We start from the raw sequence: 107,834 nt of genomic DNA, 5'->3' as shown, positions 1-107,834 counted from the left end.
CCGAGATGCGCCTCTTTTTAATCACCAGTTTTAGGCAGCATTTCAAGAGCAGATCATGTTCCTTTCATTGCTTATTTAACATATTTGTCGAAGAAGTTATATTATGGTTACGTACCCGGTTTTGAAAAATAAAACCGTATGCCGGAGACACTGCCATAAAATCCCGGGCTGTTAAATTTGAGTAAGACTGCGTATCGTAATTTTCATAATGGCAATTTTAGCTTGGTTTGATTAGTTATTGGTAACGCTAATAGATGAATTAATATTTGATTCAGCTGATCAAATGTTGTGCAATTTGTCTCAAAATGTAGCGAATATGCCAAAATCTAATAACTTCTGCCCAATCAATGAGTTCATCAGGGGCAATGTTCAGGGCCATAGCCAGTTGATCAGGATAATCATTTACTGTCCGAAACCCACTTTAAAGGCGCCAGATAAATCCCCTTTTTATCCCATCCGGAATTGGAAATGAACCAGCCTTTCTTTTTGTCGTATATAATTTCAGCGGCATGTACAGGAAGGGAACACACAAAATTTTCCCGGGGAAAGTTCTCCGGATCTTCAGACCAGAAGACCTCTGTCTGATTATACCCTGTCATGGCTCTGCAGATAAAAAGATAAAAAATGCCTTTTCTATGTATAACAAAAGGGCTTTCAGCATCACCGCCCCAGTCTGATACATAAGGTTGTATATGTATTGCCTTTGGCCCCGACCAGTGAAACAGATCAGGACCAGTTCTCAGCGATACCACCGAACGGCAGTCAACTTCGTTATATGTTCTCGTATAATAATAGTAGTACCTGCCTTTATATTTCATCAGGTATGAATCACGTGCATGGCCTGCATCGCTGAAAAGAGGGTTCAGCGCATATCGCTCCCAGCTTTTCAGATCGGTGCTTCTTGCCACGCATAACTGGCCCCAGGAAGCATAATCCGGTGCATTTTTTTGCAGGTTACCGATGTTATAGAACATATAAAAAGCCTTTTTATCTTTTATAACATGCGGTGCCCACAACACCCTTTCTTTCCCTTCCTGAGCTTGCATGGCGTAACCCAGGTCTTTCCATTTCTGCTGTCGTAAAGAACCGGCTGTAATGTGAAAAAATTTAGTTTCCCCCGCCCATGGTCTAACCGGGTGGTGGCCAATAATGCCAAAGGCATGCCAGATACCATCAGTTCCTTTTATAAAACAATGGTCATTGGTATACCATGTGGTATCCTCTACTGACCGTGTTTCGTTAGGATTAAAAATATGCACAAAGGCGCCTGCAATTACCGGCTTTTCATAAATTACTTTTTGAGCGGAAACTGCCCCCGTTATCAGAACGGCTAAACCAGCTATTAAGATTTTTCTCACATCAATGTTCTTTTGAGCACTGGACTGCAGAAAGAATAATAAAAAATGAAGTAAATAAGAGCGGTTTCATAGCGGGTGTTAAAATTCTGATAGCCAATATACTGAAAAAGTTTTTATTTCATTTTCACAATTACTTTTAATGAAGTAATTTCACTCAATCGTGCCCCATCTGCTCCAAGCTCCTTCAGCATGCCTGCACCTACCTTGCACATGGCGTACAGTTGGCTTCGGAAAAAGGTACCCAATCTCCGAAGCCACCTGCACCCAAGCTGCTTTAAACCTGCTTTTAGCCGAACAGCTATATTCCCCATCAACAGCATCATGCTGCTTTACGCCTTGAAGCCGTCCAGGGAATAATTGAGCCGGAAGATATCAGGTTCTTCCCCACTCATATCTTTGAAATCAGAGGTAATTTGCTGATTTTGAAAAATGCCAATAAAGAAACCCAGGTGTTCACCTACTGGAACGATAGCGAATTTTACCAGTTTCAGCACATTAATGAGCTTTAACTGTCTTTCTTATAAAACTTACGTTGATTAAATAGAACTTTATCGCACTTACAAGGGTCTCCTGCGCCTTGCTTCCAATTTAAAAATCTGATGTAATTTTTCCAGTTTTGGATTTGGATCTATAATAAAGTCAGAATTTGACATTACATAAACGACTCCTTCACTACTTCGAGGGTGTTTTACATATGGAACCTTCTTACTCAACACCATTCGGCCCGGAACCCCAAGATGCGAGCCCAAAGTAATTCTGCCAACTGAGGATTTAGATACCAGCAATAATTCAGGATGTTCAACATTGAGATAATCATATTGTAATCCAAAATGGACAGCCACAGGCCGTCTGGCTGCACCTGGTTTAAAATGATAGTACTTTAGCATTTTATCCCAGCTCAATACTTCTGCACTATCTTTTAGCGTAACCTCAACCGCCCCAAACCTGGTATATTTTGTTCCATATTTTGCGGCCTGTGTTTGTGTCAGAGTTATTATTTCACTGATATCATCGCTATTTAAAACCATGAGTGACAATGGATCGGCACGTATTCCATTTACCAGCAGATATGGCCGCCTATAATTGGTATCCAAGGCAGGGCGCTGCGCTTTTGTATTGCTTGCTACCACCAAGAGCGTTAAAAATACAAAGTAATACTTCATTGTTGGTTAGTGCTTTCAGATGTCATTTAATTTCTTTTTAATTTTAACCATAGCAAATGCACGTTTTGAATCCCGTTCCCAACGTTTGAATGCTGCCTGTATGTATATAAAAGTACCCTTTGGCTTACTTTTCTCAGTTTTATTGACGTTGATATCATCTACCATATCCGTTGAAAACACCATTAACTCTGGCTTGGAAATTTTTCTTGCGGAATTGATTGACAATGGAAATTTTAGCACTTCCTCTTCCAGCTGATAAAGTTTTAGCAATTGCTTATAGGAGATGATCTTTTTAGGTTTATGAATGTAAAAAACGATTGATGTATCTGGACTAACGTATTCTCCTATCGAATCTATATCATCTTCATTCAGGAAAAAAACTGATTGGGGAGAAATCTCTTGTTTATTTAAAAAATATCGTGTAGTGGAAGGTTTAGGAAACCTTTCCTGTGCAAACGTAATTGCATAAGTGAAACACAAAACGGTTAACAATAAATAGTCAAAGAGTCTATGCATAAGCTTTATATTTGATTAATTTTTTCTCTCGAAAGGTACATCAAGGGCTGCACCTGGGTCACCCTGTTGCTTCATCCATTCTTTTATCCGGACATCGTACTTTTTGATCATTGCCTGATATTCCTTTTTATCAGCAAGGTTATTTAATTCATACGGATCCTTTAAAATATCATAAAACTCTACGGCAGGCCGTTTGGCGATCCTGTCCGTCAGAAATTTTGCGTGTTCATCCGTATTTGCTTTATTCATCCAGGTGTACCATGCAGATCCTTTATTTGCCATGTTCATCATGTATTTGATGTAATAACTGCTTTCTGAATTCAGGTTTAACAATAACTTATAATGAGCATCTCTTACGCTTCTGATCGCATAAGCTGGCCCTTCAGGAAAATTATTATAAATACCAAAAGCCACATCTCTATGTTTTTCCGTTTTCCCGTTAATTACATTTAAAAAGCTTTTTCCATCTAATCCCGCTATGGGTTTACCGCCCGCAATATCAATTAAGGTAGGTGTTATATCTTCATATTGTACAATGGCCTCAGTTTCGCTTTTTGGTTGTACCAATCCCGGCCACTTCACAATCATCGAGCTCTTCTGCCCGTTATCGTATAATGTCCATTTCCCACCTGGAAATTGCGGCCCCTGTTCGCCCAGAAAGATCACTATCGTATGCTTGTCCTGCCCGGTTTCTTTTAAAAGATTCATGATATCCCCTACCTGATTATCCAGTCTTCTTACTTCAGCCAGATATTTACAAAACTGCTTTCTTGTTAATTTGGTATCTACCCAGTGTGCGGGTAATTTGAGTTGATCGGCGTTAAATTCTGAAGAATCACCGACGGTCCAGGGTGTGTGGGGATTTATGCTCATTACAAATAAACAATACGGGTCTTTTTTTGTAATGTAGCTTTTTACACTGTCCAAATAATATTCATCAGTAGCGGAAACGCAGTTTGGTTCAAAGCCCTTTACCCTATCAAAGGGAAAAACAGATCTGGGCGTGGTGACATGGTCCTTACCAGTAAGCCCTACCCTGTATCCCAGGCTTCTTAAATAATGATTTACACTCTTTAAATTGTCGTAAACTGGTTTATGGTTTTGATAAGCACCATGTTTTAGTGGGTATTGGCCGGTAAACAAGGAGGCTCTGGTTGGTACACAAATAGCCTCTGAGGCAATGATCTGATTAAATTTAAGTCCTTCTGAAGCGAGCTCATCAATATATTTTGTTTTAAGATTTTGACCGCCATAACAACTGAGCTGCCTGGAGTCCAGGTCATCGGCCATGATGATGATGATATTGAATTTTTGATCGGGTTTTAGTTTTTTAACAGGAATAAAAGAAGCTAGTGTATTCAAAATCAAAACTCCTGTTAAAAAAAGTACAATACCGGGTAAATATTTCATTTTAGGTTTCATTTCATGGCTTTAGTTAAATATACAGGATGAAGTGTTAATCTACAACTAAAAATTTTGGAGAGAAAGGTCACTTGATTGAGTTATGTTGGTCATCTATGCTCCTTACGGTTTGCACGATCGACCAGATATTGGGCAGTACATATCCTTGTAAACAATAGCATACATAAGAAAAGAAGGAGTTTTTTTGATTTCATCTTTTTAAGGTTCTACTTTAAAAAAAGTGGGCTTGATGACAGACCCCATCCCGCCATTCATATTGCTCCCTTCTATCACAATGGTATAGCTGGCCGGCAGATCGGCGGCATAAAAGGAAATGGTGGCTTCTCCTTTTTCATTGGTAATGATATTGGGTTCCCAATGAATCGTAGAACGGATATCGGTTCCCGAGATCTCCTTGTTGAGGTATTTAGGGCTATAGAATTGATGATCAACCTCTTTCCCCATTTGCGTGTTTTTATAGATTTACAGCGGCATATTTTCTTCAATCATAACGTACTCTTCTCTTAAATTTAATATTTTTGTACGTTATGATTGAAGGTTTTATTATATTTGACAAAACCTTCAATTATACTAGAATCTTATGAGCGAAGATCTAATTATACGTTCTGGATACATCGAAAAGATTAAACCTTTTATTGGCAAAAATCTTATCAAAGTCTTGACCGGGCAACGTCGGGTTGGAAAGAGCTATATGCTCAAACAACTCATAGCGCAGATTCGCATTACAGAACCAAATGCAAATGTTATTTACATAGATAAAGAGTTAGAGGATTTTTCTGCTCTTAAAAATCACAAAGATTTGGATAACTATGTAAAACAGCATTTGTCAGCAGATCAGAAAAACTATTTGTTTATTGATGAGGTGCAGGAAATTGAAGAATTTCAGCATAGCTTACGCAGTTTGCTGAATCAAAAATCCTGTGATATTTATTGTACGGGTAGTAATGCAACCATGTTATCAGGCGAATTGGCAACGCTACTCGCTGGACGATACATGGAATTCTCCATCCATGGATTAAGTTATACTGAGTTTCTGGAATTTAACCAACTTAAAGAGTCTGTCGAAAACCTAAATTTATACCTCACGCTTGGGGGTATGCCTTATCAACACAATATTGGAACAGATCCTGCTATTGTGTTTGAATATCTCAAGAATCTATATGCTTCCATATTGCTTCGTGATGTGGTTAGCAGGGAAAATATACGAAATGTTGCCTTATTGGAGAATTTAGTGATGTTTCTAGCGGACAATACAGGTAGTCTATTGTCTGCCCAAAACATTAGTAAATACCTCAAATCACAGCAGATCAATATTCCTACTCAATCCGTAATCAATTATCTTAAAGCATTAACCAATGCTTATTTTGTGCATAAAGTATCAAGAGCGGATATTCAGGGACTGAAAATATTTGAAATCGGTGAAAAGTATTATTTTGAGGATCTTGGTCTTAGAAATAGCATACGCCCTATGAATTATCGTGGTGACATTGCCAAGCTTATGGAAAATGCAGTTTACCTTCACTTAATTCGTAATGGTTATCGTGTCTATGTTGGGAAATCGGAGGATAAAGAAATTGATTTCATGGCCGAAAAAAATGGTGAACGCCGATACGTCCAGGTTACTTATTTATTAACAGATAAAAATACTGTCGAGCGGGAATTTGGTAACCTCAATGAAATACCCGACAATTATCCAAAATACGTTGTTACTATGGACGAGTTAAAACCACTCAATACCTATAAAGGGATACAACAGATTCACCTACGTCAATTTCTACAAATGGAAACGATCTAAGAAACAAAAAGAGGTTGATCATCTCTTATCGATGATCAACCTCTTTCCCCATTTGCGTGTATTTGTATTTTTTTATTCTGAATGTTTTTCTTCAGCTTTTTCTGCGTTGTAAGCCAGCAATGCCCTGGGGGCTCTGTAGCCATAACGAACAGGATCTTTCATGATCTCTTTCATGGATATCAATTTGTAAACATATCCGCCTGTTTCGCGGTTTAGTTTCATTTTGAAATAATTATCCTGGTTTTGCCTGTTGATCTGGCGTTTCATGTGGTTGTCACCTACATTATATGCGGCAGCAACCAAGGTCCAGCTGTCAAAAATGCCGTAAAGCTCTTTGATGTATTTGGCAGCTGCAATAGTGGATTTACGTAAATTTTTACGCTCGTCTACCCTTGAATTAACTTTTAAACCATACATGCGTGCTGTTCCGGGCATAAATTGCCAGAAACCTGCAGCCCCTTTAGGTGATACGCCACTGTTAAGTCCGGATTCTACTAAAGGCATATATTTAAAATCTTCCGGAATGCCGTAAGCGGCAAGGATAGGCTCGATAATCGGAAACCATTCCGCTGCCTTTCTATGCAGCATATTGGTTTGTAAATTACTGAAATAATGCGCAGCAAGTGTCTTTTTCATTTTTTTCTCTACCCTGGCATCACCTATAGGTAGCGACTCTTCTGCAAAATTTAACTGAGCCATCAGAGATAATGGCTTCCTGATCTTTTTTACTGTATCTTTTTTTGTTGTTTTTTCTTCTTTTGAAATACTTTTCGCTGCTTGGGGCATGTTGTAAGCAAACACTTTTGCCATAACCAGTAATGCAATAATTACCGTACATGGTATGATGTGTTTCTTTATCATTTTCCTCCTTTTTTTGGTTAACAATTATAAAACGCCTGCAAACATACGACATATTTATCTAATTATCAACTAATTACAAATTTAAGCGCAAAAATCACCGTTTATATATGTTTAAACGGCGATTTATATTTATCTTCAGCAAGCGAAATTAGGGATGTAATGCGCGGCCCTTTTTAAGACCAAAATTACCCTCTTTCGAACTGTGGTTGACCTCATCAGCATTCAAAATTAAACCGGCAACAGCAGGTAAAATTTCCGGTCAAACCCGGAATTGACCCACCGGGCAATGATCATCCCTTAAATCCAGCTTGCCTCCCGCAGCTCCGGATACTAAAATTGCGAATCAGCGCAATTTTATGTAATTTTGTCGCCGCATAAATTATGCGGCTAAAAGCGTATCATGATCAAAAATAACAACAGGAACAGTCGGGATGACAAGTCCAAACCGGGAAACCGAAGCACAACAAGCAAAAAACCAGATGGAGCAGCATCTTCATACAAGGGGAAAAGCAAGTTTGAGGATAAAGAAGGGAAAGAAAATAAAGCTGGCGATGCAAAGGAATTTAAACCGAGAACTCCGGGAGCCTTTGGTGCCTCAAGGGGAACAAAAGCCGGCGACAAAAAAGAGTATAAGCCAAGAGCAGGCAAAGAAGGTGATTCAAGAAGCTATAAGCCAAGAACTGAAAATGATGCAAAAGAATTCAGGCCAAGAAGTTCAGGTAGTGATTTCAAGCCAAGGGCAGGAAGAGATGGAGATGCGAAAAGCTTTGGTTCAAGAGAAAAACCAGCCGGAGAAAGTAAACGCAGTTACATAAAGAAAGATAATTTTAGTACGGGAGGGGATAAACCTTTCCGGAAATTTGATGATAAAAAAAGTCAGAGCCCAAGAAGCACTGACAGCAGGCCATTTAGAAAAAGGGAAGACGAGCAAGCCAAACAAGGCTTTAAGCCTTGGGAAGGCCGCCCGGAACGCACTGAACGCAGCGATCGTCCGGAACGCTCCGCAAGCGCATCCCGCCAGGAACGCAACAATACCTGGAATGGCCCGGAAAAGGCGCCAACCATGCGGGGCAGAAAAAATGCTCCTGCACCAAAAGATGATGGCCTGATCCGTTTAAACCGTTACATTTCCAATTCAGGTATCTGTTCGCGCCGTAAGGCAGATGAACTGATTGAAGCTGGCGTAGTTTCTGTAAACGGGGAAGTTGTTTCTGAGCTTGGGCACAAAATTGACCCGGTTAAAGACCAGGTACGCTACAATGGCGAACTCCTTAAACGTGAAAAGAAGGTTTATGTATTGTTAAACAAGCCTAAAGATTACATCACTACAACTGATGATCCACAGGAACGCCGTACAGTAATGCAGCTGGTAGAAAAAGCCAGCAGAGAACGCATTTACCCCGTAGGCCGCTTAGACAGGAATACCACCGGTTTATTGCTGATGACCAATGATGGTGAACTGGCAGACAAACTTTCTCATCCGAAAAATGGCATCACCAAAATATATCATGTGGAACTGAACAGAAGCCTGAGCCAGGGTGATCTGAACAAAATTCAGTTCGGACTGGAGCTGGAAGATGGAATGATTAAACCAGATTCTGTATCTTACGTAACTGGTGGCTCCAAGCGTGAGGTAGGCATCCAGATCCACAGCGGAAAAAACAGGATTGTACGCCGTATTTTCGAACACCTGGGATATGATGTGGTAAAACTGGACCGTGTGGTATATGGTAACCTGACCAAGAAAGACCTTCCGCGTGGAAGATGGCGTTTCCTGGAAGAGCATGAGCTGATCCAGATCAAGCACCTGATTAAATAAACAATATATATGAATAAGATCTGCTCACTTTTACTGGTTACCTTTTGTACGCTGCAAGGCTTTGCACAAAAAAATAACTATAATCTGATTATCGGAACGTATACCAGTCCGGGTAAAAGTGAGGGGATCTACCTCTATAGCTTTGATGTAAACACCGCTGAGTTCAAATTCAGGACCGTGGCCAAAGATGTGACCAACCCCAGTTACCTGGCGGTAAGCAAAGACAACAAATTTGTTTATTCGGTAGCGGAGGCTCCTGGTAACAGTGCTGTGGCGGCTTTTGCTTTTGACGGAGTTAAAGGTGGGTTTAGCTTTTTAAATAAGCAGACCACTACTAGTCAGGGGCCTTGTTTTGTGGCCGCCAATGGAAAAAATGTCTTCTCCGCCAATTACGGAGGTGGCAGCATGTCTGTTTTCGGCATTGAAAAAAACGGTTCATTAAGCCCTTTGAAACAGCTTGTTCAACATACCGGCAAAAGCATAGACCCTAAAAAACGTCAGGAAAGTGCCCATGCACACCAGGTACAGTTTACGCCAGACCAAAAATACATCGTATGTACAGACCTTGGTGAAGACCAGGTATACCTCTACAATTATGACCCCGCAAGCAAGGCGCAGGTGCTAACGGTAAAAAAAACGATAAAAACAACTCCCGGCAGTGGGCCAAGGCATCTTGCATTTAGTCCAAATGGCAGATTCGCTTATCTGGCACATGAATTTAATGGCAGCATCACTGTTTTTACCTATGCCAATGGCAATCTGAACAAAATCCAGGAGATCGGAACAGTGGTCAAAGATTTTCAGGGAAGAATTGACGGCGCCGACATCCATGTATCGCCCGATGGCAAGTTTGTATATGAAACCAACCGCGGCGACGCCAATACCATCTCTGCATTTGCCGTGCAGCCTGATGGCAAACTCTCTTTTGTAGAAACCGTCAGTACGATGGGCAAGGGGCCAAGAAATTTCAGTATCGATCCGACAGGGAAGTATTTACTGGTTGGGCATCAGTACACTAATGAGGTAGTGATTTTTGAGCGCAATAAAAAAACCGGCACCTTAAAGGATACCGGTAAAAGAATAGCCATCGGTGCGCCGGTTTGTTTGCTGTTCACAGCGGTTAAATAGATTTTAAGCCTCCCTGTTGCAGCCGTGTAATTTGCGCGATTCCTCAATAACTTTATTGTAATAGTTCACATAATCGGGAAGGATTTTCTTCAGGTCGAAATCCTTTGCCCTTGCAAATGCGTTTTCTTTAAACTGTTTCAAGACCTCATCGCTTTCCAGGATATGAATGGCTTTATTGGCCATATCTTCCACATCGCCCACGTTGCTCATAAAACCCGAGAAACCATCAACATTGAGCTCCGGCAGCCCGCCTGAATTAGAAGTAATGGCAGGAACCTTACACGCCATGGCTTCCAAGGCAGCCAAACCAAAACTTTCAGACTCTGAAGGCATTAAAAACAGGTCGGATACGGAGAGGATCTCTTCCACAGCATCCTGTTTACCCAGGAAACGGACGTGTTCGCCGATACCGAGTGTTCTGCAGAGCTGTTCATCGTAAGCGCGCTCCGGGCCATCCCCTACCATTAATAGCTTAGAAGGGATCTTTTCCTGGATTTTCTGGAAAATCCGGATCACATCGGCTGTGCGCTTTACCTTTCTGAAATTGGAAGTATGGATCAGGATGCGTTCGTTATTTGGTGCGATGGCTTTTTTAAAATGATCTTTAGGCTTTAAGCTAAAACGGGTAAAATCGATGAAATTAGGGATGACCCTGATCTCATTGGTAATTTCAAAGTGCTCTTCTGTATCTTTCTTTAAACTTTCGGACACCGTGGTTACGCCATCTGATTTGTTGATGGAAAAGGTAACTACAGGTTTATAGGTCGGATCTTTTCCTACTAGGGTAATGTCCGTTCCGTGCAGGGTGGTTACAAAAGGGATATAGATACCATAGGTTTCCAGGATCTGCTTGGCCATAAATGCAGCGGATGCATGTGGTATGGCATAGTGCACATGCAGGATATCGAGTTGTTCAAAACGGACCACATCTACCAGTTTGCTGGCCAGCGCCGATTCGTAAGGCGCATAGTCGAACAAAGGATAATCCCTTACGGATACTTCATGATAAAAAAGATTGGCAGAGAAAAAGTCGAGACGTGCCGGCTGGCTGTATGTGATAAAATGTACCTGATGACCTTCGTCGGCAAGTGCCTTTCCCAGTTCAGTGGCTACTACACCACTCCCACCAAAAGTCGGGTAACAAACAATACCTATTTTCATTTATATTCTTTAATGCTGCAAAGTACTGCACTTAAACTGAGCTTTGTGTTAAACAATTGCAATTATTTAACTTTCATTTCTTCCTGAATGACCAGGTACATCTCGTTTGGCCTTTGGGTGCCAATGTAATATTCGAAACCATCACGGTCTGTTAACACTACGGCATCCTTACCAGAAGAATAAAACCTTATGCTTCCTTTACGGTGCAGGTTGTACACCGGGTTGTTGAACAGGTAATTGCTGTATTTGTCTTTTCTGACCTTAACGATGCTGTTCAGGTCGATCTCTACCTTTTTTGCTGACCAAAGGCCATCGATGACAATCTTTTTCTGGTCTATGGTGATTTTATACTGGATCAGGAAAAGCAGGAGGATAGAAACACCGATGATACCGAAGCCTACGATCAGGAACAGGTCCTGCGTATTGTCCCGGTCACGTTCATAAACATAAGCAGCAAAACAGAATGCCGCCATTACCAGCCTGATACAGATCCTGATGTAATCGCGGCCAATGTATTGTTTTTCGAAAAAAGCGTATCGGTTCCCCATGTATGCGTGTGTTTTATGGTGTGGATAAAGTTAAGCTTTATTTTGTTTAGGAATTGTAATAAGTACCTGCTTCAGTTCAAAGATGGTTACATTTTTTGTGTTTGCAGTAATGCGATACCTGTGGTCCTGCCTTAAACCGGCAATCCAGATGACCTCTCCGTTGCCATTTACCAGCACAGGGACCTGATCTTTGTCGTTAAGGGGAATTTTCTCGTCAATAAAAAAATCGCTCAGTTTTTTAAAGCCTTTCATACCCATTGGCTTAAACCTGTCGCCGGGCTGCCTGCTCCGCAGTACCAATGGAAATTGCAACTGAGCGGTATCCACATAAGCCTTGTTCCTGTTCTGCTCAAACTGCAGTTCTGTTGTGCCGGATATCAGCAACTGACTGCCTGGCAGGTTTACTAAGGTATCCCGGCTATGAATAGTTTGCTGTGCAAGCTGCTGATCCGAGATATCGATGGAACTGATGATCAGTGCGGTCCGGTCTACAATAACACGGTGCGAGCTGCTGTAAAAAGAAGTGCCGCTTTGTTTTTCCAATGAGGCTGCAAGCTCAATTACTACATATTCTGTAAAATTAAAAGGCCGCAGGAGTTCAAAGAGCAGCAGACGCTGGGGTTTCAGCGCTTTTATCTTTTTCAGGGACAAATAAAATTTGCCCTCTTTTTCTATCAGTAGTTTTTGCTTTAATCCGGCTACTGCGTTCTGCAAAACCAGTTCAGTTTCTGCAAAACGCTGAATATTGCCTGCAAAAGTGCTTTCCAGGTTTCCGTTGATTTCTTTTAGATGAGGGATAACGTCTAACCTGAGTTTGTTTCGGGCATAATCCGTGCTTTTGTTCGAGCTGTCCTCTACATAATCAAGTCCAAAAGCATCAATTAAGACCGTAACATCAGCACTGGTCAAAAAAAGCAAAGGTCTGATCAGGCGTCCTCTTTTTGGAAGTATGCCATGCAGACCGGCAATCCCGGTGCCGCGTACCAGGTTCAGCAGCACCGTTTCCAGGGCATCGTTCTGATGTTGTGCCAGCGCAATCGCCTGATAGTTATGCGCTGCCCTGATCTCTTCAAACCATTCGTAACGCAGGTTCCTGGCAGCCATTTGAGTGGAAAGCTTATGGCTGGCAGCATAGGTTTTGGTTTGAAAATGAACCACATGAAAGGGGACATCCATGGTAGCAGCCAGCATTTTCACAAAGCTTTCGTCCCGCTGTGATTCAGCGGCCCTTAAATTAAAGTTACAGTGCGCAATACCAAAATTGAATCCGGAGAGTTTAAATAAATGTGCCATCAAAACAGAATCTTTACCACCGCTAACTGCCAGCAGGATTTTATCACCTGCCTGGAAAAGCGCATGTTTGCGGATGAAAGATTCGAGGTTTTGCAGGAGTATCATGTTTCAAAAATAAGGAATAAAAATTCATGGTAACTTTATACACATTAAAAAACTAAATTTGCAACGTGCATACCTTACGTTATTTTCTGATCGCCTTGCTGTTCCCCTTCTCTGTGCTTGCGCAGCAGAAGACAAAGATCAATGTTGAACGCTTTGACGCAACAAACACAGATAGAAAAGACAAAAACAATCCCATTTCTTATTTGAGAAAGCCTACTTTCAGGCAGGACAATGCAACCCTGACCTGCGATAGTGCGGTTTTTTATCCTACAAAGAATGTTTTTGATGCTTTTGGAAACGTACACATCAACCAGGCCGATACCATCAACATTTATTCCGACCGCCTAAATTATAACGGAAACACAAAAATTGCGCATCTGACTAGTAATGTACGGATGGTGGACAATGAAAATACACTGACCACCAATATCCTGGATTACAATATGGCCACGAAGGTTGGAACTTATGTTACCGGTGGTAAAATTGTAAACAAAGACGTCACACTGACCAGTAAGAACGGCTATTATTTTTCCAACAGCCGCGATGCTTATTTCAGGTATAACGTGGTGGTCGTGACGCCGGAAAGTGTGATCAAATCTGATACCTTAAGGTACAATACCTTAACCAACTGGACCTATTTTTACGGCCCTACCAATATTAAAGGCAAAGATGATAACCTGTATACAGAAAACGGGGCTTATAATACCAAAACCCAATATGCCTATTTTGGAAAAAAGAACCTGTATACCATGAATACCAAATCGCTGAAGGGCGACAGCCTGTATTATGACGGAATTGCAGGCTATGGAAAAGCCGTAAGGAATATTGTTTTTAAAGACACGGCAGATAAAACCGTGATGTACGGGCAACTGGGTTTCTATTACAAAAAGGATGAACGAACGCTGGTGACTAAAAACCCATATGTAGGTATGGGAACGGCTGATTCTACAAAGGTGAACAACAAATTGCAGCCAGACAGCTTATGGATGGGAGCTGATACCCTGGAAACGCAAATGGTCCTTAAAAAATCGCTGGTACTGATTTCCTCTCCCGTGATCAAAAAGGACAATGAACTGGGCGAAGCTGACGAAGAAGAAGGGCCAAAGGAAGCAAAGGTTGGTACAACAAAAAAAACTGCGGCAACAGAAGAAACCGGGGCCAAAAAAGCACCCGGAAAGCCGGATAAAAAGCAGCGCAAAAAGGACAAAAACCGGGATAAGAATATACCGGATACAGCCAGGGATTCTGTCCTGAACGACAGTTTAGCTAAGGACAGTACGCTCCTTAAAAAAATACCCCCGCAGCTAAAGGATTCCTTACTTGCCTCAAAGGCCGACTCCCTGATCAAGACCGGAAAGGATAGTCTGGCCAAAGCGATTAAGGCTGTACCAACGTTGAAAGCAAAGGCTGATACTTTACTAAAAGGGAAAGCGAATACTGAAAAGCTCAAGGGCGTGTTGCCTGGCGCAAAGCAGGCGGCAAACCAGGTGCAGACCAAAAAGCCCCTGCTGAAAGATTCGATTCCATTTAACCCGGAAGATACCGTCAGGACCAGGGTCATCAAAGCTTACCATAACGTACGGGTTTATAAGGCGAACATGCAGGCTAAAGCCGATTCCCTGTTCTACACCAGTGCAGATTCTACTTTGAGGTGGTACAGAGATCCTATCCTTTGGTCCGAAGGTTCACAGCAAACCGGAGATACGATTTATCTGCAGCTAAAAAACAAAAAACTGAATACCCTGCAGGTTTTGCAGAAAGCTTTCCTGGTGAATGTAAATGCCGATTCGGTCAGGCATAACCAGATCAAAGGAAAACTCATTACGGCCTTCTTTAAGGATGGGAAGCTCAAAAACATGTTTGTGGACGGAAATGCAGAAAGCATTTATTTTAACCAGGATGACAAAGGCTTGTATACCGATATGAACCAAACGGTGAGCAGCAGGATAAAGATCCTCTTTAAAGAAAAACAGATTGAAAGGATTATCACCATACGGGATCCTGAAGGGGTAAGAACACCCATGCCGGAATTAAAGGAAGAGGTCTTTTTAACTGGTTTTACTTGGAGGCCGGAACAAAGGCCCTTATCTAAAAAAGAAGTGATCAATGGCAAGCCAAAAGCGAAACCGGCAGCTAAGAAAGCTGTGCCTGCAGCAAAATCATCGCCTAAAGCGGGAAACAAAACAGACAAACCTTTGGTTAAAGCTATTCCTATAGCTGAAAAGGACAGCACGGGGGTTAAAATTGGGTTACCAAAGACAGACATTTTACCGAAGGCAGACAGTATACTGAAAGTTTTGCCAAAAAAAGATACGCTGAAAACGGATACCCTTAAGCCTGTTCCTTTAAAAAAGTAATCAGTTTGCCCATGGCCAATGCCCTGTGACTGATCTCATTTTTTTGGGCCATGCTCATTTCGGCAAAAGTCTGGGTATAGCCTGATGGTTCAAAAATGGGATCATATCCAAATCCCTGACTGCCAGCTGGGATTTCCCGGATGGTTCCATAAACCAGCCCTTCAAACAAAAAATGTTCCTTCCCCCTCACTAAAGAAATTACGGTTCTGAAACGTGCTTTCCTGTTTTCCTGTCCTTCCATCTTTTGAAGCACCAGCTTTAAATTTTCCTGGTCGTCTTTCAGCCCGGAATACCTGGCCGAGAAGATCCCAGGTTCCTGGTTTAAAGCCTCGATTTCTAGTCCGCTATCGTCTGCAAAACAGTCTAACTGGTAATGGTCAACCACATACTGGCTTTTGAGCGCGGCATTCTCTGCGAAAGTACTCCCCGTTTCCGGAATATCAACGGTACAGCCGATATCACGCAGGTTGAGTACCTTATACTGAGCAGAAAGCAGCTCACGTACTTCCTGGGTTTTGTGCTGGTTATTGGTAGCAAATACAAGTTCTCTCATTATAATCCAAGATTTTGCAGGCAGCTCCATAATGCCTTTTTACCCGCTGGGTTTTGATCCAGCTTTCTAAGTTCAGCTGAAAAGATCATTTTTACTGTGCCTTCCATCACAATGGCATGTTCAGGATGGCTGCTCAATGACAACTGCTTGGGGGTTACCCCAAAAGCAAACACCAGCGTACTGGAGAAAAAATCCATCAATTGTTTAAAGCCTGTGTCTTTATAAGCGGCATAATTCAGCAGCGCAAAATCGTTTGCGCTCAGGTTTATAGATTTTACAATCTTTCTGAGCAGCTCCCGCCCCAATTCATCGCTGACCTCGTTGTGTTCATCGTTCACCAGGATCAGTATGTTGCGCTTATTTTTACCCAGGAATTTAAAGCTGACTACCTCTGGAACAACGGCTGCCTCAGCTTGGGCTATGGCAACCGGCACAGGGTTTTCCAGGGGCCTGACAGGGGCCTGCGCAACCAGAGCAGCAGCCTCAGCTGGCTGCAGATCAGGCTCATTTACCAAATAAACATCATCGTTAAAAAACAAATACAGGGCTGAGCTATCGGCGGTTAACAGGCTATCCATTCATGATAATTTTACTGGGAATCTTTTTTCTGTTAAAATTAGTTAAATATCTTATTATAGTGCCTTTATTTATTACTTTTATGCCTTAAAAATATACACGCTTTTGTGAGAAAAGTTTATTGCGCTATTATTTTATGCCTTTTCCTGGAGGCTACATTTGCACAAAATGTAGCAAGCATTAATGGAAAGCCTATAAGTAATAAAGAGTTCATCTGGTTTTATAAAAAAAACCACCTGGGCCATACCAATGTTGCCTATAAAGATTTGGAAGCTTATTTAAATCAGTATATCAATTTCAAACTTAAAGTGCTGGATGCGAGAGAAATGGGCCTGGATAGGGATACGGCTTACCTGACAGAGATCAAAAACTACCAAGCGGCTTTGGATGCGCAAAAAAAGACGGCTAAAAACAATCCTGCTTATGATATGATCAGGAATGAATACAGGGAAGCGGCATTGATGTTTAACGCGTCTGAAATAAAAATATGGAACAAGGTCCAGAACGACGAGGCCCAGCTTCGCCTTTTTTATGATAAAAACAAGAGCAGTTATTTGCCCGGCAGTTTTGAAGCGCTTAAAGGAAAAGTGATTGCAGACTATCAGGACAGCCTGGAGAAGGACTGGATCGCTGCATTGAGAAAGAAATATACGGTAAAAATTAACCAGACGGAAGTAAAGAAACTGGCAAAGTTGGATTAAAGCTGCCATTAGATGCCGGAGAATATTAAATTTGCAAAAGGAATACAATTGAATAAATAAATAATGAAGAAATTTTTAGTGATGGCAAGCGGATTCATCTGCTTGTTTTTAAACACGCAGGCACAAAAGAAAAACATAGACAAAGTAGTGGCTGTGCTTGGGGGCAACATTATTCTGCTGTCTGATTTAAATCAGCAGTATGCACAATTCCTGAATTCGGGCAATACGGATGATCCAAAAGTAAAATGTTATATCCTGCAACAGATGCTGGCCCAGAAACTGTTGAAACAACAGGCAGAGATCGACTCTGTTATGGTTGATGATTCGCAGATTGATGAGGAAGTGGAAAAACGGATGCGTTACCAGATCCAAAAGGCTGGCGGGCAGGAGCGTCTGGAGCAGTTCCTGAACAGATCAGTATTGCAGTATAAAGACGAGATCAGGCCGGATATCAAGGAGCAGCTGATCTCTAATAAAATGCAGGCTAAGATTACCCAAGATGTGAGCATCACCCCACTGGAGGTTAAAAAATATTTTGATGGCTACCAGAAAGACAGCCTGCCTGATATTCCTACTGAGTTTGAAATCGGGGAGATTGTGATGTACCCTAAACTGACCAAAGCAGAGAAACAAAAGTACTATGATAAGATTGACGCTTTACGTTTAAGGGTAAAGAGCGGTGAAGATTTTGCTTTTCTGGCCAAATCGTACTCTGAAGATCCGGGATCTGCCCCTGATGGTGGTGACCTGGGCTTTTTTGACCGTACCAGAATGGTAAAGGAATTTACCGCATGGGCCTTCAAATTAAAACCAGGTGAAATGTCGCCGGTATTTGAAACAGAGCATGGTTTCCATATTTTACAGGTAGTTGAACGACGCGGAGAGCAGGTTCAGGCCCGTCATATTCTGATCCGCCCGCAAAATACCCCGGCAAGTTTAGACCGCGTAAAACTGCAGGCCGATACGATCTACAAAAGCCTGGTAAACAAGAAAATTCCTTTTTCTACGGCTGCTTCCCTGTATTCAGACAATAAAGAATCACAATATAATGGAGGGATGCTGCTGTATGCCGACAACGTTACGGCCAGAACTACCTTTATCCCTGCCGATAAACTGGACCCTAAAGTATTCCTGATTGTAGATACCATGAAGGTTGGCTCCATGTCTACACCTTCACTTTTTACAGACCAGAGTGGCAAGGACGGTTATAAGATCCTTTACCTGAAATCCAAGATCCCTCCTCACAAAGGAAACCTGGAGCAGGATTATGCAAAGTTTAAAGAAAAGGCCCAGCAGGAAAAAACCGACAAGATTTTAAGTGAATGGTTTGAAAAGAGAAGGGAAAATACCTATATCCGGATTGATGAGGATTATGATGACTGTGATGAGCTGAAAATCTGGACAGCCGCTTCCAAAGCCGCAAAAAAATAACGTTTATGCAGTTTGACAATGACATTAAAGCCGTTGATGCGCTGCATCAGTCGTACAGCAATATCAAAGCTGAAATAGCTAAGGTAGTTATAGGTCAGGACGACATCATCAAATCGGTACTGATCTCCATTTTCAGCAATGGGCATTGTTTGCTGGTTGGGGTTCCGGGCCTGGCTAAAACGTTATTGGTTCAAACTGTAGCAAATGTACTGGACCTGAACTTCAACAGGATCCAGTTTACGCCAGATCTGATGCCAAGTGACATTATCGGTGCGGAAATTCTGGGGGAGGACCGGAACTTTAAATTCATCAACGGACCGGTATTTTCCAACATCGTCCTGGCTGATGAGATCAACAGGACCCCACCTAAAACACAGGCCGCCTTGCTGGAAGCCATGCAGGAAAAAGCAGTTACTGCCGCAGGCTTAAGGCATGTATTGCCCAACCCTTTCTTTGTGCTGGCTACCCAGAACCCGATTGAGCAGGAGGGTACTTACCCCCTTCCGGAAGCGCAGCTGGACAGGTTCATGTTCAATGTACATTTAAGCTATCCCAGTTTTGAGGATGAGCTGACCATTGTCAAAAACACAACCAGTAATAATGAGGTCAGGCTGAACAAAATCATCAATGCCAGCCAGATCCAGTATTTCCAGAAGTTGATCAGGAATATCCCCGTAACTGATAATGTGGTCGAATATGCAGTAAAGCTGGTCAGTAAAACCCGTCCGGGCACCAGTTTATCAACGGAAGAAGTAAACAAGTACATCAACTGGGGTGCGGGCCCGAGAGCTTCGCAGTTCCTGGTTATCGGCGCCAAATGCCATGCGGCCATCTCCGGGAAATATGCCCCCGACATTGCCGATGTACAGGCCGTAGCTGAAGCCATTTTACGCCATAGGATCGTTCGCAACTACCGCGCAGAAGCTGAAGGCCTGTCGGTAGAAAATATCATTCAAAACCTTTATTAAAATTACTGTTCCTGCATGACGCGGGTATACTGGTTGGGATAATCGGTGATGAGCCCATCTACACCCAGGTTAATCAGGTATTTCATATCCTTCGCTGTATTTACTGTCCAGGGAATGATCTTTACGCCTGCAGCATGACAGCGGTCTACAAGCCCCTTTCCTACCAGCACATAATATGGGCTGTAATAGGTAGGTGTAAAGCCCAGGGCCTGGATGCTTTCTTCAAAATCCTGTTTCTCGTCTATCATCAGCGAGGTTTTTATAGAAGGGAAATATTCATGCAGGTATTGAAGGGTACGCATGTCCAGCGACTGGATGATCACTCTTTTAGTCAGTTTCTTCTCCTTTACAATTTCCATGATTTTTTCAATGAAAACTGTGGCATCCGGCTGAAATATGCCATCGCCTTTTCTGATCAGGGCCGTTTCAATATTATATATGGGTTTTTCAAGCCTATTTTGTTTTACATATGATTCTACAGAATCTATGGTCTCGGCTAGCAGCGGCTTATAGACTTTCATTTTCATCTGCCCCGGAAAACGGTTATGTAACTTGCTGCCCACATCAAACTTCCTGATCTCTTCATAATCCATTTCAAACATATTGTACTTCTTCTCGTCTTTAAAGCTAATGGCTTTCCCGTCCGGGCGGGTACTGATCTCGTTGTTAAAATAAGGTTCATGAGAGAGCACCACCTCACCGTCTTTAGAGATCACTACCCCCATATTGAGCACGTTGACATCCAGATCAAGGGCCTTGATCATTCCCGGAATTGTATTTTCCGGCATAATTCCCCTGGCACCCTGGTGCCCTATCAGCATAAATTTCTGCGCATGCACCTGTAAGGTCATCGCCAGTATCGTAATCAGCAGTGTTTTCTTCATTTATGATCTAATAACGGCATAAAATAAGGATTTATTGGATACCCCACAAAAAAGGCCACCTAAAATCAGGCGGCCTTTTATATTGCTTCATTTCAGCTTAGCGTTCTGCAGGCGCAAACGCCTGAACAATAAGGTTCCAGTTGTGATCTGCCTGGCGCTCATAAATGAACACATAATTGAAGCTTTCTCTCAGCTCTGCCTTATAATCCACCGTGGCGATGCCATAGGTACAGGCCAGGTCGCCTCCATCTGCTTTGTCTACTTTGGTTGTCTTAAACGATACCTTGCTGACCATACTGTTGAAGAAAGGAAGGATCTTGTCTTTGCCAATAATCGGCTCGTAACCAGGGAACAACAACCTTGCATTGGGATTTAGGAAACCTGCAAAGGCAGCAATACCGTATGATTTTAAGGAAGCATTTAAGGTTTTCTCTGTAGTTGCAATAATATCTGCGCCCGCAGCTCTTTGTTTATCGTTCAAAAACTTAGGTTTATAAGAATCCTTAGGCTCGATGAACTCCTGGTTTACCTTGTTCAATGGTTTATTGCTGGAAGTTCCCAGGTCTAAGGCCAGTTCCCATTTGCCGTCTTTTGCTTTCCATACCGACAAAAACTGTCCGTAAGCTGGCTTATCGCCTGCTACCGTATAAGGACCGGTGGTAAAACCCCAGTCTCCGCTTCTTGATACCCTGGCATAAGCCGGTGTCCAGCTCACGTCCTTACTTTCGGGTTCTGCGCCATAAAAAGTTTTTGCATTTACCGGGTTTGGCCTGAATACCAAACCATCATCAGCCGCAAAACTGGTATATGCAGTTTTGCTGCCATGCTTTGCAAAGCTTTCGGCAAATTCTTTTTCGGCTTTTACCAACGATTTGGTGCTTCCATCAGATTTCTGTGCATATGCACCCAGGGAAACTGCAGCGGCAATAAGGGTATAAAGAAACTTGTTCATCATCATGTTTTAAATAGTTATGGTACGAATATAGGGTTTGGATGTTTTTCTGATCTAAAAAGTAATTAACAATTGCACAATGTTACACTTTGTTCCAGGTGGTGCCTTCCTTGCTGTCTTTGAGCTGAATGCCCATACTTTGCAGACCAAGGCGGATCTTATCAGAAGTAGCGTAATCTTTATTTTCTTTGGCAGCTTTCCTGATGTCGATCACCATCTCCAGTACATCATTTAATTCTGTATTGGAAGCATCTTCATCTTTCAGGCCAAAAATGTCAAATACAAAGTCGCTCACCAGTTTTTTCAGCTTGCCCAGCTCTGCAGCGGATATTTTTCCTTTTCCATCGTATACCGTATTGATGATGCGCGTAGCTTCAAACAATTCGGCAATCACTACAGGGCTGTTGAAATCATCATTCATGGCCTTGATGCAATTTGCGGCTATCGGTGCGATTTCAAAATCACTTTCTGCAGCAGGCACCAGCTTATCCAGGAGGTTTACCGCATTCATTAAGCGCCTGAAGCCTTTTTCCGAGGCGTCCAGTGCTTCATTAGAAAAATCAAGTGTACTGCGGTAGTGTGCCTGGAGCATGAAAAACTTAACGGTCATCGGACTGAACCCACGATCAAGCAATGGATGGTCTCCGGTAAAAAGCTCAGCAGGCAAAAAACCGTTACCGGCTGATTTAGACATGCGGGCCCCATTAACTGTCAGCATATTGGTATGCATCCAGTATTTTGCTGGTTGTTTGTGGCTGCAGGCTTCCGATTGTGCGATTTCATTGGTATGGTGTGTAGCAGCCAGGTCCATTCCACCACCATGGATGTCAAACTCGTCTCCCAGGTATTTGGCACTCATGGCCGAGCATTCAATATGCCAGCCCGGAAAGCCTACACCCCAGGGAGATGGCCAGCGCATAATGGTTTCGGGTTTGGCTTTTATCCAAAGTGCAAAATCAAGCCGTCCGCGCTTCTCATCCTGCCCACCCAGTTCGCGGGTATTGGCCAGCATATCGTCCAGGTTCCTGTTGGTTAATATGGTATAGTTATAGCTGGCACTGTATTTTTCCACATCGAAATAAACCGTGCCATTGGCTTCATAAGCATAACCATTGTCCATGATTATTTTAATCATTTCTATCTGTTCGATAATATGTCCTGTTGCGGTTGGCTCTATGCTTGGTGGAAGCGTATTGAACATCCGGAGCACATCATGAAAGCCCAGGGTGTACTTTTGGACAATTTCCATAGGCTCCAGCTGCTCTAGTTTGGCCCTTTTTGCAAACTTATCGTCCCCTTCATCGCGGTCGCCTTCCAGGTGCCCGGCATCGGTAATGTTGCGCACATAGCGCACTTTATATCCACTGTATTTTAAATATCTGAATATCAGATCGAAGGAAATAAAGGTGCGGCAGTTGCCCAAATGAACATCGCTGTATACAGTTGGCCCACAAACATACATGCCTACATTAGGCGGTTGGAGCGGTTCAAAAAGTTCTTTTGTTCTTGTAAGGGTATTGTACAGGTGTAGGCCTTTATCCATTGTGCAAAGGTAAATATTTTAGGGGTTTAATCTCAAATCGCTGCGAACAGGAAAATGATCTGACAATTTAGCTTCAATGATGCGGTAGTTCATCACATCAAATTGTTTGGTGCTGGCTATATAATCGATCTGAAAATTCGGGAATTTACCGTTGTAGGTTTTCCCAAACCCTGTCCCTTGTTCTTTAAAAGTATTTTTTAATGATTTTGTCATTTGCTTTACGGCATAGGATGCCGGGGTATCGTTAAAATCACCGGCAATCACAAAAGGCAGTGCACAGCTTTGCATATGTGCTTTCATCACATCTACCTGGTCGCTCCGTTTCCGGAAAGCTCTTCTTAACATCTTAAGGATCCTTTTTGAGGCGTAAAGTTTAGGCTCCATCTTATACTTAACCTGGTCCAGGTACATATAATCCTGTTCCTGGAAGGATATGGACTGCAGGTGTACGTTATAGATACGGATGGTTTTAGTGCCGATTGCCACATCAACAAAAATGCTCCCATTACCCCATCCATATTCAAATTTAATTTCCCCTTTTTGCTTTATGGGGTATTTAGAAAAGATGGCAAGGCCCGTTGCTTCATAATCGTTCTCAGCAGAGGGTACAAAATAATAGTAAGGATTATTTAAGATCTTTTTTAAGCTGTCTGTAATGTCAAAAGTGCCTTTTCTACGGGTAAAGTACTCCTGAAAACAAATGATATCCGGATTTTCATTTTTTATCAGGTTTAACATCTGTTGTTTTACCGACTCTACCTTTTCCTCTCCATAAGGTTTAAAACTATGCACATTATAGGTCATCATGCGGATCAATCCGGCATCTGTTTTAGGCCCCAGGCCTTTATCACCTGTAAAACCAAAAGTTGTGGTCAATGAAGTCCAGCCAAGCAGAATGATCGCCAGTGTAGAAACAGCAAACAGCCATCGTCGTCGCAAGCACCACCATACCATCATGAACACGTTCAGCAACAACACATAGGGATAGGCCAGACCGAAAAAAGCAAGCAGATGCAGACTGCGCGGATCAATACTGCCTGCCAATAAGCCCAGCAGCAGACAAATGGCCAGGCCTATAGCCGACAACCGGACTAAATGATCTATAAATGTTGGTTTTGAACGCTTCATTAATGTTTACTCGCCTTAAATAAAGTCTCTTTTTCTTCTTTATTCAGTTTATCGTAACCAGATTTAGAAATTTTATCTAGTATCCTGTCAATCTCTTCCTGGTTTACCGCATCTGCTTTTTTAGTTCCTTGCTTTGCAAACTCATTTCTAACCACTTTTAATTTCGGTTTACGTTTAAACAGTTTACTCCAATCCGTCCCGCCTTTCAATAGCCGGATATAACTAAAACCCAATACAGCACCACCAAGGTGTGCAAAGCTTCCTCCAGCATCGGTAGTTGCAATACCAATCAGGTCCAGTACGATATAGGCCAATGCTAGACACTTCAATTTTACATCTCCTAAAAACAATAATCTGATGCTGTAATCCGGCACTAAAGTGGCTGAAGACACAATAATTGCCATTACTGATGCAGAAGAGCCGATTACAGTTGCCTGTGATACAGAGCTGGCAAAAACGGGAAAAACATTATAGGCCAGCAAATACAGCAAGGCGCCGGCAAAACCACCCGCCAGGTATACAAAATGAAACTGACGTGGCTTTAGAAAATCAAGAAAAATCCGGCCCATCCAAAACAGCCAAAGCATGTTAAATAAAATGTGCAGCAGGCCGTCATGAAAAAACTGGTAAGTTAAAATGGTATAGAAGCGCGCAGGCAGTTTAGCAATATCAGCAGGAAAGCCTGCATATTCCCTGATCCATCCGCTATAAATGCCACCGCCATTCCCCGAAAGAAAGAAGGGGATATTGATCAGCGCAAATGCAACAAAAATAAGGACATTGATCCCTATATAAAGGAACACCGGATTGCCCGACTGGAATACCTTATACTTTAAATCTTTGATCAGGTTATTATTCATAATAGGTATAAAATCTATCGTTATTTTTATCTCCCCAAAGCTTAACCAAAATAAAGCCAAGTAAGGCCCCACCTAAGTGTGCATAATGAGCTACTGAATCACCTGGTATTCTTGCTACACCTAAAGACAGTTCCATTAATATGTATACCGGGATAAGATATTTTGCCTTAATGGGAACAGGTATAAACATAATGTAAAGTTCGGTATTCGGATACAACATGCCAAATGCTACCAGCAAACCAAAAACCGCTCCAGAAGCACCAACCATGGGAAAACCATAAATACCCAATAATGTTTGTTTTTGGGCATCTGAAATACCATTGATGTTAATATTTCCTTGGATATATTGGTTTTGAACAAGCTCCAAGTCAATTGGATTTCCAAGAAAATGTCCTGTGATCTGATGAACTTCATAGGCCTGCACACCCATCTGAAGCGCTACAGCTCCCAGGCCAGTAATCAGGTAAAAGTTAATAAAGCGTTTAGCGCCCCACCTGGCCTCCAAAATCCCCCCAAACATAAACAAAGCAAACATGTTGAAGAAAATATGCATCAGATCACCATGCATAAACATGTAGGTAACAAGTTGCCATGCTTTAAAAAACTGTGAGTCAATGTAAAAAGCCCCTAAATGATAGGGGAGTTCAATTCCTGCATTTTTCATCACGTACTTTGCCGCAAAAAACAAAACATTGATGATCAGCAAATTTTTGACTACAGGTGGGATATGGATGTTGTTCATTTATCTCTATTTATCAAATTTCTTATCAAGTTCTGCCAGTCCAATGGTTTGGATAACCGGCTTGCCGCTGATGCTAAAGTTAGGGCTTTTGCAGGCAAAAAGTTGCTCTATCAGCGTATTCATCTCTTCTTGTCCCAATACCGTACCGTTTTTTATGGCACTGTTCCGGGCCATGCTCCGGGCAAGAGCATCTCTTTTATCCAGTTTCAATTCCTGCTGTGAGTTTTTAAACCCTTCTATCAGGTGTTCAAACAATTGCGTTTCGTTAATATTGCTTCCGCCCAGATCAACAGGGATCCCTTCAATCACTAAGGTATTTTTGCCAAACTCCCTTACTTCAAAACCTAAGCTTTGAATGTCTTCCAGTAAACTTTTTGCCAGTTCATAATCGTTAGGGCTTAAGGTAACGGTTTGCGGAAACAAACTTTGCTGCGAAGCGCCTTTCCGGTCTTCCAGGTGAAGGGTAAAGCGCTCATAAAGTATCCTTTCGTGCGCAGCCTGCTGGTCGATCAGCATCAGGCCGGATTTGATCTGTGAAATGATATAGCGGTTGTGCAGCTGCATCAGCTGCTTTTGCACAGGACTAAACTGGTGCTCGGGCTGATCTGCCACCAGGTTCATCGCTGCCTGTTCGGCAGGTTTATGGTTGGCGATTTCGTACAAAGAACCCCAGTTCTTTGTACTGGGCGACATATTACCAGATCCGCCAGCATAACTTTTAGGAAAACTTGCATAAGCTGCCTCCCTGGAGCTGGCAGGCTTATCTTCAGCAAATGGATTAAAATCAGGGTTAAAACTGATACTTGGCGGCACAATTTCTTCAGGTGCTTTATGCGTGATCATATTGCTGAAGCCTGTTTCCTGGTCAAAATCTATCGTCGGACTGATGTTAAACCGACCTAAAGACCTTTTTACGGCCGAATGCAGGATGGCATAAATAGATTTTTCATCTAAATATTTGATCTCTGTTTTTGTGGGATGCACATTCACGTCAATATTTGCCGGGTCTATATCAATAAACAACACATACAGCGGGAAATGATCATCTGCCAGTAGCTCTTCATAGGCCTTGTTAATGGCATGGTTTAAATACGCATCCTTGATGAAACGGTTGTTTACAAAAAAGAACTGCTCTCCTCTTGTTTTTTTTGCAAACTCCGGCTTCCCGATATAACCTTTCAGATTGATGATGCTGGTTTCCTCCTCAACCGGGATCAGACGCTCGTTGTAATTGTTGCCAAACAGGTGTACGATGCGCTGTTTTAAAATGGCAGATGACAAACGATAGATTTCTACCCCATCATGATGCAGGCTAAAAGCAACGGCGGGGTGCGCAAGCGCTACCCGCTGAAATTCGTCAATAATATGTCGCATCTCGGCAGGGTTGCTTTTCAGGAAATTGCGCCTTGCCGGGGTGTTGTAAAAAAGGTTTTTAATGCTGATGCTGGTACCTTCTGCCGTGGCAACCGGTTCTTGTTGGAGAAACACAGAGCCTTCTATTGCGATCAATGTGCCCAGCTCCTCATCGTGTTTGCGGGTTTTTAACTCTACCTGCGCAATGGCCGCAATAGAAGCCATGGCCTCGCCCCTGAACCCCATGGTCCGGATGGCAAACAAATCTTCAGCCTTACGCACTTTAGAGGTTGCATGGCGCTCAAAACACATCCTGGCATCAGCTACACTCATTCCGCTACCATTGTCAATTACCTGTATCAATGCTTTTCCGGCATCTTTAACAATGAGCTGGATTTTATTTGCCCCCGCATCTATAGCATTCTCTAATAGTTCTTTTACTGCCGATGCAGGCCGTTGTACCACTTCGCCTGCTGCGATCTGGTTGGCTACACTATCGGGTAAAAGCTGTATAATATCTGACATTTATCTATCTTCGGTAAAGCTGCTAATTTAGGCAAAATAAGCCTCATCCTTCATTTCATCGCACAATATTTTGTCGGCGTACAGTTAAAAAATTACCCTGCGGTTATTTGCAGTCCTTTGCAAGCTTTTGCTATCTTAGCCTTATGAAAGGTTTTCTTACAGTTTTATCCGCGACAGCACTGTTCTTCAGTTCATGCAGCAAACAAAAGGCCGATCTCATTTTATACAACGGACAGGTTTACACGGTTAACGAAGCTTTCGATACGGTGCAGGCATTTGCCGTCAAAGACGGTAAAATAATTGCTGCCGGCAATACAGAAGAAATCAGAAGGTCTTATACAGCACCTGATGAAATTGACGCTTTGGGAAAAGCGGTTTACCCGGGCTTTATTGATGCCCATGCACACTTTTTTGGCTACGGACAGGGATTGCAGACCGCCGACCTCCGGGAGGCCAAAAGCTGGGAAGAAGTGTGCAAAAGACTCAGTGAATTTGCCAGGACACATCCCGATGGCTGGCTGACCGGGAATGGCTGGGACCAGAACGACTGGCCGGGCAAACAGTTTCCTGATAAAACAAAGCTAGACCTGCTGTTTCCAAACAGACCTGTACTGCTTACCCGCATAGATGGCCATGCTGCAATTGCCAACCAGAAAGCATTGGATGAAGCAGGGATCACCAAAAGTTACCCGCTTACCGGTGGAGAAATTGTAAGCAGGAAGGGCCAGCTTACCGGTTTACTGATAGATAATGCAACTTCCCTGGTGGAAAATAAGATACCTGCACCTGCTGTCCCACAAATGGAAAAGATTCTGATGGATGCACAGCAAAACTGCTTTGCAGCAGGACTGACTACCATTGATGATTGCGGAACGGGTTACGAACTGGTAAACCTGATGGAGAAAATGCAGGCAGAAGACAAACTCAAAATGCGGATGTATGTCATGCTGTCTGACCATAAGCCCAATTATGATTACCTGTTTAAACGGGGGGCCATCAAAACCCCGCGCTTAAATGTCAGGGCATTCAAAGTAATGGGCGACGGTGCTTTGGGCTCAAGAGGCGCCTGTCTGCTCCATCCTTACCAGGACATGCCTGGCAAAAGCGGATTCCTGCTCCAAAATCCCAAACACTTTGAAGAAGTGGCAACAAAACTGGTAGAAAAGAATTTCCAGATGTGCACCCACGCAATAGGCGATTCAGCCAACCGTACCATTCTTAAAATCTACAACAAGGTGCTGGGCGGCAAAAACGACAAACGCTGGCGCATAGAACATGCCCAGGTAGTTGCCCCCGAAGATTTCGATCTTTTCGGCAAGGCGAATATCATTCCCTCCGTACAGCCTACTCATGCTACATCTGATATGTACTGGGCCGGAGACCGTCTGGGCCCGCAGCGTGTGAAAGGGGCTTATGCTTTTAAACAATTGCTGAAACAAAACGGCTGGATCCCTTTGGGTACAGATTTCCCTGTAGAACAGATTAACCCCATGCTCACTTTTTATGCTGCTACGCTTCGTCAGGATGCCAGGGGCTATCCGGAAGGAGGCTTTCAGAAAGAAAACGGGCTGAGCAAAGAGGAGGCCCTGCGGGGCATGACCATATGGGCTGCCAAAGCCAATTTTGAAGAACAGGAAAAAGGCAGTATCGAAGTCGGAAAATTCGCGGATTTCGTGATCCTTGATCATGACCTGCTTAAGGCCAGCCCCAAACAAATCCTAAACACACAAGTGCTAAAAACCTATATCAATGGAGAAAAAGTATATGAAAAAAAATAACATCGCTGGCCTGATGACGATCAGTTTTATGGCCCTGCTTACCTTTAGTGCCTGCGCGCAAGACCACCGGCAAAACGAGCAGCAGCTTGCTACTTTAAACAAGATCAGCAACAATACCATCCTGTTAAACAACCATGACAACATCATTCCGCTATTAGACCTGGAAAAGAAAAACATCGCATCCGTTAACCTCGGCTTTGGCAGCCAGCAGGTATTTGACAGCCTGCTCAATAAATATGCTAGGGTTGCCTCTTATTCATCGGCAGATTATCAAGCCCAAACCACTTTAAACAGTCTTGAAGATGATTTAAAATACTTTAATACAGTTGTTGTTACCATTCCTTCCACGGCAACCGGTGATCCCAGAAATCTGGGGTTTATCAGGAGCCTGACTAAAAACAAGCAGGTAATTGTATGCTTACTCGGAGAGGGGCGCAGCTTAGCTGCTTTTGATGACTTGAAAGCACCACTGATCTGGACCGATCAAAACACACCCCTGGCAGCAATGGTATTGCCACAGGTGATCTTTGGTGGAATTGGTGTCAGTAAAAAACTGGTGGCCAGTTATTCTCCCAAATATATCGGGGGATCCGGCTTCAATACCGTGGCCACCCGCCTCAAATATACGGTGCCTGAAGACGCAGGCGTGAATGCAAACAACCTGAGAGAGATAGATAAGATTGCTGCGGAGGCCATAAGAGAACGTGCTGCCCCCGGCATGGTGGTACTCGTAGCTAAGGATGGCAAGGTGATCTTTAATAAAGCTTACGGGCACCATACCTATGATAAGCAACAGCCTAACCGTCTGACGGACATTTTTGATCTTGCTTCCATGACCAAAATAACCGCGACTACCATGGAGTGCATGAAACTTAGTGATGAAGGAAAATTAAGTATGGATTCTACATTTGGCAGCTATGTGGCACTTGCACGGCCAACAGATAAAAACAGCCTTACGGTACGTGAACTACTGCTTCATCAGGCAGGGCTGATCCCTGATATTCAAACTTTTGGCAAAGTGAAACCTTCAGATCACAGTAGTGATTCTTCAGCTTTTTTTCCTACCAAGGTCAATGAAAATTATTACCTCAGAAAAAATTATTTCAAAGAGGTGATGCAGCCTGATATGCTGAATTCTCCTTTAAGGACCAGAGGAAAATATGTATACAGTGACGTTGGCATGTGCCTGCTGCAGCAGATTGTAGAAACGATCACTTCGAAACCTGAAAACCTGTATGTTGATGAACATTTCTACAAACCTTTGGGGATGCAGACAACAGGCTTTTTACCGCTTAAGCGTTTTAGCCCGGACCAGATCATCCCAACAGAAAATGACAAAGACCGCAATGCGCTGCTTGACGGCTATGTACATGACCCTACTGCGGCCCTGATGGGTGGCGTAGCAGGACATGCCGGTTTATTTGGCAATGCAAATGACATCGCCATTATCTATCAGATGATGCTGAATAAAGGCAGTTACGGGGGTAAAGAATACATAAAACGTCCAACAGTGGAGTTGTTTACCTCCAAACAATCTACCATCAGCCGCCGTGGGCTTGGCTTCGATCGCTGGGATCCGGACCTGACCAAAAAATATCCTTCAGAACTGGCTTCGCCGCAAACATATGGCCATACCGGTTATACCGGGACCTGTGTATGGGTGGATCCTGTACGGGGCCTGATTTACATATTCCTTTCTAACCGGGTAAACCCTACCGTAAGCGAAAAGTTAGGTACACTCAAAATCAGGGGAAGGATTCAGGACGCCATCAACAAAGCCATTGATACCGGAATTTAAGCCCGCTGTTTACCTGTAACCTTTGGCCTGTAGTTCAAATAGTTCTGCATAGCGCCCTTTTTTAAGGATCAGCTCTTCATGACTTCCGATCTCGATCAGCTGCCCTTTATCCAGCACCAGGATCCGGTTGGCCATTCTTACTGTAGAAAAACGATGGGAGATCAGCACAGCTGATTTCCCTTTTGTCAGTTCTGCAAAACGCTGGAAAACTTCATATTCTGCCCTGGCGTCAAGCGCGGCGGTAGGTTCGTCCAGGATCAGCAATTGCGCGTCCTTCATATAGGCCCTCGCCAGGGCTACTTTTTGCCATTCGCCGCCGGATAAATCTACCCCATTTGCAAAACGTTTGCCTAACATCTGGTCATAGCCGGCAGGCAGTTTTTCTATTAAGGTATCCGCAAGGCTTTGTTTTGCTGCTGATTCGATCAGGGCCTTGTTGTTCTGTTCGCTGATGTTACCTGCCGCAATATTTTGCGCCAAGGTCATCTGGTAACGCAGGTAGTCCTGAAAAATGATGCCCACATTTAAACGCAGCTCATCCAGGTCATATTCCTTTAAATCCACACCATCCAGTAGTATACGACCTTCTGTCGGGTCATAAAGCCGGGCCAGTAATTTCACCAATGTGGTTTTGCCAGAGCCGTTTTCTCCTACCAGGGCCAGCTTTTCACCGGGCTTCAGGCTAAAACTCAAATGTCGGTTTGCCCAGCGGGAAGAATGTGCGTACTGAAAGCCCACGTCTTCAAAAACAATGCCCTGCCTGATCGGATTTGGGAAAGGCTTTGCATCCTGCATCTTCCTGATCTTTGGTTCAATTTCAAAAAATTCAAAGAAATCGCTCAGGTAAATGGCACCCTGGGAAACTGCAGTAAACCGCAGCAGCACACCTTCCATTAATCCCCGCATCTGCCGGAAAGAGCCGGCTAAAAACGTGAGCTCTCCAATGGTAACTGTACCGGTAATGGTTTTATAGATGATGTAAATGTAGGCCAGGTAATATCCTGTACTGCCCAGGAAGGAAAAAAACGTTCCCCATAGGGCCCGGCGCTGTGAAAGTTGCCTGTTTTCTGCATAAAACTTTTCTGAAAGCGTTTTAAAGCGGTTGATGATAAAACCAGAAAGATTAAATACTTTGATCTCTTTTGCCGTATCGTCGCTTGCCCCCAGGTAACGCACATAATCCAGTTCCCTGCGTTCTGGCGTCCGCCGGCGTGAAAGGGCATAACTCCTGTCGTTGAAATAGGATTCGCCAATAAATGCAGGTAAGATGGTAACCAGGAGCAACAGGATCAGCCAGGGATTAAATGCGACCAATCCGACCGCCAGAAAACCCATGGTAATCAGGTCCTGCATCTGGCTCATCACCTGGGACAACAAAACCGTACGGCCTACAGTTTGCTGCCTGGCGCGTTCCATCTTATCGTAAAAAACAGCATCTTCAAACTGGTCCAGATCTAATGTTGCAGCATGCTTCATGATCCTTACCGAGGTATAATTGGCAAACTGGTCGCCAAGCAGGCCATCCATCAGGTTAATAGAACGGTTTAAGATATCGGTTGCAATGGCCAGGACAAACTCCAGTGCGACCAGTTTCCAGAGGAATTCCTGTGAGGTACCTGCCCTGCCGGTGCCCAGTAAGACGACTTCGTCAATAATGTGCTTACCTACCCATAAAATGGCCAGGGGCATCATTGATCTGATAATCCGCAGCAAAAAATTGCCAACAGTCATCCATTTACTGGTTTGCCAGACCAGTTTAAAAAATCCGGGCAGGTTGCCCAGTGCGGCTACCCGGGCTTTAAAAGTCAGAGACTCCGCATCTATTTCATTCAGCTGCTTTGCCAAGCGCCTTATTTTTTGAGACCGATCTCCCGCAGCCGCTCATCCAGATACTCACCGGCGGTCATATCCTCGTAAACCTTAGGATGTGCCTGATCAATACAGGAAGGTAAACTGGTCAGATCCATATCACTTCTGGGATGTAAGAAGAAGGGTACGGAAAAACGTGAGGTCTTCATCAGTTCGCGCGGCGGGTTTACCACCCGGTGTGTGGTCGATTTCAATTTGTTATTGGTCAGGCGCTGCAGCATATCCCCTACGTTTACCACGATATCGGTATGCTGCGCCTTAATGGGCAGCCATTCGTTACTTCGGGTCAGCACTTCCAGTCCGTCGGCACTCGCACCGATCAGTAAGGTGATCAGGTTGATGTCTTCATGTGCACCGGCACGCACCGCATCATCAGGTAATGCGTCCGGATTTTCAATGGGAAAATAATGGATCCCCCTTAAAATGGAATTGCCATTGTGTACGTGCTGGTCAAAATAATCGACCCGAAGGTTCAGATAGGTTGCAATGGCCCGCAACAAATGTTTGCCATTGGCTTCCAGCCGCTGATAGATCTCCCTGGTCACCTCATTGAACTCCGGAATTTCTTCCAGGTATTCATTATCCGGATACTGTGCTTTAATGGGATCTTTGTCCATAACTTCCTGGCCTATCTGCCAGAATTCTTTCAGGTCGGCAGTTTTTGCACCCTTTGCAGTCTCTTTACCCGGACTGGTGTAGCCACGCTGTCCGGCCAGATCTGCCTTTTCGTATTTCTTTTTTTGTTCGGGCGATAATCCGAAAGCATCCCTTATGTTTTTATACAATTTGTCGATGAGTTCCTGGCTTACGCCGTGATTGGTAATGGTTACGAAACCAGAATCATTAAAGGCTCTCCCCAGTTCATCAGAGAATTTTTTACGCTGTGTATCATCTCCGTCAATGTAGGAGCCCAGATCTAAACAAGGAATATAAGGTGTTGACATCGTGTTTCTTTTTTATAGGTAACAATATTTAAATTTAAGAAAACTATTGTTAATAAATAGCAGCGCCAAAAACGTATCTTGCATAAGCAACTGCAATTAAACAGGTTAAGTTACCAACAAAGCAAGTTTATCAGCTAAAATATCAGCTGATTGTAATTTAACCATGCATCAGCAGCGCCTAAAAACTGAATGCCTGTTTGTTCCGTAAATTGCAGGAGATTTGATTGTTTTTAAAAATTTACGATTATGAAGTACCTGTCAATTATGATTATAGTTCTCTTTTCCTTCAATGATGCCGGTGCCCAGGCAAAAAAACTACAGAAAGCAACATTTGGCATGGGCTGTTTCTGGTGTACTGAGGCATTATTTCAACGGCTGAACGGTGTGGTTAGTGTGCGTTCCGGATATGAAGGCGGGCAGGTGGCCAATCCTACTTATGAGGATGTGTGCAGCGGAACAACCGGCCATGCCGAGGTGATCGAGGTTACCTACGACCCGCTTAAGATCAAGTACGATGAGTTGCTGGAAGTTTTCTGGAAAAGCCATGACCCGACTACTTTAAACCGCCAGGGCGCCGATGTAGGTACACAATACCGCTCGGTCGTATTTTATCACAATGACGAACAGAAACAGATAGCCGAAAAGTATAAAAAGGAATTAAACGACACCAAAGCCTTCGATAAACCTGTGGTTACGGCTATAACTAAGGCAGCTCCGTTTTATGTGGCCGAAAATTACCATCAGGATTATTTCAACAAAAACAGCAGCAAACCGTATTGCCGCCTGGTGATCCTTCCAAAAATGGAAAAGCTGGAAAAGATTTTTAAAGCAAAACTGAAGCATTAAACTAAGCAAACCTTATGCTAAGGATTTTGTTTTATGTTACGGGTTGCGATCCTGCAAGCCCTTTTTGATTGAGCCATGGAAAAGATTTTGCAAAAACAATGGGAAGAAAGAGAGAAAAAACTGTATAAGGCAGTGATATTTAAAGATTTTCAGGAAGCTTTTCTGTTTATGATCCGCGTAGCTTTTCTGGCCGAAAAAAACAACCATCACCCTAAATGGACCAATGAATGGAATAAAGTGGAACTTTGGCTTTCTACGCATGATGCGGGTGATGTGGTTACAGAAAAAGACCGGAACCTGGCCAAAGAAATAGACAAGCTGCTGGAACAGGTATAGCAATTGATAAAAAAAGCCCTAAGGCAAAAACCTGGGGGCTTTTTTTATCAAAGGCAATTAAGGAAACTTAACCCCTCTGAACCTGGTTACATCAACAACCGGGATGCTTGAGCCATACTTTGTATTGATGGCTGCGATAAAGGCGTTAGCCGTAATGGCGTAACCCAGTGGCGTTAAATGGATCCCATCCAAAGAGAAAAGGTTACCCTGGATAAATGCAGCACTCACCGGTATCCCGTTGGCAGATTTACCTCCTGCATATTCATTCAACACCGAATAAGCGTCCATCAGGGCCAGGCCCTTTGCATTGGCAATCGTTTTAATGCTGGTGTTGTAAGCAGCAATGTAATCGTTAACAAGGGCCACTTCGGCTTTATCCAATACATATTTGCTTTCAACCGGATTTAAGGGATGCAAACCATAAGGTATGTTTTGCCCGTTAAGTTTACCCATTACGTTTGCCGAACTTAATGGCAGGGTAAAAAGATCTTCGGCAGTTGCTGCCCTTGCTGGTCCTGAGCCTGGTTGTATAAAGATTTCTTTTACCGACGCGCCTGTTGGCGTTGCATTGATGGCGGCCAGTAAAGTTTTTAAAGTAACTGTTCTGAAATAGGCCGTAGTGGTTACATCCGGAATGGTGGCTACCACGCCTTTGGCACCTGTAGAAGTCAACTTGTCTATCACCGCACTGTAGGCTCCGGAAAAAGTAGCCTTTGGTGTAGGCGCATCGGTAGCCGCTCCTGCACTTGCATAGGAAAGAATATCATTATTGCCCAGCCAGCAACTAAAAAAGGTCCATGGTTTTGCGGTCGCCAATTGCATATAGGTACTTGTCGCTACACTGGCATCAGGAAGCATCCGCTCAAAGTAATTATTTAAGGTTCCGTATCCCGGTACATTGGCATGGACCAGTTTAATACCAGGTACCCCAAAATTTTCAATATCACCAGTGTATTTGGTATATAAAACCATAGTACCTGCCTGGCCACGAACAGCCAGGTTCGATGTTTCGGGTACAATGGTAGGCACACCATTGGTTAATGCCGTAAGTTTAAGGTAACCCGATCCATTAAATTTATCCGCCGGAAAAAACGGAGTGCTGAAACTACCTCCCCCAACGGATTTCATTTGTCCTGCAATCAGTTCAGGATAGGAACTTTGCTGACCCTCCAGGTATAGGCCTCCGTCTGAGAAACCTGCAGTGAGCGAATTACCCAGGGCAATGTAACGGCTAAAGTCGGCCGTTCCCTTGCTTGGCACAATGGTATCTATGGTTGGTTTGCAGGAGGCGAGTCCGGCAACAAGTGCTGCTGCAAGCGCAGTTTTATAAAAATATGTTGAATTCATGATGATGCTTTTGAAAATTAGAATTTATAAGATAAAGCTACACCCGGGATATAAGCCACGGTTTTAAATGTGCCACTCAGATTGGTCTCGTGATTGGTCTCGGTTCTGGATTTTAAGTTCTCGTATAAGAATGAAAAATCAACACCAAAACGTGCTGAAGGTTTTAAACCAATACCTGCACTCAGCAACAACCTGTCTGCATCAGGTACTTCAGGTGTTACATAACCTTCCCCTACAGGAGATAAAGCATACCCAACACCTGCCCTTAAAGTAAGGAAAGAGGTGGTCTCATTTTGTATACCTACCCTGAAGGTGGCCGCGTCATGATAGTTACGTGGCGATACAGTCGCTGTACCATTGTCATAATAAAAACCCAGCTCCTTATAGGTATGCCACCATACCCAGTTTACATCCAATGCAATGGTTGTTTTTTCCGATGGATAAAAGCCAAAACCGATGGTGCTGGTAGCAGGCAATGGCAGGCTTGCGTTGAACTTACCTGGCAGCAGGGGCTGTACAGAAGCAGGTGCGTTAAAGAAATTGGCAGCTCCGTCTTCTACTTTGGCAGTTACCTGCGAACGATGGGTTATACCAACAGAAACCCCTGAAATGGTTTTAATAAAAATCCCGGCATTCCAGCCAAAATCTTTTGAATCGCCTTTCAGCTGTGCCGTGGTTTGCTGGCCATTACTGGTATAAGGCAGTGCCCGTTTAAGGTCGACATGCCCAAGCGCATAGACCAGGCCAGCACCTATGCCTATGTTATCGGTGATTTTGAAGCTAACAGTAGGTTGAATATAAATAGCCCGCAGGTCCAGAGAAGTTAAGGTATACTTTCCGGTCCAGTCTTCATTCCAGTGCATCGCACCTCCAAAAGGGGTATAAGCGCCAATTCCAAACCTTAAACGGCCTTCGGGCGAACCAAATACCGCATAGGCAGCTGCAGGTGTAGGGATTTTGTTTTTATTGTATTCGGTAACCGGTGAACCTGTTTCATTAAAGGCCGTTTTAAGGAAAATGCCATGGGCACCAGCCTGCACTCCATTTTGTTTAAGAAAGGAAACTGCTCCCGGATTAAAAAACACAGCGGCTTCATCCAGGGCCAGACCCGCTCCGGCACCGCCCATTGCGGTTTGTTTTTGGCCCTGGAGGTTAACCTGGAAAGATTGCGAAAATCCCCATACAGGAACGGCCAGTAAAAAACTCAGTAAAATCTTCTTCATTGGTATTTGTTTTTAAGAGATGATTTGTTAGGAATTTGGTTAGTTAATAATAAAATTGCTTGTCATACTTTACAACAATGTTTGCCTGCGGTATGTTTTGGCTAATATATAACTATGCAAGCATAATAAAAAATATTATTCACTGGCGGCTAAAAAAGAAAAGGTATGCACCCGCAGGAAGATTTGAGGGTGGAGTTGAATTAAGTGTCAAAAAATGTTAAAGATGCAAATTGCTAATACATTCCTTTCATAAATGAATATATTAGCAATTATTAATTGCATACAACCATTTTGATGAGATTTATAAAATTTTCCATTGCCTTCTTTATATTTTTTACCAGCCTGCAGTTTTCGGCCTTTGCGCAACAGGACAGCCTTGTTTTAGACAACATCATAAAGAAAACAAAAAAGCTTACAGATGAGCGCCCGGTAGAAAAGGTATATCTGCATTTTGACAAACCTTATTACAGTGTAGCCGATACTGTTTGGTTTAAGGCCTACCTGACTATGGAACAAAACCTGCTTTCGCAATTGAGTAAAATCGTTTATGTTGATGTGATCAATAACAGGGACTCATTGGTGCAAAGCTTAAAGCTACCTGTTGTTGGGGGAATGGCTTACGGAAATATACCATTAAATGTAGGCACTTACCAGCAGGGGAATTATCACATTAAAGCCTATACCACCTGGATGCTGAATTTTGGGGAAGACTACTTTTTCAGTAAAAATATTGCCATTGGCGAAGCCATTGACAAACAGCTGAATACCCATTTTAGTTATAAAACCACGGAAACCGATAAAACTCAGGTGGTAGATGCCACGATCCAGTTTAAGAACCGCGACAATGTAGTGCAGGCCAATAAAGTGGTAAACTGGAAGGTATTGTCTAACTACGACATCATCGCTAAAGGCAAGGGCACAACAGATCAAAACGGCTTCTTAAGGATAAAGATAGATCCGCGCAAAAGTGAGAAGATCGTAACCGGCGAGCTGATTACCGACCTTAGCCTGACCGATAAAGACATCATTACTTCTTCATTTAAATTTAAACCGGTAACGCCGGCGGCCAATGATGTACAGTTTTTCCCCGAAGGCGGTGAGCTGATTACAGGAATAGCTTCACGCATTGGTTTTAAAGCGATCAATGGTAAAGGCCAGGGCATCGATCTGAAGGGATCGGTAGTGGATGAAGGAGGGAATAAGCTGATCGATTTTAGTTCCGGTCATCTGGGCATGGGTTCTTTTTACATCAATGCTGAGGCAGGTAAATCGTATAAAGCGAATGTTACTTTTAGTGATGGGACCAGCAAAAGCTTTGATCTGCCTAAAAGCATAGCTTCCGGAATAATTGCGCAGGTAAACAATGCGGATTCTACCGCCTTTAATCTGAAGATCATTGCCAACGACTCCTATTATCAGGCCAATAAAGGCAAAACTTTATTTATAGTGGCCACCAATGGCACCATTATTTACTATGCAGCAAAGACCAGACTGAATACACAGGTAACTACAGCCAAAATCCCCAAGGATAAATTTCCGGCGGGCATAGTACAGATCACGTTGTTTAATGAGACCGGCGAACCGGTAAGTGAAAGGCTGGCCTTTAATTACCAGCTGGATGGCCTGAAACTTGGCCTTAAAGCCGATTTACCAAGTTATAAGCCAAGGCAGAAAGTGAAACTGGCGGTAGCGGCTAAAAATGGCGCACAACCGGCGGAAGGTTTTTTCTCTATTGCAGTTACAGATGAGCAAAAGGTTCCCGTAGATGAGAATGCTGAGATCACCATTTTAAGTTCACTGCTGCTGACTTCAGACCTGAAAGGTTATGTAGAAAAGCCAAACTATTATTTTAATAAAACCAATGCGAAGAAGCTGGCAGATCTGGACGTGCTGATGCTGACGCAAGGTTTCCGCCGCTATGCCTATAAGGAAATCCTTGCCAATAAATATCCGCCGATTACCTTTTTACCGGAACAAAGCATGAGCCTGACCGGCACACTCAGAGACCGGACCGGAATGCCCATCAGAAAAGGCATATTGCGCTTAACCGTTCCGGGAACCACCCAGGCGGCAGAAGTACAAACCAGCCCTTCTGGAATTTTTGCTTTTCAGAACCTGACTTTCCAGGATTCTGCAGATGTGGTGATCAACGCCAAATACAGCGTGAACGGACAGGGGCCAATGATCATGCTGGATGGACAACCTGCCCCCCAGCTTACCAGCAATCCTTATCCTGCTGACGAAGTAAACAATATTGACAGTACTTTATCTTCTTACCTGAACAACAGCAAAAGAAAATACAGCTACCTCCGTACACTTAAAGAGGTAAAAATTGAAGGTGCAAAAGCAAAAAGGCCAAGTCATGCCGATTACCCGGCTTTATCTGGCCTCAGTTCCATTTCGGGCACTGTAATAGACGGGGAGCGCTTTTCAGGTTGCAATATCCTGGCGCTTTGTTTACAATCCATGGCTACGGGCTTAACTTTTTATGAAAACAATTTTTATGTAAGCAGAGACTATCAGCAAGGCAGCAGGGTACCGGTACAGATATTTTTAAATGGTATGCCGATTGACTATTTCGGCCTTTCCAGTGTGCAGGCGGCTGATGTGGAGAATGTCGAAGTTTTTACAAAGGATGAGCTGGGTACGGTAAACCGGATGTACAATACCAATGGGGTGTTGGTGGTTAATACCAAGAAAATCCCTAAGGGTACTAAAATGAGTATGGAAGAGTTTAAAAAGCTGATCCCTGACCCTAGTGTACTTAAACTTAAGCCCAGGGGCTACAGCAAGCAGCGGGAGTTCTATTCTCCGAAATATGTGAATGCAGCGGCTACCTACAATTTTAATGACTTGCGTACCACCATTTACTGGAACCCTAAAGTAGTAACTACTGCCGAAGGTGGACTTTCATTTGAGTTTTACAATGCAGATGGTAAAGGTACTTATAAAGCTGTTATTGAAGGGGTAGACAAGCAGGGCAATATTGGCCGCTATGTCTACCGCTATACTGTTAAATAATTAATCTTCGTGTTTTGAAGCTGCAGGCGGATTTTTACATTCCAGTCCTGAGGTGGTCATGATCCATTCATTGTACTGATCGCCTCTTGCATCTTCATTACAGCGTCCGTAATCGTATCCGGCCAGGTACCATTCAAATTCACGTCTGATGTTCAAAACGGTGCCAACGGGCACTTTAAGCAAAAGCTCCACTTCCTGTGCACGCCAGTTCAGGCCCGGATTAAGCTGCAGCATTGGGCTGAAAGTAAGTAAAGAATCCTGTTGCAGATAATTGTACTGAATGTTCTTTGCATTCTTTAGCGCCGTTTCAAAGGTTTTACCCTGGGATTTATAATTCTGGATCAAGGTAACTTTGCCATCATCACTTCTTTCTATCTTTAATTTGATGTTCCTCGGGATGTCAAAAGGCCCGTCGAGGTCGTTCAAGATCCTTCTGCCTTTGTAGTCTTTCGGGTCTATGCGGTAATTCAGACTGTCCTCTTTGGTAAAAAAACGGGACCTGTTGATCTCCAGCGTATAAATTTTGTAGGGTTTGAATTCGCTGACCTGGGTAAATTCTGCATGCTCCTTAAATTCAGAAGATATCTTGGCGACGTAAAAAAAACTGAAGACCACGCCAGCCAGCCATACGATCAGCAAGCCAAAAGACAAGGTTTTATTGACCGATCTGCCATTGAAAGCTACCCGTATAGCAAACAGGATAAGGGCCAGCACGGGAACACCAATTACCGTAAAAAAAGCTAAGAATATGGCCGGAATATATTCCTGGTTGATGACATTTAAAGGGAAATAAGTAAAGACACTGGCATCCCAGAAACCGAATAAAGCAGCGATGGCAACAATGAGCCCCAGTATCACCATCGAGCCAAAAATGGCAATGCTCACTGCGATCACTTTGAGGATCACCTTGCCTGTGCCCTGCATGAAATTGGCCAGCACATCAAAGAACTCGGCTATAAAGCCGCGGGATTGTTTAACCAGAGGATGCTGGCTGTTTGCAATTCCACGCAGGGTAGGCTCTTCTCCATACATAGACATGCGTTCAAATCTGGTGCTGGCCTTTGGTACCATGATCCAGAAAATGATATAGGCCAGAATACCTGATCCGAACAGGAAAATGATCAGAAAAGCAAATACCCGGATCCATTTCACGTTTACGTCCAGGTAATGTGCCAGACCCGCACATACCCCGGCAATCATGGCCTGGTCTGTATCTCTGTACAATTTTTTTACCGGATCGTATTCAGCTGAAGCCGCATAGCCTCCTTCAGCCTCTTCAGAGTTTTCAAAGTCTTTTACAGAACCCATTTGCTGGATCACGGCTTGTACATCTGCAATGCTGATCACCTGCTTTTGCTGCGCTGCAAGCATTTCGGCAAACATTTCTGCGATCCTGTTTTCAATATCCTTCACAATTTCAAAATCATCAGCATTTCTCGCAAAATGTTGTTTCACCTCATTCATATAAACTGTGAGCAGTTCATAAGCATCCTCTTCAATAGGAACGATGGAGTTTCCTATATTTATGTTGTGTGTTTTCTTCATGATTTGTTTAAATTAATTGGTCCTTTAGATTCCTGGTCTGCTACTTTTTTTGAAGTATCAATGGCATAGGCCAGTTCCTGCCAGGTATTGTCCAGCTGTTTCAAAATGGCCTTGCCATCTTCAGTGAGCACGTAATATTTACGTGGCGGTCCGGAAGTAGACTCTACCCAATGGTAACTCAGCAGCCCATTGTTCTTTAAACGGGTAAGCAAAGGATAGAGCGTACCCTCCACTACCAGAAGTTTGGCCTGTTTCAATTCGGTGATAATATCGGAAGCATAAATTTCTCCTCTCGATATTATAAGCAGCACACAGTATTCAAGTATGCCCTTCCGCATTTGTGTTTGCGTATTTTCTGCTATCATAGGACAAAGATATATGCTTTATATAGTAATATGCAATACATAGTACTATATAAAATACAGAAGCATCACTAACAAGTCTGATTATCAGTACAATAATTTTCAAATTGGAAAATAAAAAAGAGGTGTTTGTCAATGGAATTACGAAAAAACAAAAGTTTTCAACAATTCCACAGCTTTTGAAAATTATGGCTTACAGTTTGTTAGTATTTGAGTACATCTACTTAAATACATCTACCTATGTTAATCAAACTTAGTCCGATTCTTCAGGTTTTTGCCAGGCAAAAGGAAGAAAAAAAAGAAAGGCCCCTAACCCGAAAAGAATGGATTAACCTGGACCGCATTGTGATGATCACCCTGGTCATCGCCGTCATTGCCGGCGCTATCATTTTTTCTTAGTTTTAGAGCAACAAAGTATCAATCCGATGTGCCTGTACCCTGTTTTGATGTGCAGACCAGGTATAAATGGTGAAATGTCCATCCTGCGACGCTACTAATGCTGTAGCATCCCTTTGGTCATGAACAAACTGTGCAGCAGAAAGATGCCTGGTACCACCTACTTTTGCCGGGTGCATAATGGTTGCAGCACCATCAACAATTGGCTCGGAAAAAGACAGCTCATCAATATTTTCCTTACCCTTGGCCCGTCCTATTTTTGCTCCAAACGCCAGTAGTTCGTAATCGGTACTGATCACAGTAGCCCCGTCCACAGCCGTTAGTCCGGCCAGGTGTTCCACTTCACGCTTCAGCGCCGTCTGCCAAAAAATCTGGCTGGATTCCTTCCTGTCCTGCTGCAATAATTTGGATAAACCTGTAAAAGAAGGTTGTATGCCATACTGAATGGGCTTAATGATAGATTGTAACCAGTTCTTGGTATCATTTGGCACAACCAGCAACGTACCGCCACGCCCATGCGCGCGCATGGAAACGGCCAGCTGGATCAATACGTTCACCGAATCGTTCCAGTACGAGGGTGCAGTGAGGTCGAGTAAGGACAACAATACCGGCGGACAATCCGGCAAGCTGGTATGATGTCCATCCACTACTTTTACCTGGTCGCCTTTCAGCACCGCCAGGTTGGTAAATTTACCGAAGCCATAAATCCTGCGGTGCTTGATGACCAGCAATGCGGGCTCAGAGACATCCACTACAAAGCAAAAATTAGGAATACTAACTGTTGTTCCCCAAACATACAGTTCCCCTTCTTCTATCCAGACACCCAGATGAATACCTGCACGTTCTACACCCGGGGCAATTTTTGTAAGTACGCCCGGACTTAAAGGCAAACGCTGTTTGAAAAGCAGCGGATTGCCCGCCTGGATTGGCGGTAAAAAAGCCAGTGATATTTTTGGAGAATGCCCTTCCTCCTTACGCAGGCTTGCCCAGAAGGTGGCATCAATAATGGCTTCTACCACATCTGCTGTAGGTAGGGGTGCCAGATCTTCTTCACCATTTTCACGGGCTGCATTGAGGTGTTGCGCAAAAATGGCTTCCATTTTTGGAGCAACTATTCTTGCGGCCTGATACGTGGTGCGGTAGATCATGCCATAAAGTTAATGGATTTACGGCAAACAATCGCATCATTTAATTGTCAATCTAAACCCAAGAAAACCCCTTATATTTTGATTAGGCCCGTAAACATAGGTAGGGTCAAAAGTTAAGTTGTAGGGGTTATCCACCTCCGGATGCTTGTCAAAGGGATCATTTGCCCTGGCGATGATAAAAGGGTTTCCCCTGTTGGGTGTCCAGTTGAGCAGATTTTTAATGCCACCATATACTTCGATATTTTTGAACCCGGCAAAGCTGAGCTGGATATTCTGAATGCTCCAGGTTGGGGAATATTCCTTTCGGGGATCAGAGTCGCTCAACAAAGGTAAACGCATAGGGCTATAAATGTTACCGGTATAATCAACGGACAGTTTAAGTGGTCGGATCTTATAGGACACCGCCCAGTTCCCCGAAAATTTCTCGGTAAGGATCTGCTGTTTCTTAACCCCATGCTCATAGGTGGCTACGTCCTGGTAAGTGCCTCCAAATATAATTTTTAAGCCATTATGGAGGCTCAGGTCCATATTTGCGCTAAAACCCTTGCTCACTGCATAACCATCCAGGTTATCATAAACGATTTCATCAGGGTTGCTGTCAAAATCACCAATAATCCTGTTGTTGAAATAGGTATAAAAAGCAGACGTTTCTATGCCAAAGAAAGTCCCGTTTTCGGCATACATCTTTTTCAGAAAATTCAGGTTTATGTTATAGGTTTTTTCAGGCTTTAACTCATGAGTTACCTTCACTTCCCTTGCACCCGTTAAAGCAGCATGGTCTTCTGTAAAGATATTGACCACCCTAAAGCCTGTCCCGGCATTTAAACGCAGGATATTATTTTCGTTGATGCTCCACTTATAGGCAAACCTCGGGGTAAAGATATTGCCGTGTACGGAATTGTAATCGTAACGGAAGCCGGCCAGCAATTTATGTTTTGGTGCCAGTGTAAGCTCATCCTGAACAAAAATACCGGGCAGCCAGGTATTCTTTTTTAAATCCTGGTTCATTCCGGTGGTCGCAGGCGTATTGTCGCCGTAATAGGTATAGCGCATGGCTGCACCAAAAAGCAGGTCATGCTTCCCTATCTGCTTGTCCCAGGTAAGCTGGGCAAAGCCAATCTTTTGTTCTGCAATGTAAGAGGTAGTGCCATACCTGCTGTCCTGATTGTGCTCATTGTAGGAAAAGGCCAGGAATAATTTTTCAGCTACAGGCAACTGGTAATTCCCGATCACTTCCCAGCGATTGGTATAAATGCTTTCGCCGTAAACCTGGTCACCTCCCCTGTACGATTTGTTCCATTGCATTTCTCCACCCCACCGGTCTTCATACACATACCTGCCACCCAGTGTAAAGATCCTGTCCTGCTTTCTTTTAAAATTCCATTTCTGAAATACCGAAATGCGGTCCTGCAGGGTTACGTCGGTAAAGTTATCATGATTGTGGTCTACAGGATTACCGTACTTAAAGTAATTCAGGCCGGTCAGCACGTCGATGTTTTTGCCTGCTTTAAACTTAAAGCCCAGGTCTGTATTCAATTCCTGGTAGCTGGTGGCAAAAATATCCGCAGAAAACAAAGCTGCATTTTGTGGCTTTTTGGTAATGATGTTGATCAAACCACCCACAGCCTCACTTCCATATAAGGAAGATGCAGGGCCTTTAACAATCTCTATCTGTTCTACCAGCGAATTGGGTATCCCGGAAAGACCATATACACTTGACAAGCTGCTTACAATGGGCATACCATCGATCAGGATCATGGTATAAGGCCCTTCCAGACCATTGATATGGATGTCACCGGTATTACAGATGTTGCAGTTGAGCTGCGGCCTGACGCCGTTTACATTTTGCAGGGCTTCAAAAATGCTGGGTGTGGGGTTCTTTCTGAAAAATGCCGGGGTATATACTTCAACCGGAACCGGGCTTTCCAGGCGTTTCACCTCTTTTAAAGTTCCTGTAACCACTACTTCGTTTAAATCCTGCTGCAAATTACTGAGGTCAAAGTTGAGCTGCACCTGTTCCCCTTCTTTTAAAACAAGTGATTTCAGCATTTTTCTAAACCCGACCGCCGAAGCCTGAACTTTATAAGTGCCGGAGGCCAATTTGCTGAAAACATAATTCCCGGTACTGTCTGTTTTTACAGTTAAGGATGTGCCCTGTAAAATGAGATTTACGGCTGGCAAGGGCTTCCCTTCTGAACTGACCTGGCCACTGATGCTACCTGATTGTGCTACAGCAGCAAAAGAACAGTAAATGAATACACTAAAAGTAAGGATTATGCGCATATTTTATATTTATCTAATTTTAAATTCAATACTACAAAACTATAAAAGTTAGGTATACCTAACAAATACAATTTGATATATTTAATTTTTTTGTTAAAAGAACAATTTCATCTAAGTTTGTAGCATGCTGTCTTATACCGAAGAAAACTATTTAAAAGCCTTACTGATGTTGAGTTTCCAGAACGAGGAGCGACCGGAAGCCGGCACCAACGAAATGGCGGCCTATTTGGGGGTAAAACCTGCTACGGCTACCGATATGCTAAAAAAGCTGAAGGAAAAGGAACTGGTAACCTATCAGAAATATGGAAAGATACTGCTGACAGAACTGGGCAGAAAAAAAGGGATAATTATATTGAGGAAGCATCGCCTCTGGGAAACCTTCCTGTATGAGAAACTGGATTTTAGCTGGGATGAGGTCCATGAAGTTGCAGAACAACTGGAACACATCCAGTCGGCCAAACTGGTAGACAAGCTGGAGGAATTTTTAAATTTTCCTGAATTTGATCCGCATGGAGATCCCATTCCGAAGGCAAACGGAGACATTCCTGCAATTGATAAGGTATTACTTGCCGAAGTAAAAACCGGGGAAAGCTGCAAGGTTGTAGCGGTTAAGGATACCTCAGCACTTTTTCTTCAATACCTGGAAAAATTAAAGGTCACCATAGGCACAAAAATAAAAGTACTGGAGGTGATAGATTTTGATGGCTCACTGAGCATTCAGATTGAAAAAGAAGAGGCCAGAAGTGTTTCTATGAAGTTTGCGGAAAGCTTGTTTGTTAAGAGATAGTTGTAAATTGCCAAACATATGTCTACAGAAATAAAATGTCCCAATTGTTCCCATACTTTCCCTATCGAGGAAGTCATGGCAGAGGAGTATAAAAAAGACCTTCGTGAAAAAATGGTCTCCTTTACCAAACAAAAGGATGAGGAATACAGCAAAAAGCTGAATGAGTTTGCCCAGCAGCAAAAACAACAGGAACAAGCTTTCGAATCACAGAAAAAGCAACAGGCCCAGCTTTTTGAACAGAAACTGGAAGCAGAAAAAAAACAGCTGCAACAGGTGTTAGAAGAAAACTTACGCAAAAGCATTGCCGCTGATTTTGAGAACAAACTGCAATTGCTGGACAATGCCAATAAAGAAAGTGAAGAAAAATTAAAGCTTGCCCGCTCCAAAGAACTGGACTTTATGAAAAAAGAACAGGCCATGAAAGAGAAAGAGGCAGAGATGGAACTGCAGATCCAGCGCAAACTGCAGGAACAGCGGGCAGAAATGGTAGAACAGATCCGAAAACAGGAAGCAGAAAAAACAAATTTAAAAGATACAGAACACCAGTTGAGGGTAAAAGAGCTGGAAAAGCAACTGGACGACCAGAAGAAACTGGCTGAAGAGATGAAACGCAAGGCGGAACAAGGATCGATGCAGTTACAGGGCGAAGTACAGGAGCTGATCCTGGAAGAACTGCTGCGCAATGCCTTTCCCTTTGACCTGGTTACCGAAGTAGGTAAAGGGGTAAGGGGTGCAGATTGTGTACACCATGTCCGTAACCAGTTTGGGCAGGACTGTGGCAAGATCATTTATGAAAGCAAGCGCACCAAAGATTTTTCGATGGAATGGATTGAAAAGTTAAAAAAGGACATGCGCAGCATGGGGGTAGATGTAGCGGTGATCGTTACCCAGTGTTATCCGAAAGGAATGGATTGTTTTGGAGAAAAAGATGGGGTTTGGATCTGCTCTTTTGATGAAGTAAAAGCGGTCTCTTATATTTTAAGGGATGGGATTGTGAAATTGTTCAGTGCTGCCAAATCCCAGGAAAACAGGGGCGACAAAATGCACATGCTTTATGATTACCTGACCAGCAATGAATTCTCTGAGCAATGGAAAGCCATCCGGGAAGGCTTTATGAGTATGAAACTTTCCATTCAGCGCGAACGGGACGCTATGGAAAAATTATGGAAGGCCAGGGAAAAACAATTGGAGAAAGTGATGCTGAATGCCGCGCACATCCGCGGATCGATTGAAGGTATTGCGGGCACGGACAGCATCCAGCTCAGTCTTACTGACGATGACGACGAACCATTACTGCTGGATTAATTTAGCTCCTCCATCTTTTCTGCGCCCATTCCCGCTGTTCGGCTTCGGTTAAAAAACTCCAGGCCACAAAACGGCTGATCTTTTGACCCTGGGCCATTTCAATGGTTTTGATTTCTTTTACTCCTGCGTACTGCAGCGTTTTGTAAATAAAGGGCAGGTTACTGCTTTTAGAAACCAGACTGCTGAACCACAGGCACTGACTGGCAATCAAAGCGCTGTCTTCGACCATATTTCTGATAAAGACCAGCTCCCCACCTTCGTACCACAATTCGGAATGCTGACCACCAAAATTGAGGACAGCCTCCTTCCCCTTTAGTTTGCCCAGGTTTTGCAGCTTTCTTCTGGTGCCTGACTGGGCTTCGGCTGCAGAGGCATGAAAGGGTGGATTACACATGGTAAAATCGAACAATTCTCCGGGCTTCACAATGTCCTTAAAGATATGCTGTCGGTTATTTTGCAGTCTGCAGCTGATGGAATTACTCAACACAGGATTCGCCGCGACAATCGCCCGCGCCGTTTTGACAGCCAGGGGATCGATATCCGAACCTGCAAAAGTCCATCCATATTCCTGTACACCTATAATCGGATAAATGCAATTGGCACCGAGCCCAATGTCCAGCCCTTTTACCGCTTTACCCTTTGGAACAATACCCGCATTGCTTTGCGCCAGCAGATCTGCCAGGTAATGCACATAATCCGCCCTGCCGGGAATGGGCGGGCACAGGTAATTTTCGGGAATATCCCAGTTTGAAATTCCGTAGAAATGCTTCAGTAAGGCCTTGTTCAGCATTTTAACAGCCAAAGGATCCGCAAAATCAATAGACTCTCCGCCATGGGAATTGATGGCGACAAAGGGATATAAATCCGGCAGGCTCCTGATCAGTTCCGGAAAATTATACCTGGACCGGTGTTTATTCCTTGCGTGGAGGATGGTTTTTTCTTCAGACATTCCTTTAAAAATTAAGCAAAGGTAAGGCTTCTGCACAAACAATTGGATATGTAAGAAAGCATGCCTTACTTTGTAAGGCAAATTTGTGCTTAATGATATGATGCAAAAATTTCTTAAAAGCTTCGGTTATGCATTTTCAGGGCTTGCCTATGCTTTTAAAACGCAGTTCAATTTTAAATTTCATATCACAGCAATGTTTACAATCGGTATTGCGGGATGGTGTCTTAACCTGGCCGCAAATGAATGGCGCTGGCTCATTGCAGCCTCAGGCCTGGTGCTCATTGCCGAACTGTTCAATACGGCCATAGAGGTACTGGTAGACCTGGTCTCCCCTTCCTATCATGAAAAAGCCAAGGCTGTAAAAGATGTAGCCGCAGCAGCGGTATTGCTAGCCGCGGTCACTGCCATCGCCATAGGCCTGCTGATATTCATTCCAAAACTGCTCCACCATGTTGCATAAAACCAGGGGCATTGTTTTAAAGACCACACTGTATAGTGAAAGCAGTGTAATTGTGCAGATTTTTACAGAAAAATTCGGCATACAATCTTACATCATCAACGGGGTGAAAAAGCCAAGGGCCAAAATCAGGATGAATATGCTGCAGCCCCTGCACCTGGTAGATATGATTGTTTACCATAAGACCAATACCAATATCCAGCGCGTTTCGGAACTCCGGCCCTCGCCTGTTTTTCGCAGTATCCCCTATGACATTATTAAAAGTACCATCGTACTTTTCCTGAACGAAGTCCTGTACAAAAGCATCAGGCAGCAAACCACGGATGAACATTTATTCGATTTTATTTTTAATGCCGTTTGCTGGTTTGATGAAACAGAAGCGCTGAACGTAAACTTTCACCTGGCTTTTTTGCTTAAACTTTCCCGTTTTCTGGGATTTGCGCCCAGCACCCAGACCAAAAGCGACCAGAGTTATTTCGACCTGCAGGAAGGCGAATTCCGTTCTTCGCCACCGGTGCATGCCTACTTTCTGGATAAAGCAGATGCGGCCCTGTTCATTTCCCTGTTTTCTTCTCCTCTTGAAAAAATAAATGAAATAAATCTGGAGAACAAGACCAGGCGAGCTATACTAGATAAAATACTGGTTTACTACACTTTACATACCGCTTCTTTTGGCGAAATACGCTCCCACCAGGTTCTTGAGGATGTTCTTTCTTAAAAAACCAGATCTTTTTTTGCAAAAATGATTTTAGGGTGTATATTTGCAATCCCAAATCGAGGGGATCTTTGATATGGATTACAGCCCGCTCCGCTGGTTTTTAAACAAAGGAGCAGAACCAAAGGGGAGATTAGCTCAGCTGGTTCAGAGCACCTGCCTTACAAGCAGGGGGTCACTGGTTCGAACCCAGTATCTCCCACCAAAACAGCCGCTCAGCTGTTTCAAAATAAAAAGAGCAGAACCAATGGGAGATTAGCTCAGCTGGTTCAGAGCACCTGCCTTACAAGCAGGGGGTCACTGGTTCGAACCCAGTATCTCCCACAGTATTTTAAAAGCCCTTTTTTCTCAAAAGGGCTTTTTTTATGCGCGAACAAAAGTTCAGGCTATGGTTCTTTGGTAAACCTGATGTTTTTTGCTATGGCCAGTCGGTGGTGTGTGTTGACATTTTGCTTCAGTGCTTCGAAATCAAATTCCCGGCTTGTCCCGCAATCCAGCAGGTTGAAATAGATGGATGGTTTTGTACTTTCAAAATATTCCATCAGGTTGCTGCTCCAGATGAGCTGACAATGCCCTTTTACCTGTGGTACAATCTCCCTGAGGCCATCCTGAAACTGGATATGCCTGACATGGCTGCTTTCCAGGTTTCCCTGCGGATAAAAAAGCAATACGTTTCCAGGTGTAGACAATACCTCAGCTGCATAATCAAAGCTCTCCTGAATAGAGCGCTTTCCGGGGTCGACAGAGAAACTGCCGCAGTACTTAAGCCATTTGTTCTTCTGCATTTGTTTTTTCAGGGACATGATGTACAAATGCTTCATCACGTTTTTCTTTTTCAATACTTTAGCACACAGGTAATAAGCCAGGATGCCATCCAGGAAGCTGAAATGATTGCACATCAGCAGGTAAGAATGATCCGGCCTGACGTCAACATCGCTGATCACAAGCTTATTGAAACGTCGCTTCAGCAGCCAGCCGATCAATATGGCGCCGCAGCGGAAAAAGAAAGGAGGCAGTGGTTTTGCTTTGATGATCATAAGAGAGTATCGGCTAACCTGTTTACAAAATTAAGATTGATCATTTCATGGTTTTCATCCAGTACAACTACCTCAGCCGTTTTGAATTTAGCAAAAAACTGCTTCCCAATATCCGGCAGATACATTTTATCGTAACGCCCAAATATAAAGATACTTTTGATCTGATATAAATCCAGTTGTTTGATGAGCTTTTCTTCATCCGTCTCCAGCAAACGCAGATAGGTAAAACAAGCATAGAGCGCAAACCGGAGTTCAGGTGTGCCAACTTCTTTCTGCAAAATATCACGGCCTGTGGCATCTATAAAGCGGAGCCATTTAAAGAAACTGATGCACCTCATCATGGCTTTTTCACTCAGCATCAGCTTTTCGAGCATTTTATTACCGGCTTTATTTTTACCAAAGAACCGGATCAGCACGCCCGGATTCAAAGATGAGGGGGCAGCGACAATATATTCGTTTACCATGGCAGGCAGCTCTTCCACAATAGTGGTCGCGTAGTGTGAGCCCATGGAATACCCGATCACAGAAAAGGATTCAATTCCCTGATGCCTGCAAAAAGCAAGGACCATTGCTGCGAGCTCTGCTTTTTGTAAGCCTTTTTTTATAGTAGACAGACTTTGGTCTTTCAACTGGGTCTCTTTGTGAAAAAAAAGATCAAAACCCCAGAAAGTATACTCCTGCCCAAGCTGATCCTCCAGGAGTTTAAACTGTTTCCCATGCATACCGAACCCATGAAAGCAAAGCATATGACGCGGGCCCTGTCCAAACTTATAGTAATGCAGTTTTACAAACGAATCTTCAAAGTAATGTGCTGTCATATCAATTTGGCAATAGCAATGGCCCAGGCATAATCGCCATCGTGTGACAGCGTTAAACTCACCTGAAAAGGATTTTCCGGGCGATGGTGGAACACCACATGAGGGCGCCCGCTGATCTTTTCCCGGATGACCTCAATTTTCTTCCAGGACAGTGCTGCACGGTCAAGCTGTTTCACGGCTTTATATACCGCTTCTTTGGCCGCCCAGGTAGAGGCATAGCGAAGCAAAGAATCCTGAAACAACTCACAATAGCTGATCTCATTTGCGGTATACACTTTTTTTTTGAATAAAGGGTTCAGCGATTGTTTAAAATCGGGGATAAAGACCAGATCATTACCTACAGCAAATTCATTATTCATCTATACCTATACCCATAATGTTAAACCCTCCGTCAACAAAATGAATGTTGCCGGTAACTTTCTTTGACAAGTCTGAAAAATAGTACAACGCAGCATTTCCAACATCACCCGCGTTAATATTCCCCAATGGTGCAGTAGCCCTGGTTAATTTTCTGAGTTTTCTTACCCCGTTTATGCCACCCGCAGAAGTGGTCATTACCAGCCCTGCCGATAATGCATTTACCCTTACCCCCTTATTTCTGAAAGCATCCGCCAGATAATACACGATATTTTCCAGCGCTGCTTTGTTGATGGACATGCCCGCATATCCGGGAAACACCCGCTGTGAGGCATTGTAAGTTAGCGTCAGTATAGACGCCTGATCTGCCAGAAAAGGTTCGGCAACCCTTGCAATTCTAAGCAGTGAATAGGCGCTGATGTTAAAGGAATCCATTAGCTCCTCGAAAGGAATATTCAGATAAGTGGGCGCCGGGGCCTTACTGCCAGGCAAGCTGTAGCACATCACCTGCTGGCTACCAAATGCCACCCCGTGAAGGATATAATCAATCGGACCAAGTGCTGCATAAGCCTGTTGCATAAACGCTGCAATATCCGCTTCATTTCTCACATCAACCTGCATGGCTGATTTTTCAGAAAGCCCTAATTCTTTAAGCAAATGCAGCACATAGTCCTTTGTATCGTCTACATAGCTCAGTGCAATCTTAGCCCCGGACTGATGGAGCTTTACCGCAACATCATAAGCGATTGAACTGTCATTTCTGACACCGAAAATAAGGGCAACTTTATTTTTATTGTCAATCATCTCTACTGGTGTTTGGAGATGGCCATTGCACTGTTCGTGCCGCCAAAACCGTAGTTTAAACAAACGATCTGGTTGATTTCTTTTGCTACAGTTTGCCGGGATATCAGGCCTCTGTAGGCCTCAAGCGGTTTTTCAGGACCATCCCATTCTGCTGATTTCTGGAAAGACTCCTGTTCTGGATTCAGCACATCTGAGTTCAGACAAGGCAATACCTGCTGTTTTTCCAGCATCAATATGGAGGTGATCAGCTCTACAGCACCTGCCGCCCCGAGCATATGGCCAAATTGTGATTTCGGAGCAGAAATATGATAGCCTGCTTCACCCATAATATCAACTACACTCAGCAATTCGATCGCATCACCAACAGGGGTAGATGTACCATGAACTTTTACCACTTCAGGCTGGATCTGTAGGTTGCCGATCAGTCCTTTCCACAATCTTTTCTGACCAGAGAAAGAAGGAAAGAACATATTGCCGGCACCATCAGAATTGTTGTGGTAATTGTCGATCACCGCGAGGATGTTTGCGCCTCTGGCCTTTGCGATTTCATAGGCTTCAAGGGCCACGATGCCACATCCGAATGAGCAGACAAAGCCATTTCTCCGGGTATCAAAAGGGCGGGAGCTTTCGGCTGGAGTAAAGCCCTTGCTCAACACCTGCATCGCGTCAAAGCCGATGAATGTTTCCAGGGAAGTCCCTTCTACCCCACCAGCAACCACCCGGTCCTGGATGCCAAATTTGATCAGGCGGTAAGCATAACCAATGTTTCCCAGTCCTGTTGCACAGGCAGAACCAATGGCTTCGCAAACCCCTTTATTTTTAATCAGACAGGAAACATTGGCCGCATCCCGGTACACCATCGCCCTGTCCACCGTATGTGAACCGGCAATTCTGGTTTTACGCTTCAGTTCGAAGAAATTGTGCCAGGCCGTTCTTAAGATCACATGTCCCGCACCACCAGAACCAATGACCACTCCTGTCTCTTCAGATTCCGTCTCCTGCTTTGTCCAGCCAGCCATTTTAATGGCTTCCTGAGAACCGATCATAGACCAGATGCTGCCGATATCAGCTGTAGAGAGGTTCCCGTCAGGAATTCTGCCCAGGTGATCAATATAAGTTTCCGGATAACCTGCCGCAAGCGTAGAGTAGATGGCCTCGAGGCTCATTTCCTCAGTAGTGATGTAGCCTGAAACCGTGGAACGGATATTTTTTCCATGTGCCAGTGCTTCATCCCATTCCCTGATCAGACTTTCGCCGGCAAATAGTTTTTGTTTGAACTGATCCAGGTCCTTACAATTCGGAAAAGCCCCGCCCATGCCTACTATCGCTACCCTTCTTCCTTCAGCGGCCATGGCTATGCTCTTTCTTTAGTGCTGATGATCAGGTCAACAATATCTTTTACTGTTGATCCGAGGTCATCGATGTCATCATCATCAAACTCGACATCAAACTTCTGTTCTGCCTTTGCAGCGATGTTGATCATTTCTGTAGAGGGCGTATTGAGATCTGCTATGAAATCTGTGTCTTCTGTTATGTCCTGTAATTTTTCCGGGTCAATCGTCCGGACGGTCTTTAAGATGTCAACCAGCCCGTCAATAATTTCTTGTCTTTCCATATTCTTTATTTCGTTACTTTATCTCTTTTCATCCCTTTTCCTGTCACCTCAGACAGTTCAGCGATCAGGGTAAAATCTTCGCTCAGTTCATATCTTAGAAACTGTTCTTTTGTGTAACCGCTAAAATAGGCATTCAGGTCCAAACCTCCAGGCACTTTATAAATTCTCCCATCACAGGTCATTTGCCGGAACTTATAGAAGGTGATCTGTCCCATACTGATAAATACATCACCCTCTTCCAGATAGCTCCTGAAGTTGACCTGTCCTACACTGAGAAACAGCGGAATGAAATTGGTTTTCAGAAACTCAAAATCACATTTTTGTTTGATACATTCTAAAAAGGCGCTGCAGGATACTATCGTGGCCTGTGCAAATGCCTCGATCTGATCCACTCCCCTGAACACCCCAAAGTGATCTTCAACATCTCTTGCAACAGGCGCATAACTGGCTACAATACCGGTATCAGGTAAGTGCCAGTGATAGGCATTTAAAAGTATTTTTTTTGGCCCGTGGATGAGCACGTCTGCAGGAGGTACACCTAAAAGATTATTCATATTTGCTATATTGATCAGACAAGACCTCCGTTAACGTGAATATTTGTACCATTGACATAAGCAGATTGCTCGGACAAAAGAAAAGAGATCATTTCCGCAACATCTTCTGCTTTGCCAAATCTTTTTGAAGGGATCATCTTTAAATACTTTTCCTTTTCTTTCTCCGGGAGTTTATCCGTCATATCGGTTGCGATGAAGCCCGGAGATACACTGAGCACGCGGATCTGGTGTGCTTCGTTTAAAGCTGCAGCCTCTTGCGCCAGTGATTTGGAGAGGGCAACCAATCCCGCTTTTGTTGCTGCATATACTGCCTGAAATGCATTTCCGGTTTCCCCTACAACTGAGCTGATATTGATGATCACACCCTTTTTACTGAGGCTAAAGATTTTCATTGCAGTTTTACAGATCATGATCGGGGCCCGCAGGTTTACATTGAGCATCGTATCTATGGCCTTTTCAGGTTGAAATATCAGTGAGTTGTCAAAAGTAACCCCCGCATTGTTGATCACTCCATATAGGGTATCGCCATGTTCTTTTTTCAATTGTTTACAAAAGCCGGCCACCGCTTCTGGATCAGAAAGATCAGCACATAAAATCTGGCTGTCTGCTGGCACTTCTGTAAAGCTATCCGGAGTTGTAGCATGCAGGATCAGCTGGTATTCGGCCGCCAATTTTCTGGATATTGCCAAACCAAGGCCCCTGCTAGCACCAGTTATCAATATCCTTTTTTTTGTCATGTAATGCTTAATTTAACATAATTACGCGATGCGCCCCGTCCTCATCATCAGGTACACAGCGCATAACGGATGGCTAAATATGCTTATTTTTTTTTGAATATTACATGATCAGCCGGATCTGCTTTATTTATCTGACGGAACAAGCCGGTAGATCCTGCCCGGAGATTCGACTGCGATATAAACAAAGCCATCGGGAGCCATACGCACATCCCTTACCCGGCCTATGTTTTTAAACAGGATCTCTTCCTTAATTACTTTATTCCCTTTAAGCACGCTCCTTTGCAAAAACTTAAACCTTAAGGAGCCCGAAAGTAAATTGCCCTTCCAGTTTTTATATTTGTCGCCGCTTACGAAAGCCAGTCCGCTTGGCCCTATAGAAGGGATCCAATAGTGTACCGGCTGTACCATACCCGCCTTGGCCGTCAGGTTACTGATCGGCTTACCATTGTAATTGATGCCATAAGTAATCACAGGCCAGCCGTAATTTTTGCCTGCTTCCTCTATATTGAGTTCATCCCCGCCACGCGGTCCGTGTTCGTTGGTCCATATCTTGCCTGTTTCCGGATGAATGGTCATCCCCTGCGGATTACGGTGGCCATAATTGTAAATGGAAGCTTCAGCACCCGGTGTTTTCACAAAGGGATTATCGGCAGGAATACTGCCATCACTTTTAATGCGGTGAACCTTGCCCAGGTCACTGCCTTTAATTTCCTGGGGATTTACTTTTTCATTGCCCCGCTCCCCTACAGAAAAATACAGGTAACCGTCTTTACCGAACTGCATCCTGGAACCATAATGATGCTGGGTTTTGGAATAAGGTTCGGCAATAAAAATATCTTTCTGTTCCTTCAGTTCATTTCCCTGCAGTTTAGCCTGCATAATGGCTGTAGTAGCCAGTACTGTACCACCTTCATTTTTAAATTTTGAATAGGAGAGGTATATTTTGTTAGTATTGGCAAAATCCGGATCCAGAATGACATCCATCAAACCGCCCTGCCCCCTGGCCAGTACATCAGGGGCTCCGCTGATACTTTGTAAAGATTTGTCTGCTTTTACCCTGTAAAATTTCCCGTTTCTGTCCGTAACCAGCATTTCTGCAGCAGGGAGAAAAGCCATTCCCCAGGGAACATCCATTCCTTCTGCAACAAGCTCAAGCCTGATATCCATTTCCTCTGTTTTGAAAAGATCCGACGCAGGCCGTTCCGCAGCAGTATACTTATCTACGTTTTTTATCCCTTCCAGGATATAATCGGCAAGTGCATTGATCTCTTTATCACTTAAACTTTCGCCAAATGCAGGCATGCCTTCATTTTCCCGGCCAAATTTTACAGACTTAAACAGATCTTCTTTTTTATTGCCAAACTTCCATTTGCGGTCCACAAACATATCCATCTTTTCGCCATGACAGCCTGCGCAGTAATTCTTGTAATTCACAGCCGGATCTGTTTTCAGCTCCTTTTCTGCACTTACAAAACTAAAGCTGACTACAGTCACCATCCCGGTAAAAACCAGGGCACCAATACTTTTAAGCATAAAAAAATAGAAATAACAGATAAAACTGTTATGAAAATACAATTTTATCCCCAAAAAAAACAATCCTATCCTAAGTGTTACGCTTTAATTCAGATGCTCAGTTCTGAGGAGACAAAATAGTGATCGCTCGGGTAGCGGCCATTGACAGCAGTTCTGATAATGTCTGAAGATACCACCGATATGCCTTCACCCCTATAAAAAATGAAATCAATTTTCCGGCCGGTATCTTTCTTAGGATATTTATCGCCCAGAAACTGATGCACGGTATAGCCGGGCTCCGTATCGCCATGGAGCTTCGTGTATGAATCCGTCCATCCCCGCTCTTTAAGTGAAGTATAAACAGCATTAGACATGCCGGCATTAAAGTCGCCGGTGAGGAGCTGAGGAAAATCCTGCTGGTATTGTTGCGCCTCGGCTTCCACCACTTTTATCTGGCCGATACGGGCGGGCTGACTTTTATGGTCCAGGTGAAGATTAATCACCCTGAACTCTTTTCCGGAACGCTTGTCTCTCAGGCGCACCCAATTGGCATGACGTGCACGAGCGGTGTCCCAGGAAAGACTTCCTGCCACCAAAGGAGTTTCTGACAACCAATATCCTCCCGCAGACAGCAAGTCGTACCGTTTAGTGGAATAAAATATCGGATTTTTGGCAATACCCTGGTAACCAACCTGGGGTCCATCCATCTCAGGCCCTTCAAAACCAAAGGAAAAGAAATCGGGAAATGCCTTTTTCAGGTCTTCATTCTGATTTCTCAATACTTCCTGCATGCACATAATATCCGGTTTTTGCCGGCGCATGATGTCCACACAAATGTCCTTCCGGCCTTTCCATCCAAATCCAGCCTTTTCGTCATCCGGAAGATCGACACGGATATTGCAGGTCAGGATTTTATGCGGCCCGTTTTTCGCCCCATCCCAGATATCCGCTGCAGTTGCAGGAGCAGAAAGTAGTGGAGTGGCAGCCAACAGCCCCACACCCTTGATGAAACTTCTTCTTGATGCCATGTTTTTAGGATTCAGATTCAATAAGTGTCTTTGGCTCGAGATAGGCGCCCTTTTCCAGCAATTCTGCCTGAAGTTCGCTGACATTGAGTTGTGATGGAAGAATATTTTTTCTTATGGCCAGTTTTGCTGCCCTGCCTGCGGCCTCTCCCATGGCCATGCAAGGTGCCATCACCCGGATGGCCGACATGGCTTCGTGTGTGGTAGAGATGCAACGTCCTGCTACAATTAAGTTTTCCACTTTTTGCGGGATCAACGTGCGATAGGGTATGTCATAACTGTCGCCACACCAGGTCAGGGTGCAGCCCCCACCTTCAGGGTGATGGATATCCAAAGGATAGCTGGCCACCGCAATGGCGTCTTCAAACCGGCGACAGCTCAGAATATCATCAGCGGTCATCACATATTGACCAACTATGCGGCGTGTTTCTCTAATTCCTAAAAAAGGGGCCATTTTAGTAAACATTGATTGCTCAAAACCAGGCACATACTCCTTCAGGTAGCGTTGAATTTCCTCTACCTGCTTGCGGCCTTCAATTTCCCCATGTGTTAAACTTTCCGGATTGGTACCATCAACACCATTGATCCTTGACATATTGACCCAGACTTCACCTTCGCGCAAACCTGTAATCAAGATGGTACGTTCTACGGGCAGATGATATCCAGCTTCACGGGCCTTTTCCATAACACTTCGTAAACCCACTACAATGAACTGGTTGTTTTGTCCGAAATATTCGCTCGGAATAAAGTCGGTCAGATAGGTGCGCGGCTCCTCGGCTATAGACATCCTTAATTTTTCAGTATCCACACCGCCCATACAGAACATTAAAGTTGGGGGCTGCGCCCCGCCATGTTCATTGCCCTGCTCACATGGCACACCCGCCTTAAAAGCAACATCGGCATCCCCGGTACAATCAATCACGGTTTTGGCAAGGATCACTTCCCTGCCCGATTTACTTTCAATAATCACCCCTTTAATGGCGTTACCTTCCATAATCACCCCCGCAAAAAACACATACAGCAACACATTCACCCCACTGTCCACCAGCATCTCCAGGCCTACATTTTTAACCGCTTCTGGTTCTACCAGCGTTAAGCTCATGTGTAAAGGGCAAGGTCTGTGTTCGCTCGAGGCATCTACAGCCTTTAAGCGATCTATAAATTTCTGAGGGATACCTTTAATGATCTGGTTTCCTTTTTGTCCTAAAAAACCCAGGATCGGCAAACCAATCGTCATGTTGCCCCCTACAAAACTCCGGCTGTCAATCAGGGTAACCTTCAGACCATCTTCTGCAGCGGCCTGTGCGGCAATCAATCCCGAAGGCCCGCCGCCGACCACCAATACATCAACTTCCAAACGTACAGGCAAACTTTTGGCCGGCTCTGTAATCATCGTTCTATTTTCCATTTCAATTCTATTTTAAAACTTATGCTATACTATCTGTTTTTGCAGCAGCCAGCGGCTTTTCAGGCTTTACCATAGTCCATAAAACCAATACCGCAATCGGATGCAGGAAAGCCATGGCAATAAATATTTTCTCTGCCCCAAGCGTCCCCATAAACTGTCCTACAAAATAATTAAACCCTACAGCCCCCAGGGCACCAAATCCACCCGCTATCCCCAGCACACTGGCTACATTTTTTACCGGGAAAGCTTCTGCAATAACCACACTTATGGTAAACAACCAGCTCAAACAGGCTACCGCAACAATGCTGAAGATGAATAAGGTGGCAAAGGGACTCGGGATATAAGGGGTAAGGATACAAAGCGGTGCAACCACAGCTACACTGGTCAGCATTATTTTTCTTGCTTTTAAAGGTTCCTTTCCTTTTCTGACCATATGGTCTGACCAGGCCGCTGTACCAATAGCCCCAAGATCGGCAACCAGGAAGGGGATCCAGCCAAACATGCCCATCTGGGCTAAAGAGAAACCAGATGCTTCCTGTAAATAACCCGGCAACCAGAACAGGCAAAAGTACCATACCGGATCACTGATGAACCGGATGATTAAAATGCCCCACAAACTTTTTCTTCCCCAAAGCTGCTTCCACCTAAAAGCCGGCCCCGTTTCTATTTTAGTGGTCCCTGCTGCCTCAAGTGCAATCGCCGCTGGTGGATCCCGGTAAATAAGAAGCCACAACAGGGCGATGATCAGTCCAACTACCCCGGCAACAATGAATACCATATGCCAGTTATAGGTAATGGCCAGCCAGGCCACCAAAGGAGGGGCAATAATGGCACCTATTGAGCTTCCTGCCACACAAAGACTGTTGGCTGTAGCCCTTAATTTGCCGGGAAACCAGACCGTGACTACCTTTAGTTGAGCCGGAAAATTGGTGGGCTCTGCCATACCCAGCAGACCCCGGAAAAACGTAAACTGAGCAAATGTTCTGGAAATACCCCCGCCAATACAAGCTACCGACCAGCCGATAATACCGGCAAACATGACTTTTTTAGCACCAAACCGATCCACCAGCCAGCCCGAAACGGGATACATAATGGCATAACAAACTGTAAAAATGTTCAACACCAAGGCATAGCCGCTATCGTTCAGCGCAAACTCCTTTTTTAGCACCGGTTTCAGAATAGATACGATCTGCCTGTCAAAATAATTAAATACAATAGCCAGGAATATGATAAAAATAATAAACCACCGTCGTCGTTTAGGCTTTAATAGTTCAGGCATGTCTCAATCAGGTTAATATATCTGGCGCGTTCTTTGAATTCAAGGCATTGTCTATACCGTTAAAGAACCAAAACCTAAAATAACTAAATTAAAACATTTAAAACAAAATAAAATTAAAATAAACAAAATGAAAGCACATTGTAGCGCGCGTTTTTAACCGCGCTCTACAATACACTTGGGTTGGTGCTTAATCGGAAAATTGCAGGAATTTGCAATAAAACACATTTTATTGGCCTGATCATGCAAAGCATTTGCCTTTTCCAGCTGCGATTCATCTGTAATCACCACCACAGGATTTAAAGTAACCTCTGTAAAATGGCCACTCCCGTCTGCGTTTTCCAGCATGCTCCCTACAGGCCTGTCTTTGTACTCCATCACGATGATCTCATTCTGCGAACACAAATGCAGGTACCAGAGCATATGACAGGAAGACAAAGCCGAAAGTAACAGATCTTCGGGGTTATGTTTTGTTTTGTCGCCAAGGAATGCAGAGTCTGAAGAACCAAATATATCCGGCTTGTTATCAATAGAAATGATGTAACTTCTGTCGTACGACCGGTAATCCATTGTTCCTGAACCTTTATTACCCGCCCATGTAAGTGTCGCTTGATATTGATGTACTTTAGCCATAATTGATGTCGTTTATTGTTTCCACCAATTTAAACATTCTTCTTTATCAATGCTACAATAAACTAAACAATTCCACCCATAGCCGGATCACTGAAGCTGGCCTTACCGGTTTCTACCCTTCCTGCATACCTTTGTTCAAAGCCGGCAAGGCCATCAACGCTGAACCTGAAGTCGTACCAGCCATGTGTGGCTTTAAGGTCCAGTACAATTTCCTGGGTACTGCCTGCAGCAATGCTTTTTTTAATCTCGTTTTTACGATAGCTGACATCTTTAACAGTCAGGGCATAACTTTTTGAAGGATTTGTGTTCACTACCTTCAACAAGATGTTTCCAGTCAGTTTTCCACCAGCACCCTCATATATACAGGATATGCTCAGGTCCGGATTATTGGCTGAGCCTATAAATTCCCGGTAATAACCATTAGGCCCATCCACTCTGAGCTGATATTTACCCTTTTCAAAATTTGCCAGTGGCCAGTTGTACGTTACAGTATCCCCGGCTACAGCAGCGAAAGACCAGTTCCTGCATACCTGGCTGCCATTTTCCGCATCAGTATACGCCACAGGAGCATATACCGTAAAAGGTGAGCCGGCAGCCGTTTTTCCAAAAACAGTATCCCCGGCTTTAAACCTGATCTCAAAACCCTTCTTATCCGCCTGCAATTGCCCATCGGCATACAACTCGTAAGGCAGGGCACAGGAAGGCCTGATCCCTTTTTCCTGTGCTGACATGACTTTACCTGAAAGCGGATCAGCGGCAAATGCAGCGACATCTCCGCTGCTCAGTTTTTTAAAACCCGATGGATCTTCTTTAAATTTAGCATTGTAAATGCTTTCCACCATGGCATCCCGTTTAAGGAAATCGATCTGGTCTGCTTTGTCTCCGTTAAAAGGGGTAAATACTGATGTCAGGTCACCACAAATCGCCCTGCGCCATTTACTGATGTTCTCAATTTTAATTTCTTTGTTTAATTTTTTACTGAAAAACACTTCCAGGAACTGCAGGGTTGAGGTATGGTCAAATACCTCCGAACAGACCCGGCCGCCCCTGCTCCATGGCGAAGCAATCAGCATAGGTACCCTGAAACCAAGACCAATAGGTGCCTCCCTGGCCGCCTTTTCCGGAATGCCCTGCTTCAGCTCATTGGCCAGCCTTACATGCTCTATCTCCGTATCGATCCCTGCAGATACTTTGCCAGTCCCCGGAACCTTGTTGTCGGCGATAGAGAATGGCCTTACATGGTCAAAATAGCCATCATTTTCATCGTAAGTAGTGATAAAGATCGTCTTTTTCCATACTTCCGGGTTTTTGGTCAGGATATCCAGCACCTCCGAAACGTACCAGGCACCATACCAGGGTGCGCTGGGGTGGTCAGAAAAGTTCTGCGGCCCGGCCAGCCAGGATACCGCAGGCAGTTTCCCGGTATTCACATCCGTTCTGAACTGGTGCAGCACATCCCCTTTGGGTACTGTCACTTCCCGTTGGGTAGCCCCATCTTTATAGCTCAAAGTGCTGATGCTGCGGTAATCAGGATCTCCGGAGTTGATCACAAAAGCCCTTTTAAACAAACGCTTTTGTTTATCAGACAATTTATTGTATTCTTCTGTACTCCATTTTTTAAGCTCCGAAGCGGCATTGTCCAGGGCCTCCATTTTATGTTTCAGATCCGCCTTTATCTTTTTGGCCGCAGCCTCACTTGAAGGGCTCTCCTCCTGCAGTTTATTGATCTGTTCAGGTAAAGTATCTACCAGGTTTTGCAGGTTTCTGACATAACGGGAAGAAAACTTCACGTTATACGCAGCAAAAAACTCCAGTAAGTTACAGCCAAAATTGCCCAGCCAGGCACGCTCTTCTCCCTTGTAGCCACCACCGCAGCTCAGGTCGTTCTGGTAAAATCCCCATGGAATGTTGTTGTCTTCCAGCAATTCGGGAAAGGCCCGCCAGGGCAGCTTACCAAAACTAAAATCATCATTCCTGATGTTCACTTTTTGCAAGCCATCAAGATCATAACTGACCTTACCCGTCCAGAAGAAAGACCTGTTGGGCGTGGTACTGGTCATCCCTGAACAAAAATTCTGGTCGCAAACGGTAAAAGCATCGGCCATGGCATAATTAAACGGCAAATCTTCCCGGTTATAATGACCTAAAGTTAAAGGCATTGCTGAATATTTCTTATTGCCTGATTTTTTCGCCGTTAGCCAGCCATCATATTTACCTTTATTATAGGCATCAACCTGGCTGGCCCGCGAATGCGGCAAAGAACCAATCCAGGTTACTTTAGAATCTTTAATGTTTAAGCGGAAAGGCGCATAGGTATTGCCGGCGGCATCAGTTTGCATCCACACCGGTTTTTGATTGGGCAGGGTGATGGCACGTGGGTCGTTAAAACCCCTTACGCCTTTCAGGGTACCAAAACAATGGTCGAAAGACCTGTTTTCCTGCATGAGTATAACAATATGTTCTGCATCCAGAAAGCTGCTGCCCAGTTTCGGGTCAATGGCCAATGCCCTTTGTATAGATGCCGGAAGCATGGTTGAAAGTCCGGCAGCACCGGACAACAACAAAGATTTCCTGATAAATGCTCTTCTTGATTCCATAATTTGTGTGTGTGTTGATTACCTTAACTCTTGAATAAGGATTCTAATTTCACATTTTTAAATTACGAAACCATTTATTTAGTATAAAATTCTTGTTATATTTTATTAAAAAACATTAAAAAGGCTTTACCAAAATTAAAAAGCGATCATTTTAACTGATAAGCCATCACGCTCTTTTTCCAGAAGGTAGGAATATAAACAATGCGTTTAACCGGGTCATAACCGATATCGGCGGTATTCTTCTTCTCCAGGTGCAGGTCCAGCAGCAATTCATGTTTCCCGTCGGCATGTACGTAATACACATAACCGCCCCAGCAGGAAAACAGCCAGTCGCCATTGCCAACAGGTTCTATCCCGTCACCGCCATTGGGCAGCTCCGCAATTTTCGTCAGCTTTTTCTGCGCATCCGCTTTCCACAATGTTTTACCTCCGGCAATGTACAGTTCATCGCCTATGGCTTTTAAGCCATTCACACCGTTCACATTTTCCATATATAAGGATACCTTGCTGCCTTCAATCCGATGAATGCGCTTGGTCCTGGAGTCAGACACATAGACTATGCCTTTATCGCTAACGGTAATGTCGTTCAAAAATTTTGCGCTGTCTACTGGTATTTTCAGCTTTATCTTACCTTTCACCATATCAATCACCACTACATCAGTCAGATCCGCAGCATATAAAGTATTTCCAAACCTGCCCAGTCCTTTTGGTGAATTTAAGCCGGTGATCCAGTCATGGTTGATCATTTTACCTGTGATACTCAGCTTGGCAACACCACCAATGCCGTCCTTATCATTCGGATTATTGCCCATTACAGAAGCGTAGAGGATACCCGCTTTCGTATCGGGCAAAACAGACTCTGGCAAATTGATCACACTATCGGTTTCCCAAAGTTTTTCCAGGCTGTGCTGAGCCTTTAAATTTAATGAAGTAGCAAGCATAAAAGCGAGTGCAACGTATCTTTTCATATCAGCTGAAATTAGGGCTTAGGTAATTCATGTTTTAAAAATACATAATTTCTTAAAATTCGCTATTTCCTGTTGCATTTAACCAATAATCAACTACAAAAATACTGTCCGAATTTAACCAGGTTATATGCAATCTTACCATTTACAGCCAATTATAGCATCAAATACGCATATCCGGTACAGGCACATTTGGAGCCGTTTTTAAACCATCAAATAAAAGCTAACTTTAATGGTATAAAAAGCAAAGAAGCTTAACAACCATTAGTAAATATGAACAAGAACTCTATTTTAGGCATAGCCTGTCTCGCCTCCTCATTGATCCTTGCCGGGACAGATCTTGCCCATGCACAGTCTAAAGCAGCTGATTTAAAAAACTGGCCAAAAGGCAGCGCTCCAAAAGAAATAGGCGCGCGAATAGCCGACCGCTTTGTAACTACGCCGCACTCCAATTTTAACAGGCCAGGGCCTCCAAAAGTGATCACCTATCCCGAAACCTGTACATGGTATGGCGCACTTACTTTTGCAAAAGAGACCAGGAATGCCAAACTACTGGGCCAACTGAAAGATAGGTTTGAGCCGCTTTTTGGTGTAGAAGCTAAAATGATCCCGGTACCAGACCATGTAGACTATAGTGTGTTTGGTGCTGTTCCGCTGGAACTGTATATGCAAACCAAAGATAAAAAATACCTTGACCTGGGCATTTCGATTGCCGATAAGCAATGGGGGCCACCAGAAGGGCCCAGGGTAAAACCTGAATCGCATGAATTCTATAACAAAGGCTATACCTGGCAAACCAGGCTCTGGATAGACGACATGTTCATGATCACTGCATTGCAGGCCCAGGCATACCGTGCCACCGGAAACCAGAAATACATAGACAGGGCGGCTAAAGAAATGGTATTCTATTTGGATGAACTGCAAAAGCCAAATGGCTTGTTTTACCATGCCCCGGATGTTCCTTATTACTGGGCACGTGGCGATGGCTGGATGGCTGTAGGCATGGCCGAACTCCTGAGGTCTGTGCCAAAAAGCAATCCCAATTACGAAAGGATCATGAAAGGTTATAAAGACATGATGGCCTCTTTACTTAAATACCAAACCGAAGAAGGCATGTGGCGCCAGCTGATCGATCAACCAGAATCATGGCCGGAAACCTCTGCCACCGGCATGTTCACCTTTGCTTTCATCACCGGCGTAAAAAATGGCTGGCTGGACAAGGAAATTTACGGGAAGGCGGCGCGTAAAGCATGGCTCAAACTGATCACCTATATCAACGAAAACAACGACATCACAGAGGTTTGCGAAGGCACCAACAAAAAAAATGACCTGCAGTATTATTTAGACCGTAAAAGAAATGTTGGCGATCTGCATGGGCAGGCACCGCTGCTGTGGTGTGCTACCGCTTTATTGCGTTAACTGCCTGCAAAGCATACCGCAGCATGAATTTTTAACAGACAATATATACTTCAATGAAAAAAATACTCCTAATCCCCATTTTACTTAGCGCAGTGGTGTTTTTTACACTCAATGCCTTTAAGGACATTTCGGCAGCCCGAGACCCAAAACCAGATGCAGACAATGTTGGTTTAAAACTTCCGGAAGGCTTCGGAGCATTAAAAGTAGCTGATATAGGTGCAAAAGCCCGGCACCTGGTCGTTACCCCTCAGGGCAACATCTATGTGAAACTGGCCCGGGTAAAAGAAGAAAAAGGGATCATTGTACTTAAAGAGAACAGCGAAGGCAGGGCCGAGATCACCGGCAGCTTTGGCAATTATGGCGGCACGGGCATTTATATGAAAGACGGATACCTGTATGCTTCTTCCAATAAAGAAGTTTTCCGCTACAAACTGAACGACAAAAACGAGGTTATCGACCCAAATAATCCGGAAACAATTGTGAAGGGCTTAAAAATGGGCCGTCAGCATGAAACCAAATCATTGGTACTGGATAATGATGGAAACATCTACGTTAACATTGGCGTACCCTCAAATTCCTGCCAGGGGCAGGACCGGGGCCTGAGGTCGAAAGGCATACCAGGCTGCCCATTGTTAGATTCTGCAGCAGGCATTTGGCAGTTCAAGGCAAACAAGCTGAACCAGAGTTATGCAGAAGGTGTACGTTACGCCACAGGTTTAAGAAATGTGGTAGGCTTAGACTGGAACCAGCAAAACAACCAGCTTTTCGTGATGCAGCATGGCCGGGATAACCTGAACAGTTCATGGCCGGAACTTTACAATACCAAAGAATCCGCAGAACTGCCTGCAGAATGTCTTTATGCCCTAAAAAAAGGCGACAATGCCGGCTGGCCCTTTATGTATTATGATGGCATACAGCATAAAAAAATTGTTGCGCCTGAATACGGTGGCGATAAAAATAAGGAAGCAGATGCCAAATACCTCGATCCGGCAGTAGCATTCCCAGCACACATGGCACCTAACGGCTTGCTTTTTTACACCGGAAATATGTTCCCAGCCAAATATAAGAATGGAGCCTTTATTGCTTTCCACGGCTCCTGGAACCGCGCACCGGAACCTCAAAAAGGCTTCTTTGTGGTTTTCCAGCCATTTAAGGATGGCAAACCTTCCGGCAACTGGGAAATCTTTGCCGATAACTTTGCCGGTACTCCGGAAAAAGCAGCAATGAACAAGGCCGACCACCGTCCATGTGGACTGGCACAAGGCCCTGATGGCTCGCTTTATGTAACCGACGACTCCAAAGGAGTGATCTACCGCATTCTATACAACCAGAAATAAACCTGATGAAAAGAATTACCATAACTTTATTGATCTTAGCCGCAGCTGGTTTACAGCTAAATGCGCAAACAAAAGGGAAGAAGACAGCTGCCATTAAGCCGCAACCGCTTAGCGCAACAGTAATGGCGAAGGGAAAAATGATTTACAATAAATATTGCCTGGCCTGTCATATGGCAGATGGTGCAGGTGTACCCAACATGAACCCTCCCTTGAGCAAAACATCTTATGTACTGGGCGACAAAACCAGGCTGATCAACGTAATTCTTAACGGATTGGCTACAGGTGAAGAAATAGATGGCGAGACCTATACCAATGTCATGCCTGCGCACAACTTTTTAAGCGACCAGGAAATTGCAGATGTGTTGAGTTTTGTGAGAAACAGTTTTGCAAATAAAGCAACTGGCATTACCGTTCAGGAAGTAAAAGCCCTAAGGGCAAAAAACATAAAAAAATAATGAAGAACCCCTATTTATTTCTGCTGGCATTTTTAAGCTCAGGCAGCATTTTTGCGCAAAACAACACAGAAGCGGTGGTGCGTAAGGTGGCCGATAACATCATCGCCAACACCTCTTTTAAATTTGTAAATACAAAAACCAATGAAACTTACGAATCCACAAAGGGGCTTGCCGTCTCGCCTGATGTTAAAGTGGCCAGCAAGTTTAACAAATGGATGTATGTGAACGGGGTGCTCACCATCGGCATGATGCAAATGGCAGATGTGCTGAAAGATAAAAAGTACGCTGATTACTCCTTACATAACTTTGAATTCATTTTTAACAACCTCAGCTATTTCGAAACGCTGTACAAAGCAAAAAATCCCAGAACTGAATTTGGCGCTGTTTTTAACATCACCAATTTAGATGCCTGTGGTGCTATGGGGGCCGGGCTTTCCGATGTGAACGCCCTGGCGAATAAGCCGGAGTATAAAGCCTACCTGCAAAGGGCTGCAGATTACATTTCCAACAAACAGCTGCGCCTGGCAGACGGGACCCTGGCGCGTCCAAACCCTCGGTACAGGACCATGTGGGCAGACGACCTGTTCATGAGTGTACCCCTGCTGGCCAGGATGGGCAAAGTTACCGGAGACAGCAAGTATTTTGATGACGCCATTAAACAGGTAGAAAGCTTTAACAAATACCTCTATGATGCCAATACAGGTTTGTTTTTTCACAACTATTACGAAGATGTTAACCTGCAGGGCGTAGGCCACTGGGGCCGTGCCAATGGCTGGCTTGCGGTTGCACAAGCACAACTACTGGACCAGCTGCCAGCCAGGCACCCCAAACGTCCTGAACTGATTCAGCTCTTGTTGCGTCAGATCTCGGGTTTTGCCCGTCACCAGGATCAAACCGGTTTATGGCACCAGTTGCTGGACAAACCCGATTCTTATCTGGAAACTTCGGTTACAGCCATGTACATCTATACGGTTGCCCATGCAGTAAACCAGGGATGGATCCATCCTAAATATATTTCCATAGCCAATGAAGGCTGGAAAGGACTGCTTACCAAAATTACCCCTGATGGCCAGATGCAGGACGTTTGTATCGGCACCAATATGGATGAAGCCCTTAAGTTTTATTATACACGCCCGACGGAATTGAACGATACACATGGCTTAGGTGCATTTTTGCTGGCCGGAACCGAAATGGTGATCGCAGAACGAAACGCCGCCAAAGATAAAAAGTAAACCGTTCAAACCGTATCACAAAAAGCGGGCTGCATCCATGGATACAGCCCGCTTTTTGTTGCAGGGAATTACAATTCTTTAATCGCTATTTTGCGGTAATAGGTTTCTGCACCTTCAGACTGGATCAGTATTCTTCCGGAGCGCAAACTCGCATCAAGCCCCTCATTTACCACCACTCCATTAACCATATGGGTACATTTTCCATCATTGGCAATGATCTCCACCCGGTTCCACTCTCCACTTGGCTTTTCTGCATCTTTTTTCTTCAGGATATGGGTGTTTTTTGTTGCCGGGGTACGTACGCCATCAATCACTACCGTTGTACTGTCTATCAGCCAGAAATCGCCACAATCGCCCTCCTGTATCTGGCATTCTATCGAGCGCGGCCAAACCTTATCGTCCGGAACCACATAATATAAGATTCCGTTATCCCGCACCTTGTTTTCCCTTGGCGTGTATTTCTTTTCTCCCCATTTAAACTCGGCAACCAGATGAAAATTACCATATACCTTATCGGTAACCACATAACCAAACTCCTGTCCCGTTATTTTCAACAGGCCCTTCTCTACCGAGAAAACCTTATCCGGATCATTATCCCTGCCTTTGGTCTTTAAAAAAGAATGCCAGCCGCTAAGATCCTTGCCGTTAAACAACGGTTTAAAATCCTGCGACTGGACATCTCCAACCAAACCAATGAATAAAACCGGAAGAAATGATACATACTTCAAGTTCATCTTCAATTTTTTTTAGTTCACTTTAAAACAAATAGATTCCGGGTATTAAAATCTAAACGGATATACCGTAGTTGCCGCTACATGGACCTGTCCATTTGTGGCAATTATACCCGAGGTTGCGCAATTGGTGATGTTGTTAATCCTAAGTGGGGAATCCTGATTGTTAACCAGAACCATATTGATCTTGCCTTCCGGATCAAACCCGTTAGCCGGGCTTGCGCTTAGGGTTAGGATACGCGCCCCGGTCTGGTTCAGGTTTGGCGTAGTTCCTGCAACAAAATAGCCCAGTTTCGATTTGTTACTGGCCACTGCGCCCGGAGGCAACAGGGTTTCCAAAGTAGCGTTATTTGTTGTGGCATTGTCAAAGCCATAATCACCTTTCAAAATCAGGTATAGAAAATAATTCTTTACGTCCCCAACCGGATATTCTTTCCAGGAAGTTGCCGGATGGGTTTTAGGGGTAAAACCATCGGCAAGATAAATCTGGCTACCGTCTGGATTCTTCTCGTAAATTGGGAAATCAAACCACATACCCGCTGTAATAACCCCTGTTGTTGCGTTCCGTACCCTGATTGCATTGGTACTCAGCAACAAAAATGTGCGGCCCGGTTGTGTATACTCATCCAAATCTATCCCTGCATATTCCAGTCCAAGCTGCATCCACTTAAAAGCGGTATCATTTGCTACCAAGGGTGTCTTCCCACGCTGCTCCAGGAATTGCCTTGCTGAGATATTGATATGCGGGTCAAGTGTTTTCTTTTGGTAGTCGTAGTTCTCCTGCAGGTCCAGCCCAAACATAGAGCATGAGGGGCTCAGTGCCACACAGAACAGCCCTGCCAATATTATATATAACTTTTTCATCCTTTTAAAATTTGAATTTTCATCCGTTTAATTAATTGTTATAAGGCTCACTCTGAACCAGCAGTCTGTTAGAATTCAAAACATTGCGGTTTATAGGCCAGTAGTATTTACGCTTATCCGTTCCCCAGCCGGTAATTGTAGAACCCGCAAGTGTCTGACGAGCTGTGATGATCGGGTCCATCACTTCAATGACGCGATCGGTACGTACCAGGTCAAACCAGCGTTTACCCTCTCCAACCAGCTCATATTGTCTTTCTTGTAGAATGGCAGTTTCCAAAGCCCGTTTATCTGCAAAATCAGTAGCCAGCACCGGAGCTAAGCCGGCCCTTACCTTAATGAGGTTCAGGTATTTTACTGCATTGGCTTTATCATCAAGCTGGTTTAAGGCTTCAGCATACAACAGGTACATATCGCTTAAACGATATACCGGAACATAAAGGCTTGTTGCAGTTGTAGGCGCAGGACTGGAAGTTACAAAATTATAAGGTGTCACACCAGCTGCCGCAGTAAATGTACCAGGATAAAATTTCCACAGGTTGGCATCACGTACCGCAACAGCCGTACCTGTCGAATTGTAGGTCTGTTTCATGCGGAAGTCGGTTGTAGTAGTTCTCCAGCTGCTCCATAAACCTTCGGCCATTCTGATGGGCGAATTGTTGGTGGTTACAGAAACACCTGCCATACAGGCGCAGCCATTGCTGATGTAATCCCAATGGATATAGAAAATACTTTCCACACTGCCAATAGGATTTACAAACTGGTTGTTCCAGGTTGGGCCTGTTTGTAGGTCGCCTGCCGCACCGCCTGTACCCGTGTTCACACTTCCCGCAATGTTATACACCTTACCGGTTGGGGCTTTGGCCTTAAAAAGGTTTTTAAGCCAGATTACTGCATTGGTGTAATCTTTCTTCCACATGTAAACATCGGCCATCGTTGCAGATATCGCGCCTTCTCCCATATACCAGACTGTTGGTGTTGCGTTTTTTACGGTCAGGTCATAAGCTTTCTGAAGATCGTCAATGGCCTGTTGCAATACCTTTTCCTGAGGGTCTCTGGCCTGCTCAGGATTGTCACTAATGCTCAGGTAAGGCTCAGTACGTACCGGTGCTGCGCCCCAGAGCCTGGCGATCCAGAAATAACAAAGTCCTCTGATTGCATAACACTGTGCCGTATAACTGGCCTCCTGTGCCAGGGTAAGCTCTCCGGCTGTGCCCGGTGCAGCATAGTTTTTAATCTCAGGTAAACGCTTGATCAGCAGATTGGCCCTTCCTATCGTACTGTATAAAAATGTCCAGTCCGAGAAAGTATTATTCGAAGTTAAACCGTTAAAGTCTATTTCATTCTGGGTATTCTGTGCATACAAGACACGTCGCTCAAAATTGTCAGATCTCGCCTCGCCCCACCAGGTAATTCGGTTCTCGGCCTGAGAACCATCGCCCTTGATCATGGTTGACTGGAATTCACCATACATTCCCGCTATTGCCGCATCGGCATCAAACTTACTCCTAAAAAAATCCTTCAGGGTTCCCTGTGAGATGGGCTGCTCATCTACCATTTTCTTGCAACTGCCCAGACAGATCAATATGCTTAAAGCTGCAACACTAAATATCTTTTTCATTATCTTCCTGTTAAAATCCAATATTAATACCAAAACCTATCTCTCTTCTTTTAGGATATTTTCCATTGTCATCCCCAGGGGTTAAACCAGGAGAACTGAACTCAGGATCGTAACCCGTGTAATTGGTATAAGTCAACAGATTCACTCCGTATACGTAGGCCATAACAGACCTTGCTCCTATCTTACCAGCATATTTTGAATCCAGACGATAGCTAAACCTGGCGCTCGACAATCTTAAAAAAGTAGCGTCTTCCAGGAAATAACTATTGCCGTTCTGGCGCTGACTGCCACGCGTATCTTTGTCTGGATAATACGGGTAAGTAGCAATATCTCCCTGTTTGGTCCAGGCTCCGTAAATTGCTTCCGGCAAAGAAGGGTTGCCGTTATTGGCAAAATTAGTAAGTCCCTGTTTAAAGCTGTTATAAACCTGTCCGCCAATTGTCGTATTGATAATGAACGATAAGGAGTAATTTTTATAGCTGAAATTGTTTACAAAACCCAGGTAAGCATCCGGTTGTGCATTACCAATCACATGCCGGTCTGCATCATTGATCACGCCATCGTTGTTGATATCCTCCCATTCTGTATCACCACCCAGCAGCACCGAATTATTTGAACTTTTCTTTAACACCTGACCGCCGTAGGGCTGTCCATCCAGCTCATAACGCTCAGCGGTAGAAGTAGCGGCGCGGCCGGTGCTGCCTGTTGTTACAACCGTTACATTGATCGGCGTTAGCTTTCTGCCATCAGGTGCATAGGCATTTGAGGCATCATAAGGATAAACCCCCAGGTTTTTCCATCCGTAAAAATCGCCTATCCTTCCACCTTCCCTGATCAGGTGCTTGTTTCCCGCAATAAATTCCTGTCCGTCGTATAGCTTCAGTATCCTGCCCCTTTCAAAAGAAACGTTGGCATTTACTGTCCATTTAAAATCTTTTCCGGCAATTGGGGTACCATTCATGGCAAGCTCCAGCCCCTTGTTCTCAATATTACCTACGTTGATCTTAACTGTATTAAAGCCGGTTTCCTTTGGAATCTGCCGGTCATACAATAAGTCATTCGTAGTTTTGATGTAGTAATCTGCACTCAGTCCTAAACGGCCTTTTAAAAAGGTCAGGTCAGCACCCCAGTTCTTGATCACAGTATTTTCCCATTTGATGGTTGAGTTGCTAAAACCAGCGGTTAATGCGGCACCACCAATACCATTATAACTGTTTTCACCAATTTCGATGCGCGGAATTGATTCATAATCCGCAATCGGGTCATTTCCGGCACTGCCGTAGCTAAACCTCAGCTTACCATCATCCAGGAATTTCTTGCTCCAGGCCATGAACGATTCATCAGTAAAGCGCCATGCTCCTGATCCGGCAAGGAAAGTACCCGAACGCCGGTCGATACCAAACCTGGATGAAGCATCATTTCTGAACACCCCCTGTAAAATGTATTTGGATTTCCAGTTGTACTCCAGCCTGCCAATTGCCGAAGCAGTAGACACTGCAGTGGCCGACACCCGTTGCTTGGTCAGGTCAACAATATTGGCGCCGGTAATTGTCCTGATGTTTTCTGAAATAAAGTTCTTTCCTTCTAAAGCTGTTTCATCCAACCGGCGCCTGTCCCTTGAAAAAGCGGCTAAAGCCTTAAAGGTATGGTTACCAATCGTTTTAGAATAATTTAAATAGGCTTGAAGCTCATAGTAAAAACGTTTGGTAGTCCCATTTCTGGCGATATTCTCGTTACCTTGAGCCGACAGGTACCGGGGCTGAAAATAAAAGGTCTGCCCATTATCCAGCTGCGCATTCAGCGCGGTAGTAAATACCAGGTCTTTTATGATCTGATAGTTCAGGGTATTTACAAATTGGGTTTTGTATTCTTCCCTGGTATTCTCTTCCAGCATGGCATTGGCCACCGGATTTCTTTTCGAAAGCAGGTAACTGGTCAGCGTACCATCAGGATAATACATTCTGAGGTAAGATGGCCTGTCAAAAACCGGCCTCAACGAGCTGCCTATACTTGTAAAGTTTCCGGTTTGCCTGTAGAAGGAAATATTGCTCATATATTTCAGCTTTTTGGTAGCCTGATAGTCAACATTTATCCGCGACTGGATCCTTTTGGCATAGGTATTCAAAGCGATACCCTGATCATCCAGGTAATTGAAACTACCCGAATAATTCAGACCTTTTTGTCCACCGCTGATCGTAAGGCGCGCATCATGTTTTTTGCCTGTATTGCCCAGCAAGAGGTCCTGTAAATCATTATCGGAATTAAAACTAGGGTTCAGAGAGTCTGTAAATGTACCCCCGGAGCCGTTGGTGAGACCCACCATTAATTTCCTGTAATACCGCAGATCGTCAGAGTTTGGCGCCTGGATCTTATGGGCCAGCTTACCTGCTGTGAAAACATATTGCAGATCAAAACGGGCCGGACCTTCCTGTCCGCGCTTTGTGGTAATCAGGATTACCCCATTGGCAGCCCTTGATCCGTAGATGGATGACGATGCCGCGTCTTTCAATACCTCTATGTTCAATATGTCCTTCGGGTTTAAGGCCGATGCATCCGGAGTAATCACTCCATCGATCACATACAGTGGATTGGTTCCGTTTCCATCAGCAGAAAAAGTGGAAGGGCCACGAACCGTAATCGAACCTTCAGCGCCAGGCTCTCCGTTATCGTTTACAATCAAAACACCTGCCGCCTGCCCTTGTAAGGCATCGAACAAGTTCAATGGTTGCCTTTCTTCAATCTGTGCAGAAGTTACTGTTGAAGTGGCACTGGTCAGGTCCCGCTTTCTGGCCGTACCTCCATATCCCGTGCTTACCACCACCTCGGTCAGGCTGTTTGCATCCTCTTCAAGCTTAACATTGATTATTTTTCTGCTGCCCACAGCCTCTTCCTTCATCTTATACCCTACATAGGTAAACTCCAACACAGCTGCTGCCGATGGCACACCAATGGTATACTTACCTGTACTGGCAGTAGATGCCGCTATCTTTGTGCCCTTAACTTTGATACTAACCCCCGGCAAAGGTTCACCTTTGCTGTCCGTAACCGTTCCTGTAACGGTAATACTTTGGGCATGCGATGCAACAGCAATCAGTTGCAGCATTGCCAAAAGCAACAGCAACTTTCGCCAGGTCTTATTGAACCTAAGCCCTTCCAGGCCACAGGAAATTGTTCTTGTAAAATTTTTATTCATATCTGCTCTATTTGGTTAATTATTTTTAAGAAATATCGGCCCCACCAGGTCAAATTGTAACATTATCGCTACCAATACTTCTATATGCAATTGACTAATAAATTTTCAACTTTTTGTGGATCAAATTGGCCAAGCTCTCAATTATATTGGCACAAAAAAATTACATGATTTAACCATCATCAAATCAAATGTTCCTCCAAATAAACACTTGTACTTACCGCATCTCCCTTTGCATTTACAAAGTGCTGCCAGGCATGTACCGTATCACCGGCAAAATCTTCGGCAATTGTAAAATAGCTTCCTTTTCCTGGCGCGTTGCTACATCTGTAAAAGTAACAAAGGCTTCTTTTGCCGGGTTGTAAATGATAAAGCTGGCCTGGTCATCATCACTACAAAATACGGATGCTGGTCCGCTATCCCATTTGATACTCAATACCGCGTTTACCAGGCATAATACTTCCAGTATCCAGGATACCAATAGCTCCCCCTGCTAAAAATGGCTTTTTTAAAATCGATGTGGTAATCGGGCGCCTCTCCTATTACGGTTTCTGTCAGGTGATGAGACACTGCCCTATTCCCGAGTTCTGCTGGATCTGATTAACAGGAAACTCCTCCTCAAAGTGCACCACATCCCAAAGTCTTCGGTATAGCGGGGTCATCTCTGCCGGGTCTTCTGCTTTCATTTTAATCTCTGGGCTTCAATAGGTATAATACTATTTTCATTCGAACTAAAACACATTCTATCTTCTCCAGATGATACACAAACGTATCGCAGATTAGGAAGTTAAAAATTATACTATAGCATGAAAACGTTATACAATCCCCAGGGCACTCGTTTTTCTTGATAAAAATAGAAGAACTTATTTATTTCGCCCTAAACCACTCCCCTGATAAACTCCTTCAGCGTCGTCTTACCCTTCACCGGAGCCTTCGGGGTTTTATAATCCTGCTCCAAAGTAATCTTGGTCATGGCTGCCGTCGATTCGGCCGCAGCCAGTGAAAACCCGCCCTTTTGCAAAAACGAAACCCAATCGTTCTGAGGAATTACCACCACCTTCACTGATCTGTCTAGCGCCTCAGCAAAAGCCTCCGCAACATCTCCAGGCGAATACTGTTCGGGGCCCTCAATGTAATAATTACCAGTGCTGGAAACCGTTTCCAGCATTAACGCGGCACCAAACTCTCCGATATCCGCTGGCGAGACCATCGGCAATTTAAAATCTGCCGGGTACAAACTATACAACTGCCCGGTTTCCCTAACCTGATCTGCAGAAAAGGCCCAGTTGCTCATATAATAAGCCCCATGCATTACACTTGCCGGAATACCCGACTTACTTAACGCCTGCTCCATTTCATACAACACTCCCAGATCCCCGATCCCTTTACCAGGCTGTGCCCCGTAAGTCGATTCGGCCACCACTTTCTGAATATTTGATCCATGCAAAGCATCCAGGATAGCTGTTACTGTTTTTTCCTCCTGCTTAGCCGTATCAGTCGAGGGATCAGCTGGCGGATTCAGTAAAAACAAACGCTCCCCGGCGTCAAACACCTTGCGGAGCTTGTCCACCTCCAGCACGTCGACAACAGCAACTGTGGCCCCCTTATCCTCCCATTCTTTCCTTTTTTTCTCATCATGAGAAATTATCGTCACTAGCTCACCTTTTTCCAGCAGCCTTGATGCCACCACAGATCCAATATTTCCGGTACCTCCTAAAATGATATGCATAATTCTTCTTTTAATGAACAATGTCTGTAAAACAAGCATACTCAGATAAACTATCTAGTTCAATTTTTTGAATATCTCTTCCATGTTTTCCTCATCCATACTTCCCATATCTACCAATTTTAATGTTTTGACCATTTTTAGCGTAGTAGTCTTGTAATGTAGGAAATGTGGCGTTTTCAGGTGCGATTGATAGGCTGCTTTATTAGCATACATCTCAATAATGCGGATCTGGGTGGGAGTTTCCTTTTGGAACATCGGAAAAATAGCAATCACTCCCGGCTCCAGCTTTACAGAAGCCGAAGCTTCTTCCTTTAAAATAGCACTATATGCGGAAAGGTATTCTGGCAGGATCTCGATTTCAGAAATACGCACCATCATTTCCTCATCTATAACTGGGGCAGTTGGAATGGACAGGACATTTCTCAGAGAATTCGCCTGTTTCCTGCTTACATGTTTTTCTATCAGCTTTGCAACTTCTACTAACTGCTCATTTGTAATAACGGTGTTCATTCCCATCTTTACATGTGATTGTAGCTGGGATTCTACTCCCGGCATTGCAGCCAAAGCCGAAATGGTTACCAGTTCTCTTTGCTGATGAGTCAGCACATCGCTCTGAAAAACATCGGCAAATAAATGCTCCTTTAAAAAAGCATCTATTCTTGGGGCAAACACACCAAAACCTGGCGCTGGCTTTGCCTGCGCTGCGCCGCTCAAAGTTTCCAGTACCTTTCTTCCCCGTTCATAATTATCCCCTGCGCCCCGCTCCACAATGATTTCTTTTCCCTGTTTGTCGTTAACACCTTCGGATTTCCGCTCTTCCACAACCTTCATGAAAACATTAATTGCATTGAGGCTTCGTGGAAAACCACAATAGGCATATAGCTGTACCAAAACTTCCTTAATTTCATTAACGGTAAGTCCGGCATCAAGTGCAGTGTTTAACTGTATTTTGAGGTTTGCCATGTCACCAGTGGCGGTAAGTGACGAAATGGCTACCAGACTTTGTTGCGCCCCATTTAACGGAGCACTGCTATTGGTTTCAATTTGTGCGTTCATTGTTTTAATGCTGATGATCAGGAGCAGACAAAGTGCCCATTTAATAATGCTATGCCTTACGTTCATTTTTTTATCTGCTTAAAGTACACTGCAAATTTCGCAGGTATAACTGATAACACTTTTATACAGGTTACGGTTTTACTTACCAGTTTTACTGATTTGGTTCAATAGTGTAGCAATCAGCATTTAACAGGCAGGCATGTATCTAGCTATTCTTCTGCTATGATCCTGGCGGAACTGCAGTAACCAGTTCCTTATGTTTCTGCCCCCATTTTTCCAGATGCTGTATAATGGGTCTCAAATCATAACCAATTGGGCTTAGCTCATACTCAACCCGCGGGGGTACTTCGGCATAGACAGTTCTTTTCACAATTTTATTTTCTTCCAGTTTCCGCAACTGTAAAGTCAGCATTCGTTCCGTTATGTTGGGCAGTTTATTTTTTAACTCACCAAACCGCAGTTTTCCGTTCATTAACCAGGAACAAATTACCAATGCCCATTGTCCGCCAATAACATTTGCAGCATAAGCTTCCGCACATTCATCGGCCAGCGCCTGTTTGTTGGCAAAATTTGTTGATGTTTCTTTGATCTTAGACATTACTTACATTTTTTATAGTACCTAACAATTGGGGGGTAATGTACAAAATTTAGGTTATGCAGCTACTTTTGCCTCCGTAATTTAAATTTTGAAAAATGAGCACATTGATCATTGTAATCCATCCAGATATTAAAAATTCGGCTGTTAACAAAAGATGGGTTGAAGAACTGAATAAATTTCCGGAAAGATACCACGTCCATCAATTATACCAGGTTTACCCGGATGAAAAAATAGATGTACAGGCAGAACAGAAACTGGTTGAACAATATGAAAAAATTGTATTTCAGTTTCCCTTTTACTGGTTCAGTTGCCCGCCGCTTTTCAAGAAATGGTTAGATGAAGTTTTAACCTACGGATGGGCTTACGGAAGTAAAAGCGAATATAAGCTTTCCGGGAAAAAAATTTCCCTTGCTATTTCAGCCGGAATTGATGAACAGGAATATCAGCACCAGGAAAAGTATAAATATACCCTGGCAGAACTAACCAGACCATTCGAGCTGTCTTTTGAATACGTAAAAGCCGATTACCAGCCACTATTTGCTTACTACGGCCTGGAATACAATTCTTCTCCTGAATGGATTGAAAAAAGTGTTCCTGCCTATATGGATTTTCTAAATGCTTTTTAACGAATGCATCATTTTATCAATCCATGCCGCTGCCAGCAAACAACTTTATTCATTACTAATGAATAAAGTTGTTCATTAGTAATGAATAATCGTTATATTTGTACCTAATTAATTTACCATCAAATGCTTAGACAAGAACAAATTGCTATAGTTATAGATGCTCAACAAGAATCTTTTTTAAGAAAAGAAGACAGTCTGCCCAGGCAGGCGCTTCAAAAAGTACCTATCATAGCAAGCTTTGCTACCATTGTTAGTGGCGTACGCCGTTGTGGCAAAAGCACCTTGCTGCTGCAAATCATTAAAGAGAAATACGAAAAAGCCATCTATTTCAATTTTGAAGATCTTAGGCTGGTTGGTTTTGAAGCTTCAGATTTAATACGCCTGCAGCAGGAAGTCATAAAAAGAGATACTACAGTATTGTTCTTTGATGAAATACAATTGGTGCCCAAATGGGAAATCTTTGTACACCAGTTACTCAGGGAAGGTTATACGGTATTTATCAGTGGATCCAATGCTTCGCTGCTCAGCAAAGAGTTGGGTACGCATTTAACAGGCCGGCATGTATCTATGGAAATGTTCCCTTTCTCTTATCAGGAGTACATTTCTTTCAAAAACCTCCGGGCCAATGAAAGTTCTGTTATGACCTATCTGCAAACCGGGGGCTTTCCCGAATTTGTTAAAACCGGCGAAGAGCTGATCCTTCAAAGCTTAATGGAAGATATTTTGGTAAGGGATATCGCCGTACGCCACGCCATCAGGGATGTGGATTCGTTAAAACAACTGGCCCTTTATTTAATTTCCAATGTAGGTACACTGGTTTCTGCCAATAAGTTAACCTATTTGTTCGGCATCAAATCAAGCGCAACCATATTAGAATATTTTGCCTGGTTAAAAAATGCCTACTTAATTGAATTCCTGCCCATGTTTAGTTATTCTTTAAAAGCCCAGGCCCGGAACCCGAAAAAGGTATACGCCATAGATACCGGTTTAATTACCGCCACATCTACAGCTTTTAGTGAAAACATTGGCCATAAAATGGAAAACCTGGTTTACCTGCACCTGCGCAGAAAAACCGGAACATTGTATTACTACAAAGATAAAGGAGAATGTGATTTTATTAGTTTTAATAAGGGAAAAGCACAGGAAGCGGTACAGGTATGTTATCAAATAGATGACAACAACTTTAAGCGGGAATACAATGGATTACTGGAAGCGTTAAAGTTTTTCAAACTAACAGAAGGTACCATTGTTACGCTCAATCAGAAAGATCAGTTTGAAGAGGATGGCTTTACCATAAAAATGGTCACGGCGCATGAATACCTGTTTTAATGAACTTTATGTTTTATTTATTTAGATAAAAGTAAAACAGCGCCTTAACGATCTGGCTCATAGATCGCTTTCCCGTTACCCAGTCAGACACACTTTCGCGGTCAATGCCCGTATCAAAGGCAATTTGTTTAATACGGATACCTTTTTGCTGCATCATTTTATCAATCCACGCGGTGTTAACTACGCTGGCCGGTGAAGCCTGGAAAGTTTCCGGACTAACGTTGATCTTATAATCAGGCAAGTGTTTTCTGAATAGGCCTTCTGTTCTTTTAATCAGGGTCGCTTCATTTGCATATTTTCCTGAAGTGGTTTCTCCCTGGACAGTTTCTACTTCAATCGTTTTTTCGCCTATAGACCGGATGTTAAAATTAGTGTTGGACTGTTCCTGGTGCCTGCTGGCGGCTCTGTCAAGTTTAAGAAGTCTTTCAGCGCTAAGTAAATTTTCGAGTAAGATGATATTCTGGATGCTGCTCATAAGATCAGGATTCTCTTTAATATGTTTGTCATAAACAGCAGTGGACAGGATTGGTTTTAAATTTTCTGCTCAACCCGCTCCTTCGGCGTCACCCCGGTCATTTGCTTAATAACTGCTATTATTCCAAAGTTAGGTACATCTCAGCATGTGACTCGTTCTGAATAGGCTTTACATCAGCATTAAGCTGATAAATAAAAATAAAATCGTGAGGGCTTGTCCATAGAAGATTAATTTTTTCCCATAAATTTGCAACATGAATAACGGTGCATCTTCCAGTTCAATTTCCGACAATGTATTGGCTTTTATCGAATATACCAATCAAAATATTTTCCTGACGGGGAAAGCTGGAACAGGCAAAACTACCCTGCTAAAAAAGGTTAAAGAAAACAGCAGCAAAAAGATGGTAGTTGTTGCCCCAACCGGTGTAGCCGCCATGAATGCCAAAGGTACGACCATCAATTCCTTTTTTCAATTGCCCCCGGGCTCCTTTTTCCCTGGTGACATCAGCCTGGAAAACCTGCAGTCGGGTTTCATTTCCATACAGTCCATGGTTTCCGACCTCAGCTATACCCGGGAAAAACTTAACCTGTTCAATGAACTGGAGTTACTCGTGATTGATGAAGTATCCATGGTGCGCTGCGATCTGCTGGATGTAATTGATGCCATCCTGCGTTCCGTACGAAAAAACAACCGGCCTTTTGGAGGTGTACAGATCCTGCTGATCGGCGACCTGTACCAGTTGCCCCCGGTAACCAAAAGGGAAGACTGGTCTTTTTTAAACAGGGCCTACCCCTCACCTTACTTTTTTGATGCGCTGGTCATCCGTCGCTATCCCCTGCTGCAGATCGAACTGACCACCGTTTTCAGGCAAACTGAAACGGCATTTATTGACATCTTAAATGACATCAGGAACAACCAGATCGGCGAAAGCGGACTGGCCCTGCTGAACAAAAGGTACGACCCGCAGTTTAGCGCCTCGGATGAACTGAACCCCATCATCATCACCTCTCATAATGCCGAGGCCAACGCCATCAATAAGGAAAAACTGGATGAACTGCCTGGTATGGAATACACTTTTGAAGCTGAAGTGAGCGGAGAGTTCAGAGACTTGAACCTGCAGGCCGAACAAACACTGAAACTGAAAGCAGGTGCGCAGATCATGTTCATTAAGAACGATTCCGGTGAAGACCGGAAATTCTACAACGGAAAGATCGGGAAAGTGAAGTCGGTAAAAGAAGGGGAGATCTGTATTTTTTTTCCGCAGGAGGAAGACCTTTTGCTGGAAAAAACTTCCTGGCAATCTTTTGAATACAAAACAGATACCGAAGAAGCCATTGTACAGCAACAGGTAGGTGAATTTTCGCAATACCCCATTAAACTGGCCTGGGCAGTAACCATCCATAAAAGTCAGGGCTTAACCTTCGACAATGCCATTATTGATGCGGGCAAGTCATTTGTAGCCGGACAGGTTTATGTGGCGCTGAGCAGGTTAAGAACACTGAACGGCCTGGTATTAAAATCAAAGATCAGTACGGAAAGCTTAAGGTCGAATACCGAAGTGATCAATTATATGAAGCCGGCAAAAGAGGAGGAACTGGCTGCAATCCTGATTCAGGAGCAGGAAAAGTTTATGCTGCAGCTGGTGCTGGACCATTTTTCTTTACACAGTATACAGCGGGGGCTGGACACCCTTGCAGCCAATGGGGAACTGGCCAAAGCCAACCTGCCCGAATTTAAAACCTTAATGCTGCAGCTGAATAAATCGCTTGCAGCGTTGATCATCTTATCCGATCGTTTCCAGGCCCAGGTAAACCAGCTGCATGCTACCGCTGGTTTTGCTGCGCTGGATGCCTTGCAGGAAAGGATTACTGCTGCAGTTACCTATTTTACCAAAGAAATCACCATGCAGCTTTTAAACCTGGTCAATAAAAATATCCGGATTAAACCTAAAAATAAAGTTCAGCAGCAACTGGTACATGTACTGCAAAAATACCGGCAGGTGATTGAGTACAGACTGGCCATGCTGCAGCTTGCCGCCGCCCTGCTGGCAGCTCCCGTTAAAAAAGAGGATTATACGGCCTGGATCAGTAAACACAAACTGCGTGTTAACGGCAAACCAGGTACTACAGCTGCTGCTACCCAGCAGGCAAATAATTTACAGTTGTTTTAAAAAGCCCCGGTAAATTGCTTAGGCAATTCAACGGGGCTTTTACGACCATAAAAGGTTATTTATTTTGATTTATTCTGATCTACAAATATGGACCTGGAACTGATGGCCCCCATACGGCGACCGTCTTTAAAAGTAGCGGCCTTAACAGTGACCGGCAGTTTAACTTCAAAGGCTTTGCTGTATGCCAGTGAATTTACCGTTGGTTCTGAACCATCCAGGCTATACCGTATCTGTGGCTGATAGCTATTGGTTTTAAAGGATACCTTTGCCGTATTGGCCGAACTGTCAACAGTTACCGTATGCCATACATTATAGGCACTTTTCGCGTAATTGATGCCCTGGTCATCGTAGCGCTGGTATTGCTTTTCTATCCTGCGGCTAAAGTCAGTCCAGCTCTTTCTGGCTGGTATGGTCCAGGCCAGTTCGGCCATTGCGGCAGCACGTGGAAAGGCCATGTATTCTACTTTTTCGGGCGAATGGATAAATTCTGCCCATACATTGCCCTGTACCCCTTTGATATACTTTGCCTGGTCGGCAGTAAGCACCGCAGGAACCGGCTCGTAGTTGTATACCTTTTCCAGTTGCAGGTTGCCCGTTATCGCCTTTGGCTCCAGGTAAGGTTCACCCTGGTAGTAATCCAGGTAAAGGAAATCATAAGGGGTCATCACTACATCGTGCGACTGTTTGGCAGCAGCGATACCACCTTCGGTGCCTCTCCAGGACATCACGGCGGCATTGGGTGCCAAACCACCTTCCAGGATTTCATCCCATCCGATAATACTTCTGTTTTTGGTGGTCAGGAATTTTTCTATGCGCCTGATGAAATAGCTTTGCAGCTCATGTTCGTCTTTCAGGTTTTCTTTTTTCATCCTGGCCTGGCAGTTTGGACAAACTTTCCAGCGGTCTTTAGGACATTCATCTCCACCGATGTGGATGAATTTACCAGGAAAGAGCGCTACAACTTCCGTGAGCACATCTTCCAGTAAATGGAAAGTTTCTTCTTTTCCGGCACAGAAAACTTCTTTTTGTATACCCCATCCTACCAGCATTTTAAACGGCCCGCCTGTGCAGGAAACGTTAGGATAGGCTACCAGGGCTGCCGTGGCATGACCTGGCATTTCAATTTCGGGAACCACCGTTACATAGCGCTTTGCCGCATAGGCCACAATATCCCGTACCTGGTCCTGGGTGTAAAAGCCACCATGAGGGGTATTGTCTATCTGGTTGTTGGCAAACTGCGTACCGTTACGCCATGCACCAACAGCAGTAAGTCTTGGGTGTTTTTTAATCTCTATGCGCCAGCCATGGTCTTCGGTTAAATGCCAGTGAAACACATTCAGTTTATGTAAAGCAAGGTAATCGATGTATTTTTTAACAAACTCCACGGAGTAAAAATACCTGCCCACGTCGAGCATCATGCCCCTCCAGCCAAAACGCGGCTTATCGGCAATTTTTACTGCCGGGATCAGCGGAGCTGTAACAAAGGCATTATTTTTTCCCTTTACCGGCAAGAGCTGATACAGGGTTTGAGCCCCATAAAATACCCCATTTGCCTTTTTACCGCTGATACGTACCGAAGTTGGATTGGCAACCAGGGTATAACCTTCGTCGCCCAGGCTATCTACGGCGTTTTTTGTGGTCAGCACAATGACATTGCTGCCTGTAGCGCCCGCAGCAGGAAGCACTTTTAACGCGTAACCCGTCAGTTTTTTTACCTGATCGGAAAACTGAAGGCCTACCGATTTCAGGTCGGAATTGCCCGCATCATAAGTAATTTTAGTCAGGGTGTTGATTTTAAATTTACCGGGGAGTTCCTGCATACTCAGTGGTTGCGGGATCACAGAAATACCCTGGCTGTGTGCAGCATTCAGGGTGTTGAGCCCAAGCAGGCACAACAGAAAAAATACGCGTTTCATCATCATTTTATATGTTTGGTTTATTTGTGTACGTTAACGACAAAAATTAAAGATAAAAAAATAAGCTATACAAACCGGCATTTTATAAAAAAAATGGAACAATTAATTTAACTGAACAGACCGAGCAGATCCTTTCTGGAAAGGGTTTTATAAATGGCAGAATCGGTTTTGATCAGGTCTTCCACGAGGTCTTTCTTGGTATTTTGCAGCTTCATGATCTTGTCTTCTATCGTATCCGGACAAATTAAACGGACCGCAACTACATTTTTTTCCTGACCGATCCGGTAACAGCGATCGATGGCCTGGTTTTCTACAGCAGGGTTCCACCATGGGTCTACCAGGTACACATAGTCGGCACGGGTCAGGTTCAGGCCCAGGCCACCGGCCTTTAAGCTGATCAGGAATACCCTGACTTCGGGCTTGTCCTGGAAGGAAGCTACGGCAGCAGACCTCTTCCTCGTTTGCCCGGTCAGGTATTCGTGGGCAATGTTCCGGCTGCGCAGTTCTTCGCGTATGAGATCGAGCATGCCTACAAACTGGGAGAAGATCAGGATCTTATGGTTTGATGATTTGCTTTCGATCTGTTCCATTAAGGCTTCCATTTTGGAAGAGGCATTGCCATAAAATTTATCGTCTTTCAGCAGTCCGGCCGAATTACAGATTTGCCTTAAACGGGTAATCCCCTGTAAAATGTGCATGCTGCTCTTTTGCAGTTCATCTTCGGCCTTGCCTTCAATGTAAGCTTTGATGTCCTGCACTGCAGCCTCATATACTTCACGCTGTTCGGTACCCATCTCACAGTAAATGACCATTTCGGTTTTATCGGGCAGTTCTTTGGCTACCTGCGCTTTGGTCCTGCGCAGGATAAAAGGGCTGATCTTTTGCTGTAGTTCTCTGGCCCTTTTGCTGTCTTTAAACTGATCGATGGGTACCGAGTACAGTTCCTTAAACTGTTGCTTACTGCCCAGTAAACCCGGACAGGCGAAAGAAAGCTGTCCGTAAAGATCGAAGGTATTGTTCTCTATGGGTGTACCCGTCAAAACCACCTTATTGCGCGATTGTAATAACCTTACTGCTTTGTAGCGCTGGGAATCCGGATTTTTAATGGTCTGCGACTCATCCAGGAAGATGTAATTGAAACGATAGGCTTTTAAAAACCGGACATCTGCCAGCAGGGTTCCGTAAGAAGTAAGGATAAGCTCGTACTGGTCAAATTCATGACTGTCTTTGAGGCGGTCGGCCCCGTAAACTGTATGCATTTTTATCGAAGGTGCAAATCTGGCCACCTCGGCCTGCCAGTTGAAAATTAAGGAGGCCGGCACCACTACCAGGCTGGTATTGTGCCCCAGCTTTTCGCGCTGGCTCAGGATGAAAGCGATGATCTGTATGGTCTTGCCCAGTCCCATGTCATCAGCAAGGCAGGCACCAAAGTTAAAATCGTCTAAAAAGTTCAGCCAGTTCAGGCCCTCCTGCTGGTAATGCCGCAGCCCGGCCTGCAGGTCTTCTGGTACTTTTACGGCCGTAATGCTTTCCGGGCCAGAAAGTTTGCCCCGGTAGAAGGCCAGCTGTGCCTTCACCGATTCCCCGAGCAAATGCTCATCATACAATTCGGCGATGCTGTTGTAATTGATCTTATGGGTATGGATACTTTCTTCCACCAGCTCACCGGCATTAAAATAACTGGTAAATTTCTGCACCCATTCCTCCGGCAAAATGCCCAGGGTACCATCGTCCAGCTTTACAAATTTGCTTTTGTTGCGGATAGATTTGTGCAGGTGTTTCATGGAGATGGCCTCGCCATTGTATTCTACCTTTGCTTTGGTTTCGAACCAGTCGATCCCGCTGATCACTTTAATGGAGATGTTGGCTTTATACGGGCTCAGGTTATTATTTTTCAGCTGGTTAAAACCCAGTATGGTAATCCCTTTGTTCCGCCAGGCTTCGAAAGCATTTAAAAACCATGTGGCATCCAGAAAGTGTTTGCGGTGCATGTAAAAACAATCTAAACGCAGGTCTTCCTCTTGCTGTTCTTCAAAAAAGGGGTGTTGCCTTACGATGTCCGAAATGAACTGCAGTTCTGCCGGCTCATCCCGGCGCAGGGTAAAAGTATGGCCGTATTTATCTTTGGCGATGATCTGTTTGCGCGAAAGCACGGGGATTTCGGTATTGCTGTACCGCATCACAGGGGTAATGAGCACAAAATCTTCCGATTCGGAAAGATAGATCAGTTGCTCGTTTTCCAGGTCATATCCCTTGTCTGCCAGCTGCTTTTTGGTGGCTGGTTTTAAATAGGCATAGTTGATGCGCACTTTTTCTTCCAGGTTGGCCAGAATATTCTGCTGAAAATCCTCAAATTTAGACCTGTGGATCAGCATTTTATCGTAATGTTTCTTAAAGAAATCGATCACCCTTAAAAAATCAGGGTTATCGATCAGGTGCAGGGTTTTATCCAGCTGGATGAAATAATGGTGCTTAATGCTGAGGTTTTCGAGGGCTATCGACTGCTCATCAAGCATCAGTTTACCCGAAACCTCATAAAAATCGCCTTTTTCATTGACCGACAAAACGAGGTCGATGCCCAGTATTTTCAGTTTGATCTTATGGATAGAGCTGGCCGATATATTGGGGGAAATTTTCGGATCGTGGAGGTAGATGTCCAGGCCCAATGGATTTCTGGCCAATGCTTTTAAGCCTTCCAGGTCTGATCCGGAGGCCTCAGCATTATAGTTGTTCTGGAATTTGAGGATACCATTCAGGAATTTCAGCTCGCTGATGTTTTCAGTTTTCCAGAGCAGATCAGCCGGGTCCAGCAAGGTTAAAGGGTTCTTGATCTTACCATCCCGGCTGGCCGGACCTTCATATAAGGCCAGGCTAAGGTGGCCGTAGTAGCGGTGCTGGCTGAACACCACAATGGTTTGCAGGTCTTTTTTGATCAGAGCGCCGGCTACCGGCGGCTTAAATCCTTTTACCGGCAACAGGGATGCTGACATTTCCTGTGTTGTTTTTTTGTTGACCGGAAACAGGTTTTTAAGCCTTGGCCTGATTTCGAGACTGCCTTTTTCATAGCTGAGTTCAAAATGATCATCCAGTTGATTTTCCTGTTCCAGTCCATAATCCTGTGCAAATTCCCGTAGTTTTTTATACCTCAGGGGCCTGTCAAAAAACAGGCGCAGCGATGGCCGCTCCATAATGTTGTACAAAACCCTGGCCTGGTATTCACATAATCCACCGGTATCAGACAGGCAGGAACAGGACAGCATCACCCGGTCTGTGGTTTGCGTAACGGTAACCAAAGGCATGCCCATGGTATTGGATACCTTCCCAAAAACAGCAAAATCCAGGGCAATCTCTGCCGGCTCCAGCGCATAAAACCCTTTGGCCCCCGTATCAGTCCCAACCTTATTGTGTTTTAAAATATCCGACAAGTTGAGTGCCGACAAGTTAAAATCTGCTAAAGTATAATTGTGTGCCGGGTAGGCCGCTTTCTCCACCTGCAATGTTTAATGTGATCAATAAAAAATCTAAAATACGCTATGATCTTGCTAAATCGACGTAATAATCTGTTTATTTGTATTTGATAATTTAACAAACACACAAACTTAACCTTTATTGTTATGCTGCTGAGCATTTTAAACTCATTTTTTTGCATTGCATTTATCTTATTTGCCTATGTAAATTTAAACGACAACGACTCCTGGCTTTGGGTGCCCATTTATCTGCTGGCCTCCATTTGTTGTGGATTTGCCATTTTTAATTATTTTTATCCTACGGTATACTTAGTTGCCATATCTTTCTATCTGATTTACGCTGTCATTTTGTTTTTTGCCAAAGATGGGGTGCGCGACTGGATCATGAAATACCGGACACCCAGCCTGGTGGAAAGTATGCAGGCAACCAAACCCTATATTGAAAAAACCAGGGAATTTTTTGGCTTGCTGATCATTAGTGCGGCACTGGCGATGAATTATTTTGTAGCGGTATAGTGTGATAAATTATGTTGTTAATAGATAGGGTGGGGATAAACCAGCTGGCAGAACTTTTTCTCCGGCTCATTAAACGGAACCTGAAACCGGAAGCTTTTGACTGGTTGCAGGATAAAGTGAACCTGGTGCTTAGGGAAGACAGATCGGTGCAGTTACACCTTTGTTTTGCCCATTTGCCACGTATGGCATCAAGAGACCTGGTGGTCCCGGATCCGGACGAAAATCAGGAGATCAGCAGGTTGCTTCCCGGTTATAGCCTTGAAGGCTGGACTTTAGACAAGCTGTGCAGGGTATGGTTGTTAACGCAACTGCCATCCGACGATAAGGAAAAGTACCTGAAAAAGATCAGCAGCCTTTTTGCCGCAGCAGAAATGAACGAGCAGGTGGCTTTATATTCGGCACTGCCGCTGTACGCCTATCCGGAAGCATGGATCAGCCGCTGCGAGGAAGGCATCAGGAGCAATATCGGTACGGTGCTGGAAGCCATCATGTACCACAACCCCTATCCTGCAGCATTTTTAACGCAGCAGGCATGGAACCAATTGGTCCTGAAGGCTTTTTTTACAGAAAAAGATGTCCGGCTGATTGTTGGACTGAAGGAACGGATGAACGAGGCTTTGGCCTTTACTTTACAGGATTATGTACACGAGCGCCTGGCGGCCCACAGAACGGTAGCCCCGGAGATTTATGAATTGATAGAACAAATGAACCAAAAGATATAGATTATGTGCTGTAATGAGAATTTTGAGGAAAGAAATAAGGGAGAAAAGATACAGAGTTCACTTGACCTGAGCGAGATCAGTGGAATGAAGTTCTTTGATCCGCATGTACACATGACTTCCCGCACCACCGACGATTACCAGGCCATGGCCGATGCCGGGATTGTTGCGTTGATAGAGCCGGCCTTCTGGCTGGGCCAGCCACGTACCGGTGTAGACAGTTTTACGGATTACTACAGCAGCCTGATTGGCTGGGAGCGGTTCCGTTCCTCGCAGTTCGGCATTAAACATTATTGTACCATAGGCTTAAATTCCCGCGAGGCCAATAATGAAAAACTTGCAGAACAGGTAATGGAGATCCTGCCCCGGTTTATTTTTAAAGAAGGGGTGGTGGGCATCGGCGAGATCGGTTTTGACGACCAGACCGCTGCGGAAGAGAAATATTACCGTTTGCAGCTGGGCCTGGCCAAAGAAGCAGGATTACCTGTGCAGATCCATACCCCGCACCGGGATAAGAAAAAAGGTACCCAGCGCAGTATGGATATTGCGATAGAACAGGGCCTTGACCCCTATATGGTGATTGTTGACCACAACAATGAAGAAACCGTGAAAGAGGTGCTGGACAGGGGATTCTGGGCAGCTTTTACCATTTATCCGTTTACCAAAATGGGCAATGAGCGCATGGTTGAAGTGGTTAAACAATATGGATCGGAAAGGATCATGATCAATTCGGCAGCCGACTGGGGCATCAGCGATCCGCTGGCCATCCCTAAAACCGCTGCCCTGATGAAAAGATCAGGGATCAGCATGCAGGACATCGAACTGGTGACTTACCGCAATGCCATTACGGCTTTTGCACAAAGCGGGCAGATCGATGAAAATGATTTCCTGAAGGTGAAAAACATAGACCAGAGCCAGAAGTTTGCCAGTAACTCGATATTGCGTGGCGGGCAGCAACCAAGAATAGACAAGAACTCCATTATCATATCCTAGCGTGAACAAATTATTAGGTTTTATCCGGCTGATGCGACCGGCCAATGTGGTGACAGCTGTTGCCGATGTACTGGCAGGAATGGCCATTGCAGGATATTTTTTCAGTACCGTCAGCTACCTTCCCGTCCTGCTGCTTTGTTTGTCAACGATAGGCCTGTATAGCGGGGGGATCATCCTGAACGATGTTTTTGATGCAGAACTGGATGCTAAAGAAAGGCCGGAAAGACCCATTCCAAGCGGCCTGATCCCAAAAAAAGCTGCCACGATATTTGGCGGCGTGTTTTTCTTTATCGGCATTTTTGCCGCGGGGCTTTACAACCCGGCATCCCAATACCTGGCAGTCGCCATTATGGTTTCCTGCCTCATCTACGATAAATTTTTGAAGCACAGTGCGCTGTTTGGACCTTTTAACATGGGACTATGCAGGGGCTTAAACTTATTGCTTGGCATCAGCATCATCCCTTCTGCCATACAGCAATGGTGGTTTTTGGCCCTGGTGCCTATTGTTTACATCGCCGCTGTAACCATGGTAAGCCGGGGCGAAGTACATGGTGGCAGTAAAAGAACATTGTATTTTGCCGCGTTTTTATATGCGCTTGTCATTTCCTGTATCTTGTTTTTTGCCCTAAGGCAGGGCAGTTTACCGCTCACCTCGGTATTTGTATTGGGTTTCGGGCTGATGATTTTCATTCCGCTGCTGAAAGCCATGAAAAACCCGGTTGGCCCTAACATAGGCAAAGCGGTAAAAGCGGGCGTTATCGCTTTAATTTTAATGAATGCAGCATGGGCCAGCGCCTTTGGTATGGTAAATATTGCTGTATTCATCGTAATTTTATTACCAATATCTTTAATGCTGGGTAAGGCTTTTGCGGTTACTTAGCGATGAATTTCGTAGGACATGAATTATTTAGAACAGTCGTTTAGTGTAAAATTTGACTATAAAATCTACTTTACCTCTTCCCTTTTTGAGTTGGGGAACCCCTTGCTGGCCGGTTTTTTTGAAGCCAGGCCTTCTGCAGCTTTGAGGAAAATATTTTTCGTCATCGACGGGGGCGTTACCGAAACTCATCCTAACCTGATAACAGCCATAAAAACATACTTCGCCGGACAGCAGCAGGTACAGCTGATCCCGGACATTATGGTGGTACCTGGCGGGGAAGCTTCAAAAAATGATCCGGCCCTGTTTGACCAGCTTGTAGCCGCCGTAAATGTTCATGGAATAGACAGGCATTCGTATATTGCGGCCATTGGCGGGGGCGCGGTACTGGATCTGGTGGGCTATGCCGCAGCGGTTGCTCACCGGGGCATCAAGCACATCCGGATCCCTACCACTGTACTGTCGCAGAACGACTCGGGCATTGGCGTTAAAAACGGGATCAATTATCAGGGCAAGAAGAACTTCCTGGGTACTTTTGCCCCCCCTGTTGCGGTATTTAATGACGATGTGTTTTTACAGACCTTAACGGACCGGGACTACCGCTCCGGAATTTCTGAAGCGATAAAGGTGGCGCTGATCAAGGACCCTGATTTCTTTTACTGGATTGAAGAACATGCCGCGGCCCTGGCCGCACGTGAGCAGGAAAGCATGAACTACCTGATTAAACACTGCGCCAAACTGCATTTAGACCATATTGCCGGTGACGACCCTTTTGAAACAGGATCGGCCAGGCCCCTGGACTTTGGCCATTGGAGTGCCCATAAACTGGAGCAGCTGAGTAATTTCAGTGTGCTGCATGGTGAGGCGGTGGCCATGGGTATTGCCCTGGACAGCGTATATTCCTTTTTAACCGGGCTACTGACCGAAGAAAAAGCTTTGCGCATACTGGAAGTACTGACCAAACTGAACTTCAGTATTTCAGACCCCATCATCCAGATCAAAGACAGCGGATCCCCCATATTAAAGGGACTGGCTGAATTCCAGGAGCACCTGGGTGGTTTGCTGACCATCACCCTGCTTACCGACATTGGCACCGGAAAGGAAGTACACGAAATGGACCAGCAACAGCTGATAAAGGCCAGTTGCTATATTGCGGATTATACCCACGGAAATAATAGAAAAAAAACGTTAAGTCCTACTCATGAAAGTTAATACCGGACATCTGACCTATTGCACAAACATACATGCCGGAAAAAACTGGGCAGCCGATTTTGAGGCTTTAAAGCAACATTTCCCGGCCATAAAACGGGCTGTAGCGCCAGGACAGGCATTAGGATTGGGATTACGGCTATCGAATGAAGCCAGTTTGCAGCTCCAGCACCCTGATGTTTTGCAGCCATTTAAACAATGGCTGGAGCTAAATGATGCCTATGTTTTTACCATGAACGGTTTCCCCTACGGAGATTTTCACCATGCCATTGTAAAGGAGCACGTGCATACCCCAGACTGGACAACAGCCGAACGCGTAGCCTATACGATCCGGCTGTTCCACATCTTAAAATTAATATTACCGGAAGGTATGGACGGGGGCATTTCTACTTCTCCGCTCAGCTACCGGCATTGGTTTAAAACGGAAACAGACTTTAACCTGGCCAAAAAGAATGCTACCCTGAATATCATTGCAGTCATCCGGGAACTTGTGGTCATCTGCCAGGAAACCGGACAGTGGTTGCACCTGGATGTTGAACCTGAACCTGATGGTATACTGGAAACCGGAAGGGAATTTATCGACTGGTTTGAAAATGACCTCCTGCCTTCAGGTGTTCCCCTGCTGGCCGATGCATTTCAGGTTTCCGCGGAAGCGGCTGCTGAAATGATCAGAAGGCACCTCTGCCTGTGTTATGATGTTTGCCATTTTGCCATTGGCTACGAAAACCATGAAGCGGTATTGCAGGAACTGGAAAACAAGGAGATCAGGGTTGGAAAGATCCAGATCAGTGCTGCCCTGAAAGCCAGTTTAAACCAGACAGCCGCACAGCTGGAAGACATAAAAACCAGCTTTGGCACCTTTAATGAGCCTACCTACCTGCACCAGGTGGTTGCCTTAAAAAAGGATGGCACTTTAATGCGTTATCCTGACCTGCCGGAGGCGCTGAGCGATTTTGGAAATGCAGATACGGAACAATGGCGTGCGCATTTCCACGTACCCATATCCATTAAAGACATCGGTTTGCTGCAATCTACCCAGGATGATATCAGGACGGTGCTGGAACTGCAGAAAAACAAAGCTTTTACCAACCACCTGGAAGTAGAAACGTACACCTGGGAAGTTTTACCGGAACAATTAAAATTACCGATCGCCCAATCGATCAGCAATGAAATAAACTGGGTAATTGATACCCTTGTATAGATACCAAGCCATTTTAAGATGAAGAAAACTGTAGTGATTGATGTTGTTGGCCTGTCGGCAAACCTGATTGGGAAATATACCCCTTTTCTGGAAAAGTACATTCAGGGAAAAAACCTTGCCGCTATAGCGCCCATGCTGCCTGCGGTAACTACAGCAGTACAATCTACTTATTTAACCGGCAAACAGCCTGCAGCACACGGTGTAGTGGGCAATGGCTGGTACGACCATACCGATGCCGAGATCAAATTCTGGAAACAGTCCAACAAACTGGTACAGGCAGATAAAATATGGGACAGGGCAAAAAAGGAAGACCCTGGCTTTACCTGCGCCAATATGTTCTGGTGGTACAACATGTATTCCAATGCGGATTATTCGGTTACACCAAGACCCAATTACCTGGCCGATGGCAGGAAGATGCCCGATTGCTATGCTGAACCCGCCGAACTCCGTGACCTTTTACAAGGCAAGCTGGGTCAGTTTCCCTTATTCCAGTTCTGGGGGCCGGGCGCAAACATCAAATCTTCCAAATGGATCGCTGATGCAGCTGTAATTACTGATGAGCTTTATGATCCTACCTTAACATTCATTTACCTGCCCCACCTGGACTACTGCCTGCAAAAGTTTGGTCATGATTTTAAACAGATTGGCAAAGAACTGGGCGAAATAGACCAACTGGTTAAAGACCTGGTGCAACATTATGAACAACAGGAAGTCAGCATCATTATCCTTTCGGAATATGGTATAACCCCGGTGAGCAAGCCCCTACACCTGAACAGGCTTTTCAGGGAAAACGGCCTGCTGCAGATCCGTATAGAACGCGGACTGGAACTGCTGGATGCTGGCGCGTCAAAGGCTTTCGCAGTAGCAGACCACCAGGTGGCACATATTTATATCAATGACCCATCTGTAACCGCGCAGGTTAAAAGCATCCTGGAAAATACCCAGGGTATTGCTTTAATTTTAGATGAAGCAGGCAAAAAAGCACATGGCCTGAATCACCAGCGGGCCGGAGATTTTGTAGTGGTGGCCGAGCCGGAAAGCTGGTTTACCTATTATTTCTGGCTGGATGATGCCAAGGCGCCGGATTATGCAAGGTGTGTGGACATCCACAAAAAACCAGGTTACGATCCGGTAGAGATGTTTATGTCTTCAAAACCCAGGGCAGCCTATAAACTATTGCGGAAAAAAGCAGGTTTCAGGTATGTGATGGATGTCATCCCACTGGATGCTACGCTGGTTAAGGGTTCGCATGGCAGTATAAATACCCCGGCCGGGTTTCACCCTGTGCTGATTACCGACGAAAAATTAAACAGCCAGAACCTGCAGGCTACCGAAGTTTACGAGGTAATCTGGAAAGCTTTGAACCTATAGGGAATCTGATTACATTTGGTTACACACAGCACCTGACCAAATGAACTCAAGAAGGGAATTTCTTAAAAAAGCAGCCATACTATCTGGTGCAGCAGGGCTGCCCAATGTGATCCCTATGTCCATCCAAAAGGCCATGGCCATTAGTGCCGACCCCGGAAGTACCTTTTACGATGCGGAACATATTGTATTCTTAATGCAGGAAAACCGCTCTTTTGACCATATGTTTGGCAAGCTTAAAGGGGTACGCGGCTTTAACGACCCCAGGGCTTTTACCAAGCCTGACGGTGAAAAAGTATGGCTGCAAAAAGATGATGCGGGCAAAAGCTATGCGCCTTTTCATGTAGACATCAATAAAACCAGGATCACCTGGCAGGGCGGGCTGCCACATTCCTGGAACGACCAGGTAGCCGCACGCAACAATGGCCGCTACGACAAATGGGTACCTGTAAAAAGTCTGATGTCGCTGGGCTATTACGACCGTTCGGACATTCCTTTTTATTACGCCATGGCAGATGCCTTTACCATCTGCGACCACCATTTCTGCTCCTCCTTAACCGGCACTACACCCAACCGGCTATTTTTCTGGACAGGCACCATCAGACCAGAGCAAAATGGAAACTCCATTGCCGCAGTAAGCAATGCACAGGCAGAATCCCGCAAAAATGTATATGTAGACTGGCCTACTTTTCCCGAGATCTTAGAAGACAATGGCATCAGCTGGAAGATATACCAGAATGAAATCTGGACCGCAGAGCTGCAGGGGAAAGAAGCGGATTCCTGGCTGGGCAATTATGGTGACAATGCCATTGAATACGTAAAGCGCTACCAGGTAAAGCTCTCTGCTTATTTCAGGAAAAATGGCGACCATACCGTAAGCCCGGCCCTTACACCAGCAGCAGTAAGGGCAAAGTATGATCAGTTGTCTGAAAGGGAAAAAAACCTGATTGATAAGGCCTTTGCCACCAATATCAATGCACCCGAAAATTACCTGGAACTGTCACCTTTTTCATTTACAGACGACAAAGGCGTAAAACAGACCCTGGAAATCCCTAAAAATGACATCTTTTATCAGTTCAGGACCGACGTTGAGCAGGGAAAACTGCCTACAGTATCCTGGCTTGTGGCTCCGGAAAAATTTTCTGACCATACCAGCGCCCCCCTTTACGGCACCTGGTATGTATCTGAAGCCATCGACATTTTAACCAAAGATCCGGAAGTCTGGAAAAAGACCATCTTTATCCTTACCTACGATGAAAATGATGGCTATTTTGACCATATGCCCCCATATGTAGTTCCTAAACCGGACACGGCAGATGTAGGGAAAGTCTCGGCCCGGATTAAGGTAGATGCAGATTACGAGTTGAAAAAAGACAGCCCGATCGGACTGGGCTACCGGGTACCAATGCTCATTGCCTCGCCCTGGAGTAAAGGCGGCTATGTAAATTCGGAGGTGTTTGACCATACTTCCTGCCTGCAGTTCCTGGAACACTTCCTGGGTAAAAAAACAGGAAAAACGATCAGCAGTAAAAACATCAGCAGCTGGCGGCGTGCCATATGCGGCGATCTGACCTCGGCCTTCCGGCCCGCTAAAGCCGCAGCAACCCATATACCCCCATTGTTAAAAAAGGAAGCAGTCATCGTCGGCATCAACAATGCAAAGAATAAACCCGCCCAGCTTAAACCCAGTTCTTTGACACAACAGGAACTGGACAGCCTTTCTTTTATGCCGCAGCAGGAAAAAGGTACCCGGATGGCCTGTGCACTGCCTTACCAGTTGTTTGCCGAGTGCCGGCTGGATAAAACGAAGCAGTATCTTGAACTTTACCTGGAAACCGGAAAAGGAAATTTTGGGCAAAAGCTGGTACCTAAAGGCGCCCCTTTCCTGCTCTATACCAGCAACCGGTATAAAGGTCTGGACGGGAAAAACTGGAACTATGCCTTAGTTGCAGGCGACCAGTTAACCGACCGTTTAAAGCTGGAACATTTTGAGCAGCTCTGTTATGATTTGCATGTAAGCGGGCCCAATGGCTTTTTTCGGTGCTTTAAAGGCAGCAAAAATGACCCTCACTTACAAACCAGTTGTAGCTATGAAAGCACAGGTTTTTTACGCAACAAACCCAGTGGCAATATCGCATTGCTCCTGGAAAACACGGGCGGGGAGGCCATCCGGCTGGAAATTACAGCTGGCGCTTATCAAACCATGGCTGCCAGGACGATCCTGCTTCCGGCAAAAGAAAAGCTAAAGGTCTTAATGGATCTGAAGCACAGTTTCGGCTGGTATGATTTTACGGTAAAGGTGGCCGGAGATCGGGTATTCAGCAGGCAATATGCCGGGCATGCGGAAACAGGCGAAGATTCGGTAACTGACCCGCTTATGGCTGGTTTGTTGTAGTGTGTGCTGTTCTTTCCGGTTGTTTTTCCGGATCCAGCTGCACTTCTGCATCGTTCACTTTTTTGGCGAAGAGGATGGGATATAAAAACCATAAGGCACCGACCAGGAACAATAATCCTGAAATTTTCAGCACCCAGACGCTGGCTGCTGAATTGGAGGGTTCTATAATTTTAAACGCGATTAGCCCCAAAATGCCTAAAATGATGGCATATACCGCTTTCTGAAGTTTCAATACTTTTATCATGGCGCAAGTATTAATCTGATCTGAAATGATTAACAAAAATCAAACCAATAGTGTTTTAGGATACTTTAAGGAAGGCTTTGCCAGGCGCCATTTATTTTTTGTAAATTCATATTAAGGAAACTGGTTACCATGAAACTAAGCATTGAAAAAACGGGTTTAAAAGAGGTTCAGCACCTCCGGATTTCGTTCCTGGAGGAGCGGAAAGTTCAATTTGTACTTAATAAATGTCATGATTATGGCTGGGCAGATATTTACCTGTTTGTAATGGATGGCATAAAAATTGGCTATGGAGCGGTATGGGGCAGCAACCAAAGAACAGACAGGGATACCATTTTTGAATTTTACATTCTTGAACCCTACCTGAAGTTTGCGCAGTTGGTTTTTCTGCGCCTGCAAATGTCATCAGGGGCACTTTATATAGAATGCCAGAGCAATGACAGTCTCCTGGCTTCCATGCTGTATGAACACGCTGCCGATATCAATACGGAAGCCATACTTTTTGAAGACCGGCAGGAAACCGGGCATGCCATTGCTGATGTGGTTTTTCGAAAAGTGGTGGAAACCGATCAAATGGGCAGCGATGACAGCGACTATGTATTGGCTCTTAAGGATGGAATTGTTGCCAGCGGGGGATTAATGCTGAACTATAACCTGCCCTATGCTGATATTTATATGCAGGTTAAAGCGCCCTTTCGCCATCGCGGATTTGGGAGTTTAATGGTCCAGGAACTAAAAAAACTAGCTTACGGGCTAGGACGGGTACCCGCTGCCAGGTGCAACATCAACAACCCGGTTTCCCGCGCTACGCTGATCAAAGCTGGTTTTGAGGTTTGCGGATACCGGCTAAAAGGCAAAGTTAAAAGCTTTTCTTAAATTTTTTCGGCCAGGCTGTAAGGATCCGGGCTTTGCTGCAACTTATAGGGAAAGCAATAGACAATGAACCATTTCAATAAAAATGCAGGATATGGATGAAAGGCAGTTTTTAACATTGATTGCCGAACACCAGGGGATTATCCATAAGGTATGCAGGCTTTACCGCGATAGCCGGGAAGACCGGGAAGACTTGTTCCAGGAGATTGCATACCAGCTTTGGCGGGCCCTGCCTTCTTTTAGGGGGCGGGCCAAGCAGAGCACCTGGATCTATCGGGTAGCACTGAATACCGCACTTGCCTCTTTCCGGAAAAAGAAACCGGAAATTGCCTACAGCGCCGTTTTACCTGATTTGCCCGAAGCGCAGCAAAGCGAGGAGCTGGCACTTAGACAGGAACGCTTATTTGCCGCTTTGAAACAGCTGGACGATGCCGAAAAGGCAATCATTACCCTTTATTTTGAGGAACTCAGTTACCAGGAAATTGCCGCAGTGATCGGGATCAATGAAAATTATGTGGGCGTTAAACTCAACCGGATTAAAAATAAGATTCAAAAACTTTTAAAATTATAACTCATGGAACTGGCCGATTTAAGATCTACATGGAACAGTGTAAACACAACCGTCAAAACAGCTGAAGAAATCAGGCTGATGCTGAAAGAAAACAACCACCCTGTGTTAAAAGGGATCAGGAAGCAGCTTTGGATAGAAATTATGGGCTGGTCCATTTTCCTGCTGGTTTATTATACGATGTTTGATGGAGATCAGAAACCTTTGCTGATCAATCTGGCACTGGTTGCCGCTGTGCTTTTTTCATTGCTGCATAACCTGATGGGTTATGGCCTGGCCAAACACCTTAAAACAGAAGGGGAGGTTAAACAGACGCTGGAGCATTACTTGTTAAAAGTTAAGGTGTATGCAATCGTATCGGTTGTTTCCAGGATATTGCTCTGGACAGGTTTTCTCTTATTTTTCACCTATAACATCCGCTTTACCAGCAGCAAATATGTTTTACTGGCGGTTGTACTGATCATCCTTACCGTTCAGCTGAGCCTGCTGGGCAGGATGTGGATGATGCGTTTGCGGAAGCTGAGGGATGCTGTAAAGAACTTGCAGCAGCCCCGGCCAGAGAAATAAATGAAACATATTTTATTTCACTATGTTATAGCACAATAATCTTCCCGGATTCATTGATCTATTTTACATTACCTTATTATGCAATTAAAACGACTTCGCGCTATCATTAAAAACGCTTTGCGAAAAATTATCCGGCTTAAAATAGTTGTTAAAAGTTCAGAAGACAAACTTCGCTCCTTCTTCGACAGTTCAGATTCCATTCATTTACTTATCGGTCTTGAGTTAGAAGTGATAGATTTTAACAGAGCGGCAGTAAATTTTGTTAAAAGACATTATGACATCGATTTAACAGCTGGTTTAAACGTTACCCGCTGTATTCCTAAAAAAAACTTAGCCGATTTTCTGGCCAGTTACCATAAAGTGCTGGATGGCGTTCCGGTCCGGGTAGAATGCAAGTTAAAATATCTACAGGAATCAATCATCTGGTTCATCAATTATGAACCCGCAAAAGACAGGCAGGGAAAAATCTTAGGCATGTCTTTAAATGCGATTGACATCACAGAGAAAATTGCAAATGACCATAAGATTTCAACGCAGTATCATTCCTTACAGGAGATCGCCTATATACAATCCCATAACCTGAGACAGCCTGTTTCTTCAATCATGGGTTTGGTAAGCCTGTTTAAGGCAGATGATTATACCTGCGACAGAGAAGGGTTATTGATGCTGGAAAGGGCAGTACAGCAATTAAATGAAGAAATGACCGCGATAGTGACATGTACAAATTAGTATCCCTCTGTTTAGCCCTGATATAGCTTAATATCGGTATCTCTTCAGCCCTTAAAACATGGGCATCAGAAACACTTCAATTTTTCATTTGAAAACCTTAACTTTGCATCCTTAATTTTTGGAGATACTTGATTGATGTATAGGGAATTTAAACAACTGGAACTGGCTAAAATAAGCAAAGAGATACTTGATTTTTGGAAAGCGGAAAACATCTTTGAAAAAAGCATTTCAACAAGATCAAAAGCTAACCCTTTTACTTTTTATGAAGGCCCTCCTTCGGCCAACGGAATGCCTGGTATTCACCACGTAATGGCCAGGGCTATTAAAGATATTTTTTGCCGCTACAAGACACAAAAAGGATTCCAGGTGAAACGCAAAGCAGGCTGGGACACGCATGGATTACCTGTAGAACTGGGAACGGAGAAAGAGCTTGGCATTACCAAAGAAGACATTGGCAAGACCATTTCCATTGAAGCCTATAATGAAGCCTGTAAAAAAACGGTGATGCGTTACACCGATGTGTGGAACGACCTGACCGAAAAGATGGGATATTGGGTAGATATGGATGATCCGTATGTAACCTACAAATCCAAATACATGGAATCTGTATGGTGGCTGTTAAAAGAGATCTATGATAAAGGCCTGCTGTACAAAGGCTACACCATCCAGCCTTATTCGCCTAAAGCAGGTACAGGTTTAAGCTCTCATGAGGTGAACCAGCCGGGCGCTTACCGGGATGTAACAGATACCACCATTGTTGCCCAGTTTAAAGCTTTAGCCGACACATTGCCTGCGTTTTTACAGAACTTTGGTGACCTACATCTGATGGCATGGACCACTACGCCCTGGACCTTACCTTCTAATACGGCCTTAACGGTTGGACCAAAAATAGATTACGTATTGGTTAGAACCTTTAACCAGTATACTTTCCTGCCGGTAAATGTGATCTTAGCAAAGGCTCTTGTGGGCAAACAGTTCAGCAAGGTCTATTTTGAAAGCAATGATGCAGCAGACTTTGAGCATTTTGCTGCCGGCGACAAAAAGATCCCTTACCAGGTTTTAGCGCAGTTTGAAGGCAAAGACCTGGTTGGCATCCGATATGAGCAGCTTTTGCCTTATGCCTTGCCTTATCAGCATCCTGAAAATGCTTTCCGGGTGATTTCTGGTGATTTTGTGACCACGGAGGACGGAACGGGTATTGTACATACCGCCCCTACTTTCGGCGCAGATGACGCCAGGGTTGCTAAAGAAGCCATACCTGAAGTGCCACCGATGCTGGTATTGGATGAAAACGGCACTGCAGTACCACTGGTAGATTTACAGGGCAGGTTTACTGCCCATGTAGGTGACCTGGCCGGGAAGTATGTAAAAAATGAATATTACGATGCTGGCCAGGCTCCGGAAAAGTCTGTTGATGTAGAGATCGCCATTCGTTTAAAAGAAGAAAACAAAGCCTTTAAGGTAGAGAAATATGTACACAGTTATCCACACAGCTGGAGAACTGATGAGCCGCTTTTATATTATCCGCTGGACTCCTGGTTCATTAAGGTGACGGATGTAAAAGACAGGATGTTTGAACTGAATGAAACCATCAACTGGAAACCAAAATCAACCGGAGAAGGTCGTTTTGGCAACTGGCTGAAAAATGCGAATGACTGGAACCTGTCCCGTTCCAGGTATTGGGGAATTCCGCTGCCAATCTGGAGAACAGAAGACAAGAAAGAAGAGGTGATCATGGGTTCGGTTGAACAATTGTACCATGCCATTGAGCAGTCCATTGCATCGGGCTTTATGAAGGGAAATCCTTTCAAAGGATTTGAGATCGGCAACATGACCGAAGAAAACTATGAACTGGTTGACCTCCACAAAAATGTGGTAGACGGGATTGTGCTGGTTGCAGCCTCCGGAAAACCTATGAAGCGCGAAGCTGACCTGATTGATGTTTGGTTTGACTCGGGTGCCATGCCTTATGCGCAATGGCATTATCCTTTTGAAAATAAGGATAAAGTTGACGGGGGCTCCGACTTTCCTGCAGATTTTATTGCAGAGGGTGTAGACCAGACCCGTGGCTGGTTCTATACCTTACATGCGATAGGAACCCTTGTTTTTGACAAGGTGGCTTATAAAAATGTGGTTTCTAATGGACTGGTGCTGGATAAAAACGGACAAAAGATGTCCAAGCGCCTGGGCAATGCTGCCGATCCTTTTAAAACACTGGAAGAATATGGCCCGGACGCTACGCGCTGGTACATGATCAGTAATGCAAATCCATGGGACAACCTGAAATTTGATATTGAAGGGATTGCTGAGATCCGCCGTAAGTTTTTTGGCACACTTTACAATACCTATGCCTTTTTTGCCCTGTACGCAAACATAGATAAATTTGTGATTGATCAGGATAAGCTGACGCCTGTTGCGGAACGCAGCGAGCTGGACCGCTGGATCTTGTCGTTGCTGCAAACACTGATTGCAGAGGTAGATGAAAGCTATAATACTTACGAACCTACCAAAGCGACCAGGGCGATCCAGGCTTTTGTGGATGAGCACCTGAGCAACTGGTACATCCGCTTATCGCGCCGCCGTTTCTGGAAAGGTGAAATGACTGCCGATAAAAAGGCGGCTTATGAAACCTTGTATACCTGCCTGATGAGTGTGGCACAAATGATGGCGCCGGTGGCACCTTTCTTTGCCGACTGGCTGTACAGGAACCTTTCGGTAGCAGACAAAAACAATGTGGCGGAGTCGATACACCTGGCTTTATGGAAGCAGGCTGATGTTGCCTTAATTGATACCGGACTGAACGAAAGAATGCAGCTTGCCCAGGACATTTCGTCTATGGTTTTGTCACTCCGTAAAAAGACCGGCATCAATGTGCGCCAACCATTGGCCAAAATCTTAATCCCCGTATTGGACAATAAATTTGCCGCAAGGGTAGAACTGGTAAAAGACCTGATCTTATCGGAAACGAACATCAAGACCATTGAGTACATCACTGATACTGCGGGCTTTATCAAGAAAAAAATAAAACCTAATTTCAAAGCGCTGGGCCCTAAAGTGGGTAAGGACATGAAAATGGTTGCCGAACTGGTAAGCAATATGAGCCAGGAGGAGCTTACAAATTTTGAAAATACAGGTAAGTACCTGGTTAACGGCACGGATTATGTTATTGAGCTGAGCGATGTGGAAATTATTGCAGAGGATATACCGGGATGGCAGGTAACCAATCTGGGCAGCCTGACTGTGGCACTTGATGTTTCGATCACAGCAGAACTGAAACAGGAAGGTTTATCGCGGGAGCTGATCAACAGGATCCAGAACTTAAGAAAAGAGCTGGGCTACGAGGTGACAGACAGGATTACCGTGACTTTACAAAACCATAACCTGGTAACCGAAGCAGTAGCACAAAATAAAACCTACATTTGCGCTGAAATTTTAGCGGATAACATTAACTTAACGGAAACTTTAGCCAACGGAAACAAAATAGTAATCGATGACGTTGAACTACAAATTTTGATTGCACAACAATAATTATTATGGAATCGTCATGATTTCGCAAAAAACAAACTATAAACAGATGGAAAAAGAGAAAACAAGGTATTCTGACATTGAATTACAGGAATTTAAAGAACTGCTCCTAGAGAAATTGAGAATGGCAAGAGAAGAATTTCTTGATCTGACCAACTCATTGAGCAGCCCAAACTCTAACGGAACTGAGGATACTTCAGGTACCTATAAAACACTGGAAGATGGTTCAGCGACATTGGAAAAAGAACAATTGAACCAGCTGGCAGCCCGCCAGAAAAAGTTCATCGAGAATTTAGAAGCAGCATTGGTACGTATTGAAAACAAAACTTATGGCATTTGCAGGGAAACTGGCAAACTGATCCAGAAAGAACGTTTGCGTGCAGTTCCTCATGCCACTTTAAGTATGGAAGCTAAACTGAAGCAGTCGTAATGAAAGGCTATACCAAACCTTTATTGATCATTTTTTTGGTTTTGCTTGCAGATCAGCTTTTAAAGACCTGGATAAAGACGAATATGTACCTTGGTCAGGAATTCAAGATCTTTGGCAACTGGTTCATTATCCATTTTACTGAAAATAACGGGATGGCCTTTGGTTTGGAGTTTGGCGGGGAGTTTGGCAAACTGGCTTTGTCCTTGTTCAGGATTGCTGCTGTTGCCGGAATTGGCTATGGCCTGCATTACCTGATCCAGCGTAAATACCACAGGGGACTGATCCTGAATGTAGCCCTGATCTTTGCAGGGGCACTGGGAAATATCATCGACTCGGTTCTATATGGCAAAATATATGGCTATGCTACTTTATTTCATGGCCGTGTGGTAGATATGTTCTATTTTCCGCTGATTGAAGGTGTTTTTCCAAAATGGGTACCGATATGGGGTGGTGAGGATTTTATCTTTTTCAGACCTGTATTCAACATCGCTGATGCAGCCATATCTGTGGGTGTAATTCTGATCCTGGTGTTCCAGAAATCTTATTTCAAGGAAGAGGTTGTAGAAGAAATTAGCCCTAATAATGAGATGGTTGAAGAATAAATGGTAAATATTTTGCGTGTGGATATGGAATTGACACCTTAGTTTCATCTATATACCAAATACACAAATGAAAAATATCACATTATGAAAAAATTATTCACCCTTGCCTTTGCGACCTTATTGAGTGTAAGTGCGATGGCCCAACAGGTAGATTTACGTAAAAAGATCAGCGTTAGCGGATCGGCGGAAACTGAAGTTACCCCAGACATCATTTATATCAGCATTTCTTTAAAAGAATACCTGAAAGATGGCAACAGCAAGAAAAAAGTAGACATTACTACGCTGGAAAATGAACTGTTCAATGCGGTTCAGAAAGCTGGCCTGGATAAAGAGAATTTAACGATCAACAACCTGTCCAGCTATACGACCGTTACAGAAAAGAAAAAGAACCCGGATTACCTGGCCAGCAAACAATACCGCTTAAAGGTGACCGATCTGAATAAATGGAATGCGATCATTGGTGCTGTTGATGCCAAAGGTGTAGCTTATACCAATATCGACAGCTATGATTATTCGAAGATCACCAGCTTAAAACAGGAGCTAAAAATTAAAGCTTTGCAGGCTGCTAAAGCCAAAGCAACTTACCTGGTTGAGGCCATTGGCGACAAACTGGGCAGTGC

96 protein-coding genes and 2 tRNA genes (1 of these 98 only partly in view) are annotated in these 107,834 nt (G+C 44.3%); 42 read left to right on the top strand and 56 right to left on the bottom strand.

Annotation, left to right across the window (positions count from 1 at the left end; translation table 11 throughout):
• Window positions 1-398 precede the first annotated feature (398 nt).
• From R2Q85_RS20635 to R2Q85_RS20605, 7 genes are all read right to left on the bottom strand, one after another.
• Complete coding sequence (locus tag R2Q85_RS20635; protein WP_316813692.1) at window positions 399-1,358, bottom strand: hypothetical protein; 960 nt, start codon at window positions 1,356-1,358, stop codon at window positions 399-401.
• Between the two features lie 113 nt (window positions 1,359-1,471).
• Entirely contained in the window at window positions 1,472-1,681 is a 210-nt protein-coding gene (locus tag R2Q85_RS20630; protein ID WP_316813691.1) for a hypothetical protein, read from the bottom strand.
• Window positions 1,682-1,687: 6 nt separating this feature from the next.
• Window positions 1,688-1,852, bottom strand: a complete 165-nt coding sequence (locus tag R2Q85_RS20625; protein ID WP_316813690.1) for a hypothetical protein — start codon at window positions 1,850-1,852, stop codon at window positions 1,688-1,690.
• A gap of 63 nt (window positions 1,853-1,915) precedes the next feature.
• On the bottom strand, window positions 1,916-2,521 hold the full coding sequence (locus R2Q85_RS20620; protein ID WP_316813689.1) for a hypothetical protein: 606 nt from the start codon (window positions 2,519-2,521) through the stop codon (window positions 1,916-1,918).
• A 15-nt stretch (window positions 2,522-2,536) separates the two neighbouring features.
• On the bottom strand, window positions 2,537-3,037 hold the full coding sequence (locus R2Q85_RS20615; protein ID WP_316813688.1) for a hypothetical protein: 501 nt from the start codon (window positions 3,035-3,037) through the stop codon (window positions 2,537-2,539).
• A 15-nt stretch (window positions 3,038-3,052) separates the two neighbouring features.
• Complete coding sequence (locus R2Q85_RS20610; RefSeq protein ID WP_316813687.1) at window positions 3,053-4,459, bottom strand: sulfatase; 1,407 nt, start codon at window positions 4,457-4,459, stop codon at window positions 3,053-3,055.
• Window positions 4,460-4,657: 198 nt separating this feature from the next.
• Window positions 4,658-4,903, bottom strand: a complete 246-nt coding sequence (locus tag R2Q85_RS20605; RefSeq protein WP_316813686.1) for a hypothetical protein — start codon at window positions 4,901-4,903, stop codon at window positions 4,658-4,660.
• Between the two features lie 136 nt (window positions 4,904-5,039).
• Here R2Q85_RS20605 and R2Q85_RS20600 point away from each other — a divergent pair, with 136 nt between their 5' ends.
• On the top strand, window positions 5,040-6,254 hold the full coding sequence (locus tag R2Q85_RS20600) for an ATP-binding protein (protein WP_316813685.1): 1,215 nt from the start codon (window positions 5,040-5,042) through the stop codon (window positions 6,252-6,254).
• A 72-nt stretch (window positions 6,255-6,326) separates the two neighbouring features.
• Here R2Q85_RS20600 and R2Q85_RS20595 read toward each other — a convergent pair whose 3' ends face one another.
• Window positions 6,327-7,115: a lytic transglycosylase domain-containing protein gene (locus R2Q85_RS20595; protein WP_316813684.1), complete on the bottom strand. Its 789-nt coding sequence runs from the start codon at window positions 7,113-7,115 to the stop codon at window positions 6,327-6,329.
• 400 nt (window positions 7,116-7,515) lie between these two features.
• Between R2Q85_RS20595 and R2Q85_RS20590 the strand changes: the two genes are divergently transcribed.
• The gene (locus R2Q85_RS20590; RefSeq protein ID WP_316813683.1) at window positions 7,516-8,934 is read left to right on the top strand and encodes a pseudouridine synthase; all 1,419 of its coding nucleotides are present in this window, start codon (window positions 7,516-7,518) and stop codon (window positions 8,932-8,934) included.
• 9 nt (window positions 8,935-8,943) lie between these two features.
• The gene (locus tag R2Q85_RS20585) at window positions 8,944-10,062 is read left to right on the top strand and encodes a lactonase family protein (protein WP_316813682.1); all 1,119 of its coding nucleotides are present in this window, start codon (window positions 8,944-8,946) and stop codon (window positions 10,060-10,062) included.
• A gap of 3 nt (window positions 10,063-10,065) precedes the next feature.
• Here the strand turns inward: R2Q85_RS20585 and bshA are convergent, their stop codons facing one another.
• From bshA to tilS, 3 genes are all read right to left on the bottom strand, one after another.
• The gene (bshA, locus tag R2Q85_RS20580; protein WP_316813681.1) at window positions 10,066-11,223 is read right to left on the bottom strand and encodes an N-acetyl-alpha-D-glucosaminyl L-malate synthase BshA; all 1,158 of its coding nucleotides are present in this window, start codon (window positions 11,221-11,223) and stop codon (window positions 10,066-10,068) included.
• A 62-nt stretch (window positions 11,224-11,285) separates the two neighbouring features.
• Window positions 11,286-11,771, bottom strand: coding sequence for a hypothetical protein (locus R2Q85_RS20575; protein ID WP_316813680.1), 486 nt, complete (start codon window positions 11,769-11,771; stop codon window positions 11,286-11,288).
• A gap of 30 nt (window positions 11,772-11,801) precedes the next feature.
• Complete coding sequence (tilS, locus tag R2Q85_RS20570; protein ID WP_316813679.1) at window positions 11,802-13,169, bottom strand: tRNA lysidine(34) synthetase TilS; 1,368 nt, start codon at window positions 13,167-13,169, stop codon at window positions 11,802-11,804.
• A 65-nt stretch (window positions 13,170-13,234) separates the two neighbouring features.
• Between tilS and R2Q85_RS20565 the strand changes: the two genes are divergently transcribed.
• A complete protein-coding gene (locus tag R2Q85_RS20565; protein WP_316813678.1) occupies window positions 13,235-15,526 on the top strand; it encodes an OstA-like protein in 2,292 nt (763 codons plus the stop codon).
• Here the strand turns inward: R2Q85_RS20565 and rdgB are convergent.
• Together rdgB and R2Q85_RS20555 are read right to left on the bottom strand one after the other, a co-directional pair.
• On the bottom strand, window positions 15,501-16,079 hold the full coding sequence (gene rdgB, locus R2Q85_RS20560) for an RdgB/HAM1 family non-canonical purine NTP pyrophosphatase (protein WP_316813677.1): 579 nt from the start codon (window positions 16,077-16,079) through the stop codon (window positions 15,501-15,503). The two genes, R2Q85_RS20565 and rdgB, sit on opposite strands and share 26 nt — an antisense overlap.
• On the bottom strand, window positions 16,079-16,657 hold the full coding sequence (locus R2Q85_RS20555; protein ID WP_316813676.1) for a hypothetical protein: 579 nt from the start codon (window positions 16,655-16,657) through the stop codon (window positions 16,079-16,081). The genes rdgB and R2Q85_RS20555 overlap by 1 nt, the downstream gene beginning before the upstream one ends.
• 105 nt (window positions 16,658-16,762) lie before the next feature.
• Between R2Q85_RS20555 and R2Q85_RS20550 the strand changes: the two genes are divergently transcribed.
• From R2Q85_RS20550 to R2Q85_RS20540, 3 genes are all read left to right on the top strand, one after another.
• Window positions 16,763-17,356 (top strand): hypothetical protein, encoded by a 594-nt coding sequence (locus tag R2Q85_RS20550; RefSeq protein ID WP_316813675.1) that lies wholly within the window; start codon window positions 16,763-16,765, stop codon window positions 17,354-17,356.
• A 63-nt stretch (window positions 17,357-17,419) separates the two neighbouring features.
• Window positions 17,420-18,787 carry a peptidylprolyl isomerase gene (locus tag R2Q85_RS20545; protein WP_316813674.1) on the top strand — a complete coding sequence of 456 codons (1,368 nt, stop codon included), beginning with the start codon at window positions 17,420-17,422 and terminating at the stop codon, window positions 18,785-18,787.
• A gap of 5 nt (window positions 18,788-18,792) precedes the next feature.
• A complete protein-coding gene (locus R2Q85_RS20540) occupies window positions 18,793-19,755 on the top strand; it encodes a MoxR family ATPase (protein WP_316813673.1) in 963 nt (320 codons plus the stop codon).
• A gap of 2 nt (window positions 19,756-19,757) precedes the next feature.
• Here the strand turns inward: R2Q85_RS20540 and R2Q85_RS20535 are convergent, their stop codons facing one another.
• From R2Q85_RS20535 to mutL, 7 genes are all read right to left on the bottom strand, one after another.
• A complete protein-coding gene (locus R2Q85_RS20535) occupies window positions 19,758-20,639 on the bottom strand; it encodes a glycerophosphodiester phosphodiesterase family protein (RefSeq protein ID WP_316813672.1) in 882 nt (293 codons plus the stop codon).
• A 97-nt stretch (window positions 20,640-20,736) separates the two neighbouring features.
• Complete coding sequence (locus tag R2Q85_RS20530) at window positions 20,737-21,597, bottom strand: DUF4440 domain-containing protein (protein WP_316813671.1); 861 nt, start codon at window positions 21,595-21,597, stop codon at window positions 20,737-20,739.
• Window positions 21,598-21,673: 76 nt separating this feature from the next.
• Window positions 21,674-23,134 (bottom strand): cysteine--tRNA ligase, encoded by a 1,461-nt coding sequence (gene cysS, locus R2Q85_RS20525; protein ID WP_316813670.1) that lies wholly within the window; start codon window positions 23,132-23,134, stop codon window positions 21,674-21,676.
• An 18-nt stretch (window positions 23,135-23,152) separates the two neighbouring features.
• The gene (locus tag R2Q85_RS20520) at window positions 23,153-24,262 is read right to left on the bottom strand and encodes an endonuclease/exonuclease/phosphatase family protein (protein WP_316813669.1); all 1,110 of its coding nucleotides are present in this window, start codon (window positions 24,260-24,262) and stop codon (window positions 23,153-23,155) included.
• Complete coding sequence (locus R2Q85_RS20515) at window positions 24,262-25,122, bottom strand: rhomboid family intramembrane serine protease (protein ID WP_316813668.1); 861 nt, start codon at window positions 25,120-25,122, stop codon at window positions 24,262-24,264. The genes R2Q85_RS20520 and R2Q85_RS20515 overlap by 1 nt, the downstream gene beginning before the upstream one ends.
• Window positions 25,115-25,864, bottom strand: coding sequence for a rhomboid family intramembrane serine protease (locus R2Q85_RS20510; RefSeq protein WP_316813667.1), 750 nt, complete (start codon window positions 25,862-25,864; stop codon window positions 25,115-25,117). The genes R2Q85_RS20515 and R2Q85_RS20510 overlap by 8 nt, the downstream gene beginning before the upstream one ends.
• A 6-nt stretch (window positions 25,865-25,870) precedes the next feature.
• A complete protein-coding gene (gene mutL, locus R2Q85_RS20505; RefSeq protein WP_316813666.1) occupies window positions 25,871-27,742 on the bottom strand; it encodes a DNA mismatch repair endonuclease MutL in 1,872 nt (623 codons plus the stop codon).
• Window positions 27,743-27,885: 143 nt separating this feature from the next.
• Here mutL and R2Q85_RS20500 point away from each other — a divergent pair, with 143 nt between their 5' ends.
• Both R2Q85_RS20500 and R2Q85_RS20495 read left to right on the top strand, forming a co-directional pair.
• The gene (locus R2Q85_RS20500; protein ID WP_316813665.1) at window positions 27,886-29,520 is read left to right on the top strand and encodes an amidohydrolase; all 1,635 of its coding nucleotides are present in this window, start codon (window positions 27,886-27,888) and stop codon (window positions 29,518-29,520) included.
• Window positions 29,492-31,318 carry a serine hydrolase domain-containing protein gene (locus R2Q85_RS20495; protein WP_316813664.1) on the top strand — a complete coding sequence of 609 codons (1,827 nt, stop codon included), beginning with the start codon at window positions 29,492-29,494 and terminating at the stop codon, window positions 31,316-31,318. The genes R2Q85_RS20500 and R2Q85_RS20495 overlap by 29 nt, the downstream gene beginning before the upstream one ends.
• 9 nt (window positions 31,319-31,327) lie before the next feature.
• Here the strand turns inward: R2Q85_RS20495 and R2Q85_RS20490 are convergent, their stop codons facing one another.
• Both R2Q85_RS20490 and R2Q85_RS20485 read right to left on the bottom strand, forming a co-directional pair.
• Entirely contained in the window at window positions 31,328-33,163 is a 1,836-nt protein-coding gene (locus R2Q85_RS20490) for an ABC transporter ATP-binding protein (RefSeq protein WP_316813663.1), read from the bottom strand.
• A gap of 5 nt (window positions 33,164-33,168) precedes the next feature.
• Window positions 33,169-34,131: an isopenicillin N synthase family dioxygenase gene (locus R2Q85_RS20485; RefSeq protein WP_316813662.1), complete on the bottom strand. Its 963-nt coding sequence runs from the start codon at window positions 34,129-34,131 to the stop codon at window positions 33,169-33,171.
• Window positions 34,132-34,377: 246 nt separating this feature from the next.
• Here R2Q85_RS20485 and msrA point away from each other — a divergent pair, with 246 nt between their 5' ends.
• Window positions 34,378-34,977, top strand: coding sequence for a peptide-methionine (S)-S-oxide reductase MsrA (gene msrA / locus R2Q85_RS20480; RefSeq protein WP_316813661.1), 600 nt, complete (start codon window positions 34,378-34,380; stop codon window positions 34,975-34,977).
• Window positions 34,978-35,052: 75 nt separating this feature from the next.
• Entirely contained in the window at window positions 35,053-35,313 is a 261-nt protein-coding gene (locus R2Q85_RS20475; protein ID WP_316813660.1) for a 4a-hydroxytetrahydrobiopterin dehydratase, read from the top strand.
• Between the two features lie 57 nt (window positions 35,314-35,370).
• Here R2Q85_RS20475 and R2Q85_RS20470 read toward each other — a convergent pair whose 3' ends face one another.
• Both R2Q85_RS20470 and R2Q85_RS20465 read right to left on the bottom strand, forming a co-directional pair.
• Window positions 35,371-36,660: an SGNH/GDSL hydrolase family protein gene (locus R2Q85_RS20470; RefSeq protein WP_316813659.1), complete on the bottom strand. Its 1,290-nt coding sequence runs from the start codon at window positions 36,658-36,660 to the stop codon at window positions 35,371-35,373.
• Window positions 36,661-36,677: 17 nt separating this feature from the next.
• Window positions 36,678-37,883, bottom strand: coding sequence for an OmpP1/FadL family transporter (locus R2Q85_RS20465; protein ID WP_316813658.1), 1,206 nt, complete (start codon window positions 37,881-37,883; stop codon window positions 36,678-36,680).
• A 294-nt stretch (window positions 37,884-38,177) separates the two neighbouring features.
• On the opposite strand from R2Q85_RS20465, the gene R2Q85_RS20460 reads away from it, so the two are divergent.
• Window positions 38,178-40,904, top strand: a complete 2,727-nt coding sequence (locus tag R2Q85_RS20460; protein ID WP_316813657.1) for a carboxypeptidase regulatory-like domain-containing protein — start codon at window positions 38,178-38,180, stop codon at window positions 40,902-40,904.
• Here R2Q85_RS20460 and R2Q85_RS20455 read toward each other — a convergent pair whose 3' ends face one another.
• Window positions 40,905-42,449 carry a PspC domain-containing protein gene (locus R2Q85_RS20455; protein WP_316813656.1) on the bottom strand — a complete coding sequence of 515 codons (1,545 nt, stop codon included), beginning with the start codon at window positions 42,447-42,449 and terminating at the stop codon, window positions 40,905-40,907.
• A complete protein-coding gene (locus R2Q85_RS20450) occupies window positions 42,446-42,814 on the bottom strand; it encodes a PadR family transcriptional regulator (RefSeq protein ID WP_316813655.1) in 369 nt (122 codons plus the stop codon). Before R2Q85_RS20450 ends, R2Q85_RS20455 begins: the two co-directional genes overlap by 4 nt.
• Before the next feature lie 237 nt (window positions 42,815-43,051).
• Here R2Q85_RS20450 and R2Q85_RS20445 point away from each other — a divergent pair, with 237 nt between their 5' ends.
• Entirely contained in the window at window positions 43,052-43,210 is a 159-nt protein-coding gene (locus tag R2Q85_RS20445; RefSeq protein ID WP_316813654.1) for a hypothetical protein, read from the top strand.
• 2 nt (window positions 43,211-43,212) lie between these two features.
• Here R2Q85_RS20445 and R2Q85_RS20440 read toward each other — a convergent pair whose 3' ends face one another.
• Both R2Q85_RS20440 and R2Q85_RS20435 read right to left on the bottom strand, forming a co-directional pair.
• Window positions 43,213-44,355, bottom strand: a complete 1,143-nt coding sequence (locus tag R2Q85_RS20440; protein ID WP_316813653.1) for a putative sensor domain DACNV-containing protein — start codon at window positions 44,353-44,355, stop codon at window positions 43,213-43,215.
• A 36-nt stretch (window positions 44,356-44,391) separates the two neighbouring features.
• The gene (locus R2Q85_RS20435) at window positions 44,392-46,638 is read right to left on the bottom strand and encodes a TonB-dependent receptor (RefSeq protein ID WP_316813652.1); all 2,247 of its coding nucleotides are present in this window, start codon (window positions 46,636-46,638) and stop codon (window positions 44,392-44,394) included.
• 124 nt (window positions 46,639-46,762) lie between these two features.
• On the opposite strand from R2Q85_RS20435, the gene R2Q85_RS20430 reads away from it, so the two are divergent.
• Window positions 46,763-47,425 carry a metal-dependent transcriptional regulator gene (locus R2Q85_RS20430; protein ID WP_316813651.1) on the top strand — a complete coding sequence of 221 codons (663 nt, stop codon included), beginning with the start codon at window positions 46,763-46,765 and terminating at the stop codon, window positions 47,423-47,425.
• 18 nt (window positions 47,426-47,443) lie between these two features.
• Window positions 47,444-48,730: a DUF2130 domain-containing protein gene (locus R2Q85_RS20425; protein WP_316813650.1), complete on the top strand. Its 1,287-nt coding sequence runs from the start codon at window positions 47,444-47,446 to the stop codon at window positions 48,728-48,730.
• Between the two features lies 1 nt (window position 48,731).
• Here the strand turns inward: R2Q85_RS20425 and rlmF are convergent, their stop codons facing one another.
• On the bottom strand, window positions 48,732-49,679 hold the full coding sequence (gene rlmF / locus R2Q85_RS20420; RefSeq protein ID WP_316813649.1) for a 23S rRNA (adenine(1618)-N(6))-methyltransferase RlmF: 948 nt from the start codon (window positions 49,677-49,679) through the stop codon (window positions 48,732-48,734).
• A gap of 97 nt (window positions 49,680-49,776) precedes the next feature.
• Between rlmF and R2Q85_RS20415 the strand changes: the two genes are divergently transcribed.
• The 4 genes from R2Q85_RS20415 (at window position 49,777) to R2Q85_RS20400 (ending at window position 51,175) form a co-directional block, all read left to right on the top strand.
• A complete protein-coding gene (locus tag R2Q85_RS20415) occupies window positions 49,777-50,139 on the top strand; it encodes a diacylglycerol kinase family protein (protein ID WP_316813648.1) in 363 nt (120 codons plus the stop codon).
• Window positions 50,129-50,854 carry a DNA repair protein RecO gene (gene recO / locus R2Q85_RS20410; RefSeq protein ID WP_316813647.1) on the top strand — a complete coding sequence of 242 codons (726 nt, stop codon included), beginning with the start codon at window positions 50,129-50,131 and terminating at the stop codon, window positions 50,852-50,854. The genes R2Q85_RS20415 and recO overlap by 11 nt, the downstream gene beginning before the upstream one ends.
• A 124-nt stretch (window positions 50,855-50,978) precedes the next feature.
• Window positions 50,979-51,056 (top strand) — tRNA-Val (locus R2Q85_RS20405).
• Between the two features lie 44 nt (window positions 51,057-51,100).
• Window positions 51,101-51,175: transfer RNA gene (locus R2Q85_RS20400), tRNA-Val, on the top strand.
• A gap of 62 nt (window positions 51,176-51,237) precedes the next feature.
• On the opposite strand, the gene R2Q85_RS20395 is transcribed toward R2Q85_RS20400, so the two are convergent.
• The 15 genes from R2Q85_RS20395 to R2Q85_RS20325 form a co-directional block, all read right to left on the bottom strand.
• On the bottom strand, window positions 51,238-51,888 hold the full coding sequence (locus R2Q85_RS20395; RefSeq protein ID WP_316813646.1) for a lysophospholipid acyltransferase family protein: 651 nt from the start codon (window positions 51,886-51,888) through the stop codon (window positions 51,238-51,240).
• A complete protein-coding gene (locus R2Q85_RS20390; protein ID WP_316813645.1) occupies window positions 51,885-52,706 on the bottom strand; it encodes an alpha/beta hydrolase in 822 nt (273 codons plus the stop codon). Before R2Q85_RS20390 ends, R2Q85_RS20395 begins: the two co-directional genes overlap by 4 nt.
• Window positions 52,703-53,065 (bottom strand): holo-ACP synthase, encoded by a 363-nt coding sequence (locus R2Q85_RS20385; RefSeq protein ID WP_316813644.1) that lies wholly within the window; start codon window positions 53,063-53,065, stop codon window positions 52,703-52,705. The genes R2Q85_RS20390 and R2Q85_RS20385 overlap by 4 nt, the downstream gene beginning before the upstream one ends.
• A complete protein-coding gene (locus R2Q85_RS20380; RefSeq protein ID WP_316813643.1) occupies window positions 53,058-53,867 on the bottom strand; it encodes an enoyl-ACP reductase in 810 nt (269 codons plus the stop codon). Before R2Q85_RS20380 ends, R2Q85_RS20385 begins: the two co-directional genes overlap by 8 nt.
• A 2-nt stretch (window positions 53,868-53,869) precedes the next feature.
• Window positions 53,870-55,219, bottom strand: a complete 1,350-nt coding sequence (locus tag R2Q85_RS20375; protein WP_316813642.1) for a beta-ketoacyl-[acyl-carrier-protein] synthase family protein — start codon at window positions 55,217-55,219, stop codon at window positions 53,870-53,872.
• 2 nt (window positions 55,220-55,221) lie between these two features.
• Window positions 55,222-55,482, bottom strand: a complete 261-nt coding sequence (locus R2Q85_RS20370) for an acyl carrier protein (RefSeq protein WP_316813641.1) — start codon at window positions 55,480-55,482, stop codon at window positions 55,222-55,224.
• 5 nt (window positions 55,483-55,487) lie between these two features.
• The gene (locus R2Q85_RS20365; protein ID WP_316813640.1) at window positions 55,488-56,036 is read right to left on the bottom strand and encodes a hypothetical protein; all 549 of its coding nucleotides are present in this window, start codon (window positions 56,034-56,036) and stop codon (window positions 55,488-55,490) included.
• A 14-nt stretch (window positions 56,037-56,050) separates the two neighbouring features.
• Window positions 56,051-56,773 (bottom strand): SDR family oxidoreductase, encoded by a 723-nt coding sequence (locus tag R2Q85_RS20360; protein ID WP_316813639.1) that lies wholly within the window; start codon window positions 56,771-56,773, stop codon window positions 56,051-56,053.
• 123 nt (window positions 56,774-56,896) lie between these two features.
• The gene (locus R2Q85_RS20355) at window positions 56,897-58,306 is read right to left on the bottom strand and encodes a PQQ-dependent sugar dehydrogenase (protein ID WP_316813638.1); all 1,410 of its coding nucleotides are present in this window, start codon (window positions 58,304-58,306) and stop codon (window positions 56,897-56,899) included.
• A gap of 89 nt (window positions 58,307-58,395) precedes the next feature.
• Complete coding sequence (locus R2Q85_RS20350; RefSeq protein WP_316813637.1) at window positions 58,396-59,313, bottom strand: endonuclease/exonuclease/phosphatase family protein; 918 nt, start codon at window positions 59,311-59,313, stop codon at window positions 58,396-58,398.
• Between the two features lie 4 nt (window positions 59,314-59,317).
• Window positions 59,318-60,718, bottom strand: a complete 1,401-nt coding sequence (locus tag R2Q85_RS20345) for an FAD-dependent oxidoreductase (protein ID WP_316813636.1) — start codon at window positions 60,716-60,718, stop codon at window positions 59,318-59,320.
• Between the two features lie 19 nt (window positions 60,719-60,737).
• On the bottom strand, window positions 60,738-61,997 hold the full coding sequence (locus R2Q85_RS20340; RefSeq protein ID WP_316813635.1) for an MFS transporter: 1,260 nt from the start codon (window positions 61,995-61,997) through the stop codon (window positions 60,738-60,740).
• Between the two features lie 153 nt (window positions 61,998-62,150).
• The gene (locus R2Q85_RS20335) at window positions 62,151-62,627 is read right to left on the bottom strand and encodes an OsmC family protein (protein ID WP_316813634.1); all 477 of its coding nucleotides are present in this window, start codon (window positions 62,625-62,627) and stop codon (window positions 62,151-62,153) included.
• Window positions 62,628-62,689: 62 nt separating this feature from the next.
• Window positions 62,690-65,224, bottom strand: a complete 2,535-nt coding sequence (locus R2Q85_RS20330) for a phosphocholine-specific phospholipase C (protein WP_316813633.1) — start codon at window positions 65,222-65,224, stop codon at window positions 62,690-62,692.
• A 146-nt stretch (window positions 65,225-65,370) separates the two neighbouring features.
• Window positions 65,371-66,192, bottom strand: a complete 822-nt coding sequence (locus R2Q85_RS20325) for an ATP-binding protein (RefSeq protein WP_316813632.1) — start codon at window positions 66,190-66,192, stop codon at window positions 65,371-65,373.
• Between the two features lie 270 nt (window positions 66,193-66,462).
• Between R2Q85_RS20325 and R2Q85_RS20320 the strand changes: the two genes are divergently transcribed.
• The 4 genes from R2Q85_RS20320 to R2Q85_RS20305 are packed head-to-tail and all read left to right on the top strand — an operon-like array spanning window position 66,463 to window position 70,632.
• On the top strand, window positions 66,463-67,608 hold the full coding sequence (locus R2Q85_RS20320; RefSeq protein ID WP_316813631.1) for a glycoside hydrolase family 105 protein: 1,146 nt from the start codon (window positions 66,463-66,465) through the stop codon (window positions 67,606-67,608).
• A 53-nt stretch (window positions 67,609-67,661) separates the two neighbouring features.
• Window positions 67,662-68,945: a PQQ-dependent sugar dehydrogenase gene (locus R2Q85_RS20315; RefSeq protein ID WP_316813630.1), complete on the top strand. Its 1,284-nt coding sequence runs from the start codon at window positions 67,662-67,664 to the stop codon at window positions 68,943-68,945.
• A gap of 5 nt (window positions 68,946-68,950) precedes the next feature.
• The gene (locus R2Q85_RS20310; protein ID WP_316813629.1) at window positions 68,951-69,400 is read left to right on the top strand and encodes a cytochrome c; all 450 of its coding nucleotides are present in this window, start codon (window positions 68,951-68,953) and stop codon (window positions 69,398-69,400) included.
• Window positions 69,400-70,632 (top strand): glycoside hydrolase family 88 protein, encoded by a 1,233-nt coding sequence (locus tag R2Q85_RS20305; RefSeq protein ID WP_316813628.1) that lies wholly within the window; start codon window positions 69,400-69,402, stop codon window positions 70,630-70,632. Before R2Q85_RS20310 ends, R2Q85_RS20305 begins: the two co-directional genes overlap by 1 nt.
• Before the next feature lie 68 nt (window positions 70,633-70,700).
• Here the strand turns inward: R2Q85_RS20305 and R2Q85_RS20300 are convergent, their stop codons facing one another.
• From R2Q85_RS20300 to R2Q85_RS20265, 8 genes are all read right to left on the bottom strand, one after another.
• Entirely contained in the window at window positions 70,701-71,366 is a 666-nt protein-coding gene (locus tag R2Q85_RS20300; RefSeq protein WP_316813627.1) for a DUF1080 domain-containing protein, read from the bottom strand.
• A gap of 45 nt (window positions 71,367-71,411) precedes the next feature.
• On the bottom strand, window positions 71,412-72,227 hold the full coding sequence (locus R2Q85_RS20295) for a hypothetical protein (protein ID WP_316813626.1): 816 nt from the start codon (window positions 72,225-72,227) through the stop codon (window positions 71,412-71,414).
• A gap of 31 nt (window positions 72,228-72,258) precedes the next feature.
• Complete coding sequence (locus R2Q85_RS20290; RefSeq protein WP_316813625.1) at window positions 72,259-73,845, bottom strand: RagB/SusD family nutrient uptake outer membrane protein; 1,587 nt, start codon at window positions 73,843-73,845, stop codon at window positions 72,259-72,261.
• 10 nt (window positions 73,846-73,855) lie between these two features.
• Complete coding sequence (locus tag R2Q85_RS20285) at window positions 73,856-77,038, bottom strand: TonB-dependent receptor (protein WP_316813624.1); 3,183 nt, start codon at window positions 77,036-77,038, stop codon at window positions 73,856-73,858.
• A gap of 235 nt (window positions 77,039-77,273) precedes the next feature.
• The gene (locus R2Q85_RS20280) at window positions 77,274-77,516 is read right to left on the bottom strand and encodes a hypothetical protein (RefSeq protein WP_316813623.1); all 243 of its coding nucleotides are present in this window, start codon (window positions 77,514-77,516) and stop codon (window positions 77,274-77,276) included.
• Between the two features lie 396 nt (window positions 77,517-77,912).
• Window positions 77,913-78,764, bottom strand: coding sequence for an NmrA family NAD(P)-binding protein (locus R2Q85_RS20275; RefSeq protein WP_316813622.1), 852 nt, complete (start codon window positions 78,762-78,764; stop codon window positions 77,913-77,915).
• Window positions 78,765-78,818: 54 nt separating this feature from the next.
• The gene (locus R2Q85_RS20270) at window positions 78,819-79,886 is read right to left on the bottom strand and encodes a carboxymuconolactone decarboxylase family protein (RefSeq protein ID WP_316813621.1); all 1,068 of its coding nucleotides are present in this window, start codon (window positions 79,884-79,886) and stop codon (window positions 78,819-78,821) included.
• Window positions 79,887-80,040: 154 nt separating this feature from the next.
• Window positions 80,041-80,418, bottom strand: coding sequence for a helix-turn-helix domain-containing protein (locus R2Q85_RS20265; protein ID WP_316813620.1), 378 nt, complete (start codon window positions 80,416-80,418; stop codon window positions 80,041-80,043).
• 95 nt (window positions 80,419-80,513) lie between these two features.
• Between R2Q85_RS20265 and R2Q85_RS20260 the strand changes: the two genes are divergently transcribed.
• Window positions 80,514-81,044, top strand: coding sequence for an NAD(P)H-dependent oxidoreductase (locus tag R2Q85_RS20260; protein ID WP_316813619.1), 531 nt, complete (start codon window positions 80,514-80,516; stop codon window positions 81,042-81,044).
• A gap of 123 nt (window positions 81,045-81,167) precedes the next feature.
• A complete protein-coding gene (locus tag R2Q85_RS20255; protein WP_316813618.1) occupies window positions 81,168-82,373 on the top strand; it encodes an ATP-binding protein in 1,206 nt (401 codons plus the stop codon).
• Between the two features lie 13 nt (window positions 82,374-82,386).
• Here the strand turns inward: R2Q85_RS20255 and R2Q85_RS20250 are convergent, their stop codons facing one another.
• Window positions 82,387-82,848: a helix-turn-helix transcriptional regulator gene (locus R2Q85_RS20250; RefSeq protein ID WP_316813617.1), complete on the bottom strand. Its 462-nt coding sequence runs from the start codon at window positions 82,846-82,848 to the stop codon at window positions 82,387-82,389.
• A 253-nt stretch (window positions 82,849-83,101) separates the two neighbouring features.
• Here R2Q85_RS20250 and R2Q85_RS20245 point away from each other — a divergent pair, with 253 nt between their 5' ends.
• Window positions 83,102-85,018, top strand: a complete 1,917-nt coding sequence (locus R2Q85_RS20245) for an ATP-dependent RecD-like DNA helicase (RefSeq protein WP_316813616.1) — start codon at window positions 83,102-83,104, stop codon at window positions 85,016-85,018.
• 59 nt (window positions 85,019-85,077) lie between these two features.
• On the opposite strand, the gene R2Q85_RS20240 is transcribed toward R2Q85_RS20245, so the two are convergent.
• Together R2Q85_RS20240 and R2Q85_RS20235 are read right to left on the bottom strand one after the other, a co-directional pair.
• Entirely contained in the window at window positions 85,078-86,940 is a 1,863-nt protein-coding gene (locus R2Q85_RS20240) for a beta-N-acetylhexosaminidase (protein ID WP_316813615.1), read from the bottom strand.
• A gap of 101 nt (window positions 86,941-87,041) precedes the next feature.
• A complete protein-coding gene (locus R2Q85_RS20235; protein WP_316813614.1) occupies window positions 87,042-90,425 on the bottom strand; it encodes a DEAD/DEAH box helicase in 3,384 nt (1,127 codons plus the stop codon).
• A gap of 123 nt (window positions 90,426-90,548) precedes the next feature.
• Between R2Q85_RS20235 and R2Q85_RS20230 the strand changes: the two genes are divergently transcribed.
• Genes R2Q85_RS20230 through R2Q85_RS20195 form a run of 8 tightly spaced genes read left to right on the top strand, consistent with a single transcriptional unit; the run spans window position 90,549 to window position 99,679 of the window.
• Window positions 90,549-90,917, top strand: a complete 369-nt coding sequence (locus R2Q85_RS20230; RefSeq protein WP_316813613.1) for a transmembrane 220 family protein — start codon at window positions 90,549-90,551, stop codon at window positions 90,915-90,917.
• A gap of 11 nt (window positions 90,918-90,928) precedes the next feature.
• Window positions 90,929-91,639 (top strand): EboA domain-containing protein, encoded by a 711-nt coding sequence (locus R2Q85_RS20225; protein ID WP_316813612.1) that lies wholly within the window; start codon window positions 90,929-90,931, stop codon window positions 91,637-91,639.
• Window positions 91,640-91,642: 3 nt separating this feature from the next.
• Window positions 91,643-92,629 (top strand): TatD family hydrolase, encoded by a 987-nt coding sequence (locus tag R2Q85_RS20220; protein WP_316813611.1) that lies wholly within the window; start codon window positions 91,643-91,645, stop codon window positions 92,627-92,629.
• A 1-nt stretch (window position 92,630) separates the two neighbouring features.
• Entirely contained in the window at window positions 92,631-93,509 is an 879-nt protein-coding gene (eboC, locus tag R2Q85_RS20215) for a UbiA-like protein EboC (protein ID WP_316813610.1), read from the top strand.
• Window positions 93,510-93,527: 18 nt separating this feature from the next.
• Window positions 93,528-94,718: a 3-dehydroquinate synthase gene (locus R2Q85_RS20210; RefSeq protein WP_316813609.1), complete on the top strand. Its 1,191-nt coding sequence runs from the start codon at window positions 93,528-93,530 to the stop codon at window positions 94,716-94,718.
• The gene (eboE, locus tag R2Q85_RS20205) at window positions 94,708-95,916 is read left to right on the top strand and encodes a metabolite traffic protein EboE (protein WP_316813608.1); all 1,209 of its coding nucleotides are present in this window, start codon (window positions 94,708-94,710) and stop codon (window positions 95,914-95,916) included. The genes R2Q85_RS20210 and eboE overlap by 11 nt, the downstream gene beginning before the upstream one ends.
• Before the next feature lie 18 nt (window positions 95,917-95,934).
• Entirely contained in the window at window positions 95,935-97,287 is a 1,353-nt protein-coding gene (locus R2Q85_RS20200; protein ID WP_316813607.1) for an alkaline phosphatase family protein, read from the top strand.
• Between the two features lie 40 nt (window positions 97,288-97,327).
• Window positions 97,328-99,679, top strand: a complete 2,352-nt coding sequence (locus R2Q85_RS20195; RefSeq protein ID WP_316813606.1) for a phosphocholine-specific phospholipase C — start codon at window positions 97,328-97,330, stop codon at window positions 99,677-99,679.
• Here the strand turns inward: R2Q85_RS20195 and R2Q85_RS20190 are convergent.
• Entirely contained in the window at window positions 99,660-99,923 is a 264-nt protein-coding gene (locus tag R2Q85_RS20190; protein ID WP_316813605.1) for an isoleucyl-tRNA synthetase, read from the bottom strand. The two genes, R2Q85_RS20195 and R2Q85_RS20190, sit on opposite strands and share 20 nt — an antisense overlap.
• Before the next feature lie 129 nt (window positions 99,924-100,052).
• On the opposite strand from R2Q85_RS20190, the gene R2Q85_RS20185 reads away from it, so the two are divergent.
• The 8 genes from R2Q85_RS20185 to R2Q85_RS20150 form a co-directional block, all read left to right on the top strand.
• Window positions 100,053-100,796, top strand: a complete 744-nt coding sequence (locus R2Q85_RS20185) for a hypothetical protein (RefSeq protein ID WP_316813604.1) — start codon at window positions 100,053-100,055, stop codon at window positions 100,794-100,796.
• 91 nt (window positions 100,797-100,887) lie between these two features.
• On the top strand, window positions 100,888-101,364 hold the full coding sequence (locus R2Q85_RS20180; protein ID WP_316813603.1) for a sigma-70 family RNA polymerase sigma factor: 477 nt from the start codon (window positions 100,888-100,890) through the stop codon (window positions 101,362-101,364).
• A 3-nt stretch (window positions 101,365-101,367) separates the two neighbouring features.
• Window positions 101,368-101,928, top strand: coding sequence for a hypothetical protein (locus R2Q85_RS20175; RefSeq protein ID WP_316813602.1), 561 nt, complete (start codon window positions 101,368-101,370; stop codon window positions 101,926-101,928).
• Between the two features lie 78 nt (window positions 101,929-102,006).
• A complete protein-coding gene (locus tag R2Q85_RS20170) occupies window positions 102,007-102,657 on the top strand; it encodes a PAS domain-containing protein (protein ID WP_316813601.1) in 651 nt (216 codons plus the stop codon).
• A 135-nt stretch (window positions 102,658-102,792) separates the two neighbouring features.
• Window positions 102,793-106,185: an isoleucine--tRNA ligase gene (gene ileS, locus R2Q85_RS20165; RefSeq protein WP_316813600.1), complete on the top strand. Its 3,393-nt coding sequence runs from the start codon at window positions 102,793-102,795 to the stop codon at window positions 106,183-106,185.
• A gap of 46 nt (window positions 106,186-106,231) precedes the next feature.
• Complete coding sequence (locus R2Q85_RS20160) at window positions 106,232-106,612, top strand: TraR/DksA family transcriptional regulator (protein ID WP_316813599.1); 381 nt, start codon at window positions 106,232-106,234, stop codon at window positions 106,610-106,612.
• A complete protein-coding gene (locus R2Q85_RS20155; protein ID WP_316813598.1) occupies window positions 106,612-107,214 on the top strand; it encodes a lipoprotein signal peptidase in 603 nt (200 codons plus the stop codon). The genes R2Q85_RS20160 and R2Q85_RS20155 overlap by 1 nt, the downstream gene beginning before the upstream one ends.
• Window positions 107,215-107,298: 84 nt before the next feature.
• On the top strand, window positions 107,299-107,834 hold the 5' portion of the coding sequence (locus R2Q85_RS20150) for an SIMPL domain-containing protein (RefSeq protein ID WP_316813597.1). It continues 169 nt past the right edge of the window; only the first 536 of its 705 coding nucleotides appear in the window; it begins with the start codon at window positions 107,299-107,301; its stop codon lies beyond the right edge, outside the window.

Origin of the sequence: Pedobacter heparinus (assembly GCF_032678725.1) — a bacterium.
Classification (GTDB): domain Bacteria; phylum Bacteroidota; class Bacteroidia; order Sphingobacteriales; family Sphingobacteriaceae; genus Pedobacter; species Pedobacter heparinus_A.
The sequence above is the reverse complement of the archived record's forward strand: the minus strand, read 5'-3'. Positions and strand labels throughout refer to the sequence as shown.

What these genes read in the sequence shown, in the direction of transcription:
- R2Q85_RS20290 (WP_316813625.1), bottom strand. Translation starts at nt 73,845, where the DNA reads ATGAAAAAGATATTTAGTGTTGCAGCTTTAAGCATATTGATCTGTCTG.
- R2Q85_RS20355 (WP_316813638.1), bottom strand. Translation starts at nt 58,306, where the DNA reads ATGCTTAAAAGTATTGGTGCCCTGGTTTTTACCGGGATGGTGACTGTA.
- R2Q85_RS20425 (WP_316813650.1), top strand. Translation starts at nt 47,444, where the DNA reads ATGTCTACAGAAATAAAATGTCCCAATTGTTCCCATACTTTCCCTATC.
- R2Q85_RS20365 (WP_316813640.1), bottom strand. Translation starts at nt 56,036, where the DNA reads ATGAATAATCTTTTAGGTGTACCTCCTGCAGACGTGCTCATCCACGGG.
- R2Q85_RS20515 (WP_316813668.1), bottom strand. Translation starts at nt 25,122, where the DNA reads ATGAATAATAACCTGATCAAAGATTTAAAGTATAAGGTATTCCAGTCG.
- R2Q85_RS20485 (WP_316813662.1), bottom strand. Translation starts at nt 34,131, where the DNA reads ATGTCAACACCTTATATTCCTTGTTTAGATCTGGGCTCCTACATTGAC.
- R2Q85_RS20450 (WP_316813655.1), bottom strand. Translation starts at nt 42,814, where the DNA reads ATGATAGCAGAAAATACGCAAACACAAATGCGGAAGGGCATACTTGAA.
- R2Q85_RS20250 (WP_316813617.1), bottom strand. Translation starts at nt 82,848, where the DNA reads ATGAGCAGCATCCAGAATATCATCTTACTCGAAAATTTACTTAGCGCT.
- R2Q85_RS20555 (WP_316813676.1), bottom strand. Translation starts at nt 16,657, where the DNA reads ATGGATAGCCTGTTAACCGCCGATAGCTCAGCCCTGTATTTGTTTTTT.
- R2Q85_RS20210 (WP_316813609.1), top strand. Translation starts at nt 93,528, where the DNA reads ATGAATTATTTAGAACAGTCGTTTAGTGTAAAATTTGACTATAAAATC.
- R2Q85_RS20605 (WP_316813686.1), bottom strand. Translation starts at nt 4,903, where the DNA reads ATGGGGAAAGAGGTTGATCATCAATTCTATAGCCCTAAATACCTCAAC.
- R2Q85_RS20220 (WP_316813611.1), top strand. Translation starts at nt 91,643, where the DNA reads ATGTGCTGTAATGAGAATTTTGAGGAAAGAAATAAGGGAGAAAAGATA.
- ileS (WP_316813600.1), top strand. Translation starts at nt 102,793, where the DNA reads ATGTATAGGGAATTTAAACAACTGGAACTGGCTAAAATAAGCAAAGAG.
- rdgB (WP_316813677.1), bottom strand. Translation starts at nt 16,079, where the DNA reads ATGAGAGAACTTGTATTTGCTACCAATAACCAGCACAAAACCCAGGAA.
- tilS (WP_316813679.1), bottom strand. Translation starts at nt 13,169, where the DNA reads ATGATACTCCTGCAAAACCTCGAATCTTTCATCCGCAAACATGCGCTT.
- R2Q85_RS20200 (WP_316813607.1), top strand. Translation starts at nt 95,935, where the DNA reads ATGAAGAAAACTGTAGTGATTGATGTTGTTGGCCTGTCGGCAAACCTG.
- R2Q85_RS20245 (WP_316813616.1), top strand. Translation starts at nt 83,102, where the DNA reads ATGAATAACGGTGCATCTTCCAGTTCAATTTCCGACAATGTATTGGCT.
- R2Q85_RS20260 (WP_316813619.1), top strand. Translation starts at nt 80,514, where the DNA reads ATGAGCACATTGATCATTGTAATCCATCCAGATATTAAAAATTCGGCT.
- R2Q85_RS20225 (WP_316813612.1), top strand. Translation starts at nt 90,929, where the DNA reads ATGTTGTTAATAGATAGGGTGGGGATAAACCAGCTGGCAGAACTTTTT.
- rlmF (WP_316813649.1), bottom strand. Translation starts at nt 49,679, where the DNA reads ATGTCTGAAGAAAAAACCATCCTCCACGCAAGGAATAAACACCGGTCC.
- R2Q85_RS20615 (WP_316813688.1), bottom strand. Translation starts at nt 3,037, where the DNA reads ATGCATAGACTCTTTGACTATTTATTGTTAACCGTTTTGTGTTTCACT.
- R2Q85_RS20455 (WP_316813656.1), bottom strand. Translation starts at nt 42,449, where the DNA reads ATGAAGAAAACACACAACATAAATATAGGAAACTCCATCGTTCCTATT.
- R2Q85_RS20500 (WP_316813665.1), top strand. Translation starts at nt 27,886, where the DNA reads ATGAAAGGTTTTCTTACAGTTTTATCCGCGACAGCACTGTTCTTCAGT.
- R2Q85_RS20470 (WP_316813659.1), bottom strand. Translation starts at nt 36,660, where the DNA reads ATGAATTCAACATATTTTTATAAAACTGCGCTTGCAGCAGCACTTGTT.
- R2Q85_RS20535 (WP_316813672.1), bottom strand. Translation starts at nt 20,639, where the DNA reads ATGAAGAAAACACTGCTGATTACGATACTGGCGATGACCTTACAGGTG.
- R2Q85_RS20230 (WP_316813613.1), top strand. Translation starts at nt 90,549, where the DNA reads ATGCTGCTGAGCATTTTAAACTCATTTTTTTGCATTGCATTTATCTTA.
- R2Q85_RS20395 (WP_316813646.1), bottom strand. Translation starts at nt 51,888, where the DNA reads ATGATCATCAAAGCAAAACCACTGCCTCCTTTCTTTTTCCGCTGCGGC.
- R2Q85_RS20350 (WP_316813637.1), bottom strand. Translation starts at nt 59,313, where the DNA reads ATGGCATCAAGAAGAAGTTTCATCAAGGGTGTGGGGCTGTTGGCTGCC.
- R2Q85_RS20180 (WP_316813603.1), top strand. Translation starts at nt 100,888, where the DNA reads ATGGATGAAAGGCAGTTTTTAACATTGATTGCCGAACACCAGGGGATT.
- R2Q85_RS20495 (WP_316813664.1), top strand. Translation starts at nt 29,492, where the DNA reads ATGGAGAAAAAGTATATGAAAAAAAATAACATCGCTGGCCTGATGACG.
- cysS (WP_316813670.1), bottom strand. Translation starts at nt 23,134, where the DNA reads ATGGATAAAGGCCTACACCTGTACAATACCCTTACAAGAACAAAAGAA.
- R2Q85_RS20155 (WP_316813598.1), top strand. Translation starts at nt 106,612, where the DNA reads ATGAAAGGCTATACCAAACCTTTATTGATCATTTTTTTGGTTTTGCTT.
- R2Q85_RS20575 (WP_316813680.1), bottom strand. Translation starts at nt 11,771, where the DNA reads ATGGGGAACCGATACGCTTTTTTCGAAAAACAATACATTGGCCGCGAT.
- mutL (WP_316813666.1), bottom strand. Translation starts at nt 27,742, where the DNA reads ATGTCAGATATTATACAGCTTTTACCCGATAGTGTAGCCAACCAGATC.
- R2Q85_RS20295 (WP_316813626.1), bottom strand. Translation starts at nt 72,227, where the DNA reads ATGAAAAAGTTATATATAATATTGGCAGGGCTGTTCTGTGTGGCACTG.
- R2Q85_RS20430 (WP_316813651.1), top strand. Translation starts at nt 46,763, where the DNA reads ATGCTGTCTTATACCGAAGAAAACTATTTAAAAGCCTTACTGATGTTG.
- R2Q85_RS20305 (WP_316813628.1), top strand. Translation starts at nt 69,400, where the DNA reads ATGAAGAACCCCTATTTATTTCTGCTGGCATTTTTAAGCTCAGGCAGC.
- R2Q85_RS20385 (WP_316813644.1), bottom strand. Translation starts at nt 53,065, where the DNA reads ATGAATAATGAATTTGCTGTAGGTAATGATCTGGTCTTTATCCCCGAT.
- R2Q85_RS20170 (WP_316813601.1), top strand. Translation starts at nt 102,007, where the DNA reads ATGCAATTAAAACGACTTCGCGCTATCATTAAAAACGCTTTGCGAAAA.
- R2Q85_RS20600 (WP_316813685.1), top strand. Translation starts at nt 5,040, where the DNA reads ATGAGCGAAGATCTAATTATACGTTCTGGATACATCGAAAAGATTAAA.
- R2Q85_RS20460 (WP_316813657.1), top strand. Translation starts at nt 38,178, where the DNA reads ATGAGATTTATAAAATTTTCCATTGCCTTCTTTATATTTTTTACCAGC.
- R2Q85_RS20590 (WP_316813683.1), top strand. Translation starts at nt 7,516, where the DNA reads ATGATCAAAAATAACAACAGGAACAGTCGGGATGACAAGTCCAAACCG.
- R2Q85_RS20195 (WP_316813606.1), top strand. Translation starts at nt 97,328, where the DNA reads ATGAACTCAAGAAGGGAATTTCTTAAAAAAGCAGCCATACTATCTGGT.
- R2Q85_RS20320 (WP_316813631.1), top strand. Translation starts at nt 66,463, where the DNA reads ATGAACAAGAACTCTATTTTAGGCATAGCCTGTCTCGCCTCCTCATTG.
- R2Q85_RS20545 (WP_316813674.1), top strand. Translation starts at nt 17,420, where the DNA reads ATGAAGAAATTTTTAGTGATGGCAAGCGGATTCATCTGCTTGTTTTTA.
- R2Q85_RS20540 (WP_316813673.1), top strand. Translation starts at nt 18,793, where the DNA reads ATGCAGTTTGACAATGACATTAAAGCCGTTGATGCGCTGCATCAGTCG.
- R2Q85_RS20360 (WP_316813639.1), bottom strand. Translation starts at nt 56,773, where the DNA reads ATGACAAAAAAAAGGATATTGATAACTGGTGCTAGCAGGGGCCTTGGT.
- R2Q85_RS20610 (WP_316813687.1), bottom strand. Translation starts at nt 4,459, where the DNA reads ATGAAACCTAAAATGAAATATTTACCCGGTATTGTACTTTTTTTAACA.
- R2Q85_RS20375 (WP_316813642.1), bottom strand. Translation starts at nt 55,219, where the DNA reads ATGGCCGCTGAAGGAAGAAGGGTAGCGATAGTAGGCATGGGCGGGGCT.
- R2Q85_RS20265 (WP_316813620.1), bottom strand. Translation starts at nt 80,418, where the DNA reads ATGTCTAAGATCAAAGAAACATCAACAAATTTTGCCAACAAACAGGCG.
- R2Q85_RS20415 (WP_316813648.1), top strand. Translation starts at nt 49,777, where the DNA reads ATGATGCAAAAATTTCTTAAAAGCTTCGGTTATGCATTTTCAGGGCTT.
- R2Q85_RS20325 (WP_316813632.1), bottom strand. Translation starts at nt 66,192, where the DNA reads ATGAAAAGATACGTTGCACTCGCTTTTATGCTTGCTACTTCATTAAAT.
- R2Q85_RS20630 (WP_316813691.1), bottom strand. Translation starts at nt 1,681, where the DNA reads ATGATGCTGTTGATGGGGAATATAGCTGTTCGGCTAAAAGCAGGTTTA.
- R2Q85_RS20520 (WP_316813669.1), bottom strand. Translation starts at nt 24,262, where the DNA reads ATGAAGCGTTCAAAACCAACATTTATAGATCATTTAGTCCGGTTGTCG.
- R2Q85_RS20595 (WP_316813684.1), bottom strand. Translation starts at nt 7,115, where the DNA reads ATGATAAAGAAACACATCATACCATGTACGGTAATTATTGCATTACTG.
- R2Q85_RS20185 (WP_316813604.1), top strand. Translation starts at nt 100,053, where the DNA reads ATGAAACTAAGCATTGAAAAAACGGGTTTAAAAGAGGTTCAGCACCTC.
- R2Q85_RS20585 (WP_316813682.1), top strand. Translation starts at nt 8,944, where the DNA reads ATGAATAAGATCTGCTCACTTTTACTGGTTACCTTTTGTACGCTGCAA.
- R2Q85_RS20345 (WP_316813636.1), bottom strand. Translation starts at nt 60,718, where the DNA reads ATGGAAAATAGAACGATGATTACAGAGCCGGCCAAAAGTTTGCCTGTA.
- R2Q85_RS20340 (WP_316813635.1), bottom strand. Translation starts at nt 61,997, where the DNA reads ATGCCTGAACTATTAAAGCCTAAACGACGACGGTGGTTTATTATTTTT.
- R2Q85_RS20440 (WP_316813653.1), bottom strand. Translation starts at nt 44,355, where the DNA reads ATGATCTACCGCACCACGTATCAGGCCGCAAGAATAGTTGCTCCAAAA.
- R2Q85_RS20330 (WP_316813633.1), bottom strand. Translation starts at nt 65,224, where the DNA reads ATGGAATCAAGAAGAGCATTTATCAGGAAATCTTTGTTGTTGTCCGGT.
- R2Q85_RS20530 (WP_316813671.1), bottom strand. Translation starts at nt 21,597, where the DNA reads ATGATGATGAACAAGTTTCTTTATACCCTTATTGCCGCTGCAGTTTCC.
- R2Q85_RS20255 (WP_316813618.1), top strand. Translation starts at nt 81,168, where the DNA reads ATGCTTAGACAAGAACAAATTGCTATAGTTATAGATGCTCAACAAGAA.
- R2Q85_RS20175 (WP_316813602.1), top strand. Translation starts at nt 101,368, where the DNA reads ATGGAACTGGCCGATTTAAGATCTACATGGAACAGTGTAAACACAACC.
- R2Q85_RS20160 (WP_316813599.1), top strand. Translation starts at nt 106,232, where the DNA reads ATGGAAAAAGAGAAAACAAGGTATTCTGACATTGAATTACAGGAATTT.
- R2Q85_RS20285 (WP_316813624.1), bottom strand. Translation starts at nt 77,038, where the DNA reads ATGAATAAAAATTTTACAAGAACAATTTCCTGTGGCCTGGAAGGGCTT.
- R2Q85_RS20315 (WP_316813630.1), top strand. Translation starts at nt 67,662, where the DNA reads ATGAAAAAAATACTCCTAATCCCCATTTTACTTAGCGCAGTGGTGTTT.
- bshA (WP_316813681.1), bottom strand. Translation starts at nt 11,223, where the DNA reads ATGAAAATAGGTATTGTTTGTTACCCGACTTTTGGTGGGAGTGGTGTA.
- R2Q85_RS20380 (WP_316813643.1), bottom strand. Translation starts at nt 53,867, where the DNA reads ATGATTGACAATAAAAATAAAGTTGCCCTTATTTTCGGTGTCAGAAAT.
- R2Q85_RS20510 (WP_316813667.1), bottom strand. Translation starts at nt 25,864, where the DNA reads ATGAACAACATCCATATCCCACCTGTAGTCAAAAATTTGCTGATCATC.
- R2Q85_RS20465 (WP_316813658.1), bottom strand. Translation starts at nt 37,883, where the DNA reads ATGAAGAAGATTTTACTGAGTTTTTTACTGGCCGTTCCTGTATGGGGA.
- R2Q85_RS20390 (WP_316813645.1), bottom strand. Translation starts at nt 52,706, where the DNA reads ATGACAGCACATTACTTTGAAGATTCGTTTGTAAAACTGCATTACTAT.
- R2Q85_RS20620 (WP_316813689.1), bottom strand. Translation starts at nt 2,521, where the DNA reads ATGAAGTATTACTTTGTATTTTTAACGCTCTTGGTGGTAGCAAGCAAT.
- R2Q85_RS20435 (WP_316813652.1), bottom strand. Translation starts at nt 46,638, where the DNA reads ATGCGCATAATCCTTACTTTTAGTGTATTCATTTACTGTTCTTTTGCT.
- R2Q85_RS20300 (WP_316813627.1), bottom strand. Translation starts at nt 71,366, where the DNA reads ATGAACTTGAAGTATGTATCATTTCTTCCGGTTTTATTCATTGGTTTG.
- R2Q85_RS20190 (WP_316813605.1), bottom strand. Translation starts at nt 99,923, where the DNA reads ATGATAAAAGTATTGAAACTTCAGAAAGCGGTATATGCCATCATTTTA.
- recO (WP_316813647.1), top strand. Translation starts at nt 50,129, where the DNA reads ATGTTGCATAAAACCAGGGGCATTGTTTTAAAGACCACACTGTATAGT.
- R2Q85_RS20475 (WP_316813660.1), top strand. Translation starts at nt 35,053, where the DNA reads ATGGAAAAGATTTTGCAAAAACAATGGGAAGAAAGAGAGAAAAAACTG.
- R2Q85_RS20275 (WP_316813622.1), bottom strand. Translation starts at nt 78,764, where the DNA reads ATGCATATCATTTTAGGAGGTACCGGAAATATTGGATCTGTGGTGGCA.
- R2Q85_RS20335 (WP_316813634.1), bottom strand. Translation starts at nt 62,627, where the DNA reads ATGGCTAAAGTACATCAATATCAAGCGACACTTACATGGGCGGGTAAT.
- R2Q85_RS20270 (WP_316813621.1), bottom strand. Translation starts at nt 79,886, where the DNA reads ATGAACGTAAGGCATAGCATTATTAAATGGGCACTTTGTCTGCTCCTG.
- R2Q85_RS20240 (WP_316813615.1), bottom strand. Translation starts at nt 86,940, where the DNA reads ATGATGATGAAACGCGTATTTTTTCTGTTGTGCCTGCTTGGGCTCAAC.
- R2Q85_RS20310 (WP_316813629.1), top strand. Translation starts at nt 68,951, where the DNA reads ATGAAAAGAATTACCATAACTTTATTGATCTTAGCCGCAGCTGGTTTA.
- R2Q85_RS20370 (WP_316813641.1), bottom strand. Translation starts at nt 55,482, where the DNA reads ATGGAAAGACAAGAAATTATTGACGGGCTGGTTGACATCTTAAAGACC.
- R2Q85_RS20445 (WP_316813654.1), top strand. Translation starts at nt 43,052, where the DNA reads ATGTTAATCAAACTTAGTCCGATTCTTCAGGTTTTTGCCAGGCAAAAG.
- eboE (WP_316813608.1), top strand. Translation starts at nt 94,708, where the DNA reads ATGAAAGTTAATACCGGACATCTGACCTATTGCACAAACATACATGCC.
- msrA (WP_316813661.1), top strand. Translation starts at nt 34,378, where the DNA reads ATGAAGTACCTGTCAATTATGATTATAGTTCTCTTTTCCTTCAATGAT.